Here is a 115343-nt window from a genome sequence, read left to right as displayed (position 1 = left end):
AGGCGCCGCAGCACCGTGAACGGCAGGATCACCTTGCCGTAGTCGGACTGCCTGTAGTCCCCCCGCAGGAGGTCGGCGACGGACCACGCGTGGTTCGCCAACTCCGTGTGCTTACTGCTGTTCAACTGGATCCCCGGATTCCTTCCGAAATGTCCCAACCCCACCACCCCGGAGCCGACAGGCCGACCGGGACGGTCCGACAAGTGTGGTCTATGTATGGAGGTCTACGTGCCTAATGGGGTGAATCGCCACCCCTGCCGCGTACCTCCGCCGCCGTCTCTCCCGACGGCAGCAACTGCCCGCCCGTGAGCCCGCCCGCCAGCAACCGTGCCGTCTCCTCCGCCAGCGAGGTCGCCCGCCGCGCCTCCGCCCGGAGCTCGTGCACGTGCCGGAACGCCTCCCCGTACCGCCGCTGCTCCTCCAGCGGCAGCAGCGGCACCCGCAGTCGGCCGGGGCTGACGGTCAGCACCGTACTGCCCGTCGACGCGCCCGCGATGTTCTCCTCCGCGCCCAGGAACCCGGCGAGGAACCAGGCGTCCAGGCGTGCCGGGTCCGGCCGGAAGAGGTGGACGTGGGAGCCGGGCAGGGCGCCGGCGTCCTCCCCTCCCGCGACCCGGGCCATAGGACCCTCCGTGTTCGCGACCGCCCGTACGAGGACGTCCCCGACGGCGATCACGGGCGCGGTGTCGTCGTACAGCCCCATCGGCTCTCCCGTGGGGCCTGACCCGGTCGTGATGTCCGAGCCGGTGAGCACCGCCCGGGTCTCGGGCTTCCCGCCCCCGCCGGTCCCGCCGCTCGAGGCCTGTGCCCGCGTGCGCACGCTGTCCGGAACCGTCCGCAGGAGCGTGAGCGCGCCACCGCGCGAGAGGTCGGACGCCGTGGCCGTCCGCCACTCGCGCGCCGTGGCGCCCGCCGGGCTCCATTCCTCGCGGCCGGCCGTCCGCGCGAGGGCCTCCGCGGCCTCGGTGAGCTTCCGGCGCGTGGCGGCGACCTCCGCCGACAGCTCCGCCGGATCGGCTTCGGCCCGTGACGCCCGTACGAGTCGTGCCGGGGTCAGGTCCACCACGTCGTCCAGCAGGTCCACCACGCCGACCGCGTGCGCGGCACCGGGCTCACCCTTGAACGCGTCCGGGTCCTCCGTGAACGCCCGCCACGCATCCAGGGCGCGCGTCGTGACGCCCTCCCAGTCCACGGACGCGGACCGGCTCCCGCCCCGCGTCCGTGTGGTCACCGCGTCCGCCGCCGTGTCCACGAACAGCACCGACTTGCGCTCCGGACCACCCGGCTCCGGCCGTCGCAGCACCCACACCTGCAGACCGATGTGCAACGGCACCGATGCCCCCGCCGGCAGCGCGATCACCGCGCGCAGCGCCCCGCTGCGTACCAGCTCCGCCCGTACGCGCCGCCCCGACGCCCGCCCGGCCGTGGCCGGCGGCAGGAGCAGCACCGCGTAGCCGCCGGGTGCCAGATGGGCCAGCGCGTGCTGCACCCACGCCAGCTCCGACTCGGCGCGGGCCGGGACTCCGTACGCCCAGCGGGGGTCGTACGCCAGCTCGTCGTGGCCCCAGTCCCGGACGCCGTACGGCGGATTGCACAGCACCGCGTCGGCGACCAGGTCGGGGAAGGCGTCCGCGCGGAGACTGTCGGCGGCGCGCACGGCGACTGTGGCCTCCGGAGCCGTCAGCATCAGGCTCACGGCGCTGCGCCGGGCCTGCACGGGGAGCGTGTCCTGGCCGTACAGTTCGCGCGCGCCCCGGTGGGCCGCCGCCGCCAGCAGGGTGCCGCTGCCGCAGGCCGGGTCCAGGACGCGGGCCGGGGAGCCGGGGACCAGACGGGCGAGCAGGTCCGCGAGCGGCGGGGGAGTCACGTACGCGCCGGACGCGGCGCTGTCCTCCAGCTCCCGTTCCGCGAGCACGCCCAGCGCGGCCTGGCCGCCCTCGTCACGTACACACGCGTACAACGCGCGCAGCACCGCCACGTCGCCCGCCTCGAAACGGACCGCGTCCGCATCGGCGGCCGGCACGGCACCGGCCGCCGATGCCGCGTCCCGCTGCGCGCGGGCGACGAGCTCCGCGTCCGGCAGCCGCGTGGCGGCCGTCAGCGCCTCCGTCGGGCCGCCCGCCGCCGCGAGGACGAGGAGCAGCAGATCCTCCGACCTGCCGCCGCCTCCGCCCCCGCTCTGCGTGCGCAGGCGCAGCATCGTGCGCAGCTCCTCCGACGGGGTCGCCGCCGAGGCGTGACCGCGCGAGGCGAGCCAGGCACGCACGGACTCCAGGTCGTACAGAGGGCTGCTCTCCGTACCCCCGGACGGCTCGGGGAAGTCCTCGTGCCGACGACGCCAGTTGCTGACCGTGGCGCGCGTGACACCCGCGATGCGGGAGATCTCGGCGGCGGTCACCTGCGCGGATGACTGGGGCATGACGGGAGTCCTGGGCCTCTCGGTAGCGAACAGTCAACAACCTACAGCACCCGTCAAGTCGGTCAACCTGTTTGACGGTGCTTTCGTTTCCATGCTTACCTGGTCTTGCTTCCGACTGGAAGCCGTTCGACAGAACTCCGGGGGAGTCCCATGCGCCTGACCATGCCGACCGCCGTCGTCGAGGGCACCCAGCTCACCGTGATGCCGTTCCGTGCCGACGCCGTCGTCGGGACGATGTCCGTGCCGACGCTCGTCCAGCTCGTGCCCTCGCCCCGCGCCGAGGAGGACCCGCGCAGGCTGAAGGCGGCGTCCGGCCTGGTGCGCCGGCACGCCGAGCTGCGGGCCACCGTGCAGCGCACGCTGAAGTCCTCGCAGAAGGGCAAGAACGTCGGCCCGTACGCCGAGTACATCGCCGCCGGGCTGAAGGGCGAGCTCGGCGCGGCCTGGTCCACGCCGCCGGTCACCCTGTGGCACGCCGGACCGCTCGCCGCGCTCAGCGACGAACTCCTCCCCGGCAGCGGCCTGCGCACCCTCACCGTCGCGCCGGGCACGATGGTCGTCGCCATCGACGGCGAGACCCAGACCACCGCCTGGCACGACCTCTACGACGACCCCGAGAAGTACGGCCTGACGTACCCGGAACTCGCCCAGGTGCGCCTGCCGTTCGAGCTGTACGTCGACCTTGCCCCCGCCGACGCGCGGCAGATCTTCTACGACCGCAACGTGCAGGGCGTGGACGTGGCCAAGAACCTGGCCATGTCCATGGACCAGCGCGACTACGGCACCCGGCTCGCGCACCTGGTCGCCGACTCGGTGAAGGTCGACGTGGACGGGCAGCGCGTGCCCTTCGCGCGGCTCGTGAACGTCAGCAAGCGGCAGGTGTCCGCGAGCGACCGCGAGGTCGTCACCCTCTCCGCACTGCGCGCCCTCGTCGTCACCACGCTCTACGGGCGAAACGGTGTGCAGATGTCCGCCGAGCCGGTGCACGAGGACAAGCTGCCTGCGGGACACCGGCCGGAGCAGGTGGAGGCCGCCGTCGTACCGGTCCTCGGGCAGTTGATCGCCCGTCACGCACGCGACTTCACCGCGCGCAGCGCCATCACCGCGCCCGCCGTCCTCGCCGGGATCGGCATCGCCGCCCACCACGCCATGCCGTGGGCCGACCCGTCGTCCGCCTTCCGCACGGACGACCTGGTCCGCCTCCTCGACGGCGTCCGCTGGGAGCGGGAGGCGAAGTACTGGGACGGCGTCGCCGCCAAGACCGGTACCTCGGGGCGCCTGAACTTCAGCGGCGGGGTCAAGGACTCCGGCGGCCGGGTCGCCGACGCCATCCTCTACCCGGCGACCGAGGCGGGCCGCAGGATCCGCGGCCTCTGAACCCGGGCGCACGCCCGCACACCCCACCCGCCACGCACCACGCACGCCGGAAACGGAGCACGCCATGACCTTCCACCAGCCTCCCCCGCCACCCGACCACAGTCCCCAGGGCGCCGGCCCCTTCGGCCTCGGCACACCCACCGGCTCCGGACAGCCCGCCCGCAGCCGCAGACGGTGGCTGACGTACGGGGCGGTCGCGCTGGTCTCCCTGTTCGTCGGGGTCGGCATAGGCGCCGGCAGCGGCTCGGCGGACACCGTCGAGAAGACCGCCGACACCAAGGCCGCGCCCCGCCCCACGGTCACCGTCACCGAGACCGCCGAGGCCGAAGCCCCCGAACCCGCCCCCACCGTCACCGAAACGGTGACCGAGACGGTCACCGCCGAACCGAAGAAGACCAGGAAGCCCGGCCCGGCGACCACCTTCTCGGGCGAGGGCGAGTACCTGGTCGGCGAGGACATCAAGGCCGGCACCTACAAGACCGCCGGCCCGGAGGACGAGTGGGGCTGCTACTGGGAACGGGCCAAGGACGCCAGCGGCGAGTTCGACTCCATCATCACCAACAACAACCTCACCGGGCAGGGCCGGGTGAAGCTCAACAGCGGCGAGTACTTCAAGACCAACGGGTGCCAGGAGTGGAAGAGGATCGGCTGAAAGGCGACGTTCCACAGAGTGACGAGCATCACAACAACCAGACAGGGGTCGACGGAGTCGAACCATGAGCCGGCGCCCGACGTCTGTTCCGGAATCGGCAGAGCACAACGGTAAGAGAAGGGCAGAACGGACAGCATGTCGAAGCGCGCACGACGGGTCGATGTGCTGGCTGTGGAACAGCGAGCGGTCGACCATGCCTACCGCTGCCTGGAACGCACGCGACGTGAGGCCGAAAGCCTCAAGGGAATGTCCGCCGCAGCCAGCGGCAAGGACGCGATCGACGTGAATCGGGCATGGGAGAGCGAGCTGGCCCGCCTCGACCTCAACGGCAACGCCCTGGTGTTCATGCGGGTCGACGTCGACGAAGGAACCGGTCGCGAGTCGTTCTACATCGGACGACGAGTGGTGTTCGACGAGGAGCGCAACCCTGCCGTCATCTCATGGAACGCGCCAGCCGCGATCGAATGGCGGCTGACCAGCGAGCAGGAACCGGGCGATGTGCGCCTGCTGCGCCGGATCGTCTGCGACGAACGGATCGTTCAGCGGTATTTCGATCTGCATGGGAAAGACAGCGCGAGCCTCGCGCCCCGGGCTGTGCGGGAGGAGCCGGAGGACACCGCAGCAGCCGGTGTCGGGGACGATTCCGCCGAGGGCTGTGAGCGGGGCCACGCCGCTGCCGAGCCGGAGCCTGGGGAAGCCGGCGAATTCAAGGAGCCGGACTGGAACGACCCCCTGCTCGACGAACTGGACCGAGCCCGCGACGGTGCCATGCACGACATCGTCGAGACGATCCAGAGGGACCAGCTCCGGCTCGTCGCGGAGCGGCCAGGAGGCGTACTCATCGTCCAAGGGGGTCCGGGCACCGGCAAGACAGCGGTGGGCATGCACCGCGTGAGCTGGCTGCTCGACAACCGACATGTGGCACCGAACGACATCCTGGTCGTCGGACCGAGTCGTGGATTCCTGGACTACGCGAGCAGAGCTCTGGTCGAGCTGGGCAGCCGTGGCGTGACCATGCTCGAACTGTCCGCGTTGTGGTCGGGCGGGAACGCGCGCCGTGACCGGTACGAGACCGCCATGGTCAAGTCCGACGCACGGATGGCCCGCGTCCTGCGGCGGGCCGTCGACAACCACACCACCACGACGGTCGAGCGCCTCGAAGCGCTCGTCGGCGGCGCCGAGTTCGTCTTCGAACTGCGGCGCCGGGAAGTCGTCGTGCCCGTCGCGGAGATCGCGGCCATCGCGGCCGACGCCCTCACCGGCGACGGCCCATACCGCGTTCGCCAGGAACGCTGTGTCCAGCAGCTGGTGCAGCACCTCACCCAGGCCTACATCGGCATGCTCCCCGGACCTGCCGACACCGACTACTTCCCTAAGGTACGTCAACTACGTTCCGTCACCCGGCTGCTGCGCCGTATCGCCCCCGAACTCTCGGCCCGCGACGTGCTGCGTCGGCTCCTTGCCGGCGGTGCCGCCTTGGCGGCGGCCGAGGGGATCCTCACGCCGGAGGAGCAGACGGCCCTCGTGGACCGGCAGGACGGTCACACCAGTGCGCGAGCCACCGTGGAAGCCAGTCTTGAGGACCTGGTCTGCCTGGACGAGTTGGAGTACCTGCTCTCAGGGCGCCCCGAGAGGACCTATGGCCATGTCGTCGTGGACGAGGCTCAGGACCTCACACCGATGCAGGCCCGCTCACTGGCGCGTCGCTGTCCCGGCGGGTCCATGACCATCCTGGGCGATCTCGCTCAGGCTACCGGCCCCTTTCCGTACCAGGACTGGGAGGAGCTCGGGACGACGCTCACCGGCAGGGACGGCTGGCGGGTGGCCGAGCTGCTGACCGGATTCCGGGTGCCCGGTGAGGTCATGGACTACGTGCGACCACTCGGTACCCACTGCGCGCCAGGCGTCGGAGTCCCCGACTCCGTACGGCGAACGGGCACCGAAGTGATCGTCGTGCGGGCCGGTGACCCTGCACAGCGTGCGGCCGAGCGTGCCCTGGCCATTGCAACGGGACCGGATGGCGCACGCCGGGACCGAACCACAGCGGTGATCGTTCCTGACCTGACGTCGTGGAAGGAAACCGTGGCCACTGCCGTTTCCGGGCAGGAATCGGTCTCCGTGCTCACCGCCGACGAAGCCAAAGGCCTCGAATTCGATCACGTGGTCGTGGCCGAACCGTCGGCGGTCACCGCGGACGACCCGGCTGGACCGCGTCGTCTGTACGTCGCGCTCACCCGGTGCACCCAGTCCCTGACGGTGGTCCATGAGCGGCCACTGCCGCAGTGGATCGGCGGTCCGGCAAACCCCGTACCCACTCCGAAGCAGTTCTTGGCGCAGGTCAGCAGAAGGAAGAGCCCGCACGGCACGTCGGGCTTGTGCACTCGGTACCGAGCGGACGGCACACGGTGCGCCAACGAGACACGGCAGGCGGACGGATGGTGCCGGCAGCCGGGATGCGGAGGGTTCCGCACGGCGGAGCCCGTGTCCCTCGGCAGGAGCGACTACCTCGGAGTGCCCAAGGACGGCGCGACCGAGGCGAGACTCGAACGCACACCGGAACAGATCGCCGCCATCCGTATCACCTCGGCCGCGTGCGGCGCCTTCGTGGTCCGGCATCGGGGCAGCCTCGGTGAGGCGGCCGTGGAACTTCACGCGATGCTCGCCCCGTTCCTGGCCGAGGGCCGCCACTTCCGCTCCCCGGACGGGTGGCTCCTGGACCTGGAGGGCTACCGTCTTCTGCTCGATGCCGACGCGCGAGCCGTGAAGGCCTACGTCACGGGACATCCCGAGCGCAGCTACGCACAGGTGACCGCAGGGGTTCCCTCGCGGGTGGGGCAGCAGGCACGAGGGGAACGGCGATCGGCTCTCACACCCCCGGAGGCCAAGGCAGGCGCGGGGCTGGCCGACGACGCTGCCGTGCGCGCGATCGACCCGAACGCCCTCCATGTCACCCAGGGGGCTTGTGTCACCTTCGAACGACTCACTCAGTCCGCGCACCTGGCGGACGAAGCGTTCGTGAGAGGGCTCCGGGAAGAGCTCACGGCCGACCTTTCGACGGGGCGTATCGAGTGGGTGGGGGACCGCCTGGTCGTCGAGGGCGAACGCTGCCAATGGTGGATGCGGTCGGACGGCCGGGTCCTCACGGCGGTCCGTAGCACCGGGACCGAGATCTACCGGGGGTTCGAGGCCGGAGAGGCCGACGAGTCCTCACACGAAGGGACGGACATGCCGACGACCGGCACAGCGGATGAAGCCACGACCGAGGTCACGACGCCGAGAAGCGATCCGAGCCTGGCCGACATGGTCGCGGAGCGTGAACGTTCGGCTCGGGCCGATCGCGCGCACGAAAGCCTGCGCCACAGGCTGCTGGCCGACCTCTACGAGGGCCCCGGGGACGTGGGGGACACCGTCTACGCCGACGCGTGGAGCCACGGGCCCGACGGCACGACACTCTTCGAAGTGCTGGCCGATGGCACACCGACGTACGAGCGGATCCGCGAGGCGGCCCTGCATCTGCTGGAGGCATCCAGCCTGCACCCCCAGGAGCGCGCCGAGTACCTGGTCGTCGTGCTACGTGAGCCGCCGGCCGAGCCATGGGCCGTGGACGCCTGCGACCGCGCGTTCAGCGTGGACCTGGTCTGGCGGGACGGCGACGCATGGGCCGGCCCGGCAGCGGAACGCGTCCGGCACACGTTGCCGGACGAATACGGCACGTCGTAGTACCGGTGACGTAGCCGGTCGTGAAACGCGGAAAGTACCGGTCGGCGGACTCGTGTCCGCCGGGGCTTCCCGGACGAGTGATGTGAGAACAGATGACGCAAGAGGAACGGCCGGACGTCGGTCCCGGGCCGGACGCTTCGATGTCCCGGGCGGAGATGGTCGAGGCGTGGCGCGAGCGACGCCGCGCACGGCGCACCCGGTCGGAGGAAGCCGCCACCGCGGAGACGGCAGGCCCGGACGGATTCGCCCTGCGCAGATGGCGCAGGGCCGGTGTGTTCGGCGCGGACGCGGTGCGACGCGTGGAGCGGCTCCTGACCGACCTCGTCAATACCGCGTCCGGTCAGGGGGAGGAGCCCGATTGGGCGCTGGGGACACTGCGCCAGTGCCTCGACGGGGACCCTGTCGCGCAACTGCCCTCCGCTGTCCGGGCTCTCCTGGACCACCGCACGGCCGACGACACCGTGACGACCATGACGGTCATCCATGCGTGCGGTCTGCCCTGGCTGACGCCGCACGGTCAGACCTGGCTCGAGCACCTCTTGGGCCCCGGACCAGCCGTGCTGTCCCGAGAGGGTCGTCCTTCGACGTCCGAGGACGTGTCGGGGGCCTTCGCCCTGCAGTACGCCCTCCAGCAGGACGAACTTGCCGCACTGCCACGCCCCGTGCGGGATCGGGTCCTGCCCTGGGCGCCCCTCGGGACCGTCGACGACCTCATCGACGCAGGGGTGGTCACCCGTGACGACGCACCTTGGGAACGGCGATCCGACCCGTGGGAACGGAACTACCTGAGAGCCCGACTCGCACCCGAACTGGTGGACAGGGAAACCGCCGGGGCGATCGGATGGCAGCAGTACCTGCGACGCGAGCGGTTCCTCGACGGACAGGACACGGAGAGTGAGGAAGGGGAACTCTACGACCTGCTCCAGCGGGCAGCCGAAGGAGACACCAACGTCCTCAAGGAACTGGAGTACGTTCTTCCGCGCACCCTCGTGCTGAGACTGCGCCACATCAAGGACGGAGCCCTTACCGGCAACTGGGAGCCGGACGTCCTCGCCGACCGCGGGCTGTGGCGGCTCATGTCAGCGCTGTGGGAACCCAAGGCCGCCGTCCAGCCCCGACGCAGCGCCTTCCACGCCCTCGCCGCGCTGCGTCACGCCTACGACTGCATCTGCGCGGGCGAGCTGAAAAGAGCTCGTGCTCAGGTGAACAGGTTCCTGGACCACGAGGACGGCGACCCTCTGCAGTACGCCGAGGCGCTGAACATGTCCGCCTACTTGGCCCTCCTGGACGAGGACCTGAACACTGCGCTGTTCGCCCTGACGCGTGTCGTCGCCATCCGGCAAGCAGCGGAACCCAACCTTGATCTGATCAAGCGACGGCAAGCCACGCAGCGCAACGATCGGCCGCACCCCTCCAACCCGTACCTGGAGCTCGGTCTGCCCAATCAGTCGGTGGTCTGGAAGCAGCGGTACCGCGACCTCCGGCGTGAGTTCGCCGACGATCGCGAGGAAGCGGCCCGGCTCAACCGGGCCATGCGCCGCATCCAGCAGGCCGAACAACGTGAAGACTGGTCCGACTTCTTCATCCTGCCGCTCGACGAAGCGGTCTTCCAGCTCCCGGACGACCCGCCCGGGACCCTCGTACCGCCGGTCGAGCCCATGCCCCGGCAGACGGCCTCCCACGACCTCGACGACGCGCAGACGGTGCGGCGTCGAGCGGTCGCCGACCTCCTCCCCACCCTTCTCAACGCGCCTCGGCGCCCGGATCACCAGCACAGGACGACACAGTGAGCAAGCCAAAGCACTGGAGCAGGGAGTCCGACTCCCCGAAGAACCGACGACGCGGAGAGAAGGGGAGAACACTTGCTCCTGAACTTCTTCTGTACCGGCCTGACGAGTTGCTCAACCCAGCCGATCTGTTGAAACGCTTCTCAGAGAGCGCCCAACGGTTGATCGAGAGCATCCCTGACGAGGATCGACCGAAGCAGGCGGACATAGTGTCTGCTCTTCGGCGAGGTGTTCTGGAGGCTTTCAGGACCCGCGAGGAACACTTGGCACGTCTGGTCGAAAGTGACCTCGAAGCGCGAGGTTCCGGCAACCGGATGAGCACACTAAAGTGGCAGGTTTCAATTCGCAAGGCCCTGCTGGGGCTAGGCGTACGTGTCGTTGAGGACGCGGGAGAACGAGAACTTTTCGTTGTAGTGGAGGGGGACGGCGATCAGTTCGAGATTGTGCGGCCTGCCTACGTGGATCAAGCCACTGGCAAGTTGATTCTCTCAGGGCAGCTTCGCCGAGTGTCTGGTGTGACCAAGCCCACCGGTTCCGCAGACGAGACGCAGAACGCTGGAAGCGAGGAGAAGCCGTGACCGCCACCGGAATCGACTTCGGCACCACCAACTCCGTGGTGGCCCAGTGGCAGGGCGACGACGTCGAGGTACTGCCGCTCGACGGACACCACCTCGACGCCGACTGGCGCCATCCCGGCTTCGACCTGCTCTTCCCCTCAGTGGTCGGGATGAGCTCGCTGCGCAGCGGCCCCCTCTTCGGATGGGAGGCAAAGCTGCGCTCAGAGGAGGCCGCCGAGGCGTGCAAGCGCCTGCTCAAGAGCGACGAGTACGTCAACGTGCAGGGGCGCCGCTTTGCCGCCACCACCGTGGCAGCCGGTGTCTTCACCGCCATGAAGGATGGCGCGCAGCAGAACCTGACCGAAATCAACCGGGCCGTCATCACCGTGCCCGCGAACGCCACGGGCGCCGCCCGCTACCGCACGCGTGCCGCTGCCCGCTTCGCGGGCATCGAGGTTCAAGCGCTCCTCAACGAGCCGACGGCCGCCGCGATCTCGTATGTTCAACAACTGCGTGACGAGGCGCCACAGATTCTCGTGTTCGACTGGGGTGGCGGAACGATCGACGTCACGGTTCTCGACCACGAGGACGGATTCTTCGAGGAACGCGCCTCGCGCGGGGTGACGGAACTCGGTGGGCTCGAGATCGACCGTCGGCTGCGCAGCATGGTTCTGGAAAGGGCGCCTGCACGACGTGAGTGGTCGCCTGCCCAGAAGCGTCAGTTCCGGCTCGACGTGGAACGCAGCAAGATTCTGCTGTCCTCCCAGCGGTCCGTGCGGATCTGGACTCCGGACGACAGGGAAGTGGAGATTTTCCAGGAGGAGTTGGAGGAAGCGATCACGGACCTCGTCGATCGTGCCCTGGCACCGGTCGAGGAGTGTCTCCGGGATCTGCACATGGCCCCGCTCGATGTGGACGACGTCCTCATGATCGGGGGCACCAGCCAGATCCCGAGCGTGCGGGCCGCGGTGGCGGAGGCCTTGCAGATGGAGCCCGTGCCGACCTACATGTGTGATCCCATGACCGCCGTGGCGCGTGGTGCCGCCATCGCCGCAGCCGTTCTGTCGAACGAGATGCCCGGGGTCATTCAAGTCGCCAACAGCCACGCGTTGGGGACCGTGACCAGGAAGCCCGACGGACGTCGGCAGTTCAGCGAGATCATCCCCAGGAACTCGCCGCTGCCCTGGAGCGAGCGGAAGAGCTATACGCCCGCCCGCGACTACGAGCGCAAACTCATTGTGGAGATCTGGGAGGGTGACCCGGACAAGGAGCTGACCGACTCCGACAACGTCCAGCTCACCGAATTGCCCCTCATGTACTCAACACCGCGCGTGCGTGAGGAATCCCGGTTCGATCTGGAGTACACGTACGACTCCGACGGCCTGCTGCACGTGAAAGCCACCTTGGAGCACACGGGCGAAGTCGTCGTCGACGAGGAGGTGAAGAGCTTCGGTTCCGGTGGGCCGACGCCGGAGGTGCGCAAGGAGCTCGATGACCTGCTCACGATGAATCCCGCGTCGTCGCGCATTCTGCCCGCCAACCGCTCCGACAAGCAGGATCGGCCCGTTCCGTCCCACTCCCACGTGGGCGACCCCGACCAGGGCGAAGAAGTACACACTCTTGTGGTCGACGGTTCCAACCTGGCATGGATCGGGCACTCGCCCATCCACCCCGGTGTCTACGAGGAAGAGGACCGACCGAGTTTTGCCCAACTCATCGGTGCTCGAGAAACGTTGGCAGAGAAGTACCCCCTGGCGGACATTCATGTTGTCGTGGATGCCACCTTCAGGCACAAAGTCGCCGAGGAGGAGAGAGCTGCCGTGACCGCCGCTCTCAGCAAGGGCGACATCCTCCAGCCGCCGGCCGGTACAGAGGGGAAGGGTGACGCTTTGGTCGTGGCCATCGCCGATGAGTCGGGTGCGGTTGTCGTCACCAACGACAACTACGTCGAACTGCAGAGCCGCTACCCATGGTTGCGGGAGAACGGACGAGTTCTCGGAGCCACCCACACCAAGAACAGGTGGGTCTTCACTCCACGGACCTGCGTAGCACCGCGAGGGAGGAGCTGAGATAGACAGTGCCCACAGGCTAACGAACCGGGTACCTCGGTACTGGTGAGCGGAGTGATCATTTCAGCGGCGGGCGCACGCATCACCCAGATTGGGCAGGCGACGCGCCCGCGCCGTCGATGTCGCTTCAGTGCGCCTGCACTGTGCGATAGCGGACCGGCCAGTCCTCCACCTTCACCAGCAAACCCTCACTCGCGAGATCGCGGGGGATCTGCCGGGTGCGCTTCTCCTGCAGGTCGTGCCCGGCGTCGCGCAGTGCGCGCAGGCCGCGTTCTGTGTCCCAGTAACCGCCGTACGTGCGCACGGCCTTCTCGAGGTCGGCGCGCTGGCTGGAGTCCGGTCCGGTCAACGCCCTGCCCCCTGCGTCTGCTCGCCGATGGCGGCTGCGTGCGCCTTCTTCGTGTGGTGGGCGATGCTCGCCGGCGCACCGACGTAGTCGCAGGCCGGGCACTTCCGCCACACGCCCTCGGACACGGCACGCGCGCTCACCGAGTGGCCGGGACCGTATCCGTGTCCGTGCAGCAACTGGGCGACGGAGGAGCCGTATTCGACCGCGAGCAGCGCCGCCTCCGCCACCTTGTCGTGCCCGGGGGCGAAGAACGATCCGGCTCCGACCTTCTTGGCGCAGCCGCACCAGCAGGTGCCGGTCGGGGTGAGGCGGGGAAGAGACTTCGTCGTCATGCGGTCACAGTAGATCAACGGACGTGACGGTTCGGGGCCTTTGCCGTGTTCGGGGCCCTCCACGGGGCGCGGTGGAGGACACGGCACCGGGGCTCGTAGCCTTCTGATCATGGCCGACGTCTACGAACTCCAGCTCACGCTCGATCTGCCGGGCTCGCTCCCGCCGCGGGACCTCGCCCTGCTGCGCTGGCACCTGGGGGAGGAAGGCGGCCGGCAGGACGACGGGTACGCGTACCCCCTCTGGGGAGACCGGGGGCCGGCGCTGCGGATCGGGGGCGCGCTGGTCGGGGAGCTGTGCTCCGACGGGCCGCAGTGGGCGCTGACCGTGCGGCAGGAGGCACATCCCGACGAGTTCGACGACCTGCGCCGGATGGTGCTGTGGCTCGGCGCGCGTACGACGACCGTGGGCACCGTCGGGTACCTCCGCTTCCACGAGTCCCACCTCCCCGACGTGCTGGTCGCGGAGGCGGGAGCCGTCCGCAGCGCGGTGCTGCGGGTGGAGAAGGTCCTCGAGTCGGCGACCGAGGTGATCCCCGGTCCCCACGCGTGACCCGGGGCCGCTCGGGAGCCCTCCTCCCGTCCGCGCCGTCGAGGCGCCGGCCTACTCCGGGGGCGTGGGGGTCTCGGCGGTGCGGTACATCGCCTGGACGTCCAGCTCCAGTTGCACGGTCGGGCCGACGACCGCGATGCCGCGGGCCAGCATCGAGCGCCAGTTGAGGGTGAAGTCCTCGCGGTGCAGCTCCGCCTTCGCCAGGGCCGCACAGCGCAGCTCCTGTTCGTAACCGCCGTTCACCGTGCCGAGGTACGTCGTGTCCAGGCCCACGGAGCGGCTGGTGCCGTGCATGGTGAGCGTGCCGTTCAGCGTCCACCGGGAGCCGCCCCGGTAGACGAACCGGGTGCTGGTGAAGTCGATGTACGGGTAGTGCTCGACGTCGAGGAAGTCGGCGGAGCGCAGGTGGTTGTCACGGGTCCTGTTGCCCGTGGTGATGCTGGCGGCGTCGATGCGCACCGAGACCTGGGAGTCGACCATGTCCGGCGTGATGCGGATGCCGCCGGTGAAGCGGGTGAAGCGTCCGTGGACGTGGGCCATGCCCACGTGCTTGGCGATGAAGCGGATCGCGGTGTGCGGCGGGTCGAACAGCCAGGTGCCGGGCGGCGGCAGTTCCAGTTGGCGCGCGGGCAGCAGCGCGACGCGCGCCGGGGGGAGGACGGCGCCGGCGAGTATGTCGACGTTGTCGCGGGCCGGGGTGAGGCCCTCCGCCGCGACCAACACGCTGTAGGAGCCGGGCGGGAGCGTCGCCATGAACAGACCGTACGGATCGGTGGTGCCGCGGGCGGCGACCCGGTGGCTGTCCAGGGCGGTCACCGTGACCTCGGCGCCGCCCAGGGGCTGTCCCATGGGATCGACGACCTCGCAGCCGTACGCGCCGGCGCCGGCCGGCAGGGGCAGCGAGAGGTCCGGTGCGGCGCCGGGGGCGCTGCGGGAACGCCGACGCCGGAGCAGTCCGAGGGCCATGCGGGTCACCTTTCTTCCTGCGTGTCACCACCGCGAGGCCCGCACCGATGGACGTGTCCGCGGTCGCCGGGAACCACCGGGGAAGGGTTGCAGGCGCGATGAAGTCAACTGTTCAACGATCATAGGGCAGGTGCGCAGGGATGCTTCGTCACCGTGGTCGGCGTGCGACACGGCTTGCCCATGTGCCGAATTGGCGTGAACCGCCGCCATCCCGGTCATTCGACGGGTCGTGCCGCGCCCGCCGACCGTGCTGCTTTGCTCCGGTGCTGTGGCGAACGTCATTCGGAGCGGCGGAAGATTCACACACGGCTCGCGGTCCCGTCACGCGGCCCACACATCGGGCGGGCCGCGCCGCCGCACCGGCAGGCTCCGCCCGTGCGCGCAGCAGGAGAAAGCCCGTACGCCGCGTGAGCGTACGGGCGGCGGCGACGGCGACGCCGGCGCGGTCGGCGGCCGGCGACGCTCAGGGGCGGGCGGACGCACCGCCCCCCGGCACCGGCCGGTCGAGGTCCGGGTCGCCGAACTCCGCGCGCAGGGCCTGGAAGGCGGTGACCTTCTCCTCGCCGAAGCGACGGACGTGGGCGGCGTACGCGTCCGGGGAGAGGAACGCCGACGGCCGGGACTTGCTGTGGAACTTGTCCGCGTACATCACCAGCCGCTCCTCCCGCGTCACCGCGAGGTAGTCGGCGGCGGGGATCGGGAGGTTCTGGCGCAGGACGTCGTCCTTCGTGACCCCCACCCCGGTGTGGTGGGAGCAGAACCGGCGCAGGGGCTCCGGGAAGCCCTCGTGCCCGAGGAGCTCGTGGCCGAGCAGCCCGTGCCGGATGTAGTTCCCGTGGTCCAGCCGGCCGTCGTCCCCGTAGAGGCGGTAGACGCCGATGTCGTGGAGGAGGCAGCCGGCGCGGACCAGTTCGACGTCGACGTCGAGGCGTGAGGCCGAGACGAGCCGCTCGGCGATGCTCCAGACGACCTCGCAGTGCGTGTGGACGAGCGCGAACGCCTCGGCGCTGGGCGCGTGCTTCTCGTGCAGCGCGCGGATCTCTTCGGGTCCCGGAATCCTCACGCGGGGAGCGTAACAACCTCCGGCTCGCTCACTCGATCGAGCATTCCCGCGCGGTGAGCGGCCGGGTGCTGCCGGCCGGTCTGCTGCACAGGACCTCCGCCCGCGAGACGCCCTCCGGGGTCCTGCGGACCCGGTTGAGGACGATGCTGTGGCCGCGGCGCTCCTGGTACAGGGGCGCGTCGGTGAAGTCGATCGTCCCGGTGGCCATGCCGTCGAGCCTGACGTGTCTGAGGTTGACCCAGGTCGCCGCGCGGCTCTGGCGCACGTCCCCGAGGCTGGCCGCCCAGTACAGGGCACGCGCGGCGTCGTGGGAGAGGGCCGTCTGCCCGCTCGCGAAGTCGGCGGCGTCGTACGTGGCCTTCCCGTCCTCCAGCCAGGGGAGGTACGTGGCGGCGTCCTCGTAGAAGGCGGTCCTGGAGGCGGCCTCCTTCAGCTCGGCCAGGGCCGCGTGGTACAGCGTGATCCGCGGGGCCACGCCGTCGCGGCCGCCCGTGCCGGAGAACCTGGCCTTGCTCAGGTCGTCGCCCGTGAGGATCGAGATCTGCCGGTTGGCGCAGCCCGGTTCGGTGGTCAGCTGCGTCATCAGCGGTCCGACGTCCTCGACCCGTCCGGCGAAGTAGATCACCGAGGGGACGTCCTCGCCCCGGCAGATGCTCTCGGCGTGCAGCCGCAGTTCGGGCTTGCCGTTCGCCACCCGGTAGCGCTGCGCGGGCAGCAGCCGGAAGCCCTCCCGCTTCAGCATCTCGCCGCCGTACAGAGCCTGTTCGCTGGTGTAGCGGTCCTGCGACTCCTTGGTGTCGCGGGCCAGCACCAGGGCGTGCGGGGACCCGCCCCCGGCGCGCAGCTGCCGGGCGACGAGACCGAGCGCCCCTGCCTGGTGCTCGTCGGGGGCCGCGAGGCTGAACCAGTTGGAGAACTCCTTCGGCAGGTAGGTCGCCGAGTTGGTGCCGGAGACGACGGGCAGCCCCGCCGCGTGGAGCCGGCGCGTGACGTCGGGGCTGCTCTGCAGGTCGCGGCCGAACCCGACCACGCCGACGACGGTCGGGTCGCGGTCGGCGTACTCGGCGATCGCGTCGGCCGTGACGCGCTGGTGCCCCATGTCCGCAGCGCCGTTGGCGAGCAGCACCCGCAGTTTCACCGTGTAGTTCTCGTTGACCACGCGCTGGGCGAGGTACACGCCGGTCAGCTCCTCGGCGCCCTTGACCAGGGACGGGTCCACCGAGGAGGAGCTCAGCGGGCCCGCGTACACCACGGTGACGTAGGCGTCGGGGTGGTCGCGCAGGACCTCGCCGTTCTCGGCGCTCACCAGCCTCTCCAGCTCCTGCAGCCGCTTGCCCTCCCCGGTGGTCCCGCCGCTCAGGTGCGCGCCGAACCGGACGTCCCCGGTGGCTATGCCGACGCACTCCGTGCCGCCGCCGGGCGCGGGACGCCGCTCGGTGTCGCGGTCGGCGGTCAGCAGGCCCGCCGAACAGTACGTCCGGTGCAGTTCACGGGCGTGGACGACACCCGCGGTGACGACCAGGGCGAGGACGAGGAGCAGGCTGTGGGCCGACCACACCACGCGGGCCAGGGGCGGCCGGTGCCTGGTCCTGACGCACCGCCAGTCCGCCTGCCGCAGCTGGACCAGCTCGTCGTGGGGCAGCGGGAGTCTGAGCACCCAGGGCAGGGCGTTCGTCCTGCTCGGCGACTGATCGGCGCGGAGATTCCCGGCCCATTCGTCGTACCAGTGACGCAACCGCTGCGGGAGACGCGGGGGCGGGGACGGGGGCTGCCGCGGCCGGTCGGGCGCAGGACGCGCGTCCGCGCCCCGGTCGAGCAGCGCGGCGTCGTCCGCCGCCACGCCCGCCACGATCAGCAGCGGGTCGAGTTCGCTGCGCCGGCTGCGGACGTCGCTGACCGCCCGGATCAGCTCTATGCCGCCGTTCTCCCGGGCCGCCCGGCGCAGGAACAGCACCGGCGGCCGTGTCCGCTTGAACCCGCGCAGGTCCCAGCTGCCGCGCCGGTGGTTGTCCCGCAGGTCCTCGAAGAGCGCCAGCACGTACAGCTGGAGGGGGAAAGGACCGCCCTCGCGCATGGCCTCGGCCACGTCGTAGGCGCGGGCCGCGATGGCCCGCCAGGAGCGGACGGGCCGCAGCAGCCGCACGCTGGTCGACCGGCGGCGGGCGGCGGACTGGAGGAACGTCGTGGTCAGGAACCACCGGCTCTCCCTGCGCAGCCACAGGAAGAGGGGAGCGCGCCCGGGGACGTGGTTCAGTCCGGCCAGGAGGACCATCAGCCCGATGCCCGCCAGGACGGCGACGTACCACTCGGGGCGGGTGAGCAGCGCGGTGAAGGCGCCCAGGGCGCCCATGGGGAGGAACTGCTGCACGTCGTTGAGCAGCACCTGCCGGTTCCGGCGCGAGGGTCTGCGGGGGCGCCAGCGCTGCCGGGCCAGGATGCGCAGCAGATGTGTCTGGGCCCGCTCCCGCTGGACGTTCCCGTCCGGAGTGCCGCCGGGGGCGGTGGGCCAGTGCTCGCGCATCTCCGGATCGTCGGTCGCCTCCTGGAGGGCGCGCACCAGATTGAGGCGGGGGAAGGAGTAGGGGCGGTAGGAGGCGGAACGGTCGCCCCACTTCCTGGAGTCGCCGAGGTCGACCAGGAGCCGCGCGGCCCGGGCGGTGGGATCGAGGTCCCCCGGCTGCGGCTCGGTCGGGGCGACGGCCAGGCGGGTGCCGTGACGCTGCTGCCCCTCGCTCAGCTCGTCGACGAGTTCGGTGACCCGGCCGTCGTCGGCGGCGTCCTCGGCGTGCAGCACGATCACCGGCATCGGGGGATCACTGGTCCGGAAGTCCTGGATCAGGGACTCCAGCTGCCGCTGGACGTCGATCCCCGCCTCGGTCGACATGCCCGGATGATCACCCGGGCAGTCCTGAGGGAAACTCTGGTCACGGCCGTGCATGGACACCCCCCGTGGTCGTAAGACACATGTGTCGCAAGCGCCTTGTGAGGATAACTCCCACCCCTGACAACCGCTTCCGGCGCGACGGCGTTCCGTCGGGCGGTGGGCCGTGGCCGACGGTGGTGCCGTCAGCGGGCGGCTTCACACGATCGGGTGGTGCTGTGCGATGCGGGCACGTGCGGGACGGGCGGTCCGTTCGATCCGGTGACGGGGACATCTCCCGTCCACTCAGGACACGGACGACCGGAGCACACCATGAGCCTGCACTTCCACCACAACCCCGACGGCACGACGACCGGGCGGAACGAGGCCACCGGATTCACCGTGACGCACGCCGAAGAGGAGGAGGTGAAGCGGCAGTTGTACGAGGACGCGGGGTGGGCGTACACGCCACCGCCACCCCCGGTGCCGCCCGGGCACCACCGGTTCGCGCTGGTGCACGAGGAGTTCGACGACGCGGGGTTCGCGGACGAGCGGTACGCGGGGCCGCGGGCGCGTCCGCCGGAGGGGTGCGTGCCGGTCGACCGGGGCTGTTTCGCCCTGGAGTGCGAGCGGCCGGGGAAGACACTTCTGGACGCGGTCGCCGGCACCGTCGCGGAGATCCGCCGTGAGCACGGGCTGGTGATGAACAGTCTGGGTGTCGAGAAGCCCCAGGAGTGGTTCGACGCCGACCACAAGAACGGATACGCGGCGGAGACCGTGGCGCACCTGGTGCTCATGGCGACCGACCGGGCCCGTCGGCTCGGCTACGGGCGCAAGGACCTGGTCCGGCTCCTCGACGCGGCGGGCGCCGAGTAGTTGAGCGGGTGGCGGGGTGAGGGGGACGGGGCCCCGAGGCCGCACAGCGGGTGGCGGGGAATCCGGCTCGGCGGCTCGGCCACCGACACCCTGCTGGACGCGTGGCCGCCGCCGACGGTGCCGTGGCCGGCACCGGCCGGTGCGACGGGGGCGGCGGCGCCGCTGCCCCGAAGGGCGTGAGGGGAGTGGTGCACCGGCCGCCGGGGGAGCCGGCGGTTGCCCCGCACCTCAGGTTTCGGGAGGCGGCCGGCGGAATGCCGCGAGCCGCGGGACGGCGGTGGCGTGCCCCGGCCGGCCGTCAGCCCGCGACCAGTTCCCGCCGCACCTCGGGCCCGGCCGGAGCCGCCTCCACCCGGGACGTCCGCCACAGCCACAGCACATCCCGCCCGAACGACCACACCAGCAGCCCCAGCGCCAGCACCACCACACCGACGTTGACCGCGTGCGGCAGCAGCGCCGCGCCCGCCGTCAGCAGCAGCACGCCCTGGAGCGCGGCCACCGTCTTGCGGGCCGTGCTCGGCGGGAGCGGGGCGGTCAGCCAGGGCCGGACGCGGGCGGCGGCCACGAAGGCGTACCGCATACCACCGATGAGGAGCACCCACGGACCCATCGCCATCGACACGTACACGCTCAGCACCAGGATGAGGAACGCGTCCACCTCCATGTCGAAGCGGGCGCCCAGCGGCGTCGACGTACCGGTCCTGCGGGCCACCTTGCCGTCCACACCGTCCAGGATCAGGGCCACGGCGGTCAGGCCCACGAACAGGGAGACGGGCGGTGAGTCCTGGAACGAGTCGGCGACCAGCGCGGTGACCCCTCCGACGAGGACGGCCCGGCCGAGCGTGACCCGGTTGGCCGCGCCGAAGGAGCGCAGCCGGGACCGGTGCAGGGCCCGGGAGAGCACCGCCCAGGTGGCTGTCGCGAACGCGAGACCGGTCAGCCAGCCCGCGGGGCCCATGCCGATCGCCGTACCGATCAGTGCCAGCACCAGGACCTGCACGCCCGCCCCCACGGCGGTCTCCTGCTGTACGAGCCTCGCGTCGTAACTGTTGTTCAGGGCCACCGAACATCCTCCGGCCGTGTGACAGAGTCGATCAACGCCGCTACCTTGTGCGCGGCCTGTGCACACTCGGTACGCGCGCGGCTTCCCGATCGTTCAGGAGGACTCCGATGAACCGCACCGCACATGCGTTCTGGCTCGACGCGCCCGGCCGAGGGGCGATCCGTGAGGTCGACCTGCCCGCGCCCGGCGCGGACGAGGTGCTGGTGCGCTCGCTGTACTCCGGGGTGAGCCGGGGCACGGAGACGCTCGTCTTCCGCGGCGGGGTGCCCCGCAGTCAGCGCGCCGCCATGCGGGCGCCGTTCCAGGAGGGCGACTTCCCGGCCCCCGTGAAGTACGGCTACCTCAACGTGGGCGTGGTGGAGGAGGGACCGCAGGCGCTCGTCGGACGCACCGTGTTCTGCCTGTACCCGCACCAGACGCGGTACGTCGTCCCGGCGGGCGCCGTCACGCCCGTGCCCGACGGCGTGCCCGCCGGTCGGGCCGTGCTCGCCGGCACCGTGGAGACCGCCGTCAACGCGCTGTGGGACGCCGCGCCGTTGGTCGGCGACCGGATCGCCGTCGTCGGCGGCGGGATGGTCGGCTGCTCGGTGGCCGCGCTGCTGGCCCGGTTCCCCGGCGTACGGGTGCAGCTCGTCGACACCGACCCGGCGCGCGCGAGGACCGCGGCGGCGCTCGGCGTCGGCTTCGCGCTGCCCGGGGACGCCCTCGGCGAGTGCGACCTGGTCGTGCACGCCAGCGCCACCGAGCAGGGACTCGGCCGGGCGCTCGAACTGCTCCGCGCCGAGGGCACCGTCGTCGAACTGAGCTGGTACGGCGACCGGAAGGTGAGCCTCCCGCTGGGCGAGGCCTTCCACTCCCGGCGACTGACCGTCCGCGGCAGCCAGGTCGGCACCGTCTCCCCGGCCCGCGCGCACCGCGGCTACGCCGACCGGCTCGCCCTCGCCCTCGACCTGCTGGCCGACCCCGCCCTCGACGCCCTCGTCACCGGCGAGTCCGCCTTCGAGGACCTGCCCGACGTCATGCCCCGCCTCGCCTCCGGGGACCTCCCGGCGCTGTGCCACCGGGTGCGCTACGACACCCCGTAGCAAAACAGGCACGCCTGACCTGAGAAAAGACGTGGCGGACGCTGAACAGGGGAAGGAAGTCGGCCGTACTACACGGCATCCCCGTCAAAGATCGGCCGGGGAGCAGACGCGCCGCACCTGGAGGGTCGTCCGTTGTTCAGCATCACCGTCCGCGATCACATCATGATCGCCCACAGCTTCCACGGCGAGGTCTTCGGACCGGCCCAGCGCCTGCACGGGGCCACGTTCCTCGTGGACGCCACCTTCCGGCGCGAACAGCTGGACGAGGACAACATCGTCGTCGACATCGGCCTGGCCACGCAGGAACTCGGGTCCGTCGTCGGCGAGCTGAACTACCGCAACCTCGACGACGAACCGGACTTCGCGGGGGTCAACACCTCCACGGAGTACCTGGCCAAGGTCGTCGCCGACCGGCTCGCCGAACGCATCCACAAGGGCGCCCTGGGCGAGGGCGCCAAGGGCATCGCGAAGATAGCCGTCACCCTGCACGAGTCGCACATCGCCTGGGCGAGTTACGAGCGTGCGCTGTGACCGACACGACGATCGACATGCCCGGCACGGTCATCGGCCCGGCCGACGCGGCCGTCGGCCGGGCCGGCGGCGCCCGCCTGGACTACGTTCCGGCACAGGCGACCTCTCCGAGGAACGGCGGGATCATTCCCATGTCGCTGCGCTCCGTGCACTTCGTGATGCCGGGCGGCGTCGACGACCCGGCCGCGCCCAGCGGCGGCAACGCCTACGACCGGCGCGTCTGCCTGGACCTGCCCGGCTTCGGCTGGCGGGCGCACCGGCACACCGTGGCCGGGGACTGGCCCCGCCCGGACGCCGCCGCCCGCGCGGAACTCGCCCGCACCCTGCGCGAACTGCCGGACGGCGCCGTCGTCCTGCTCGACGGGCTGGTCGCCTGCGGGGTGCCCGAGATCGTCGTCCCCCAGGCGGAGGAGGGGCGGTTGCGCATGGCCGTCCTGGTGCACCTGCCGCTCGGCGACGAGACCGGGCTCGACGCGGCCGTCGCCGCCGAACTGGACGCCCGCGAGCGCGCGGTGCTGCGGGCGGCGCCCGCCGTGATCGCCACCAGCGACTGGGCCGTACGGCGCCTGGTCTCCCACCACGGCCTGGCCCCCGACCGCGTCCACGCCGCCGCGCCCGGCGCCGACATCGCGCCCCTCGCGCCCGGCACCGACGGCGTCTCGCGGCTGTTGTGCGTGGCCGCCGTGACCCCGCGCAAGGGACAGCACCGGCTCGTGGAGGCGCTGGCGGCGGTGGCCGACCTGCCGTGGAGCTGCGCACTCGTCGGCGGGCTCGGACAGGACCCCGAATACGTCGCCCACCTGCGCGGGCTCATCCGCGCACACGGCCTCGAGGACAGGCTGGAACTGACCGGCCCGCAGTCCGGCGCCGCGCTCGACGCGAGCTACGCCGCCGCCGACCTCATGGTGCTCACCTCGTACGCGGAGACGTACGGCATGGCGGTCACCGAGGCGCTGGCGCGCGGCATCCCGGTCCTGGCGACCGACGTCGGCGGGCTGCCCGAGGCAGTGGGCCGCGCCCCCGACGGGGGAGTGCCCGGCATCCTCGTCCCGCCGGAGAACCCCGCCGCCATCGCCGCCGAACTGCGCGGCTGGTTCGGCGAGGCGGACGTGCGGCGCCGGCTCAAGGCCGCCGCCCGCAGCCGGCGGGCCGCGCTCGGCGGCTGGGCGAGCACCGCGCAGAGCCTGGCGGCGGTACTGCGTCGGCTTCCCACCGGACCCCGGAGGGCCGCATGACGAAACCGGCAGCCACCACCCGGCAGGGCGGGACGAACCCGGCGGGCGCCACCCGGAACGGCGGGACGGTCCCGGACCTGCCCGGCCACCGGGACGTCATCCCCGGCGCCGGCCCCGCGCCCCGCCCCGGCGAGCGGGCCACCCTGCGGCTGCGGGACGCCGGCGACGACGAACCGGCCCGCTACGCCCCCGAGTGGCTCCAGCTGCGCGAACCGGCCGACGCCGCCGCCCGCTCGTACGACCTGCTCGACCCGCTGCGCATCCGGCTCGCCAATCCGCCGCGCCGGGCCGACGGGGTCGTCGTCCACGACATCGGCTGCGGCACCGGCTCGATGGGCCGCTGGCTCGCCCCCCGTCTCGACGGCGCCCAGCACTGGGTCCTGCACGACCGGGACCCCTACCTCCTGCACTTCGCCGCCGTCGCCTCCCCGCGCTCCGCCGCCGACGGCAGCCACGTCACCGCCGAGACCCGGCGCGGCGACGTCGCCCGGCTCACCCCGGACGCGCTGAGCGGCGCCTCCCTGGTGACGGCGTCCGCGCTGCTCGACGTCCTCACCCGCGAGGAGGTCGGCGCCCTCGCCGCCGCCTGCACGGGAGCCGGCTGTCCGGCCCTGCTGACGTTGTCGGTGGCCGGACGGGTGGAGCTGACCGAGCCGCACCCGCTGGACCGGGAGATCGCGGAGGCCTTCAACGCCCACCAGCGCCGGGGCGGGCTGCTCGGCCCGGACGCGGTCACGGTCGCCGCCGAGGTCTTCGCCGAGCACGGCGCGACCGTACGGATCGCCCCGAGCCCCTGGCGGCTCGGCCCCGGGCAGGCCGCGCTGACCGAGCAGTGGCTGCGGGGCTGGGTCGGCGCGGCGGTGGAGGAGCGGCCGGAACTGGCCTCGCGTGCCGACGGTTACCTCACCGAGCGGCTGAAGGCCTGCGCGGCGGGGGAGCTACGGGTCGTCGTCCACCACAGTGATCTGCTCGCGCTGTGCCGGCCGGTGGACGGGGCCGCATGAGTGCGCGGCCGCGCGGTGCAGGTGCACTCGCCCGGCTCGGCACCCCCGCCGTGCGCACCCGGCTCGGCACGCTCGGCGGCGTCGTGATCCTCGCGGTGCTGCTGTGGCGCCTCGACACCGGGGTCCTGCTGGAAGGGCTGCGCCGCATCGACGGGCCGGCGCTGCTCGCGGGACTCGGCATCGGGCTGGTGACCACCGTGTTCAGCGCGTGGCGCTGGGCGCTGGTCGCCCGGGGGATCGGGATCCGGCTGCCGCTGGGGGCGGCCGTCGCGGACTACTACCGTGCCCTGTTCCTCAACGCGGCGCTGCCCGGGGGTGTGTGGGGCGACGTCCACCGGGCCGTGCGGCACGGGCAGAGCGCCGGGGACCTGGGGCGGGGGGTGCGGGCGGTGGTGCTGGAGCGGACCGCCGGACAGCTCGCGCTGTTCGCCGCGGGGGCGGTGGTGCTGATGAGCATGCCGTCGCCGGTGCTCGAGGAAGTGCGGCAGGCCGCGCCGGTGGCCGGGCTCGGTGCGGTGGGGGCCTGTGCGGTGGTGCTGGCGGTGCGGATGAATCGGGCGCCGGGGCGGCGGAGGGCGGTCGGGCGCGGGGTGCTGGCCGAGGCGCGTGAGGGGTTGTTCTCGCGTCGTAACGCGCCCGGTGTCCTCGTCTCGTCCGTGGTCGTACTGGCCGGGTACGTGGCGATGTTCGTGCTCGCCGCCGATGTCGCGGGAGCGGGCGCGTCCGTGGGCGAGCTGCTGCCGCTGGCCGTGTTGGCGCTGCTGGCCATGGGGCTGCCGTTGAACGTCGGCGGGTGGGGGCCCCGGGAGGGGGTCACCGTTTGGGCGTTCGGGGGGGGGGGGCTCGGGGCGGGGCGGGGGCTGACCGTCGCGGTCGTCTACGGGGTGCTCAGTCTTGTGGCCAGCCTGCCCGGCGTGGTGGTGCTGGTCGGTCGGTGGTACGCGGGGGTGCGGGGCGGTGGGCGTGGTGGTGTCGCCCCCGCCGCCCCTTCCCTTCCCGTCCCCGGGGGCGTCGCCCCCGGACCCCCTGCCGGCCTTCGGCCTCGTCCTCGGACGCCGGACGGGCCGGAAGGCGCGGGCGGGCCGGAAAAGGCGGGCGGGGTGGGGGACGGCCTTCGGCCTCGTCCTCAGACGCCGGGCGGGCCGGAAGGCGCGGGCGGGCCGGGAGTGCCGGGCGGGCCGGGAGGCGACGTCAGCAGTGCGAAATACGCGGCGAACGAATCCGCCAGGCTCGCCAGGATTTCCCTGCCTTTTTCCGCCGCGCCCAGAGAAGGGCGGCCGATGACGCCGGAATCGGTGTAGGCGGACATACCGGTGGTGAGGAGATGACGGCGGTCGTCCGCGACGTGATCGGAGGTCTCATAACCGGGACGGAGCGATTCGGGATGGGTGTGGAGAAGAATGGAGGTCTCGATTTCGCCCGCGTGCATGTCGGTGAGGAGGGACGTGGCGACGCCGGCCCGCGCCCGCGCCGTCTCCCAGTCCTCCGGGGCCGGGAACAGCGCCATCCGCTCGCCGCGGGCGGAGGACTCCTGAACGACGTTGCCCAGCACGTAGTTCCCGCCGTGCCCGTTGACCAGCACCAGGGCGTCCACGCCCGACCTGCGGAGCGAGTCGGCGATGTCCCGTATCACCGCGTGCAGCGTGGCGGAGGAGAGGGAGACGGTCCCCGGCCAGGCCGCGTGCTCGTGGGAGCAGGAGATCGTCACCGGAGGGAGGAGGTGCACCGGGTAGGCGTCGGCGATCTCCCGCGCGATCGCACAGGCGACCAGCGTGTCGGTCGCCAACGGCAGGAACGGACCGTGCTGCTCGAAACTCCCGACCGGAAGTACCGCGATCTGCCGTGAGACGCCGGCTCCCCGCGTCCGTACATCCTCAGTAGTATCCGCCGGCAACAGACCGTGCACCGGGCCGTATGCCGCCGACCGCTTGTGTGAACCACCCATATCGTCACGGCCTTTCGTCTCTGCTTAGGAACTCGGGAATCATGACAGAAAAAGTAGGCGTACTCGGCAAGAAGCCCTCGCGGCGGACCGGCGTGGAGCGCGTCGTGAACGCACCGCTGCCCACCGTGTACGGCGCGTTCCAGGCGGTCGGATACCTGGACCACGACCGCGGTGACGAGCAGGTCGCCCTGGTGTACGGCGACATCGGCGCGGACGGCGTCCTCACCCGGCTGCACTCGGAGTGCCTGACCGGGGACGCCTTCGGGTCCCGGCACTGCGAGTGCGGCGACCAGCTGGCGTCGGCGCTGCGCGCGGTCGTCGCCGAAGGGGCGGGCGTGGTCGTCTACCTGAGGGGCCACGAGGGCCGCGGCATCGGGCTCCTCGGCAAGCTGCGGGCGATGGCCCTGCAGGCGGAGGGGCTGGACACCGTCGAGGCGAACCTGGCGCTCGGGTTCCCGGTGGACGCCCGCGACTACGGGGTCGCCGCCGGGATCCTCCAGGACCTGGGCGTACGCTCGGTGCGGCTGATGTCCAACAACCCGCGCAAGCGCGAGGCGTTGGTACGGCACGGCGTCCAGGTGACCGAGCAGGTGCCGCTGCTGATACCGCCGTGCGAGAACAACATCACCTACCTGCGCACCAAGCGGGAACGCCTCGACCACCACCTGCCCCATCTGGACGCGGTGGCCCACCTGTCCTGACCCCCGTCAGCGCGTCACCGCCTCGTGCACCAGCCGCTTGAGGTCCCGGAAGACGGTGTGGGACGACCTGGGCCGCACCTGCGTGTGGAACTGCACGGTCAGGTCGCGGCCCGGGTCGACCCAGAACGTGGTCGTGGCCACCCCGCTCCAGCCGTAGCTGCCGGCGGCGGACGGGGCCTGCGTGCGCGACGGGTCGACGACCACGGAGACGCCGAGGCCGAAGCCGACGCCGTCGTTGCCGGGCACGTCGTGCGCGGGGCGGCTGCCGAAGGCGCGCAGGTCGGCGCCGCCGGGGAGGTGGTTGCGGGTCATCAGGTCCACGGTCGCCGGGGAGAGCAGGCGCACGCCGTCGAGTTCGCCGCGCCGGCGCAGCAGCTCCATGAAGCGGTGGTAGTCGTGGGCGGAGGCCACCATGCCGCCGCTGCCGGACAGGAACCGGGGCCGGCCCCGCAGCGGCAGTCCCGCGATCGGCTCGATGCCGCCGTCGTCGGACTCCCCGTACAGCTCCGCGAGCCGCTCCGCCTGCTCGTCGGTGACCTCGAACCCGGCGTCCGTCATGCCGAGCGGCCGGAAGACCCGCTCGGCGAGGAACACGTCGAGCGGCCGGCCCGACACGACCTCGACGATCCGCCCCAGCACGTTCGAGGCGACCGAGTAGTTCCACTGCGTGCCCGGATCGAACTGCAGCGGCAGACGCGCGTACACCTCCGTGGTCCCTGCGAGGTCCGCGCCGGGCGCCACCGACGACTCCAGCCCGGCCGCCCGGTACAGCGCGTCGACGGGGTGGGAGTGGTAGAAGGCGAACGTCAGACCGGCGGTGTGCGTCATCAGGTGCCGTACGAGGAGGGGGCCGGCGGGAGGGCGGGTCCGCACCCCGTCGCCCGACCCGCTCTCGTACACGCGCGGCCGCGCGAACGCCGGCAGGTGGCGGCCGACCGGGTCGTCCAGCGACAGGCGCCCCTCCTCCATCAGCATCAGCGCGGCGACCGCCGTCACCGGCTTGGTCATGGAGTAGATCCGCCACAGCGTGTCGCTCTCCACGGGCAGCCCCGCCGCCACGTCCCGCGCCCCGTACGCCGTCAGGTGCGCGACGCGCCCGCCCCGGGCGACGGCCACCAGGAACCCGGGCAGCCTCCCCTCGTCGACCAGACGGGCGAAGTGCCGGTCCAGGCGCTCCAGCGCCTCCGCGTCCAGTCCGGCCTCGGCGGGATCGGCCTCTTGCCGCAGCACTGCCATCGCTCTCCTCGGGGGAACGCCGGCCCGGTACGGGCCGTTGAACGAGTCATGACCCAGGACGCCGAACAGAACGCACTGCTCGCCCTGCTCTCCGAGCTGCACGACGGAGTGCTCGTCACCCTGAAACGTGACGGACGGCCCCAGCTGTCGAACGTCATGCACGCTTACTACCCCGACGAGCGGGTCGTCCGCGTCTCGCTCACGGACGACCGGGCCAAGACCCGCAACCTGCGGCGCGACCCCCGCGCCTCCTACCACGTCACCAGCGACGACCGATGGGCCTACACGGTCGCCGAGGGCACCGCCGACCTGTCGCCCGTCGCCGGGGACCCGTACGACGGGACGGTCGAGGAACTGATCCGGCTGTACCGCGACATCAACGGCGAGCACGCCGACTGGGACGACTACCGCGCCGCGATGGTCCGCGACCGGCGCCTGGTGCTGCGGCTGCGGGTGGAACGGGCGTACGGCATCCCGCGCGGCGCCGGGGCGTAGGACGACACCCCGGCGCGTACGGCGAGTACTCAGGCGCCGACGTACTGGGCGAGGTGCTCGCCCGTGAGGGTGGAGCGGGCGGCGACCAGGTCGGCGGGGGTGCCCTCGAAGACGACCCGGCCGCCGTCGTGACCGGCGCCGGGGCCGAGGTCGACGATCCAGTCGGCGTGCGCCATGACCGCCTGGTGGTGCTCGATGACGATGACCGACTTCCCGGAGTCCACGAGCCGGTCGAGCAGGCCGAGCAGCTGCTCCACGTCGGCGAGGTGCAGACCGGTGGTCGGCTCGTCGAGGACGTACACCCCGCCCTTGTCGGCCATGTGGACGGCCAGCTTCAGCCGCTGCCGCTCGCCGCCGGACAGCGTGGTGAGCGGCTGGCCGAGGGTGAGGTAGCCGAGCCCGACGTCCGCCATCCGCTCCACGATCCGGTGCGCGGCCGGAATGCGTGACTCGCCCTCGCGGAAGAACTCCTCCGCCTCGGTCACCGACATCGCGAGCACCTCGCTGATGTCCCGGCCGCCGAAGCGGTACTCGAGGACCGAGGCGTCGAACCGCCTGCCCCCGCAGTCCTCGCAGGTCGTGGCCACGCTCTGCATGATGGCCAGGTCGGTGTAGAGGACGCCGGCGCCGTTGCAGGTGGGGCAGGCGCCCTCGGAGTTGGCGCTGAACAGGGCCGGCTTGACGCCGTTGGCCTTGGCGAACGCCTTGCGGACCGAATCGAGCAGTCCCGTGTACGTCGCCGGGTTGCTGCGGCGCGAGCCGCGGATCGGGGCCTGGTCCACGGAGACCACGCCCTCGGCCGGGAGGCAGCCGTGGACGAGGGAGCTCTTGCCGGAGCCGGCGACGCCGGTGACGACGCAGAGCACGCCGAGCGGCAGGTCGACGTCGACGTCCTGGAGGTTGTTGGCGTTCGCGCCGCGGATCTCCAGCGCGCCGGTGGCCTCGCGGACCGTCTCCTTGAGCCCGGCCCGGTCGTCGAGGTGGCGGCCGGTGACGGTGCCGCTCGCCCGCAGGCCGTCGACGGTGCCCTCGAAGCAGACGGCGCCGCCCGCCGTGCCGGCGCCGGGGCCGAGGTCCACGACGTGGTCGGCGATGGCGATCGTCTCCGGCTTGTGCTCCACCACCAGCACCGTGTTGCCCTTGTCCCGCAACCGCAGCAGCAGGTCGTTCATCCGCTGGATGTCGTGCGGGTGCAGGCCGATCGAGGGCTCGTCGAAGACGTAGGTGACGTCGGTGAGCGAGGAGCCGAGGTGGCGGATCATCTTGGTGCGCTGTGCCTCACCGCCGGAGAGCGTGCCCGAGGCCCGGTCGAGCGAGAGGTAGCCGAGGCCGATCTCCACGAACGAGTCGAGGGTGTGCTGGAGCTTGGCCAGCAGCGGCGTCACCGACGGCTCCTCGAGCCCGCGGACCCATGCGGCCAGGTCGCGGATCTCCATGGCGCAGGCGTCGGCGATGTTCAGCTCACCGATCCGCGAGGAGCGGGCCAGTGCGCTGAGCCGGGTGCCGTCGCACTCGGGACACTCGGCGAAGGTGACCGCCCGGTCCACGAAGGCCCGGATGTGCGGCTGCATCGACTCGCGGTCCTTGGACAGGAACGACTTCTGGATCTTCGGGATCAGTCCCTCGTAGGTGAGGTTGACCCCGTTGATCTTCACCTTGGTCGGCTCGCGGTGGAGGAAGTCGTGCCGCTCCTTCTTGGTGTACTCGCGGATCGGCTTGTCCTTGTCGAAGAAGCCCGACTCGGTGATGACCCGCACGACCCAGCCGTCCCCGGTGTAGGTGGGGATGGTGAAGGGGTCCTCGGAGAGCGACTTGGAATCGTCGAAGAGCTGCGTGAGGTCGATGTCGGAGACGGTGCCCCGGCCCTCGCAGTGCGTGCACATGCCCCCGGTGCGGCTGAAGCTGACCTTCTCGGTCCGGGTCCTGTCGGTCCCGCGGTCGACGGTGAAGCCGCCGCTCGCCGAGACCGAGGCGACGTTGAAGGAGTACGCGGCGGGCGGGCCGATGTGCGGTGTGCCGAGCCGGCTGAAGAGGATGCGCAGCATCGCGTTGGCGTCGGTGGCGGTGCCGACGGTGGAACGGGGGTCGGAGCCCATCCGCTGCTGGTCGACGGTGATGGCGGTGGTCAGTCCGTCGAGCACGTCGACCTCGGGGCGGGCCAGGGTCGGCATGAAGCCCTGCAGGAAGGCGCTGTACGTCTCGTTGATCAGCCGCTGCGACTCGGCGGCGATCGTGTCGAACACCAGGGAGCTCTTGCCCGAGCCGGAGACACCGGTGAACACCGTCAGCCGGCGCTTGGGGATCTCGATGCTGACGTCCTTGAGGTTGTTCTCACGCGCCCCGTGCACGCGGATCAGATCGTGGCTGTCGGCGGCGTGCGTCCCGGCCGGCTGCCGTTCTGTCCTCGTGGTCATGCTCATCGTTCCCCTTCGTCGGGCGGGGACCGCGTGCGCGGTCCCCGCCGGCGTCCCCATCGCGGCAAGGCTAGGCTAGGGGGCCCGTGTTCACCTGCGCTTCTCGATTCCTGACCGGTCGGGGAACGCCCTCGGCACGGGTCAGGCCGTCACCTTCCCGGGCCGCTCCGCGCCCTGGGCGGGGACGCGCCCGCCGAGCCGTTCGGTGGGGACGCGGCGGGTCTCACGGGCCGTGATCGCCGCGATGACCGGGGACACGCACGGAGCGGCCGTGAAGAGGGCCACCGCCGTCCGGTCGCCGCCGCCCGGCCCGGCGCTCCGCGCCGGCCCGCGGAGCGCCGGTGGGGCCAGGACCCGCCCCGGCGCAGCGCGGAGAAACGGGGGGCCACGAATGCCCGGCCGGATCCCGTGCCGCGTAGCGGCGCGGCGACGATCGAGAAGGCCGGACCCCTCGGGCTCCGGCCCGAGGAACGAGTGGAGGCGCCCGGCCGCCCGGCCGCCCGGCACGCGGCGCGGACGCGCACGGGAGGCTGAGCGCCCGGCCGGGCGCCGGGCGTGGACGGGACGGTCGCGTCACCGGTGCCCGCCGGCCGGCCTCCTCCCGGCCCGCGGTCGCGCGGGCGGACGGCAGGGCGTCGCCCTGCCGGAGGGCCGGGCGGGCCGGGCCGGCCACGGCCGCCCACGGGCGGGTGTCCGGGGCCGGCCCGCGGGTCACGGGCGGGTGTCCGGGGCCGGCCCACGGGTCACGGACGGGTGTTCCACTCCGCGACGACCGGGCTGCCGTGCTCCAGCGACAGCCGGCTCAGGGTGCCCGTCTCCAGGCGGAACAGCCGGCCGGCGGTCGGCGGCAGACCCAGCCGGCGGGCCGTCAGGACACGGAGCAGATGGCCGTGCGCCACCAGCATCACGTCCCCCTCGTCGAGCGCCCCGGCCACCCGGGACAGCACCCGGTCCGCGCGCTCGCCGACCTGCTGGGGGGACTCGCCGGGGAACTCCCGGCCGGGCGGCACCCCGTCGGTCCACAGGTCCCAGCCGGGCCGGGTGCGGTGGACGTCCGCGGTGGTGATCCCCTCGTAGCCGCCGTAGTCCCATTCCCGCAGGTCGGGCTCCTCCACGGCCCCGGCCAGCCCCGCCAGCCCGGCGGTGCGCCGGGCGCGGGCCAGCGGGCTGGTGAGGACCAGCCCGAAGGTCCGCCCCGCCAGGAGCGGAGCGAGGGACTCGGCCTGGGCCTCACCGGCCGGGGTCAGCGGGAGGTCGGTCCGGCCGGTGTGCCGGCCCGCTCTGCTCCACTCCGTCTCGCCGTGCCGTGCCAGCAGCAGGTCTCCCACCGGCGTTACGCCTTCTCCGCCGCCTCGACGGCGTGCCCGCCGAACTGCTTGCGCAGCGCCGCGACCATCTTCATCTGCGGGGAGTCCTCCTGGCGGGAGGTGAACCGCGAGAACAGCGAGGCGGTGATCGCAGGCAGCGGCACGGCGTTGTCGATGGCCGCCTCCACGGTCCAGCGGCCCTCGCCCGAGTCCTCGGCGTACCCGCGCAGCCGCTCCAGGTGCTGGTCCTCGTCGAGGGCGTTCACCGCGAGGTCGAGCAGCCAGGAGCGGATGACGGTGCCCTCCTGCCAGGAGCGGAACACCTCACGGACGTTGTCCACCGAGTCGACCTTCTCCAGGAGCTCCCAGCCCTCGGCGTAGGCCTGCATCATGGCGTACTCGATGCCGTTGTGGACCATCTTCGCGAAGTGCCCGGCGCCGACCCTGCCCGCGTGGACGTAGCCGTACGGACCGTCCGGCTTGAGCGCGTCGAAGATCGGTTTCAGCCGCTCCACGTGCTCCTCGTCGCCGCCGACCATCAGGGCGTACCCGTTCTTCAGGCCCCACACCCCGCCCGAGACGCCCGCGTCGACGAAGCCGATGCCCCGGGCGCCCAGCTCCTTGGCGTGCTTCTCGTCGTCCGTCCAGCGGGAGTTGCCGCCGTCGACGACCACATCGCCGTGCTTGAGCAGACTGCACAGCTGGTCGATGACGTGCTGGGTGACGGCGCCGGCCGGCACCATCACCCACACCGCGCGCGGCCTCTCGAGCCGGTCGACCAGGTCGGACAGGTGGTCGACGTCGGAGAGTTCGGGGTTGGTGTCGTACCCGATGACGGTGTGGCCGGCGTTGCGGAGGCGCTCGCGCATGTTGCCGCCCATCTTGCCGAGCCCAACAAGACCGATCTGCATGTCAGCTCACTTCCTGCGTTCGCGGTAGGCGGCCACCAGCGCGGCCGTGGACGGGTCGAGGCCGGGGACGTCGGCGCCCGTGGTGAGGGCGGGCTCGACCCGCTTGGCGAGGACCTTGCCGAGTTCGACGCCCCACTGGTCGAAGGAGTCGATGTTCCAGATCGCGCCCTGTACGAACACCTTGTGCTCGTACAGCGCGATCAGCTGGCCGAGCACCGAGGGGGTCAATTCGGTGGCCAGGATCGTGGTGGTGGGACGGTTGCCCCGGAAGGTGCGGTGCGGCGCCTGCTCCTCGGGCACGCCCTCCGCCCGCACCTCCTCGGCGGTCTTGCCGAACGCGAGGGCCTGGCCCTGCGCGAACAGGTTGGCCATCAACAGATCGTGCTGCGCCTGGAGTTCGTCGCTCAGTTCGGCGACCGGGCGGGCGAAGCCGATCAGGTCGGCCGGGATGAGCTTCGTCCCCTGGTGGATCAACTGGTAGTACGCGTGCTGCCCGTTGGTGCCCGGCGTGCCCCACACCACCGGCCCGGTCTGCCAGGTGACGGGGCGGCCCTGACGGTCCACCGACTTGCCGTTGGACTCCATGTCGAGCTGCTGGAGGTAGGCGGTGAACTTCGACAGGTAGTGCGAGTACGGCAGCACGGCGTGCGACTGGGCGCCGAGGAAGTTGTTGTACCAGACTCCCAGCAAGCCCATCAGCAGGGGGGCGTTGGCCTCCGCGGGGGCGTTGACGAAGTGCTCGTCGACGATCCGGAACCCGTCGAGCATCTCCCGGAAGCGGTCCGGGCCGATGGCGATCATCAGCGAGAGGCCGATCGCGGAGTCGTAGGAGTAGCGGCCGCCGACCCAGTCCCAGAACTCGAACATGTTCGCCGTGTCGATGCCGAAGTCCGTGACCTTCCCGGCGTTGGTCGACAGGGCGACGAAATGCCGGGCGACCGCCTTCTCGTCGCCCCCCAGCCCGGCGAGCAGCCAGGAGCGGGCCGAGGTGGCGTTGGTGATCGTCTCGATCGTGGTGAACGTCTTGGACGCGACGATGAACAGCGTCTCCGCCGGGTCCAGGTCGCGCACCGCCTCGTGCAGGTCGGCGCCGTCCACGTTCGACACGAACCGGAAGGTCAGCGAGCGGTCGGTGTAGGCGCGCAGCGCCTCGTACGCCATCGCCGGGCCGAGGTCGGAGCCGCCGATGCCGATGTTGACGACGTTGCGGACGCGCTTGCCGGTGTGGCCGGTCCACTCGCCGGAGCGGATCCGGCCGGCGAAGTCGGCCATCTTGTCGAGGACGGCGTGCACGGCCGGGACGACGTTCTCCCCGTCGGCCTCGATCACCGCGTCCCGCGGGGCCCTCAGCGCGGTGTGCAGCACGGCCCGGTCCTCGGTGGTGTTGATCCGCTCCCCTCGCAACATGGCGTCGCGCAGGCCGAACACATCGGTGGCCTCGGCCAGTTCGAGCAGCAGGGCGAGCGTCTCGTCGTTGACGAGGTGCTTGGAGTAGTCGATGCGCAGGTCCCCCACGCGCACGACGTACCGCTGCGCGCGGGACGGGTCGGCGGCGAACAGCTCGCGCAGGTCCGGCTGCGGCAGCGTGTCCGCGCGGTGGTTCTCCAGGGCGGCCCACTCGGGTCGCCGGGTCGGCTCGGGGACGTCAGACATGGGCGGGGATCTCCTCGGTGGCCTCGCCGCGCAGGGCGACGGCGTACATCTCGTCCGCGTCGAGGCGCCTGAGCTCCTCGGCGATGAGTTCGGAGGTGGCACGGACCTTGAGCGCCAGCCGGCGCGCGGGCTGCCCCGGCAGGGTCAGCGTGGCCAGCGGACCCTCGGGACGGTCGATGACCACCTCGCCGTCGGCGGTGCCGAGCCGGACCGCCGTGACGACGGGCCCCGCGGTCACCACCCGGTCGACGGTGACCCGCAGCCGTGCCTCCAGCCAGCGCGCCAGCAGCTCGGCGGCCGGGTTGTCGGCCTCGGCCTCCACGATCGCCGAGGTCACCGTCGCCCGCGCCTGGTCCAGCGCCGCCGCGAGCATGGAACGCCACAGCGTCAGCCTGGTCCAGGCGAGGTCGGTGTCGCCGGGCGCGTAGGTGCGCCTGCGGGCCTTCAGCACCTCCATGGGGTTCTCGACCGCGTACAGGTCGGTGATCCTGCGCTGGCCCAGCCGGCCCAGCGGGTCCTTCGCCGGGTCCTCGGGCGCGTTCGCGGGCCACCACACCACCACCGGGGCGTCCGGCAGCAGCAGCGGCAGCACCACCGAGTCGGCGTGGTCGGACACCTCGCCGTACGTCCGCAGCACCACCGTCTCCCCGGTGCCCGCCTCCGAGCCGACCCGGACCTCGGCGTCCAGCCGGGAGTGGGTGCGCTCGCGCGGGTTGCGGGTGTGCCGCTTGATCACCACCAGGGTGCGCGAGGGGTGCTCGTGCGAGGCCTCCTCGGCCGCCTTGATCGAGTCGTAGGCGTTCTCCTCGTCCGTGACGATCACCATCGTCAGGACCATGCCCACGGCCGGTGTGCCGATGGCGCGGCGGCCCTGCACCAGCGCCTTGTTGACCTTGCTTGCCGTGGTGTCGGTCAGGTCGATCTTCATGGCCTGCGCCAGCTCCGTCCGTCTCGTGCGAGCATCTCGTCGGCTTCCGCGGGTCCCCAGCTGCCCGAGGTGTACCGCGCCGGCCGGCCGTGCGCCGCCCAGTACTCCTCGATCGGGTCGAGGATCTTCCAGGACTCTTCCACTTCCTGGTGACGGGGGAACAGGTTGGCGTCCCCCAGCAGGACGTCCAGGATGAGCCGCTCGTACGCCTCCGGGCTGGACTCGGTGAAGGACTCGCCGTAGGCGAAGTCCATGGTCACGTCCCTCAGCTCCATCGACGTCCCCGGCACCTTGGAGCCGAACCGGACCGTCATGCCCTCGTCCGGCTGGACCCGGATGACGACCGCGTTCTGCCCCAGCTCCTCGGTGGCGGTGGAGTCGAAGGGGGAGTGCGGCGCCCGCTGGAAGACCACCGCGATCTCGGTGACCCGGCGGCCGAGCCGCTTGCCGGTGCGCAGGTAGAAGGGGATGCCCGCCCAGCGCCGGTTGTCCACCCCGAGCTTGATCGCGGCGTAGGTGTCGGTCTTCGAGGAGGGGTCGATGCCCTCCTCCTCCAGATAGCCGCACACCTTCGCGCCGCCCTGCCAGGCTCCCTCGTACTGTCCGCGCACCGTGTGCCGGCCCAGGTCGTCCGGGAGCTGCACGGCCCGGAACACCTTCAGCTTCTCGGTCAGCAGCGAGGCCGCGTCGAAGGAGGCCGGTTCCTCCATCGCGGTGAGCGCCATCAGCTGCAGGAGGTGGTTCTGGATGACGTCGCGGGCGGCGCCGATGCCGTCGTAGTAGCCCGCGCGGCCGCCGATGCCGATGTCCTCCGCCATGGTGATCTGCACGTGGTCCACGAAGGACCGGTTCCAGACCGGTTCGAACATCTGGTTGGCGAAGCGCAGCGCCAGGATGTTCTGGACGGTCTCCTTGCCGAGGTAGTGGTCGATGCGGAAGACCTGGTCCGGGGCGAACACCTCGTGGACGATCGCGTTGAGCTCCTGGGCCGACCTCAGGTCGTGCCCGAACGGTTTCTCGATCACCGCGCGCCGCCAGGACCCCTCGGGGGCGTCGGCCAGCCCGTGCTTCTTGAGCTGCTGGACGACCTTCGGGAAGAACCGCGGCGGTACGGAGAGGTAGAAGGCGTAATTGCCGCTGGTGCCCCGGGAGGCGTCCAGCTCGTCGACGGCCTTGCGCAGTTGTTCGAACGCGTGGTCGTCGTCGAAGTCGCCGGGGACGAACCGCATGCCCTCGGAGAGCTGCTGCCAGACCTCCTCGCGGAACGGGGTCCGCGCGTGCTCCTTGACGGCGTCGTGCACCACCTGGGCGAAGTCCTGGTCCTCCCAGTCCCGGCGGGCGAACCCGAGCAGCGAGAAGCCCGGCGGCAGCAGGCCCCGGTTGGCGAGGTCGTACACGGCCGGCATCAGCTTCTTGCGGGACAGGTCGCCGGTGACCCCGAAGATGACCAGCCCGGAGGGGCCCGCCACCCGGGGCAGGCGCCGGTCCCGGGGGTCGCGCAGCGGGTTGGCCCAGTCGGCCGGGGGCGCGTGGAGGGCGGTGGGGGTCTCCTCCCGTTCCTCCGGGGCGTCCGTCGTCGGTTCGGTCGTCTCGTCGGTCATTCCGCGTCAACTCCCTTGCTGTCGAGCGACTTCGTCACCGCGTCGAGCAGCTCGCGCCGGGCGTCCCCGCACGTCGCGACGCCCTCGTCCACCGGCTGTCGCACCACTTCGTCGCACGGTGACACCCTGCGGACGGAGCCGGGTGCGGCCGGTGCCTCCCCACCCAGGGTGTCCTGGTCCGCCGGGTCCTTCACCTCGGCGGACGCCCGGCGCTCACCGGAGAAGGCCCTCACGGTCGCTTCGCTCACAGTGCTCATCTTCTTTCTCGCGGTCACGGCAACCGTGCGCGGCGGCCGGTGATTCCCGGCGGCCGCGTCGCCGGGACGGCGCCGCGCGGGGCGGACGGCCCGCCGCATCACTTCAAGAAGTTCTCGGTTCAAGCAACATCGATGCCTTCATGTGTTCATGCTTAAAAGTATGACCTTTCTGATGGCGGGTCCACTCCCGGTCGGCGGGGCGTCCTCGGCCCCGACGGCCCGGCCCTCCTCCCGTGGCGTCGGGTACCGCGGAACCGTCATGGCCATGCGGTCTTTGGCCGGGGCGTGCGAAAGAGGGCCCCACGCGCGCGTGGAGCCCTCCTGCCCGGCCGGGAGGGCCGGTGCGGGGGGTGGGATCAGTGGCCGAAGGTGAACCGGTTGACGTTCACGAAGTCCGACGGCCGGCCGCTGGTGAAGGTCGGGCAGACGTCGTGGGCGCCCGTCACGCCGCTGATGTTCGCCGGGATCGTTTGCCAGGACTGCCGGCCGCCCGTGTCGCCCACGGCGAAGCCGCCGATGGGCGCGTCGCTCCGGCTGTCCGGACGCACCTCGACCAACCCGCCCACACCGGAGGCGGCGCCGCCGGCCACCCGCGCGGAGAACCACCGGGCCGGGGTCGGGCCGAAGGCGACGCCCTTGGACTGCAGCCGGTCGCCGCCTGCCGGCGCGCCCACGTTCCGGCCGCCGCCGGAGTCCGAGGTGTTCTCCGTCATCGTGCCGCTCCGGCCGGCGCAGGACTCGGCCTGGACGGTGCCGTGGGCGTCGCGGCTGCCGGCCGGCGGGGGAGCGGTGCCGCCGCCACCGGAGGTCAGCACCCGCACGTGGTCGACGAGGCGGACGCCGGACGGGCGCGGAGCGGCTGGTCGTGGCCGGCTGTCCTCCAGCGGGCCGGGGCGGCGGGGCGCGCCCGGCGCGGTCGCGCCGCGAGTAGGGTCGTCCCGGTTCGTCGTGGTGGGAAGGTGCGGATGTGAGACTGACGATTCTGGGCGGTGGGGGATTCCGCGTGCCGCTGGTGTACGGGGCGCTGCTCGGGGACCACGCCGAGGGCCGGGTGACCCGTGTCGTCCTGCACGACGTGGACGCCGGACGGCTGCGCGCGATCGCCCGGGTGCTCGCCGAACAGGCCGCCGGAGTGCCCGACGCGCCCGCGGTGACCGTCACCACCGACCTCGACGAGGCGCTGCGCGGCGCCGCGTTCGTCTTCTCCGCGATCCGTGTGGGCGGCCTCGAGGGCAGGGCGCACGACGAACGGGTCGCCCTCGCCGAGGGCGTGCTCGGCCAGGAGACGGTCGGCGCGGGCGGCGTCGCCTACGGTCTGCGCACCGTGCCCGTCGCCGTCGACATCGCCCGGCGGGTGGCCCGCCTCGCCCCCGACGCCTGGGTCATCAACTTCACCAACCCCGCCGGACTGGTCACCGAGGCCATGTCCCGCCACCTCGGCGACCGCGTCATCGGCATCTGCGACTCGCCGGTCGGCCTCGGCCGCCGCGTCGCCCGGGTGCTCGGCGCGCGGCCGGGGGAGGCGTGGGTCGACTACGTCGGCCTCAACCACCTCGGCTGGGTCCGCGGCCTGCGGGTCGCCGGCCGCGACGAACTCCCGCGCCTGCTCGCCGATCCCGTCCTGCTCGGCTCCTTCGAGGAGGGCAGGCTCTTCGGCGCCGACTGGCTGCGGTCCCTGGGCGCGATCCCCAACGAGTACCTGCACTACTACTACTTCACCCGTGAGGCCGTGCGCGCCTACCGGCAGGCGGACCGGACCCGGGGCGCGTTCCTCCACGACCAGCAGGCACGGTTCTACGCCGGGGTGGCCGAGCCCGGCGCCCCCGCCCTGGAACTGTGGAACCGCACCCGTGCCGAACGCGAGGCCACCTACATGGCCGAGAACCGGGAGACGGCGGGCGCGGGCGAACGGGAGGACGAGGACCTGTCCGGCGGCTACGAGGACGTGGCGCTCGCCCTGATGCGGGCGATCGCCCGCGACGAACGCGCCACCCTGATCCTCAACGTCCGCAACCGCGGCACCCTGTCACCCCTGGACGGGGACGCCGTCATCGAGGTCCCCTGCCTGGTGGACGCCAGTGGCACGCACCCCGTCTCCGTCGACCCGCTGCCCGACCACGCCACCGGTCTGGTCTGCGCCGTGAAGGCCGTCGAGCGCGAGGTGCTCGCCGCCGCCCGGTCGGGTTCCCGCGCGACGGCCGTCAAGGCGTTCGCGCTGCATCCGCTCGTCGACTCCGTGAACGTGGCCCGCCGTCTCGTCGACGGCTACACCGCCGTCCACCCCGGCCTCGCCTACCTCGGATAGCGGGCGGGCACGGTTTCGGGCCGGCCGGTCGCCCCCGTGACAGCGGCCGGCCGGCCCGAGCCCCCCGTTCCCCCGTGCTCGCCCCGGCGGCCTCCCCGGGTCGCCCTCACCCTCAAGAGCACGCGGCCCGGCCCCCGATCCACCCCCGGCGGACATCCCTTCCGGAGCATTCCTACGCGGGGGCCCCGGTCGCCGTCCGCGGCTCCACGGACGGCGCCGGAGCCGGTACGGCCCCCAGCGTGCCCGCGTCGGCCCGCTGCTGCGGCAGGGGCACCGGCAGCAGGGGACGCGGACCCGACACCACCGTGTAGTCCCGGCCCAGGAACGGCGGCGTCATCTCGCCCGGGTCCTCGCCGAGCGCCAGCCGCACGGCGGCCCACGGGGCGTTCACCCCGCACAGCGCCAGCTGGTGCAGCCCGCCCGCCGGCCGGGTGTTGACGTCCATGAGCACGGGCAGCCCGTCCAGCATCCGGAACTGGATGTTGGACAGGTGGTGCAGTCCGAAGCCCTCCGCGATCCGCCGGGCCGGCTCCAGCCACTGCTCGTGCAGCGTGAAGCCCCTGCGCCGGCCGTTCTTGGTGCGCCCCACCGCCAGCCGGACCCGGTTGTCGGTGCCGGTGAGACAGTCCACCGACACCTCGGGCTGCTCCAGCCGGGGCATCACCAGCCAGTCCACCGGCTCGTCGGCCTCCCGCACCGCGTCCAGCACCGGGCCGAGCGGCACGTACGGGCTCGGGAAACCGCTCAGCTGGGCGAGCGACACGGGCGCGCGAGTGATCACGCGGAAGCCCACCCCGCCCGCTCCGGAGGCGGGCTTGAAGCAGGCCCGGTACCCGCGCGCCTCCAACTCCTCCACCGCGGCGACGAGTTCGTCCGCGGTGCGGACCCGCCACCACGGCGGCACGGGCACCCCGATCGCCTGGACCGCCTCATAGGCGATCACCTTGTCGTGGAACACGGCCACCGCCTCGGGCGGCGGCGCCAGCAACGCCGTACCGGCCGCCTCGAACTCGGCGCGGTGCGCGACGATCGCCGCCTGGTGCAGCCGGGGCACGAACACGTCGATGCCGCGCCGCTCGCACTGGGCGAGCGCGTACTCGACGTACGCCGCCGGGGACAGCCCCTCGGGTTCCGGTTCGCAGGTGTCGGCGGCGGCCGGCACGGGGGAGTCGGGGTCGCCGTGGGTGGCGTGGATCTCGACCGCCCGGTCGTCGGGATTCCTCCGCAGCTGATCCATGAAGAACACGTTCTCCGCGTACGTGCGGTTGAGCCAGACGCGTACGCGAGAGACCATGCGGGCCGCCTTTCGGGGTTCGCGGGCAGGGCTGGGCGGCCCGTTGCCCGGGCAGGAGTGTGGAGGGTCACCGAACCGCCCTGGGGAAGGGTGTTTCGCGGCGGTGGTGTCGGGGCAGATCATACGGCTTCGCGGGTTGTTCCCGTACCACACGCGAACGGCGGGACACGCTTGTTCCGGCGGCGCCGATGTGATCTCGTAGAGGCGGGTACGACGGCTGGAGGAGCGACGGGTGATGTCGGGGACAGGCGGCGGACAACTCTGGGCCATCAGCGACCTGCACATCGGCTACGCCGAGAACCGTGCCCTGGTCGACGGCATGCGGCCCGAGTCGGACGAGGACTGGCTGATCGTGGCCGGTGACGTCGCGGAGACCGTGGAGGATATCCACTGGGCCCTCAAGACCCTGGCCGGCCGGTTCGCCAAGGTCGTCTGGGCGCCCGGCAACCACGAGCTGTGGACCCATCCGAGCGACCCGGTCACCCTGCGCGGCGCCGCCCGCTACGACCACCTGGTCGAACGGTGCCGCGACCTCGGGGTGCTCACGCCCGAGGATCCGTACCCCGTCTGGGACGGCCCCGGCGGCCCGGTCGTCGTCGCGCCGCTGTTCCTGCTGTACGACTACTCGTTCCTGCCGCCCGGGTGCGCCACCAAGGACCAGGGACTGGAGTACGCGCACGGCACCGGGGTCGTCTGCACCGACGAGCGGCTGCTGCACCCCGACCCCTACCCGAGCCGGGAGGCCTGGTGCCGCGCCCGGGTCGCCGAGACCGAACGCCGGCTGGCCGAGGTGCCCGACGGACCGCCGCTGGTCCTGGTCAACCACTGGCCGCTGCACCGCCATCCGACGGAGGTGCTGTGGTACCCCGAGTTCGCCATGTGGTGCGGCACGGTGCTCACCGACGACTGGCACCGGCGGTTCCCCGTCCACACCGTGGTCTACGGCCATCTGCACATCCCCCGGACCACCCGGCGGGACGGCGTCCGCTTCGAGGAGGTGTCGGTGGGCTATCCGCGCGAGTGGCGCAAGCGGGAACAGCCGCCGGGGCGGCTGCGCCGGATCGTGCCGCGGGAGGACGAGGGACGATGATCGAGGAACTGCTGCCGCAGACGGTGGTCGCCGTCGAGGCCTACGGCGACGAGGGCGCCGACGCCCCGCTGTACCCCGAGGAGGAGGCGCTGCTGAAGCGCGCCGTCCCCAAGCGCCGCCGGGAGTTCACCGCCGTACGCGCCTGCGCCCGCCGCGCCATGGACAAGCTGGGCGTGCCCGCGCGGCCGGTGCTGCCCGGTGAGCGGGGCGCCCCCGTCTGGCCGGACGGGCTGGCCGGCAGCATGACCCACTGCCAGGGCTACTGCGCCGCCGCCCTGGTGCGCGCCGCCGACCTGGCGTCCCTCGGCATCGACGCGGAGCCCCACGCTCCACTGCCCAAGGGCGTCCTGTCCTCGGTGGCGCTGCCGCGGGAGGCGGCGCGGATCGGCGGGCTGGCCGAGGAACTGCCCGCCGTGCACTGGGACCGGCTGCTGTTCAGCGCCAAGGAGTCCGTCTACAAGGCGTGGTTCCCGCTCACCGGGAAGTGGCTGGACTTCATGGAGGCCGACCTCGACCTCTTCACCGACCCCGGCGAGCGCACCCGCGGCGGTTTCCGGGCCACCCTTCTCGTCCCCGGCCCGCGCGTGGGCGCCCGGGTGGTCGATCACTTCACCGGCCGCTGGACCACCGGGAGAGGCCTGGTCGCGACGGCGGTCGCCGTCCCGCACGGCTGAGCGGGACGGCGACCGCCGCCACGGGCGTGACACGGCCGGCTACGGCTCGGGATGCCAGTCGCGCAGCATCCGGAAGAACACCTCCTCGTTGCCGGACAGGCCCGCCCGGGCCAGGGCGGTCTCCGCCTCGGCGAGCACGGCGGGCGGCACCACCGGGAGCCCGGGAGGCCCCGCCGGGCCCGGCCGGGTGTCGAGGGCGGCGCGCACCGTGTGCAGCAGCCGCAGGTAGGCCTGGACGGCGGTGCGCTCGCGGTCGGTCAGTACGGCGGTGGACATCGCTCGGTTCTCCCCGTGTCGCGGTCGGTGACGATTCGCCTCCAGCTTGCCGCCCCCCACTGACAAGGGGATGCCGCCCGGTCCGGTTCGTCCGCCCGGCGGATCCACGCGCCGGGGCGTGCCCGCTCAGCCCTGCGGCCCCAGATACCCCAGCGACGCCTCGATGCGTCCCGCCAGCCGGTCCCGCCGCACCGGCCCGCGCAGCGACGAACCCGCCAGCCGGGTCCGGCACTTGCTGGCCAGCAGCAGGCCGAAGGCCTCGGCCTCCTTCTCCTCGGCGAGATCGAACCGGGTGCGCGCGGCGACCTTCAGGACGGTCGTCCGCAGGGCGTCCTCGTCGAGGGCGTGACCCAGCAGGCGCGTCGCCACCTCGGCTCCCTGGACGTGGTGGTGACCGCGGTGGCCGGCCCGCATGTGCCACAGTTCGTGACCCAGGATCACCAACTGGTGGTCCGGGGCCGTGCGTTCCTCGATCACGACGAGGTCCTGGTCCGCCATGTCGAGCCACAGCCCGCTCGCCGTGCCGGGCGGGAAGACCGCCGTGCGGAACAGCACGGGACGGCCGCGGCGCCTGCTCGTCGCCTCGCACAGAGCCGCGTACAGATCGGCGGGCCGCGCCGGGACGGGAAGCGTCAGCTCCGCCAGCAACTCGCCGCACAGGCGGCGCATCTCCCTGCCGATGCCCACTGTTCTCCCCGGGTCAGGCCTTGGGCCGCTGGACACTCTCCAGGAGCATGTCCAGCCACTCCGCGACCTTGTCGCGGTGCTGGTCGGTGGGCAGCTGGGCGGCCCGCCAGGCGATCCCGCGCACCCCGTGGTCCTGCAGCAGCCGCTCCAGCGGGTCGTCGGCCGGCGCGGCCGCCGCCCGCTCCCGGTCCGCGAGTTTTTGCAGCAGTTCCTGCTCGGTGTGCTGGAGCGCGCCCGCGAGCGCCTCGGGGTCCTCGGCGGTGAGGAAACCGGCGTGCACCCGGAAGAACCGCTGGATGGCGTCGCAGTGCTCCATGGTCGGACGCCGGTCGCCGTTGATCAGCGCGCCGGCCTGCTGCCGGGACATGCCCGCGCCGTCGGCGATCTCCTGCTGCGTGTACCTGCGGCCGTTCGGCTTCAACCGGGTGCGGCGCAGCAGGTCCAGCCGCTGCACGAACCGCGCCTGCACATCGGGCTCGCCCGCCGGCCGGCCGCCCAGCAGCGCCTTGACCACGGACTCCGGGACACCGCAGGCGGCGGACAGCCGGCCGACGTCGAAGACCTCGGCGTGCGCCACGCCGAGCCGGTCGGCGAGTGCGGTGACGCGGGCGACGACGGCCGGCAGCGCGGTCGTCGGCACGGCGTCCGGACCCTCGAAGCCACCCGTCACCGAAAGATCTCCTACGTCTCTCACAGGCTTCTCACAGACGATTGCCGTGAACTTCACGGAGACTAGCCGTTGCCGCGAACCCACATCCAGGTCTCGCCACAACTGTGGCCAATTTCAGCCGTCAACCGCCATGGAATGCCACGATAGTTGACACACCTCGCGTGCGGGCAGCAGGATCGGGGCGCCGCGTCAGGGCCGCACAGGCAAGAGGGGTGACCTCCCGATGGCACATCAGGCAGGAGGGCAGCGGCCGGCACCGCGGCCCGTCCCCGGGACTCCCGAGGCCCAGGCCTATCTCCAGGACTACGCCGTACTCCTGGAGGCGGTCCCCTTCCCCTCCCTGGTGGTCGACCACCGCTGGGACGTGCTGCTCGCCAACACCGCTTTCCGGACACTTTTCCAGGGCGTCGAGCCGCACCCCACGGCGCTGCCCTCCGACAACTTCCTCCGGTTCGTCCTCTTCCACCCGGACGCGGCCATGGTGCTCGGCGACCACGAGTCGAGCTGGTGCCTGCCGATGCTGGCCCACTTCGCCGAGACCGTCGAGCGGTACGGCCACGACCACGGGCTGCAGGCCATTCGCCGCGACATCGCCCAGGATCCCCTCATGGAGGCCGCCTACCGGCACGGACTGCCGCACTGGCTGCGGGCCGTCGGCGAGCGGGCCGCCGAACCCGACGGCGCCGTACGGCCGCTGCTCCACCCCGACCCGCGCTGGGGCGCCACGGACTGCCGGATCGTCGCGGAGACGACCCCGGCCCTGCGGGACATGGACTGCACCCGGCTGACGCTGGTCCTGCGCGAGACGCGCCGCACCCCGTCCGGGGGCCGTGGGTCCCGCCGCGCCGCCTCCCACCTGCGCGTGGTCCACTCCACCGACTGAAGCGGCCCTTCGCCGACGAGGCCGGCGCACCTCACGGCACCGTGCCGTGTGACGCGGTACCGGCGTGGGCGAGCCGCTGACCTGCGACGTCGCGGTGGCGGGCGGCGGGACGACGGGCGCCGACCGCGCTCCGCACGCGGCGCGGGCGAGGGGAACCTCCTCGTCCCCGACGAGGCGCCCGGCCCCGAACCCGAACTCGCCCTGCCGTCCCACCGGTCGTGGGCGCAGCCGGCCCAGGAGCCGGGCGGGCCGGTCGAGCACGAGGCCGAGGGCGGACCCGTCGTCGCCGAGGCCCCGACGTCCTCGGCATCGTGTCGCCACCACCGCGGCGACGGGGTTTCTGCCGTGCGCGACCCCCGCGAAGTTACCCGTGCGTTCCGCACATCGGAGTGATGACAGCGGTGACTGTGCGGGACGGAGCGCCGCGTGACACCGTCGTCCTCGTCGGCAATCGGTGGGAGGGAGACGGCGTGAACAAGGGCTATGCCGTGTACTGCGACGCGGACCCGTGCTTCTACGACGCTCCGCACCGCACCGTCTCCCCGGCCGGCGCCGGGAGCTCCCGGTACGCCGCGGCCTCGTGGCCCGTCCCGTCGGGATGGCAGCGCAACGAGAGCGGGGACTGGCTCGCCCTGCGTCCGGTCGACGCCGAACTGCCCGACCAGGGGTGGAAGATCCACGTCTCCGCCTGTCTCGACAACGCCGAGTCCGTGCTCGAGCGCGTGTGGCGGCACTGTGTCGCCGGCGGCACGGCCTTCAAGTTCGTCCCCAGCCGCTACCTGCTGCACCAGCGCAACGCCAAGTACGCGGACCGGGCGGGCAGCGGCAAGTTCATCACCGTGTACCCGGCGGACGAGGCGCGGTGCGAACGGCTCGCGGGCGAGCTGTCGGAGCTGCTGGCGGGCGAGCCCGGACCGTACATCCTGAGCGACCTGCGGCTCGGCGAAGGCCCCGTGCACGTCCGGTACGGCGGCTTCACCCGGCGCGACTGCTACGACGCGCAAGGGGAGTTGCGGCCGGCCGTGACCGGTCCCGACGGCGTGCTGGTGCCCGACCTGCGGGGCCCCGTCTTCCGCATACCGGACTGGGTGGAGCCTCCCGCCTTCCTGCGCCCGCACCTCGAGGCGCGCGACGCGCTGACCGTGGGCGGCCTGCCCTACACCGTCGAGTCGGCGCTGCACTTCTCCAACGGCGGCGGTGTCTACCTCGCCCGCGACTCCCGCACCGGGGAGCGGGTGGTCCTCAAGGAGGCCCGCCCGCACGCCGGTCTGGCGGCCGACGGCGCGGACGCGGTGACCCGGCTGCACCGCGAACGCCGGGCGCTGGAGCGGCTGTCCGGCCTCGACTGCACACCCGAGGTGCTCGACCACCTGACGGTCGGCGAACACCACTTCCTGGTGCTGGAGCACATCGACGGCAAGCCGCTCAACACGTTCTTCGCCCGCCGTCACCCGCTCATCGAGGCCGACCCGGGTGAGGAACGGCTGGCCGAGTACACCGCCTGGGCCCTCGACGTCCACGCGCGGGTGGAACGCGCCGTCGAGGCCGTCCACGCCCGGGGCGTGGTCTTCAACGACCTGCACCTGTTCAACATCATGATCCGTGAGGACGACAGCGTCGCCCTGCTGGACTTCGAGGCGGCCCACCGGGTCGACGAAGCCGGCCGGCAGACCGTCGCCAACCCGGGGTTCGTGGCGCCGTCCGACCGGAGGGGCGTCGCGGTGGACCGGTACGCGCTGGCCTGTCTGCGGCTCGCGCTGTTCCTCCCGCTCACCAGTCTGCTGGCGCTGGACCGGCGCAAGGCGGCCCATCTCGCCGATGTGGTGGCCGGCCGGTTCCCGGTGGACCGGGCCTTCCTGGACGCGGCGGTCGAGGAGATCACGGGCGGCGCCACCGTCTCCACCGGCGCCCCGGCGGCGCGACGGACGGACGGACCGGTGGTGCCGGTCCGGCCGGACGACTGGCCCCGCAGCCGGGACTCGATGGCCGCGGCCATCCGCGCGTCGGCGACACCGTCCCGTACCGACCGCCTCTTCCCCGGCGACATCGCGCAGTTCGCCACCGCCGGCGGTGGGCTGGCCTTCGGCCACGGCGCGGCGGGAGTGCTGTACGCCCTGGCCGAGAGCGGGGCGGGGCGGGACGAGGACGGGGAGCAGTGGCTGCTGGAGCGGACCAAGCAACCGCCGTCGGGCATGCCGCCCGGTTTTCACGACGGCCTCGCCGGCCTCGCCTGGACGCTGGAGTACCTCGGCCACCGCGACCGCGCCCTCGACCTCGCCGAACTGCTCCTCGACCAGTCCTTCGACCGTCTGGCCCCGGACCTGCACAGCGGCACCGCCGGAGTGGGCCTGGCCCTGGACTCGCTGGCCGCGGCCACCGGGGAGACCGCCCTGCGCGCGGCGGCCCGGCGCTGCGCCGAGCTGACCGCCCGGGGCGGGCCGGCGGCCGGGGACGGGAGCACCGGGCGGGGCCGTGCGGGGCTGCTGCACGGCGCGGCGGGACGCGCCCTGCTCTTCCTGCGGCTGTACGAACGCGACCGGGACCCCGCCCTGCTCGACCTCGCGCGGGACGCGCTGCGCCAGGACCTCTCCCGCTGCGTCCGCGGCGCGGGCGGCGCGCTGCAGGTCGACGAGGGCTGGCGGACCATGCCCTACCTGGGCGCGGGCAGCGTGGGCATCGGCATGGTGCTCGACGACTACCTGGCGCACCGGGAGGACGAGGAGTTCGCGCGGGCGAGGGGCGAGATCGTGGCGGCGGCGCAGGCCATGTTCTACGCCCAGCCGGGCCTGTACCGGGGCGTGGCCGGGATGGTGCTGTACCTCGGCCGCACGACGGCCGACGTGCCCGGCACCGATGCGCGGGCCGTCCGGCGTCAGCTCGACGCGCTGTCCTGGCACGCCATGTCCTACCGCGACCGGCTCGCCTTCCCCGGTGAGCAGATGATGCGCCTGTCCATGGACCTCTCCACCGGAACGGCGGGATGCCTGCTGGCCGTCGCCTCCGTCCACGGCGCCCGGTCCGCCGGGCTGCCGTTCCTCCCGCCGCCGCGCACGCCGGGGCGGCCCCACGACTCGGCCCCTCCCGGGGTCGTGATGCAAGAGAACCCGTTGTCCTACGAAGGGAAGATGTCATGAACCTGTTCGACCTGCAGTCGATGGAGACCCCGAAGGAAGAGGCCATGGGCGACGTCGAGACCGGCAGCCGCGCGAGCCTGCTGCTCTGCGGCGACAGCAGCCTGAGCGTCACCACCTGCAACTGACACCGGTGCTGACCGCCGGGGCGACGTGGTGAGTCACGTCGCCCGGCTCCGGCGCCCCGGGTTTCGGCCCGGGGCGCCGGAGCACGTTCCGGCGGACGCCCGGCGGGCCGGGCGGTACGCGGTCACGGGGGACGGACGGAAGGAGACCGGCCGGTGCTGACGACCGGGTTCCGGGCACGGCGGGCGGACAGGGCGCGGGACGGAGCCGACGGCGCGGAGCCGGGGCGCGCGCCCGAAGTGCTGGTGCTGCTGTGCTCGGTCGGAGCGGCCGTGGCGACGGTGGCCCAGCCCTTCGCGCTCGGCCGCACACTGGATCTGCTCCTGCGCGACGGCGGGACCGGCGGCGCCGCGGGACGCTGGCTGGCGCTGAGCGCCGCGCTGCTCGTCGGCGAACTGCTGCTCGACAGTCTCACCTCCCTGTTCACCGGCCGCTGCAACGCCGTGTGGACGGCGTCCCTCCGCTCCCGCGCCTTCGACGGTCTGCTGCGCGCCGTACCGGACCGCGCGCGGCCCTTCACCCCGGGGGACGTCGGGACCCGCCTGACCCTCAACGCCGCCGACGCGGGCGGCGCCCCGGCGGCCCGGGCGGCGCTGGCCGCGTCGATGGTCACGCCGGTGGGCGCGCTCGCGGCGCTGGCCGTCGTCGACGTGTGGGTGGCGGCCTGCGTGCTGGCCGGACTGCCCGCCCTGGCGCTGGTACTGCGGACCTTCGCCCGCGACACCGGCGCCTCGGTGGCCGCCTACCAGGACGCGCAGTCACAGATCGCGTCCCGGCTGCTGGAAGCCCTGGAGGGCGCGGCGACGATCGCCGCCGCGGGGACCGGAGCCCGTGAACGAGCGCGCGTGCTGGAGCCGTTGACGCCGCTCGCCGCCCTGGGCCGGCACATGTGGGCGCTGCACGGACGGGCCCTGGGCCGAAGCGGGGTCCTGGTCCCCCTGCTCATCCTGGTCGCCACGGCCGTCGGCGGCCTGCGCCTCGCGTCGGGCGCCCTGAGCGTGGGCGAGCTGCTCGCCGTGTGCCGGTACGCGCAGCTGACGGCCGGCGTCGGCGGCGCCGCGTCCCTGCTGGGCGCGGTGGTGCGGGGCCGCGAGGCGCGGAACCGGACCCTGGCCCTGGCCCGCGTGCCCGCGCTGGTCCACGGGACGCGGCGTCTTCCCCCGGCCGGACCGGGCGAGCTCGAACTGCGCGGCGTGCGGGTGGTGCGCGACGGCAGGCAGGTCCTGCGCGTCGACGGCGTGCGGGTGCCGGGCGGCGCCACCGCCGCGGTGGTCGGCCGCAGCGGTGCGGGGAAGTCCGTCCTGGCCGCCGTGGCGGGGCGGCTGACCGACCCCGACGAGGGACAGGTGCTGCTGGACGGCGTCCCCCTCGACCGGCTGACCCGGAAGGCGCTGCGCACCGAGGTCGCCTACGCCTTCGAGCGCCCGGCGCCGGCCGAGGGCACGATCGCCGAAGTGGTCGCCGCCGGCCCCCGGCGGGTCTCGCCCGAACAGGTCGGGGAGGCCTGCCGGGCCGCGGGCGCCGACGGCTTCGTCCGCCGGCTGCCGAGCGGTTACGACACCCCGCTGTCCGCGGCGCCGCTCTCGGGCGGCGAGTACCAGCGCCTCGGACTCGCCCGGGCGTTCGCGCACGCCGGACGGCTGCTGATCATGGACGACGCGACGTCCAGTCTGGACACCGCCACGGAGCACGAGGTGGACCGGGCGCTGCGCCACTCGGTGCGGCCCGGAACCAGGCTGGTCGTGGCGCACCGCCCGTCGGTGGCCGCCCGGGCGGACCTGGTGATCTGGCTGGAGGACGGGGGAGTGCGGGCCGTCGCGCCCCACCGCGAGCTGTGGGAGACGGCCGATTACCGGGCGGTCTTCGGGGCCGGGGGCGCCGGGGCCGCGGCACCGGGCGCGAGCACCGCGCGCCGGGCCGAACCCGAGGAGGCACGGCCGTGACGCGCGCCGCGCAGACGGGCGAGGGGGCCGGGGCGCTGCGCCGCGTCACGCCGCCCGCCCGCCGCTTCCTCGCCCGCCGCCCCGGGGTGCTGGCGCGGCTCGCGCTCTGGTCGCTGGCCGAGACCGGACAGGCGTTCCTCGTGGGCTACGGCGTCGCCCGGGCCGTCGACCAAGGGTTCCTCGCCGGTGACGTGCGCCGGGGGCTGCTGTGGCTCGCGATCGCGCTGGTCGCCGTGTTGTTCGGCGCCCCGGTGATCCGGGGCGTGTTCACCCAGCTGGCCGGGCTGACGGAGCCGCTGCGCGACGGCCTGGTGCGGCGCGCGGTCGACCGGTCCCTGGCCCGGGCCGCCTGGGGCGGGGCCGGCGGGACGGACCGGGCGGCCGTCTCCCGGCTGACGAATCAGGTCGAGATCGCCCGGGACAGCTTCGCCGGCCTCGTCCTGACCCTGCGGTCCTTCGTCTTCACCGCCGCCGGAGCGCTGCTGGGCCTGCTGTCGCTGCACCCCGCCCTCCTCGTGGTGGTGCTGCCACCGCTGACCGGCGGCCTGCTGCTCTTCCTGGCGACGCTGCGGCCCATGGCGGCGGCCCAGCGGCGCGCCCTGGCGGCCGACGAGGCGCTGGGCGACCACGCGGCCCGGTCACGGGCGGCGTTGCGGGACCTGACGGCCTGCGGAACCGGGCCCGGAGCGGCGCGGCGCGGCGCGGAGCTGGTCGACGCGGCCGCCGCGGCGGCCCGCGCCCTGGCCGGCTGGGCGGCGGTGCGCACGGCGGCGCTCGGTGTCGCGGGTCAGCTGCCCGTCCTGGCGCTGCTGCTGGCGGTGCCGTGGCTGCGCGGGCGGGGAGTGACGGCGGGCGCGCTGCTGGGGGCTTTCACCTACCTCGTCCAGTCGCTGCTGCCCGCCCTGCACACGCTGATGACCGCGCTCGGCGCGGCGGGGGCCCGGCTGCTGGTGGTCCTCGACCGGATCATCGGCCCGGAGCCGGACGCGACGAAGGCGTCGGGGCCGGGGACGGGGATGCCGGCGCCCGGACACCGCGCGCGGCCGAAGCCCGCGTACCCGGCCGCGCCCCGTCCGGCCGCCGACCCCCCCGACGCCGACCTCCCCGACGCCGCCGGCCCCGACTCCGCCGACCCCGTCGGCGCCCGGTCACCGGTGCGCGGCGGACCGGCCGCGGCGGTGGAGCTGCGGTCCGTGACCCTGTCCTACGGCGCCCGCGCGCAGCCGGTCCTCGACTCGCTCGACCTGCGCGTCGCCCCGGGCGAGCGCCTCGCCGTCGTCGGACCGAGCGGCATCGGCAAGTCGACGCTCACCCGCCTGGTCGCGGGGACGCTCGCGCCGAGCGGCGGCGAGGTGCGGGTGGCCGGCCGGGAGGTGACCGGGCGCGCCCCCGCCGAACTCGCCGCGCTGCGGGTGCTGGTGCCCCAGGAGGCGTACGTCTTCTCCGGGACCGTGGCGGACAACCTCGCGTACTTGCGTCCGGACGCGGACCGCGCGGACCTCGACGCCGCCGTCGGGGCCCTCGGCCTGCGGCCGCTGGTCGAGCGCCTGGGCGGGCTCGACGCCCCGGTGCGGCCCGCCGACCTGTCCCCGGGCGAACGGCAGCTCGTCGCGCTCGCACGCGCCCACCTGTCCCCCGCGCCCCTGCTGCTGCTCGACGAGGCCACCTGCCACCTCGACCCGGCGTCCGAGGCGCGCGCGGAGGAGGCCCTCGCGCGGCGCCGGGGAACGCTGCTGGTGGTGGCGCACCGCCTGTCGTCGGCCGTCCGCGCCGACCGGGTGCTGGTGCTGGACGGGACGGAGGCGGTGTGCGGCACGCACGAGGAGGCGCTGGAGCGCTCACCGCTCTACCGTGACCTGACGGGCCACTGGAACGGCGGCCCGGCCCGGACGCCCTGACCGGAGCCGGCCGTCCCGGACGGGTTCACCGCACGTCCGTCACGTCCATCCGGCGCTCTGGACGATGCGTATCGCGTCGACCCGGTTGCGGGCGCCCACCTTCCGTATCGCCGTGGCCATGTAGTTGCGGACGGTCCCCCGGGACAGGTGCAGACGGGCCGCGATCTCGGCCATCGGCGCCCCCTGGGAGGCGAGGGACAGCACGCTCAGCTCCCGGGTGGTCAGCGGCATCTCCGCGCCCTCCAGCAGGGCGACCGTGAGCGTCTGGTCGAGGAAACGTTCCCCCTTGGCGACCGCGTGGACGGCCGTGATCAGCCGGCGCGCCGGGGCGTTCTTGTCGACCAGCCCGAGCGCACCGCCGTCGAACGCCCGGCGGAGGATCCCCGGCCGCTTGGCGGTCGTCAGGACGACGAGCCGGTCTCCGCGCCGCGCCCGGAAGGGCGCGCCGTGCGTCCGCCCCGGCCCCCACAGACAGTCGCCGTCCACGACCCACACGTCCGTCGGCAACGCGTCGTGCTCCGGCGGGCCGGCGCCGGGTGACATGGACGAGACCTCCAGCGCGGCATCGGATCTGAGCAGTTGCACCAGTGCCGATCGCAGCAGTTCCTCGTCGTGCACCACGACAGTACGAACCATCTCCCCCACCCTTTGTCAGCGGCTGCTCCCTGGGCAGCCGACAGCGCACTCCCTCCGCGCCAGGGGCGTGTGCCCTGATACACCCCGGAACAACACGACGCGTACGCACGTGCGAACCGCACCGGACGCAATCCGCCGTTCCCGGCGCCCCTCGGGGAGCGGGAACGGCGGTGTCCGCCCGGCCGAAAACGGCGCAGCCGCACGCCCTCCGGAGGGCTGTGCCCGCCCGTGCGGAAGGCGGCGACCGGCCGTCACGCCGGCGCCGACGACTCCGTTGCCCTGGTTACGGCGGCACATCGCCGGCCGGAGCGGCCGTACCATGCCGGGCAGGAGGCGCCGGGGCAGCGGGTCCGCCCCGTCCGGAGCGCGGCCGGAAACAGTCATCGCCCAATCTGGCGCGAATCGCACCGTCCGTCCGGAAGGGCCGCGCCGCCCGCCGACTCGGCCCGGAGCGGGCGCCGGCGAGCCGTCGGCGGGCGCCTCCGGGCTTTCGCCCGCCGTCACGGCGGGGCAGGCCGATCGGGCCGCCGCCGGACGCGCTGCGCCGGAATCCGAGTGATCGAGGCCGACCGGCGGGTCGACCGGGAGGCGTTCCGGCGGCCCGCCGGAGTCCTCACGGAGGCCGGCGACGGCTTCGTGCGCCACGGCGCGGTCGTGCCGGGCGACGGGGGGCCGAACCCGTCCCCGCCATCCGTCCCGCGCTGCTGGACGCGGCCGGCGACGGCCCGCGCCCGACGGTCCTGTTCGCCGGCGAGCGGCCCGACGCCGCCCTCCACCACGAAACCCGGCGGCGGATCCGGGACGGGGACGCACCCCGGCTGCCGGACGCCGCGGACGCCGAGGCCGTCCGCGGCGACCTGCCGGCCGGCCTCCAGCCCTGGTCGCCGTACCCCTCCGACCCGCGCACCACACCGCGCCGCACCGCGGTGGCCCCCGACCGCACCCGCGACGCGTTCGGCCGCCTCGACGCGGGCGGTCCCGACCGGTACGCGGCCCGGTGGCCCGCCACGGCCGGGTACCCCACCGCAGCCGAAGCGCCGCTGCACCGGGACCACCGGCACGGCGGGCCCCCGGGGCCGTCCGGGACCGCGTGGCGATCCCGGACGGACCACGACGCGTCGCCGCACCTCACGTACCGACGACCTTCACACCCGCGCCACCGCGCCCTTCCGCGACGTTCGCCGCTCCTGGAACACTCCTTTCACACGCACCCCCAGCATCCGGCACCGTACGAGAGGCCCTCACCCATGCCCGAAGTCGACCGGCGCCGATTCCTCCGACTCGCGGGCGCCGCCACGGCGTTCGGCGCGCTGTCCGCGAGCATCGAGCGGGCCGCCGCCCTCCCGGCCCACCACCGCTCGGGGTCGATCGAGGACGTCGAGCACATCGTCGTCCTGATGCAGGAGAACCGCTCCTTCGACCACTACTTCGGCCGGCTGCGCGGCGTCCGCGGCTTCGGCGACCCGCATCCGGTGACCCTGGACGGCGGCAGGTCGGTGTGGCACCAGACCAGGAGCGACGGCACGGAGGTCCTGCCCTTCCGCCCGGAGGCCGACGACCTCGGCATGCGGTTCCTGGAGGGACTGCCGCACGGCTGGTCCGACGGCCAGGAGGCCTACCACAACGGCAAGTACGACCGCTGGCTGCCCGCCAAGGGCACCACCACCATGGCGTACCTGACCCGCGAGGACATCCCCTTCCACTACGCGCTCGCCGACGCCTTCACCGTCTGCGACGCCTACCACTGCTCCTTCATCGGCTCCACCGACCCCAACCGCTACTACCTGTGGTCGGGCCACACCGGCAACGACGGCGCGGGCGGCGGCCCGGTCCTCGGCAACGACGAACTCGGCTACGACTGGACCACGTACCCCGAGCGGCTGGAGGAGGCCGGGATCTCCTGGAAGATCTACCAGGACATCGGCGACGGCCTGGACGCGGCCGGCCACTGGGGCTGGATATCCGACGCCTACCGCGGCAACTACGGCGACAACTCCCTGCTGTACTTCAACAAGTACCGCGACGCCGAGCCCGGCGACCCCCTGTACGACAAGGCCCGCACCGGCACCGACGTCAAGAACGGCGACGGCTGGTTCGACCTGCTCCGTGCCGACGTCAAGGCCGGCCGGCTGCCGCAGATCTCCTGGATCGCCGCCCCCGAGGCCTTCTCCGAGCACTCCAACTGGCCGTCCAACTACGGAGCCTGGTACATCTCCCAGGTCCTGGACGCGCTCACCTCCGACCCCGCCGTCTGGGCGAAGACCGCCCTGTTCGTCACGTACGACGAGAACGACGGCTTCTTCGACCACGTGGTGCCGCCGCTGCCGCCGAAGTCGGCCGCGCAGGGCCGGTCCACCGTCGACGTGTCCCTGGACGTCTTCGAGGGCGGCGCCACCCACCGCGAGGGCTTCTACGGACTCGGCCCGCGCGTGCCGATGCTGGTGGTGTCGCCGTGGAGCAAGGGCGGATACGTCTGCTCGGAGACGTTCGACCACACCTCGGTCATCCGGTTCATGGAGCGCCGCTTCGGTGTGCGCGAGCCGGGCATCTCGCCGTGGCGGCGCGCCGTCTGCGGTGACCTGACCTCCGCCTTCGACTTCACCCGCGGGGACAGCCGGCCGGTCCGGCTGCCGGACACCGACGCCTACGAGCCGCCGGACCGCGACCGCCATCCCGACTACCGGCCCACGCCCCCGGCCGAGGCCGGCATGCCCCGCCAGGAGCGCGGGCTGCGCCCGGCCCGCCCGTTGAAGTACGCCCCGGCGGTGGACGGTTCCGCCGACCCGGCGACCGGGAGGTTCACGCTGACCTTCGCCTCCGGCGCCCGGGCGGGCGCCGCCTTCCTGGTCACCTCCGGCAACCGCGCCGACGGCCCCTGGACCTACACGACCGAGGCCGGCAAGGAGATCTCGGACTCCTGGAACTCGGCGTACTCCGAGGGCTCGTACGACCTGACCGTGCACGGCCCGAACGGGTTCCTCCGCGTCTTCCGGGGGCCGAACGGGGTCGCGGGCTGTGAGGTCACCGCCCGCCACACCGGCGACGACGTCCGGCTGACGTTCGTCAACGAGGGGTCCGGCACGGCCCGGCTGCGGCTGGCCGACGGCTACCGCGGCCGTCCCACGACCGTCACCGTCCGGCCCGGCGCCACCGTGCACCGCACCGTCGGCCTGCGCGCGAGCCACCGCTGGTACGACCTGACGGTCACCTCCCCGGCCGAGCCGGCCTACCTGCGCCGCTTCGCGGGGCACGTCGAGAACGGCCGGCCGGGCGTCAGCGACCCGGCGATCGTCACGGACTGACTGCCGTCCGGGGCCGGGCGGGGGGTGTCACGCAGCCCGGCGTTCGCGGGATGCCTCCCCCGGAGGGGGTACCCCCAGCGCCCGCCCTCCCCCACTCTCGGCTTCGCTCGAGCGGGGGGACCCCCATGAGCGGGGGGACCCCCATCGCCCCGGGGGCACCTCCCGGGCCTTCAAGGCACTGGGGAAGGCACGACTGCCCGCGATGACGGGGGTGCGGCTGTCCGCAGTGGCGACCAGGTGGTTCTCCACGGAGCCCCGCTGCCGCACCGCGGGAGGGCTCACGTGGGGTGGTGTCGCCCGGCTCAGCAGCAGGACGCCCCAGGAGGCGAGTGCCGCTCCGGTCAGGGCGAGCGGGACGCCCGGCGGACCGCCGCGGAGGCGTTCGCCGAGGAGGGAGAGGCCGATCACCGCGGCCGCCAGCGGGTTCGCCAGGGTGACCACCGCGAGCGGGGCGCCCAGACCGCTCCGGTAGGCGGTCTGGGACAGCAGCAGTCCGCCGGCCGCGAAGGCGGCCACCAGCAGCGCCACCACGACCACCCGTGCGGTGAGCGGGGGACCGGACCGGTCCGTCACCGCGACCGTCACGGTCTGGGTGAGCGCCGAGGCCACCCCGGAAGCGAGACCCGACGCGGTCGCGTGCCGCAGGCCGGGCCGGGACCCCGGCCACGACAGCAGACCGATCAGGGCCGCCGTACCGCCCGCGACGACCAGCGCCTCGGTCCCGCTCAGCACGTCGTCGGGCGCCGGTCCGGACGCCGCCACCAGCACCGCCGCCAGACCGGCCAGGGTGAACGCGGTGCCCCGCCACTCGGCCGCGCTCACCGGCCGCCCCGCGATCCGCGCCCCCAGGGGCACCGCCGCCACCAGGGTGAGGGCGCCGAGCGGCTGGACCACGGTGAGCGGGCCGTAGGCGAGCGCCACCACGTGGAGCAGCGCGGCCGAGGCGTTCAGCGCGACCGCCCACCACCAGGCGCCGTCGGTCAGCAGCCGCAGCGCGCCGGCGCCGGAGGACCGGGAGGCCAGCCGCTCCTGGGCCACCGCCGCGGCGGCGTAGGCGACGGCGGAGAGCAGGGACAGCAGGACGGCCACGAGGAGGGCGTTCATCGGCCGGACCCCACGGGTTCCGGCTCCTTGCGGGTGTTCATCCCCCGGCCTTTCGCTGACGGTGGCGCTGTCGTGGTGCGGACGGCGCGGGGAACCGCACCTCATCGATACGAGTCCGTACCGATACGCCAGTGTACCGATACGTCGACGTACCGATACGCCGACGTACCGGTACGTTCGCGTACCGGTACACTGGCGCATCGATGACCTGTGCCCCGCTCGAAGGACGAGGAGCCGAGCCGATGACGTCGCAGGACGCGGACCGCCCCGGGCAGACCGGGACCTCGCGCCGCTCCAAGATCACGCCGGAGCGTGAGCGGGAGTTCTTCGACGCCGTGCTGGACCGGATCCGCGAGTGCGGCTACGACGCCGTCACCATGGAGGGCATCGCCGCCAGCACGCGGTGCAGCAAGTCCACCCTGTACCGGCAGTGGCAGACCAAGCCCCGGTTCGTCGCCGCCGCCCTGCGCTCCCACCGGCAGGCGCGGTTCGCCGGCATCGACACCGGCACCCTCGCCGGGGACCTCCGCGAGGTGGCGCGGTGCGCGGGGGAGTGGTCGCCGAAGGACACCACGCTGCTCCAGGCGCTCGGACACGCGGTCGTCCAGGACCGGGAACTGGCGCGGGCGCTGCGCGAGGCGCTGGTCGACCCGGAGATCGGCGCGCTGGAGGAGATCCTGCGGCGCGGCGTCGAGCGCGGGGAGGTCGCCGCCGGGAACCCGGCGCTGGAGTACGTCCCGGCGCAGATCTTCGGTGTGCTGCGGGTCCGGCCCCTGCTGGACGGCCGCAACGCGGACGCGGAGTACCTGATCCGCTTCGTGGAGGCCGCCGTGCTGCCGGCCCTCGGCCTCGCATGAGACGCGGGCCGCCGTCGACGGGATGACCGTACGGCGGCCTGACGGCGCCGCACCGTGGGGACGGGGGCGGCGCTCACCCCGGCCGGGTGGGACACCTCTTGAGCGGAGGGGCGTCCCACCCGGCCGTCGACCGCGCGGTGTCAGACGTCCTGGCCGCTGCCGCCGCCCGACGACACCTCGATCCCTTCGGTGATCTCGTCGAGTACGGACTGCTCCTGATCGGTGTCCACCCCGAAGCGGACCACGACGATCCGCTGCGGCTGCGCGGGCGACGGGAAGGCCAGCGACTGGACGTACCCGTCGGAGCCCTTGCCGGTGACCGCCTTCCAGCGCACCAGATAGCCCTTCTGCCCGGCCACGGTCACGGCCCTGGACGCGAGGACGTCGTGCGAGGTGATCTTCCCGTACGCCGCACCGCCGTAGCTCTCCTCCGCGTTGGCGGAGATGTCCGCCTTGGCGACCTCCTCGGCGGTGGACCCCTTGGCGCCGAGCGCCAGGGCCGGCGCCGAGTACGCCCCGCCCTTGGTGCACGTCCTGGAGGTGTCGCCGGGACAGTCGTACGTGTCCTTCGACGTCACCGAGGCGCCCACCTGCGACTCCTGGCCGTACCAGCCGTCCGGGACGGGCAGACTGATGCCGCTCAGCGCGTCGGTCACCGACCCGCTCTCGATCCGCGGCGCCTCGGACCCGTCCGGCGCCGGCTTCTCACCGGAGTCCCCGTCCCGCCCGTCCGGGTCGCCGAACGGTCCGCCGTCCCGTCCGCCCGGCCCCTGCGAGGTCGCGCCGGCGCCGCCCCCGCCGTCGTCCGTCAGCGCGTACACGCCCACACCGATGCTCGTCAGGACGGCGACGGCCGCCGCCACCGCTATCCCGTTCCGCACCCGGTTCCCCCGCCCGGGCGGCGGTGGAGCGGGGTATGCCGGGTAGGCCGGATACGCCGGCCCGCCCGTGCCGTCCGGCACCGGGGGACCCCAGGCGGCGGCCGGCCCCACCGGACGGACCTGCTCCGTCCAGGCCTTGCCGTCCCACCAGCGCTCGGTGGCCGGCCCCTCATTCGTCTGCCCGGGGTCGGGGTACCACCCGGGAGGAGTCACCTGCGTCATGCCCCCACCGTATGAGGCCTCGGTGAAAGCCGGATGAGAGAGTCCCGTCACACCCTCGCGCGGACCGCACGGCGATTTCCATCTCCCCTTCCCTTGACAGCAGTTGACCATCAGGTCCCCTGGTGAGGGGTGGCGCGCGTCGACTTTCCGCGCCCGTGTCACCCGTCACGGCAACACGTGGCGCGAGCGGGCACCGCTCGGACGGCGGGAGGACTACGCTCAAGGTCTGTACGTCATTCGGGCGACTCGGGGAGGTAGCGGGATGACGGAGGTACGGCCCCAGGCCGTCCCCTCGGCCGCTCTGTGGGAGCGCGACGAGGAAGTCGCCGTGATCACGCAGGCCGTCGAGACCCTGTGCGCGGACCGGTCCTCGCCGGGCGGCCTGCTGGTGTTCCGGGGCGAGGCCGGACTCGGCAAGACCGCGCTGCTGGCCGAGACCCGCCGCATCGCCGAGCACCGCGGCTGCACCGTGTGGTCGGCCCGCGGCGGCGAGACCCTGCGCTCGGTCCCCTTCAACGTCGTGCGTCAACTCCTCCAGCCCGCGCTGGTGTCGATGCTGCCGGAGGAGGCGCGTGAGTACCTCGGAGACTGGTACGACATCGCCGGCCCCGCCCTCGGCATAGCCGACCCCGGCGAGCGGTACGCCGACCCGCAGGGCGTGTACGAGGGACTGGTCGCCGCCGTGCGCCGGCTGGCCCGCCGGGACTGGCCGCTGGTCCTGCTGGTCGACGACGCGCACTGGGCCGACCAGGAGACCCTGGGCTGGCTCGCCTCCTTCGCCGAACGCCTGGCGGACGTCTCCGTCCTCGTCGTGGTCGCCCGCCGGCCCGGCGAGATCTCCGGAGCCGGCGCCCGGCACCTGGACGCCGTCGCCGCCGACCGGCCCGTCGCCACCCTCGGCGCCCTCACCCCGGAGGGCGCGGCCGGACTCACCCGCGCCACCCTGGGCGAGCACGCCGACGCCGCGTTCTGCCGCGAGGTCTGGGCCGTCACCGGCGGCAACCTCTACGAGACCGTGGAACTCCTCGCCAAGGTCCAGGACGCCGAACTCGAACCCGTCGAGGCCCACGCCGGCGAACTGCGCGACCTGAACCGCTCCGCCCGCGGCGGCGGACTCGTCGCCCGTCTGGAACAACTCGGCATAGACGCCACCCGGTTCGCCTGGGCCGCCGCCATCCTCGGCACCGACATCACCGTCGCCCTGGCGGCGCGGCTCGCCACCCTGGACGTCGACGACGCCGCCCGCTGCGCCGAACGCCTGCGCGGCGCCCGCATACTCACCGTCCCCGACCCGTCCGCCACGGGCCGCACCGCCCCCGCCGACCTCGAGTTCGTCAACCCCCTGATCGCCACCGACGTCTACAAATCCATCCCCGACGCCCTGCGCCGCGCCATGCACGGCATAGCCGCCCGGATCGTCACCGACTCCGGACGCGGCGCCGCCGCGGCGGCCCGCCACCTCCTCGAAGTGCACCCGGAGGACGACGAGGAACTCGTCCGGCAACTGCGCGAGGCCGCCCGCGAACACCTCGCCGTCGGCGCCCCGGACGCCGCCCGCCGCTGTCTGGAACGCGCCCTGGAGGAACCGCCCCGCCCCGAGGTCCACGCACAGGTCCTCTACGAACTGGGCTGCGCCACCTTCCTCACCGCACCCGCCCGCACCATCGGCCAGCTGCGGGCCGCCCTCGGCATGCCCGGCCTCGACGGCGACCGGCGGGTGGACGCCGTGGTCCGCCTCTCCCAGGCGCTGCTGCACAACGACCAGCCGGAGGAGGCCGTCCGCACCGTCGAGGCGGAGGCCGCCCGGCTGGAACCCGGCCCCGCGCAGATGCGGCTGAAGACCGTGCAGTTCATGTGGGAGGGCATCCACGCCGGCGAGACCGCCTCCCCCGGCCGCTCCGAACGGCTGGCCGAACTCGCCGCCACCTGTACCGGCCGGGACAACTCCGAACGCGCGCTGCTCATCGTGCGCGGCTTCGACGCCATGATGCGCGGCGAGAACGCCGAGGAGATCGTCGAGATCTGCGACCGCGCCCTCGTCAACGGCCGCCTCGCCCCCGGCCTCGGCTGGACCGACTCCGAGTGGGGCGTCGAGCTGCTGCTGATGCTGGCCGACACCTACGCGTACACCGACCGCCTCGACCGCGCCGAGAGCCTCTACCACGAGGCCCTGCACGCCTACGACACGGCGGGCTGGAGCGGCGGCCACCTGGCCCTGGCCCACGCCTACGTGGGGCTCGGACACCGCAGGCGGGGCCGGCTGGAGGCGGCGGAGGCGGCACTGCGCGAGTCCCTGCGCCTGGCCGAACGCGTCGGCCGCGGACTGCCCCTGTACTGGACGGCGACCTGCAACCTGGTCGACACCCTGCTCGCGCGCGGTCATGTCGACGAGGCCTGGGAGGTGGCCGAACGGTACGGCTTCGCACCGCCCTACCCGTCCACCATCGTGCTGCCCGACCCGCGCTCCGTGCGCGGCCGGCTGCTGCTCGCCGTCGGCCGCGTCCAGGAGGGCGTCAACGAACTGGAGGCGGCGCAGAAGGCGGCGACCGCGCGCGGTCACCACAACCCGGTGCACGTCTTCTGGGCCGCCGACCTCGCCCGCGCCCTCGCCACCGAGGACCCCGCCCGTGCCGCCCGGCTCGCCGTCGACGTCCGCCGGCAGGCCGAACGCTTCGGCACGGACACCGCCATAGGAGACGCCCTGCGGGTCGCCGCCGCCCTGGAGACCGGCCAGCGCGCGGTCCGCCTCGCCGCCCAGGCGGTCACCTACCTGGAGTCCTCCCCCTGCCAGTACGAACACGCCGTGGCCCGCGTCGAGTACGGCATCCTCGCCCGTTCCGCCCCCGACCTCGAACGCGGCCTCGCCCTGGCCCGCTCCTGCGGCGCGGACGGCCTGGTGAAGCGGGCCGGGGAGGAGCTCGGGGCGGGAGTGGGACCGCGCTAGCGCCGAGGCGGTCCCCGGCTACTCCTCCTCCGCCAGCACCCGCTGGGCCGTCGCGAACGCCGAGTTCGCCGCCGGGACCCCGCAGTACACGGCCGTCTGGAGCAGCACCGCCCCGATCTCCTCGGGGGTGAGCCCGCCTCGGCGCGCCGCGCGCACATGCATCGCGAGCTCGTCGTAGTGGCCGTGCGCGACCAGCGCCGTGAGCGTGATCATGCTGCGCTCGCGGCGGGTGAGGGTCGGGTCGGTCCAGACCTCGCCCCAGGCGTAGCGCGAGATGAAGTCCTGGAAGCGTGCCGTGAACGGCGTCTGCCGGGCCTGCGCCCGGTCCACGTGCGCGTCGCCCAGCACCTCCCGGCGCACCGCCATGCCGCGCCGGGCGGCCCCGTCGAAGTGCGTCCGCAACGCGGTCAGCACCGCCTCCGGGCGCTGGGCCGGCGCCAGGTGCGAGGCGCCCGGGATCTCCACCAGCGCGGCGTCCGGCACCGCGTCCGCGATCTCCCGCAGATGCTCGGGCGGCGTCGCCGGGTCCTCCCGGCCGGCCACCAGCAGCGTCGGCACGGACACCTCCGCCAGCCGGTCCCGCAGGTCGAACGCGGCCAGCGCGTCGCAGCAGGCGGCGTACGCCTCCGGGTCGGCCTCCTGGTGGTCCCGGACCAGCCCCGGCACGGTGAACCCGGACGTGAACCACCGGGCGTCCGCGCCCTCCGCGAGTCCGGCGAGCCCTTCGCGACGCACCAGCGCCGCCCGTTCCTCCCACGGCTTCGCGCCGTCGAAGTGCGCCGAGGAACAGATCACGGCCAGCGACGACAGCCGGTCCGGGTGGTGCACGGCCAGCTGCAGTCCCACCGCGCCGCCCAGCGAGACGCCCGCGTACGCGAACCGTTCGATGCCGAGCGCGTCGGCGAGCGCGAGCACCAGAGCGGCGAGGTCGCCGACGGTCGCACCGGCGCCGATCAGTCCCGCCGCCGAACCGCCGTGCCCCGGCAGGTCCCAGCGGACCACGCGGTGCGCGGCCGACAGCTCGGGCGCCACCTCGTCCCACAGGGCGTACGAGGTGCCGAGCGAGGGGCCGAGCAGCAGCGGGGGAGCGGAGGCGGGGCCTTCCGTACGGTGGTTGAGGAGGGTGTCGGTCAACGTCGCTCCAGAGCACGGTCGGTGAGGGGTCCGGCGGAGCCGGTGTAATGGGCGGGGTCGATGAGCGAGGAGACGTCGATCCCCTCCAGCTCGCTTTCCCGGGCGAGCAGTTCGCCGAGTTCACGGCCCTCCTGGTACGCCCGCCGGGCCAGCGCCGTGAGCAGCTCCTTCGCGCGGGCGCGACCGAGGACCGGCGCCAGTTCGGCGGACAGCCGCTCGGAGACGATCAGTCCGTGGGTGAGCCGGAGGTGGTCGCGCATGGCCTCCGGGCGCACCCGCAGCCCCTCGGTCAGTTCGGCCGCGTCCCGGGCGGCGCCGCCCACCAGGCGGAGCAGGTCCCTCAGCGGTTCCCACTCGGCGTGCCAGGCGCCGGCCGGCCGCTCGTCCTCGGCCACCAGCGAGCCGTACAGCGTCGCGGCGAGCTGCGGTGCGCGCCGCGCCGCCGCGACGATCAGCGTCGAGCGCACCGGGTTCGCCTTGTGCGGCATGGCCGAGGAACCGCCGCCGCTGCCCTCGGCGGCCTCGGCGATCTCCGTGCGCGAGAGGGTGAGGACGTCCACGGCGAGCTTGCCCAGCGCGCCGGCGGCGAAGGCGAGACAGCCGGCGAGATCGGCGACCGGCGTGCGGAGCGTGTGCCAGGGCAACAGGGGCTCGGCGAGGCCGAGTTCACGGGCGTACACGCCCGGCAGCGCGGTGGCGTCCTCGGCCCCGTACGCGGAGAAGGCCGCCAGCGTCCCGGCCGCACCGCCGAGCTGGGCGGGCAGCGAGCCGCGCACCGCCGTCACCCGGTCCCGCGCGTCCAGCACCAGCGACCGCCACCCGGCCGCCTTCAGCCCGAACGTCGTCGGTACGGCGTGCTGGGTCAGCGTCCGGCCCGGCATCGGCGTGTCACGGTGCTCGGCGGCCAGACGGGCCAGGGCACGCCGGCAGCGGTCGAGGTCGGCGAGGACCGGGCCCAGGGCGCGGTGGGCGACCAGCATCATGGCCGTGTCCATCACGTCCTGGCTGGTCGCCCCCCGGTGCACGTACGGTCCGTGCTCCGCGCCGACCGCCCGGGTCAGCTCCGCGACCAGCGGGATCACCGGATTCCCGCCGTCCCGCGCCCGCACGGCGAGGGACGCGACGTCGAAACCGGCCGGGCCGGCCGCCTCCGTCACCGCCGTCGCCGCCCCGGCCGGGGCGAGCCCCAGGGCGGCCTGGGCGCGGGTCAGCGCGGCCTCCGCGTCGAGCAGCGCCCGCAGGAACGCCGCGTCCGCCGTCTCGGCGGCGGCCGGGGAACCGGCCCACCCGGGGGCGAGCAGGCCGGTGTCGGAATCGGCTGATGTCACTGGAACTCCAGGAAGACCGTCTCGCCCTCGCCCTGAAGGCGGATGTCGAAACGGTACGTGCCCGCGCCCTCCTCACCCGCGACCAGCGTGTCGCGGCGCCCGGCGTCGAGCCGGGACAGCAGCGGGTCCGCCGCCAGCGCCGCCTCGTCGCCCGGCAGGTGGATCCGGGTGAACAGGTGCACCAGCAGACCTCGCGCGAACACGCACACACTGAGGTAGGGCGCGTTCCCGCCACGGGCTCCGGGACGGAGCGTACGGGCGTACCAGTGGCCGTTCGCGTCGGTCCGGATCCGCCCGAAGCCGGTGAACTCCACGCCGTTGCGGCCGAGGAAGCCGCCGCTCGCCGGGTCCCGGCGCATCGAGCCGTCCGCCGTCGGCACGTTCCCCTCGGGGTCCGGCCCCCACAGCTCCAGCAGCGCGTCCGGCACCGGCCGGCCCTCGCCGTCGTACACGTGCCCGTGCACGGTGACGGTGTCCGGATGCCCGAGGGGCGCGATGTCCTCGCCGCCGGGGAAGGGCAGGGCGTGGCCGTAGAAGGGGCCGACCGTGTGCGACGGGGTGGGCAGCACGGTCTCCGGACGCGTGGTGTCGATCTTCGTCATGGTGGGTCAGCGCCCCTCTTCCATCCAGGTGGCCCGCGGTCCGTCGAGCACGATGTCCCAGTGGTAGCCCATCGAGAACTCCGGCACCGACAGGTCGTGGTCGTACGTCGCGACCAGCCGCTGCCGGGCGGCGTCGTCCGTCACCGACTGGATGATCGGGTCGTAGGGGAAGAGCGGATCGCCGGGGAAGTACATCTGCGTCACCAGCCGCTGGGCGAACGCCGAGCCGAAGACCGAGAAGTGGATGTGGGCGGGCCGCCAGGCGTTGAGGTGCTGCCGCCAGGGGTACGGGCCCGGCTGGACGGTGGTGAAGCGGTAGAAGCCGTCGTCGTCGCTGAGGGTGCGGCCCACGCCGGTGAAGTTCGGGTCCAGCGGGGCGTCGTGCTGTTCGCGCTGGTGGGCGTACCGGCCGGCCGAGTTGGCCTGCCAGATCTCCACCAGCTGGCCGCGCACCGGCCGTCCGTCGCGGTCCAGCAGCCGTCCGGAGACGGTGATGCGCTCGCCGATCGGCTCACCGGCGTGCTGCCGGGTGAGGTCGTTGTCGATCTCGGTGATGTCCCGCTCCCCGAACGCGGGGGAGGACAGCTCCACCAGTTCCGGGTCCTGGGTGACGTCGATGGCGATCGGCGGCCGCTTCGGGTGGCGCAGCACCGAGGGGCGGTACGGCGGGTAGTCGCGGCGCGGGTGGTGCTCGACGGGCGCGCCGTCGGCGACCCGCTTCCCGTACGCGGCGTGCTCGGCCGCGATCTCCCGGTCGATGTCGGCTTGAGTGAGTGCGTCGGTCACGACAGGCCCTCCCCGAGGGTGAGTTCGGCTCCGGTCTTGGCGGTGATCTCCCCGGCGGTCACGCCGGGAGCGGTTTCGACGAGGACGAGTCCGTCGTCGGTGACGTCGAGGACGCCGAGGTCGCTGATGATCCGGTCCACGCACTCCCTGCCGGTCAGCGGCAGCGAGCACTCCGTCACGATCTTCGGCGAGCCGTCCTTCGCGGTGTGGGTCATCACCACGATCACCGTGCGGGCGCCGTGGACCAGGTCCATCGCTCCGCCGATGCCGGTGATGAGCTTGCCGGGCACCGCCCAGTTGGCCAGGTCACCGCGTCCGGACACCTGCATCGCGCCGAGGACGGCGACGTCGATGTGCCCGCCGCGGATCATCGAGAAGGACAGCGCCGAGTCGAAGAAGGAGGCGCCCGGAAGGACCGTGACGGTCTCCTTCCCGGCGTTGATCAGGTCCGGGTCGACCTCCGTCTCGGCGGGGTACGGGCCGGTGCCCAGGATGCCGTTCTCGCTCTCCAGCACCACCTCGACACCGGCCGGGAGGTGGTTGGGGATCAGCGTGGGCAGGCCGATGCCGAGATTGACGTACTGGCCGTCGCGCAGTTCCCGGGCCGCCCGCGCGGCCATCTCCTCCCGTGTCCAGGCCATCAGCCGCTCACCGTCCGCCGCTCGATCCTCTTGTCCGCCGCCTGCTCGGGCGTGAGGGCGACCACCCGCTGCACGAAGACGCCCGGCAGGTGCACCGCGTCCGGGTCGAGCGCGCCGGGCTCGACCAGCTCCTCCACCTCCGCGACCGTCACCCGGCCCGCCATCGCGGCGAGGGGGTTGAAGTTGCGGGCGGACTTGTTGAACACGAGGTTGCCGTGCCGGTCGCCCCTCGCCGCCCGCACCAGCGCGTAGTCGGTGCGGATGCCGCGCTCCAGCACGTACCGGGTGCCGTTGAACTCCCGGACCTCCTTCGCGGGCGAGGCGAGCGCCACCCCGCCGGAGCCGTCGTAACGCCAGGGCAGTCCGCCCTCGGCGACCTGTGTGCCCACCCCGGCCGGGGTGTAGAACGCCGGGATGCCGGCGCCCCCGGCGCGCAGCCGCTCGGCGAGCGTGCCCTGCGGGATCAGCTCCACCTCCAGCTCACCGGTCAGGTACTGCCGGGCGAACTCCTTGTTCGCGCCGATGTAGGAGCCGGTCACCCGGGCGATCCGGCCCGCCGCCAGCAGCACCGCGAGCCCGGACTCCATCGCCCCGCAGTTGTTCGAGACGACCGACAGACCGTCGGCCCCCCGCTCGTACAGCGCCTGGATCAGCACGTTCGGCACACCGCTGAGGCCGAAGCCGCCCACCGCCAGTGACGCGCCGTCCGGCACGTCAGCCACCGCCTCCGCAGCCGAGGCGACCACCTTGTCCATCCGAGGGATCCCCGTCCTCTCCGGGCAACCCGACCGAGTTAGTCAGGGCACTGAGTATTTTCTCGAGGTCGGCCACACGCTGCCATCGAGGGGGTGGGAGCGTCAATACCCTGCTCATGTTCGTATCGAACGGCATGGGGGGGTACGGGGGAGGTGCGTTCGGCGAGTATTGTTCAGTGCACCAACGAAAACGACTGGGGAGCGCACATGGCCGCGGTGGACCTCACCACCCACCCCGGGCACCTCGCCCGGCGACTCCAGCAGGCGCACCACCTGCTGTGGAACACGATGGTCTCCGAGGAGATCACCTCGCCGCAGTTCGCGGTCCTCAACGCGCTGGTCGCCGAGCCGGGCCTGGACCAGCGCACCGTGGGGGAGCGGGTCGGGCTGGACCGGTCCACCATCGCCGAGGTGATCGGCCGGCTCATCCGGCGCGGGCTGCTGGACAAGGTCCGCGACCCCCAGGACGGCCGCCGCTTCCTGCTGCGCCTCACCGACGACGGCGTGCGCACCCACCGCAGGCTGACGGTGCGCACCGCGCGGATGAACCAGGTCTTCCTGGCCCCGCTCGACGCCGACGAGCAGGCGCTCTTCATCGACCTGATCCGGCGGGTGGCGGACGCGGCCGAAGGGCTGCGCGATCCGGCCCCCTCCCCGGCCGCCCCGCGCTGAGCGGACCGGCCGGGCCGGCCGGTCCGGCCGGGCGGCCCGCGCGCACGCCACCCGCACCCGACCGCACGCGGCGTGCGTCCGCGCGGCGGCTCCCGCCGATCGGTTCGGCGACCGGCGGTTCGGCGTGCGGCGGCTCGGGTACCCGGAGGCCCACCGCATGAGCGACATATCGGCCATCACGGAGGGAGCAGGCGGCGATGAGGGCACTGACCTGGCAGGGAAAGCGGGACGTGAGGGTGGAGAACGTGCCCGATCCCCGGATCGAGGAGCCGACGGACGCGATCATCCGCGTCACCTCCAGCGGACTGTGCGGATCCGATCTGCACCTGTACGAGGTCCTCACCCCGTTCATGACCCCGGGCGACATCCTCGGCCACGAGCCGATGGGCATCGTCGAGGAGGTCGGCGCGGCGGTGCCCGACCTCCAGGTCGGCGACCGGGTCGTGGTGCCGTTCCAGATCGCCTGCGGCAACTGCTGGATGTGCCTGACCGGACTGCCCACCCAGTGCGAGACCACCCAGGTCAGCGCCGAGAACATGGGCGCGGCCCTGTTCGGCTACACCCGGCTGTACGGCGCGGTCCCGGGCGCCCAGGCCGAGTACCTGCGGGTCCCGCAGGCCCAGTACGGTCCGATCAAGGTGCCCGAGGGCCCGGCCGACGACCGGTTCGTCTACCTCTCCGACGTCCTGCCCACCGCCTGGCAGGCGGTCGCCTACGCCGGTGTCCCCAAGGGGGGCAGCGTCGCCGTGCTCGGACTCGGCCCCATCGGCGACATGGCCTGCCGGATCGCCCAGGTCCAGGGCGCGGGACGGGTGTTCGGCGTGGATCTGGTCCCGGAACGGCTGAACCGGGCGAAGCAGCGGGGCGTGGAGACCTTCGACCTGCGCTCCTTCGACGACGAGAAGGAACTCGTCGCCGCGATCCGCGACCAGACCGACGGCCGCGGCCCCGACGCCGTGATCGACGCCGTCGGCACCGAGGCGCACGGCAGCGCGGCGGCCCGCATGGTGCAGAACGCCTCGGCGCTGCTGCCCCGCAAGCTCAGCGGCCCGATGGCGGAACGCTTCAGCGTCGACCGGCTCGCCGCCCTGTACACCGCGATCGAACTGGTGCGCCGCGGCGGCACCATCTCGATCAGCGGCGTCTACGGCGGCATGGCCGACCCGCTGCCCATGCTCACCCTGTTCGACAAGCAGATCCAGATGCGCATGGGCCAGGCGAACGTGCGCCGCTGGAGCGACGAGATCATCCCCTACCTCACCGACGAGGACCCCCTGGGCGTCGACGACTTCGCCACCCACCGCGTACCGCTCGACGAGGCGCCGCACGCCTACGACATGTTCCAGAAGAAGCAGGACGGCGCGGTCAAGGTGCTGATCAAGCCCTGACCCGCGAGCCGGGGAACCGGCCGGGGCGGCCGGGCCGGGTCGGGAAGCCGCGATCCCCGGCTTCCCGACCCGTGAGGACCGACCCGTGAGGGCTACAGCTCCCTGATCCGGACGTCCCGGTAGGAGACGACGTCCGTCGTGCCGTGCACCTGCAGTCCGATGTAGCCGGAGGCGTACCGCCGCCCGTCCGTGCCCGGGTCGTCCGAGCGCGGCGGGCTGAAGTCCTGGCCGCCGGTGTTGTCGAACTCGTTGATCAGCACGCCGTTGCGGTGGACCGAGTAGTGCTGGTCCACCACGCGGATCTCGTAGTCGTTCCAGGCGCCCTTCTGCGTCACGCCCGCGCCGGCCAGGCCCACCCGGTCGAAGCCGTAGACCGAGCCCGTCTTGTACATGTCGCCGGTGGGCGAGTCGAACACCTGGATCTCGTGCCCGAACGTGATGGCGGCCCACTCCGGCCGGGGCTCCTCCGGATGGTCGTGGATCTGCGGGAACCGCACGAACACACCGGAGTTGGCGTTGCCGGCGCCCGGCGCGTCGTCACGCCACTGGAGCTTCAGCGAGAAGTCGCCGTACGTGCGCTCGGGGAACCACAGCATGCCGAGCCCGCTCCTCGTGGTGCCGGAGGTGATCGACCCGTCCGGGTTCAGCGCGAACGAACCGCCGCCCACCTGCTCCCACTTCGCGAACGAGGCCTCGGTGCCGTCGAGGATCGTCCGGTAGCCGTCGGTCTGGCCCGGCGTGCCGATGCCGGACTCGCGGGCCGCCCGGTTGACGGCCCGACGCTCCCGCTTGTCGATGACCCCTTCCTTCCTCAGCCGGTCCAGAACGGCCCCGACGTGCTTCAGGAACAGCGCCTGCGAGGTCCACTCCTTCTCGTCCTCGATCAGCTCACCGATGCGGCACCGGTTGTCGGTGACCCGGTTCGGCACACCCGAGTCGACCGTGCCGACGATCACCGTCCGCCGCTCGTCGTACTCGGGGCAGTCGGGCGAGGGCACCCCGCCGCCCGCGACGACCGTGAAGCTCACCGTCAGCGGCTCGGAGGTGTTGCCCGCCTCGTCGCTCGCCCGGTAGGCCACGGTGTGCCGGCCCGCACGGTCGACCACCACGGGCGCGGTGTAGGCCAGGTACGGTCCGCCGTCGAGCGAGTACTCGACGGCGGCCACGCCGGAGCCGTCGTGCCCGTCGCTGGCGCCGACCGTCACCGTGGCCCTGCCGACGTAGGCGCCGTCGGAGTTCCTGACGCCGCCGAGCGTCACGCCGGTCACGGGCGGGGTGGTGTCCTGCGGGGGAGCGGAGACGACCGTGAACTCCACGCTCTTCTCCGCGGCCGTGTTGCCCGCCTTGTCGGTGGCGCGGTAGCGCACGGTGTGCGTGCCGACCTCGTGCACCATCACCGGGCCGGTGTAGGCCCTCCAGGCGCCGCCGGCGCCGATCGCGTACTCGATGGTGTTGACGCCGGAGCCGGTGTCGGACGCGGTGACGGTCACCGTCGCCATGTCGATGTAGGCCCCGTCGCCGTTCTTCTCGCCGTCCACCGTCGCGGAGGTCTCCGGCGGGGTCGAGTCGTCCGTCGGCGGTGCGACGACCGTGAACGTGACGCTCTGCTCCGCCGAGACGTTGCCCGCCTTGTCCAGCGCGCGGTAGCGCACCGTGTGGGCGCCGACCTGGTCGACGACGACCGGGGCGGTGTACGGCTGCCAGGCGCCGTCGGCCCCGATCGCGTACTCGATCCGGTCCACGCCCGAACCGGAGTCGGTGGCCCGGACCGTCACGCTCGCCGAACCGACGTACTCGCCCTTGCCGTTCTGCGAGCCGGTCACCTTCGCCGTGGCCTCGGGCGCCGTGGTGTCCTCGCCACTGCCCTCGGTCACCGTCAGGATGCCCTGCATCTCGCCGTGGCCGGGGATGGTGCAGTGGTAGAAGTAGCGGCCCGGGGTGAGCGTCACCTCGGCGGTGTGCCGGCCGCCCTGGGCGTCGGCCGGGTTGGCGAGGATGTTCAGCTGGACGTCGTCGTTGAACTCCGGGTCGGAGGTCACGAACGTCAGCGTGTGCGGCATCCCGGTGGTGTTGCCGGTGGCCGCGCTGTTCTCGAAGACGATCGTCGCCGTGCCGGCCACCGCGGTCGTCGGCGCGGAGGTGTACTCCGTGATGCCGTCGCCGGCGGTCCAGGTGAGCACCTGCTCCGCCGCCCCGGCCGCCGTGGATCCGGACGCGCCGGCCGCGGACGTCGTCGTCTGCAGGCCGAGCACCATCAGCAGGGCGGCCAGCAGGCCGGCCCACACTCTTCGTTGTCGTGTCACTGGTTTCCTCCGGCCTTCCTCGCCAGCCGGCCGGCGGCCGGGGTGGGGCCGCCGCCCGTGTAGGTGACCCGCCACAGCGCGGACTTGGAGTCGGAGGTGAAGAAGCCGCGCCCGTAGTCGAGGACGTAGAGCGCGCCGTCCGGACCGAACGTCCAGCCCATCAGGTTCTTGATGCCGTCGTTGCCGACCGGCACGATCTTCTTCAGGGACTCCGAGTGCACCGGAAGGCCGCCGTCGCCCTGCGTCCTCGGGTCCATCAGCACCGCGTTGCGCGGCTGGTCGGTGTCGTAGAAGTCACCGACGAACCACTTGCCGTCCCAGTACGCGGGCCACCGGACGTCACTGGACGTCGCGTCGTCGTAGCGGTAGACCGGGCCGTTCATCGCGGCCTGGCCGCCGCCCTTGAGCCAGGGCAGCCGGTAGGTGGCCTCGTCCTGCTCGTACGACGGGACGCCGTTCGCGTCGCGCGGGAAGTCCGGACCGCCGCCCTGCGGCGAGTACCAGATGTTGTTGCCGGTCACCGGCGGCAGGTTGACCAGACCGTCGTTGTTCGGCGACTCGTTCTTCGGGGCGTCGCAGTCGTACCAGCCGAGCGGCTTCGACGGGTCCGGCAGATTGCGGTCCCGGTAGGGCTGCTTGTTGCCCATGCAGTACGGCCAGCCGCGGTTGGACGCCTCGGTGATCACGGCGAACGTGTCGTACTTCGCCGGACCCCACGTCGTCGACGGGGCGCCGGCGTCCGGGCCGACCCAGCCCGCGTAGAGGACGTCGGTCTTTTTGTCCACGGAGATGCGCGCCGGGTTGCGCACACCCATCACGTAGATCTCGCCGCGCGTCTTGCCGCCGCCCTCGGCGGTCTCCTTCCCGGTGAACAGGTTGCCCTCGGGGAGGGTGTACGTGCCGTCCGGCTCGGGGTGGATGCGCAGGATCTTGCCGTTGAGGTTGTTGGTGTTGCCGGCGGTGCGGCGGGCGTCGGCGAAGGACACGCCCTTGAAGTTGGGCTGGGGGTTGTTGCCCGAGTAACCGTCGCTGAAACCGCTGGAGTTGTTGTCACCGGTGGCGATGTACAGGTTGCCCTCGGAGTCCCAGGCCATCCCGCCGCCGGCGTGGCAGCAGCTGTGGATCTGCACCGGCCACTTCAGCAGCACCTTCTCGCTGGCGGGGTCCAGCGTGTCGGTGGCGTGGTCGAGCGTGAAGCGGGAGACCCGCCGCTCGGCCATGTGCGTGTCCCGGTTGATTCCGGAGTGCGGGGTGTAGTGCAGATACACCCACCCGTTCCGCTCGAACGCCGGGTCCAGTTCGATGCCGAGCAGGCCCTCCTCGACCTTCCGCAACTCGTCGCCGCCGCCCTTGTTGCCGAAGACGGTGAGCGCCCCGGCGAGGGTGACCTTCCCGGTCCTCGGGTCGTAGACGTGGATCTCGCCCGTGCCCTTGCCGATGTCGGGGTCGTTCCAGTCCGTGACGACGGGCCGCGAGGCGTCGGCGCCGCCCCGGCCGATGAAGAAGACGCGGCCGTCGGGCGCGGTGACCAGTCCGTGCGGCTCGCCGATCTGGTCGTTGTGGCCCGGCTGGTTGGGCCGGGTCAGCCGCTCGGCCTTGTAGTTGCCGGTGATGGTCGCCTTGCAGTCGGCCCGCACCAGCCGGGTGGTCCACAACAGGGCGCCGCGCAGATGGTCGCGGAAGTCGGTCTCGTCGTACGACGAGACCGTGCCGCCCATGCCGGTGTAGAAGGACCGGCCGCCGTCGTAGTCGCGGCACCAGCTGACCGGGTGGTCCCAGCCGTTGGCGCTCGCACCGGGCGCGTAGGTCGACTCGCGGACCCGGGCGACCGTGTGCACGTCGCCGGAGGGGTTCTTCACCCAGTTCAGCCACTTGTCGGGCCGCTTCCACTGGGTGGGCAGGTTCTTGGTCGCCGGATGCGCGCGGTCGCCGACCTCGACGGTCGCCCGCTGCACCGTGGTGGGGCTCGACGCGGCCGGACGGGCGCCGATCAGACCGGTGAACCAGTCCGAGTACGGCTCCGCGCGGGCCGCGTCGTGCAGGCCGACGAAGCCGCCGCCGGCCTCCATGTACGCCTCCAGGCCCGCCTCCTGGTCCGGGTCGAGGACGTCACCGCCGCCGGTCAGGAACACGATGGCGTTGAACCGGCTCAGCCTGTCGGCGTTGGTGAAGACCGAGGCGTTGCCGGTGGCCGTGACCTGGAACCGCTGGTTCTCCGGGCCGGACAGACCGATCCTCTCGATCGCCGCGATCCCGGCGTTCACCAGGGGCGACTCCTCACCGCCGGCCGCGGAGCCGTGGAACAGCAGCACCCGTACGTTCGCGCCGCCCGGGGGCGACGTGATGGACATCGTTGTCAGGGACGGTTCCGGGGCCGGGCGCGCGCTGGCGGCGGGACCCGACAGCAGTCCGGCGGTGACGGCGCCGGCGGTCACGGTGGCCGCCCAGAGGCGCCGTCTCGTTCTCGCCCTTCGTGTGCCCGTCGTGCTTCTCGTGCTCAATCCTCGTAAGCGCATGGGTTCGTGATGCGATGTGGACCGCACGTGGCCACCCACCCCTCCTCGGTCGCAGCAACAGCGTCAAGGAAGCTAGACCCCTTTGCGCCATACGCCAATACCTATCGCAGCAATGAAACGAACTTTGTCCTGAGTGTGGATAAACGAAGGAGTGGCCGCTACGGTTTCACAGGTTCATGACAGCCAGATGGGGAGTTCGGCATGGACAGACGCGGTTTCAACCGGCGGGTACTGCTGGGCGGCGCTGCCGTCGCGACATCGTTGTCCGTCGCGCCCGAGGCCGTGAGCGCGACCGCACCGGCGAAGACCGCGCCCGCCGGGGGCGAGGTGCGGCGCGTCAAGATGTACGCCGAGCGGCTGGCCGGCGGGCAGATGGGCTACGGCTTCGAGAAGGGCAAGGCGACCGTCCCCGGCCCGCTGATCGAGCTCAACGAGGGCGACACCCTGCACGTCGAGTTCGAGAACACCATGGACGTGCCCGTGAGCCTGCACGTCCACGGACTGGACTACGAGATCTCCAGCGACGGCACCAGGCAGAACAGGAGCGACGTCGAGCCCGGCGGCACCCGCACCTACACCTGGCGCACCCACAAGCCAGGCCGGCGCTCCGACGGCACCTGGCGGGCGGGCAGCGCGGGCTACTGGCACTACCACGACCACGTCGTCGGCACGGCGCACGGCACCGGCGGCATCCGGGGCGGGCTGTACGGCCCGGTGATCGTGCGCCGCAAGGGCGACGTCCTGCCCGACGCGACCCACACCATCGTCTTCAACGACATGTCGATCAACAACAAGCCGGCGCACACCGGGCCGAACTTCGAGGCCACCGTGGGCGACCGCGTCGAGATCGTCATGATCACGCACGGCGAGTACTATCACACGTTCCATATGCACGGTCACCGCTGGGCCGACAACCGCACCGGCATGCTCACCGGACCCGACGACCCCAGTCAGGTCATCGACAACAAGATCTGCGGCCCGGCCGACTCCTTCGGCTTCCAGATCATCGCGGGGGAGGGCGTCGGGGCGGGCGCCTGGATGTACCACTGCCACGTCCAGAGCCACTCGGACATGGGCATGGTCGGCCTGTTCCTGGTGAAGAAACCGGACGGCACCATCCCGGGCTACGACCCGCACGAGCACGCCCACGGGACGGCCGCCGGGGAGGGCCACGAGCACGGACACTGACGCGCCGGACGTGATCCGAGAGCGCTCTCGCCCGTGGCCGGGCCGGGGCTATCCTTTCCCGCAGCCGCAGGTGAGGAGCCCCGAAGTGACCGACACAGCGCCGCGCCCCACGCTGGAGGCCGTGGCCGCGCGGGCCGGGGTCTCCCGGGCCACGGTCTCCCGCGTGGTCAACGGCTCCGACGGGGTGCGGGAACGCCTGGCCGAGCGGGTGAGGCGGGCGGTGGAGGAACTCGGCTACGTGCCGAACCAGGCCGCCCGCAGCCTGGTGACCAAGCGCCACGACGCCGTCGCCGTCGTCGTGGCCGAACCGGAGACCCGGGTCTTCGCCGATCCCTTCTTCGCCCGGCAGCTGCGCGGCATCAGCAAGGAACTGACGGCCCACGACAACCAGCTCGTGCTGCTGCTCACCGAGGACCGCGACGACCACGCCCGCGTCGGCCGCTACCTGGCCGGCGGCCATGTCGACGGCGCGCTGGTGTTCTCCCTCCACATCGACGACCCGCTGCCCGAACTGATCCAGCGGGCCGGTCTGCCGACGGTGTACGGCGGCCGGCCCGACGGGAGCGGCGGCCGGCGCGGCGCCGTCTACGTCGACAGCGACAACCGGGGCGGCGCCCGTGACGCCGTACGGCACCTGCTCGGCCTCGGCCGCAGCCGTGTCGCCCACATCACCGGCGCCCTCGACCAGACCGCGGCGGTGGACCGGCTCGACGGCTTCCGGGACGTCATGGCCGACGCCGATCCGCGCCTGGTCGTGGAGGGCGACTTCACCCCGGCCGGGGGCGAGCGGGCGATGCGGAGGCTCCTCGACCGCTGCCCGGACCTGGACGCGGTGTTCGCCGGCAACGACCTCATGGCGGCGGGCGCCCTGCGCGTGCTGCGCGAGCACGGACGGCGGGTGCCGGACGACGTGGCGGTCGTCGGCTTCGACGACATGCTGCCGATCGCCGAACAGACCGAACCGCCGCTCACCACGGTCCGCCAGGACATCGAGGAGATGGGCCGGCTGATGGCCCGCCTCCTCCTGCGCGACCTGGACGGCACCACCGCGTCCGACGGGAACGCCGGTGGCACCCCGTCCGCCGTGATCTTCCCGACGACCCTGATCCGACGGGCGTCCGCCTAGAGCCGGCCGGGGGCGGTGCAGCACGGCCCCGCGTGTGCGGAGCGCGCCGCGTCGAGGTGGGCCGGAGGGCATGTGCACGGCCCGAGGCTCACGGGGCGCCTCCCCGGAGGGGGCACTCCACTTCGGGGTGGACGACACGGACACCGCCGTCGCCGGGGCCGTCGAACCGGGCGGCGGGGTGCGGATGCCCGCCGCCTCCGTCGCCGGCGTCGGCCGGCCGGCCCGCATGGAGGGCCCGTACGGCGCGCGGTTCGCCGTCCTCAGGGGTGATCCGCGCGGGACCTGACGCGCCCGGCGCGCCGCCGTGCGCGCCGGGCGCCCCTGCATCATCATCATGCGGTCACGGAAGGCCCGGAGGGCCCTGCGTTGATCCCGCGTTGATCGGACGTTTTTCGCCGCACGGCACGCTCTCGGTCATGCACACCGAAACGATCCCGTCGCCCGACCTCGCCTGGCAGGAGGAGGCGTTGTGCGCGCAGACGGGGGGAGACTTCTTCTTCCCCGAGCCCGGCAGCTCGGTCCGTGAGGCCAAGCGCATCTGCGGTCTCTGCCCGATCCGGGCCGCCTGCCTCGAGTACGCCCTGACCAACGACATGCGCTTCGGCGTCTGGGGCGGCATGTCGGAGAAGGAACGCCTGGAACTGCGGCGCACCGGACGGTAGTCCCCGCCGGTCGCCGGTCGCCGGTCGCCGGTCGCCGGTCGCCGGTCGCCGGTCGCCGGTCGCCGGTCGCCGGTCGCCGGAGAACCGGTACGGCCGGCGCCGTCCCCGTGGCGGGGGCCGACGCGCGGCCGGACGTGGCGCGGAGCCGGGCGCACCGCCTCGCTCGGGCGGACCCGCCGCCCCCCCCCGTGTGCCCCCGGCCGGGCCTCAGTGGCCGGCGCGGGCCGCCATCCTGGCCTTGCGGGTCGCCAGCTTCTCGTCGAACTTCGCGGCCTCCGCGTCCAGGCCCCCCATGAACAGGCCCAGTTCCTCCTGGGCCTTGAGGCCCTCGGGCCCCAGCCCGTCGATCTCCATGACCTTCAGGAAGCGGAGCACCGGCTGGAGCACGTCGTCGTGGTGGATGCGCAGGTTGTAGACCTCGCCGATGGCCATCTGCGCGGCCGCCCGCTCGAACCCGGGGATGCCGTGGCCGGGCATCCGGAAGTTCACCACGACATCGCGCACCGCCTGCATCGTGAGGTCCGGAGCCAGCTCGAACGCCGACTTGAGCAGGTTGCGGTAGAAGACCATGTGCAGGTTCTCGTCGGTCGCGATGCGGGCCAGCATGCGGTCGCAGACCGGGTCGCCGGACTGGTGGCCGGTGTTGCGGTGCGAGATGCGGGTGGCCAGCTCCTGGAAGGCGACGTAGGCGATCGAGTGGAGCATCGAGTGCCGGTTGTCCGACTCGAAGCCCTCGCTCATGTGCGACATGCGGAACTGTTCCAGCTTGTCCGGGTCCACCGCCCGCGAGGCGAGCAGGTAGTCCCGCATCACGATGCCGTGCCGGCCCTCCTCGGCCGTCCAGCGGTGCACCCAGGTGCCCCAGGCGCCCTCCCGGCCGAACAACGTGGCGATCTCGTGGTGGTAGCTGGGGAGGTTGTCCTCGGTCAGCAGGTTCACCACCAGGGCGATCCGGCCGACCTCGGTGACCTTCGACTGCTCCTTGTCCCAGGCCTCGCCGTCCTCGAAGAAGCCGGGGAAGTTGCGGCCGTCGCTCCACGGCACGTACTCGTGCGGCATCCAGTCCTTGGTGACCTTCAGGTGCCGGTTGAGCTCCTTCTCGACCACTTCCTCCAGTGCGTACAACAGCCGGGCGTCGGTCCAGACCGAAGGGCTGCCGAGATGGGGAGAAGCGAGCGACACGGGTGACTCCAGGGGGACGGTGACACGGGGAGGTCCGGCGAGCGGTGCCGGGAACCTACGGAATCGTAGGCTACGTAGCCGTAGGTTACGTAGCCGTAGGTTAAGGACACCGTAAAGAGGGCTGATCAGTGGGGGTCCTCCTGGGGTGTCGCCCTGCCCCCGAGTCGCAGGTCGTTGCGCCGTACGGGTGACCCGGTCGCCGGTCAGGCGTGCAGCTCCCTAAGGCGCACTGAGAGGCACGTCACACAGCCCTCGAGCTTCTCGAACTCGCCGATGTCCACCGGGACCGGCTCGTAGCCGAGGTCCGCGAACAGTTCCGCGGTCCTCGGCGCGCTCGCCGCCATCAGCAGCCCGTCCCCGCCGAGCAGCACCACGTGCGCCCCGGCCGCCTCCGGAACGGGCAGGAAGCGCGGGAACAGCGAGGGCGCGTCCACGCGCGGCACGTGCCCGACGACCGTCCCGTCCGGGAGGGCCGTGACCGCCGACTTCAGATGCAGCACCTCGGCGACGGGTACCGCGACCACCCGCGCCCCCAGCGGCTCGAACGCGGCCCGCACCTGCCGCACCCCGGCCGCGTCGGTCCTCCCGCCGCGGCCCACGTACACCGTGTCGCCGACCTTCAGCACATCGCCGCCGTCCAGCGTGCCCGGCTCCCCCACCCGGGTCACCGAGCAGCCCAGCGACGCCACGGCCTCCTCGACCCCGGGCGTCTCCGCGCGCCGGGACTCCGCACCGGAGCGGGCGATCAGCGCCACGTTCCGGAACACGACGACCGTGTCCTCCACGAACACCGAGTCCGGGCAGTCGTCGGCCGGGTCCACCTCGATCGTCTCCCAGCCGTGGGCGCGCAGTGCCTGCGCGTACGTCTCCCACTGCTCCACCGCGCGACCGACGTCGACGCCCTCCCGTTCGACGTGCGTCACCAGCCCTTCGGCCAGGCGGGGAGCGGGACGGCGGACGAGGGCCTTCTTGCTGGGCACGGGCGCGCCTTTCGGACGGGGCGGGCACGGCTGCTCGGCCGGACCGCGGGAGCCCGTGGACGGCCGGCCTCCCACGGACGTCGGCGCCACCATCATGCGGGGCGGATCCGGACGGGGCCACCCCGGCGGGAGGGGACGCGCCACGGGCAACGGCCTCAGTGACGCCCGGCCCGCCGCAGATGCTCCGCCGTGAAGGATCCCCCGGCGCGGAGCAGCTCCGCCGGTGTGCCCTCGAAGACCACCCGTCCGCCGTCCCGTCCGCCGTCCGGACCGAGATCGATCACCCAGTCCGCGCGGGCGACGACATCGAGGTCGTGCTCGACCACGATCACGGTGTTGCCCGCGTCCACCAGCCGGTCCAGCAGGGCGACGAGACCGTCCACGTCCGCCATGTGCAGTCCGGTCGTCGGCTCGTCGAGCACGTACACCACGCCCTTGCGGTGCAGCCGGGTGGCCAGCTTGATCCGCTGCCGTTCACCACCCGAAAGGGTGGACAGCGGCTGGCCCAGCGTGAGGTAGGTGAGGCCCACGTCCCGCAGGGCGCGCAGCCGGCGCCGCACGCCCGTGTCGTGGAAGAAGTCCAGCGCCTCCTCGGCGGTCATCCCGAGCACGTCGGCGACGGAGCGGCCGCCGACGGTCAGCCGCAGCACCTCGTCCTTGAACCGTCGCCCCTCGCAGGCGGGGCAGGTCGTGGTCACCGGGTCCATGAAGGCCAGGTCGGTGTACATGATCCCGCGGCCCTCGCAGGTCCCGCAGGCGCCGCCGGAGTTGAAGCTGAACAGCCCCGGCTCCGCCCCCGTCTCCCGCGCGAAGATCCTCCGTACCGTGTCCATGATCCCGAGGTACGTCGCCGGGGTGGACCGCGCCGAGATGCCGATCGAGGACTGGTCGACCACCACGGTGTCACGGTGCACGGCGGTGAACTCGGCGACCAGGGTGCTCTTGCCCGAACCGGCCACCCCGGTCACGGCGGTCAGCACCCCGGCCGGGAACCGCACGGTGACCTCCCGCAGATTGTGCCGGTCGGCCCCCTTCACCCACAGCTCGCCCGTCGCCTCCCGCACCGTGTCCTTGACCGTCGTACGCCGTCCGAGACACCGCCCCGTCAGGGTGCCCGAGGCGGCCAGCTCCCGCGGGGTCCCCTCGAACACCACCCGGCCGCCCCCGGCGCCCGCGCCCGGGCCCATGTCGACCACGTGGTCGGCCAGCGCGATGACGTCCGGGTCGTGCTCGACGACCAGCACGGTGTTGCCCTTGTCGCTCAGCCGCAGCAGCAGTTCGCCGAGGCGGTGGACATCCCGCGGATGCAGTCCGACGCTGGGCTCGTCGAAGATGTACGTCATCCCGGTCAGGCTCGATCCGAGGTGCCGTACGGTCTTCAGCCGCTGCCCCTCGCCGCCGGAGAGCGTGCTCGTCTCCCGGTCCAGGCTCAGATAGCCGAGCCCGATCGTCTCGATCCGTTCCAGCGCGGCGACGGCGGCCCCGGCGATCGCGCCGGCCACCGGATCGTCGATCTCCCGCAGCGCGGGGATGAGGTCGGTGACCTGCATGGCCGCGCAGTCCGCGATGGACCGGCCCCCGATCCGGGACGCCAGCGCCGCCTCGTTCAGCCTCGCGCCCCGACAGGCGGGACAGACACCCTCGGCCAGGAACTCCCGCACCGTGTCACGGGTCTTCTGGCTCATCCCCGCCAGGTCCCGCTTCAGGTAGAGCCGTTCGAAGCGGTCGGCGAGTCCCTCGTACTCGGTGGTCCAGGTGCCGCCCGTGCCGTTCACGGTGACCTTGCTGCCGGGGCGCCCCCGCATCAGGAACTCCCTTTCGGTCGTGGTGAACTCACGCACCGGTTTGTGCGGGTCCAGCTCGTCGCTGTTGGTGTACGCCTGCCCCTGCCAGGTCCCCGCGGCGAACGGCGGGAAGCGGACCGCCCCCTCGGCGAGGGAACGGTCCGCGTCGAGGATGCGGTCCCAGTCCGGCCGTACGGTCCGGCCCAGGCCGTCGCATGCGCGGCACATGCCCGACGGGTCGTTGAACGAGTACGCCGTCGCCGGTCCGGCGCTCGGGGCGCCGTGCCGCGAGAACAGCACCCGCAGCACCGAGTACACGTCCGTCATCGTGCCGACCGTCGACCGGGAGTGGCCGCCGACCGGCCGCTGGTCGACGACGATCACGGGTGTCAGATCCTCCAGGGCCTCCGCGTGCGGCCGCTCGTACTTCGGCAGCCGGTTGCGCACGAACCAGGTGAACGTCTCGTTGAGCTGCCGCTGCGACTCGACCGCGATCGTGTCGAAGACGACCGACGACTTCCCCGACCCCGAAACGCCGGTGAACACGGTCAGCCGGCCCTTCGGGATGCGGAGCGACACGTCCTTGAGGTTGTTCTCCCCGGCTCCGGTGATGGTGATGAACTCGCTGGACTGGCTCATACCGCCGACGCTAGACGGGATACCCGACAGCTTCTGTCGTGATTTCCTTCAGCTCCCCCTCCTCCATCAGCAGCCATCGGGTGATGCCGATCGACTCCAGGAACGGCAGGTCGTGACTGGCCACGATCAGGGCTCCCTCGTACGACTCCAGCGCCGTGGTCAGCTGCCGGACGCTCGCCATGTCGAGGTTGTTGGTCGGCTCGTCCAGCATCAGCAGCTGCGGCGCGGGCTCCGCCAGCATCAGCGCCGCCAGCGCCGCCCGGAACCGCTCGCCGCCGGAGAGCGTTTCCGCCTTCTGGTCGGCGCGGGCGCCCCGGAACAGGAAGCGGGCGAGCCGGGCCCGGACCCGGTTGTTGGTGGCGTCCGGGGCGAACCGGGCCACGTTCTCGGCGACGGTCAGCTCCGGGGCGAGGACGTCGAGCCGCTGCGGCAGGAACCGCAGGGGCACGTGGACCGCCGCCTCGCCCGACACCGGCTCCAGCTCCCCGGCGATCGTGCGCAGCAGTGTCGTCTTGCCCGCGCCGTTGCGCCCGATCAGCGCCACCCGCTCCGGGCCGCGCAGATCGAGACCGCCGTTCACCCGGGCGCCGTACTCCAGTTCCAGGTCCATGAGGGTGAGGACCCCGCGACCCGGCGGTACGGCCGTGTACGGCAGGTCGACGCGGATCTCGTCGTCGTCCCGCACGGCCTCCACCGCGTCGTCGAGGCGTTCCCTGGCCTCGGCGAGCTTCTCCTCGTGCATGATGCGGTGCTTGCCCGCGGACTCCTGCGCCGCGCGCTTGCGCGCCCCCATGACGATCTTCGGCTCACGCTTCTGGTCCCACATCTTCTGTCCGTACCGCTTGCGGCGGGCCAACTTGACCTGGGCGTCGACCAGTTCGCGCTTCTGCTTGCGGAAGTCCGCCTCGGCGACGCGCACCATCCGCTCGGCGGCCTCCTGTTCGACGGCCAGGGCCTCCTCGTACGCCGAGAAGTTGCCGCCGTACCAGGTGACCTCTCCTGCGCGCAGGTCCGCGATCTGGTCGACCAGGTCCAGCAGTTCACGGTCGTGGCTGACCACGACCATGACCCCCGGCCAGTTCGCGACGGCCGCGTACAGCCGTCTGCGGGCGTACAGGTCGAGGTTGTTGGTGGGCTCGTCGAGCAGCAGCACGTCCGGGCGGCGCAGCAGCAGCGCGGCCAGCCGCAGCAGCACCGACTCGCCGCCCGACACCTCGCCGACGGTGCGTTCGAGACCGATGTGCCCGAGGCCGAGTTCGCCGAGCGTGGCCAGGGCGCGTTCCTCGACGTCCCAGTCGTCGCCGACGGTCTCGAAGTGCTCCTCGGCCACGTCGCCCGCCTCGATGGCGTGCAGCGCGGTCCGCCGGGCGGCGATGCCGAGGGCCTCGTCGACCCTCAGCGCGGTGTCGAGCGTCACGTTCTGCGGCAGGTACCCCACCTCGCCGACGACCCGGACGGCGCCGTCGGCCGGCCGGAGCTCACCGGCGATCAGCTTCAACAGGGTGGACTTCCCCGACCCGTTGACGCCGACGAGGCCGGTGCGGCCGGGGCCGAAGGCGACGTCGAGGCCCTCGAGGACGGTGGTGCCGTCGGGCCAGGTGAAGGCGAGGGAGGTACAGGTGATGGCTGGTGTCATGCGGGCCTCCGCGGTTGCTCGGGGTGATCAGGGGCACACGCGTATCGAGACACCGCGGGACGAGGACCGGCAGCCGGGAGGGAAGGCCTGGGCATGAGGAAAGCCCTGTTCCGCAAGGACCGCAAGGACGGCTCGAACGCCGAGGTCGCACGCGACGTACACACCTGAGCGGTGTGACGCGGTGTCTCAGAACCTCAGACGAGCAACGTCCTTCTCCCATCAACGGCAACAGAACCGCTGTACACCGTAGGAGTGCCCGAAACGGCTGTCAACGGCTTTTCCGAGCACGACGTCATCGCCCCCGAGGAGGCCCCGTGCCCAACGGCCCGCTCTCGCTGCCGGCCCGTCTGTCCCTGCTGGCCTGGGACGCCGACCCGTCCCGGCAGGCCCCCGCGGTGCGGGCCGGGGCCCTCGCCGAGCTGGCCCGGCGGGGCCTGCTGATCGACGACGAGGGCATCGCCACCCCCCGTGACCTCGACTCCAGGACCGGTGACCCGGTCCTGGACGGTCTTCTGGAGCTGGTCAGCGAGTCCTGTCCGCACCGCTGGCGCGTCTGGGTGACGCTGCGCGCGCGGTACACCCTGGACGCGGTCCGGGAGCAACTGGTGGCCGAGGGAGTGCTGCGCGCCGAGAAGCACCGGGTCCTTAGGGTGTTCCCGTCGGTGGAGCACGTCCTGGCCGACACCGCCCGCGCGGACGCCCTGCGCGGGGAGGCCCACCGGATCCTGGCCGGATCCGCACCGGTGGAGGAGGTCCCCGAGCCGACCGCGACCGTCCTCGCCCTCGCCGCCGCCGCGGGCCTGCCGCCGGTGCCGGACGGCTCCCTCCGCGACGGGCGCGCGGACGCCCTGGCCCGCCGCGCCGGAGCGACGACGCCCGCGTTCGGCGCCGTCCTGCGCGAGCTGCGCGCGGGGCTGAGGGACGAGGCGCCGCAGGCCTCGCTCACCCGGGGGCGATGAGACCTCGCTCGGCGAGGACCCGCCCCTGTGGCGCACCCACATGGGTGCGTCCACATGTGGGTGCGCCACAGGGGCGCACACCATGTGTTCCCGCCCCGCGCTGTCGGCCGGCGCCACGCCCCGGTGCACGCGGGCCACGTCCCGCGCGGATCCCCTGCCCGGAGCCCGGGGCCGTCGACCCGGAAGGGCGGGGATCTCGCCGCCGGAAACCACGCGCCCGCCGCCGGTGAAGCCCGGCCACGGCCCGCCCCACCCCGCCCCGGCGCGCGGGAGCCGTCCGGCACGGGGACGCGCGGGACGACGGCCACGCGCACGACACGCTCGGCGCCCCGTCGAACGGCGGGTGCCGGCCGTGCGCGTCAGGCGTCGCGCATCAGCTCCGCGAGATCGTGGTCCAGGTCGAGCCGGAGATGCTCCAGGCCGGTCGGCACCAGCTCGCCGGTGGCCTCCAGGAACCGGCGCAGCTCGCCCGAGCGGACGTGCACGACGGCGGTCCCCTCGGGGGCGTGGAACTCCAGCACGGTGCGGTCGTAGCCGTACGGCCGCACCCGTACGTCGCCGTCGCCCTCGGGCTCCTGCATCCCCGCGGCGAGCAGGTCGCGGGCGAAGGTCCAGCAGACCTCGACGCCCTCCAGGGTGGCGGGCGCGGGGAAGGTCATGCGGACGGCGAACGGGTCGTCGCGGTCGTAGTGCAGGGTGGCGGGAATGCTCGGCATCCGCGGCGCGGCGGCGACGAGACGGGCCTCGACGGTCTGCTCGATGACGGTGGACAACGCCTTGCTCCCTCGTGACGGCTGGACAGGCTTCCGGGGCGGATCGGGTCGGCTACTGGATGAGACGACGGAATCGGCCAATCCGTGCACACGCAAAGCGAGTGACCTCTGTCACCGCCTTCATGCACCCGAGTGACACGGCTCTCCCCGAGTGACCTCCGGGGCACTCGTGCCGCCCGGCGCACCTCCCGTCCACCCGGACGGCCCTCTGGCCGGGGCCCGGGCGGTGGGGGAGAAGGGGCGGGTCGCCCGTCCGGAGCACTGACGCGTGCGGTGTGCCCTGATCGCCGCCGACGTGGGTACCCGCTCGTCGTACCCGAGAGGAAGTGAGCGGACATGCCACGCGGTTCCAGCCCCAAACGGGAGCGTCAGTACGAGCACATCAAGGACAGCGCCGAGGACCGGGGCGAGAGCACCGGGCGCGCCGAGGAGATCGCCGCCCGGACGGTGAACAAGGAGCGCGCCCGGTCCGGCGAGTCGAAGACGGCCAGCCGCACCTCCACGCAGGACATGTCGTCCGGCGAGCGGGGCGGCCGGCGGTCCGGCCAGGGCTCCCAGGGCCCCACCCGGGACCAGCTGTACGAGGAGGCCAGGAAGCGCGGCATCGAGGGCCGTTCGCACATGAACAAGGGCCAGCTCCAGCGGGCGCTCGGCAAGTGAGCCGCCTCCGCGCGGAGAGGACGGGCCGGGAGGCGCCCTCCGCGCGGAGCACGTGCGCCCCGTAGGCTCGGGGCACCATGACGACCGTACGCACACCGGCCGACCGGCCCGTGACCGAGGAAGAGGCCCGCGCGGTCCAGGACGCGCTCCGCGCGCGGGTGGTGCTCGACGAACCGGGCCCGCCGCCCGGCACGGGCCGCGTCACCGGGGTCGACGTGGCGTACGACGACGAGCGGGACGTCGTCGCCGCCGCGGCCGTCGTCCTCGACGCGGCGACCCTCGACGTCGTCGCCGAGTCCACGGCCGTCGGCCGGATCTCGTTCCCGTACGTCCCCGGACTGCTCGCCTTCCGCGAGATCCCCACCGTGCTGGCCGCCCTCGACGCCCTGCCGTGCCCGCCCGGCCTGGTGGTCTGCGACGGCTACGGCCTCGCCCACCCCCGCCGCTTCGGCCTGGCCAGCCACCTCGGCGTCCTCACCGGCCTGCCGACGATCGGCGTCGCCAAGAACCCCTTCACCTTCACCCACGACGAACCGGGCGCCTCGCGCGGCAGCGTCTCCCCACTGCTCGCCGGCCGCGAGGAGGTCGGCCGCGCCCTGCGCACCAGGAACGCCGTCAAACCGGTCTTCGTCTCGGTCGGCCACCGCGTGAGCCTGGACAACGCCTGCGCCCACACCCTGGCCCTGACCCCCGCCTACCGCCTCCCGGAGACCACCCGCAGGGCCGACGCGCTGTGCCGCCGGGCACTCGCCGAGGCCGCCTCCCGCTAGGAGACGTCCTCGACGCTCCACCGCCCCACCTCGCGGTACTCCGAGTCGTAGATCACCGATCCGTCGCCGGGTTCCATGGCACAGTGCCGCAGGTTCCCGCCCCAGTACCGCAGGATCCGGCCCAGTTCACCCGCCGGGTCCTTCGCCAACGCGTCGTTGTCCATGGACACTTCGAGGAGAAATCGCATGCCTTCAAGTGTTTCATTGAACTTCCCTTTGAGAGTCGGCCGCCTTTCCGGCCGCGTTCTCGTGGTGTTCTCCGGGACACGGGGCGCGGAAGTCTCAAGCGCGGGTCAATCCGCCGTGGGACGTGCCCGTGCGGTCCGGGTACCGCTCCCGAGGACCCGTGCGGATGCCGTCCCGCCCGCCCCGGCAGGCTGACGCGCACGGCGGCGCACGGTGCGTCCGGCCTGTCGCCGTCGGCTCACGACCCGTCGGGCGGGCCGTGACCGTCGCCCTCGCCGTCCGGCCGTGCCGGATCGCCGGGATGATCCGCACACCGGCCGGACGGCCGGCCGCGTCAGCTCTCGGCTGGCCGGGTCGCGGCGACGCGGAAGCGGATGCCCGCCGCGTGGAGGCGGTCGATCAGCGCGTCGCCCATCGCCACCGCCGTCGTGACCTGGCCGGCCGTCGGCGGGAGGTCGTCGAAGGCCAGGCAGAGCGCTCCCTCGGCCAGCATCTTCGCCGTCTCGTCGTAGCCGGGGTCGCCGCCCGAGACCTCCGTGTACACCCGGCGCCCGCCGCCCCCGCCGACGAAGCGGACGGTGAACCGGCTCCGGGCGCGCTTCTCGGGGCTCGGCCCGTCGCCGGGCCCGAGCCGGTCGCGGAGCCGGCGTCGCAGGGGCGGGAACTGGGCCGCCGTCACCAGCGCGCCCACGGCCGCCACTCCGCCCACCGCCACCGGAAGCCGCCGCACGGCCGCGTAGTGCCGGTAGCGGAAGTCGGGGCCGTACCGGTCGAGCGCCCTGGCCGAACGGCGCACGATCTGCGCGTCGAGGGTCGGCAGGGGCAGGGCCCAGGCGCCGACCTCCGGCGCGTAGCGCGGCGCGCCCGGCGAGGCCGACGCCCGGCGGCCCACCAGCCGCGGTTCGTGGCGCCGGCGTTCCAGGGCCGCCGCGCGCAGCCCGCGGTGCCGGGCGAACTGGTTCAGCGCCGAGGCGAGGGTCCCGCCCGAGAAGGCCGCGTCGACGTTCACGAAGCCGTCCACGGTCAGCGGCACCCCTTCCGGGAGCCGCCGCACGGTGAAGTACGCGCCCAGGTCGTGCGGCACCGAGTCGAAGCCGCAGGCGTGCACCAGCCGGGCCCCGGTCTCCCGCGCGCGTGCGTCGTGCCGGACGTACGTCAGGTCCACGAACTCGGGCTCACCCGTGAGGTCGACGTAGTCCGTCCCGGTGTCCGCGCAGGCGGCGACGAGTTCCTCGCCGTACTCCACGTAGGGGCCGACGGTGGTGGCGACCACCCGCGCGTGCTCGGCGAGGGCGCGCAGCGAGGCAGGGTCGGACACGTCCGCCCGCAACTGCCCGACCTCCGCGCCGCCGGGCAGCCGCTCCCGCAGCCGCTCCAGCTTCTCCGCGCTGCGGCCGGCGATCGCCCAGCGCAGCCCGGCGGGGGCGTGGTCGGCGAGGTACTCCGCGGTCAGCGCGCCGACGAAGCCGGTCGCTCCGAAGAGCACGATGTCGTACGGACGGTCCGCCCTGTTCAGCCTGCTCATGACACCCCTTGGTCGTGCAGCCGCGCCGCTGTCGGTGGCCGAGGCTAGCGTGAGGGGGACGGAGCCCGACGACGAGCCCGGAGGAAACCGGTGACCGTGCCCCCGAACGCCCCGAAGAAGCGGGAAAAAACGTACGACCGCGCCCCGGGAGGGACCGGCCGTGCGCGTCCCGCCGGAACCCGACGCACACCGGACGGGTGCGCGGACCGGCGCGGGGAACGACGCCGCGCCGTAAAGTGGCCAAGCGCTTGCTCGCCCGGTCTTGTGCCGGGTGGGGCACGTTCCTAGCATCGTAGGTGTCACACCAGTAGTGTCACAGCCGATGGGGGCTCGATGACGGAGGCGAAGGCGCCGGGACACGGTCCGCTCGACGGCGTGCGCGTGGTCGAACTGGCCGGGATCGGGCCCGGCCCGTTCGCCGCCATGCTCCTCGCCGACCTGGGCGCCGACGTCGTGCGCGTGGACCGTCCGGGCGGCCCCGGACTCGGGATCGACCCCGCCCTCGACGTGACCAACCGCAACAAGCGCTCCGTGATCGTCGACCTGAAGGCCCCCGACGGCCCCGCCCGCGTCCTCGACCTCGCCGCCCGCGCCGACGTCCTCGTCGAGGGCTACCGTCCCGGAGTCGCCGAGCGGCTCGGCGTCGGCCCCGCGGACTGCCACGCCCGCAACCCGCGCCTGGTCTACGGCCGGATGACCGGCTGGGGCCAGCAAGGGCCCCTCGCCGACCGCGCCGGCCACGACATCGCCTACATCGCCCTCACCGGCGCCCTCGGCATGATCGGCGACCCGGACGGACCCCCGGCCGTCCCGGCCAACCTGCTCGGCGACTACGCGGGCGGCTCCCTCTACCTCGTCGTCGGCGTCCTCGCCGCGCTGCACCACGCCCGCGCGACCGGCGCCGGACAGGTCGTCGACGCCGCGATCGTGGACGGCGCCGCCCACCTCTCCACGATGATCCACGGCATGCTCGCCGCCGGCGCCTGGCAGGACCGGCGCGGCGCCAACCTCCTCGACGGCGGCTGCCCCTACTACGGCGCCTACGAGACCGCCGACGGCAAGCACATGGCGGTCGGCGCGCTGGAGCCGCGGTTCTACACCGAGTTCCTGCGCCTGCTCGACCTGGACGACCAGGCCGGCGCCCACGCCGACGTCACCCGCTGGCCGGAGCTGCGCGCACAGGTCGCCGCCCGCTTCAGGACCCGCACCCGCGACGAGTGGACGGCCCGGTTCGACGGCTCCGACGCGTGCGTGGCGCCCGTGCTCTCCCTGCGCGAGGCCCCGCGCCACCCGCACCTCGCCGCCCGCTCCACGTTCACGGACCACGCCGGCGTCACCCAGCCCGCACCGGCCCCGCGGTTCTCCGCGACCCCCACCACCGTCCGCACCGGGCCCGCCCGGCCGGGCGCCGACACCGACGACGTGGCCCGCGACTGGGACGTGCCCCGGCTGCTGTCCCCGTCCCCGGAGCCCTCGTAGCCCCACAGCCCCCGAACCCTCGGCGAAAGGCCCTCTCGTGAGCACCGAAGCGTACGTGTACGACGCGATCCGCACCCCGCGCGGGCGCGGCAAGGCAGGCGGCGCCCTGCACGGCACCAAGCCCGTCGACCTGGTCGTCGGCCTCATCCACGAGATCCGCGACCGCTTCCCCGGCCTCGACCCGGCCGCCGTCGACGACATCGTGCTCGGCGTCGTCGGCCCGGTCGGCGACCAGGGCTCCGACATCGCCCGCATCGCCGCCATCGCCGCCGGACTGCCGGACACGGTGGCGGGCGTCCAGGAGAACCGCTTCTGCGCCTCGGGTCTGGAGGCCGTCAACCTGGCCGCCGCCAAGATCCGTTCCGGCTGGGAGGACCTCGTCCTCGCGGGCGGCGTCGAGTCGATGTCCCGGGTGCCGATGGCCTCCGACGGAGGCGCCTGGTTCAACGACCCGATGACCAACCTCGCCACCGGCTTCGTCCCGCAGGGCATCGGCGCCGACCTGATCGCCACCATCGAGGGCTTCTCCCGGCGGGACGTCGACGAGTACGCCGCCCTGTCGCAGGAGCGCGCGGCCACCGCCTGGAAGGAGAACCGCTTCGAGCGGTCCGTCGTCCCGGTGAGGGACCGCAGCGGCCTCACCGTCCTCGACCACGACGAGCACCTGCGCCCCGGCACCACCGCCGACTCGCTCGCCAAGCTGAAGCCGTCCTTCGCCGACATCGGCGAGCTGGGCGGCTTCGACGCCGTGGCCCTGCAGAAGTACCACTGGGTGGAGAGGATCGACCACGTCCACCACGCGGGCAACTCCTCCGGCATCGTCGACGGCGCCGCGCTCGTCGCCATCGGCTCCAAGGAGGCCGGCGAGCGCCACGGGCTCACCCCGCGCGCCCGCATCGTCTCCGCCGCCGTCTCCGGCTCCGAGCCCACCATCATGCTCACCGGCCCCGCCCCCGCCACCCGCAAGGCCCTCGCCAGGGCCGGCCTCACCATCGACGACATCGACCTCGTCGAGATCAACGAGGCGTTCGCCGCGGTCGTCCTGCGGTTCGCGCGGGCGGGACATGGGCCTGTCCCTGGACAAGGTCAACGTCAACGGCGGCGCCATCGCCCTGGGCCACCCGCTCGGCGCCACCGGCGCGATGATCCTCGGCACCCTCGTCGACGAGCTCGAGCGCCAGGACAAGCGCTACGGCCTCGCCACGCTGTGCGTCGGCGGCGGCATGGGCATCGCCACTGTCGTCGAACGCCTCTGAACCCGGCGACCCGCCACCTCACTCACGGAGACTTCCCCATGACCGAGAGCACCACCATCCGCTGGGAACAGGACCGCACCGGCGTCGTCACCCTCGTCATCGACGACCCCGGCCAGTCCGCGAACACCATGAACCAGGCGTTCCGCGACTCCCTCGCCGTGATCACCGACCGCCTGGAGGCGGAGAAGGACTCCCTCCGCGGCGTCATCATCACCTCCGCCAAGAAGACCTTCTTCGCCGGCGGCGACCTGCGCGACCTGATCCGGGTCACCCCCGAGACGGCGCAGGACCTCTTCGACGGCGGCATGGCCCTCAAGCGGCACCTGCGCCGCATCGAGACCCTCGGCAAGCCGGTCGTCGCCGCGATCAACGGCGCCGCCCTCGGCGGCGGTTACGAACTCGCCCTCGCCTGCCACCACCGGATCGCCCTCGACGCCCCCGGCTCCAAGATCGGCTGCCCCGAGGTCACCCTCGGCCTGCTCCCCGGAGGCGGCGGCGTCGTCCGCACCGTCCGCATGCTCGGCATCACCGACGCGCTGCTGAAGGTGCTCCTCCAGGGCACCCAGTACAGCCCGCGCCGCGCCCGGCAGAACGGCCTGGTCGACGACGTCGCCGACACGCGCGAGGAGATGCTCGCCAAGGCCCGCGCCTTCATCGAGGCCAACCCCGAGTCCGCCCAGCCCTGGGACAGGCCCGGCTACCGCATCCCCGGCGGCACCCCCGCACACCCGAAGTTCGCCGCCAACCTGCCGGCCTTCCCGGCCAACCTGCGCAAGCAGACGGGCGGCGCCCCCTACCCGGCCCCGCGCTCCATCATGGCCGCCGCCGTCGAGGGCTCCCAGGTCGACTTCGAGACCGCCCAGGTCATCGAGGCCCGCTACTTCGTCGAGCTGGCCACCGGACAGACCGCGAAGAACATGATCCAGGCGTTCTTCTTCGACCTCCAGGCCGTCAACTCCGGCGCCAGCCGTCCGAAGGGCGTCGAACCGCGCAAGGTCACCAGGGTCGCCGTCCTCGGCGCCGGGATGATGGGCGCCGGCATCGCCTACTCGTGCGCCCGCGCGGGCATCGACGTCGTCCTCAAGGACGTCTCCCTGGAAGCCGCCGTCAAGGGCAGGGGCTACTCCGATAAGCTGTGCGCCAAGGCCGTCGCCAAGGGCCGCACCACCCGGGAGAAGGCCGACGCGCTGCTCGCCCGGATCACGCCCACCGCCGAGGCCGCCGACCTCGCCGGCTGCGACGCGGTCATCGAGGCCGTCTTCGAGGACACCTCCCTCAAGCACAAGGTGTTCCAGGAGATCCAGGGCGTCGTCGCCCCCGACGCGCTGCTGTGCTCCAACACCTCCACCCTGCCCATCACCGCCCTCGCCGAGGGCGTCGAGCGCCAGGCCGACTTCATCGGGCTGCACTTCTTCTCGCCCGTCGACAAGATGCCGCTGGTCGAGATCATCAAGGGCGAGCGCACCGGCGACGAGGCACTGGCCCGCGCCTTCGACCTGGTGCGGCAGATCAACAAGACCCCCATCGTCGTCAACGACTCGCGCGGCTTCTTCACCTCACGCGTGATCGGCCACTTCATCAACGAGGGCGTCGCCATGGTCGGCGAGGGCGTCGAGCCCGCGTCGGTCGAGCAGGCCGCCGCCCAGGCGGGCTACCCGGCCAAGGTGCTCTCCCTGATGGACGAGCTGACCCTCACCCTGCCGCGCAAGATCCGGGCCGAGTCGAAGCGGGCCGTCGAGGAGGCCGGCGGCACCTGGACCGCGCACCCCGCCGAGGCGGTCGTCGACCGCATGGTCGACGAGTTCGGGCGCCCCGGCCGCAGCGGCGGCGCCGGCTTCTACGAGTACGACGAGGACGGCAGGCGGGGGAGGCTGTGGCCGGGGCTGCGCGAGCACTTCGCCAAGCCCGGCCACGAGATCCCGTTCGCGGACATGCAGGAGCGGATGCTCTTCTCCGAGGCGCTGGACACCGTCCGGCTGCTGGAGGAGGGCGTGCTGACCTCCGTCGCCGACGCCAACATCGGCTCCATCCTCGGCATCGGCTTCCCGGGCTGGACCGGCGGCGTCCTGCAGTACGTCAACGGCTACGAGGGCGGCCTGCCCGGATTCACGGCCCGCGCGCGGGAACTCGCCGAGCGCTACGGCGAGCGCTTCGCCCCGCCGGCGCTGCTGGTGGCGAAGGCGGAGCGGGGGGAGACCTTCACGGACGCCCGCTGACCCGCCGCACGGGGTGACGGGGCCCGTCCCGTCACCCCTCCTCGTCGAGCCACTCCCGCAGCTCCTCCCGCAGCGACCGCTGGAAGGCGGTCAGCAGCGCCTGCACCACCAGCGGGTGCATCCGGGCGGACAGGGACCGCACGTCCCGCGCGTCCCGCTCCGCGACCGCCTCGCGCAGCAGCCGCGACAGCTCGCGGGCGGCCGCGCGGGAGTGCTCGATGAGCGCGGTGCGCGCGGCGAGGACCGTCTCGTGGGACAGCGGTACGTCCAGCAGCTCCACCCCGAGCCGCAGCAGCCCGGGGTCCACCCGGAACACCTCGCCGTCCCGCTCGACGACGCTCATCGCCGCCAGCCGCCGGAGGTCCTCCTCGCTCAGCGGCTGCCCCGCCCGGCGCTCCAGCTCCCCGCGCGACACCGTCTCCACCGCCTCGGGCGCCCAGGAGGCCACCACCGCCCGCTGGACCGCCAGGTCCCGGGCGCTCAGATCCGGCGGCAGCTGCCCCAGGTACCGCTCGATCGCCGCCAGTGTCATGCCCCGGTGCTGCAACTCCTCGATCAGCTCCAGCCGGGCCAGGTGCTCCCGCCCGTAGTGACCGACCCGCCGGGGACCGATCACCGGCGGCGGCAGCAGCCCTCTGGTGCCGTAGAAACGGACCGTGCGCACGGTGACACCGGCTCGGGCCGCCAGTTCGTCGATCGTGAGCGGCTGCTCGGTCTCGGTCGTCATGTGCAGCAGTATCGCTGTCCCACCACCGCTGTGACACCCGGACCGGCCCCGGCGGCCGCCGGGGCCGGGACCTGTCGCAGCCGGCCGGGCGGCGGGCCAAAGCCGCTGTCGGTGGCGACGCCTGCGGTGGTGTCATGTCGGGGATCGCATGCGTCCGGGGTGACGCCACCGTTCCGTCGGTGAAGGGCGTCAAGGTCATCGCCCATGTCCGCAACGACATCGGGGGCCGGGGGAAGGGCTTCGTCCTGGCCGTGTCGCGCCGCCGGCCCGAACCGGAGGCCGCCTACCGGGCCTGGCGCCGGGACCGGGCCGCCGACGACTTCGGCCTGGGCGCGGTCCGACTGGTCCAGGCCGAGCGGTACGTCCGGGTGGCCGACATGATCGGCCGGCGTGGTGTACGGACGGGCAGCAAGGGCGTCCCCGTCCGTTACGAGGCGACCGACACCGCCCTCGACCGCCTCGCCGGCCACACGAGGGCCCTCGGCGCCTCGGTCCACATGCCCCGCATCGGCTGCGGTCCGGCCGGCGGCACGTGGTCCCGGATCGAGCCGCTCATCACCGAGCGGCCGGCGAAGCGCGGGACACCGGTGACGGTGTACGACCACGGCGACCGAGCGGACCGGTCACCGGCCCCGGGCGCACGGTCGGCCGCCGAGGCGCCCATGGCCCGTCAACCGCCCTCTTCTGCACTGGAGTTGACACCTGTACCGTCCCGCGCATGCCGAAACGCACGCGCTTCACGATCTGGAGACCGCTCGCTGCGGCGGCGGCCACCGCCGCCCTGACGGCCACGCTCCTCACCCCCGCGGCGGCACACGCCGCACCGCCGCGCCAGAGCCTGCCCGTCCACTCCTACGACGACGCCGTCCGCGAGGCCGTCTGGGTGGACACCGGACTCGACGAGGACCGGGACGGACGCACCGACCGGGTCGCCGTCGACATCGTCCGGCCCCGCGAACCCGCGCAGCGGGGCCGGAAGGTTCCCGTCATCATGGACGCCAGCCCGTACTACTCCTGCTGCGGGCGCGGCAACGAGAGCCAGCGGAAGACCTACGACGCGAACGGCGACATCGTCCGGATGCCGCTGTTCTACGACAACTACTTCGTGCCGCGCGGCTACGCCGTCGTCGGCGTCGACCTGGCCGGAACCAACCGGTCCGACGGCTGCGTGGACGTCGGAGGCCGCTCCGACATCCAGTCCGCCAAGGCGGTCGTCGACTGGCTGAACGGCCGGGGCGGGGCCTACACCAGCCGCACCGGCACCGAACGGGCCCGGGCCGACTGGACCGACGGCCGCACCGGGATGATCGGCAAGAGCTGGGACGGCACCATCGCCAACGGGGTCGCCGCCACCGGCGTCGAGGGCCTGGAGACCATCGTCCCGATCGCCGCCATCTCCTCCTGGTACGACTACTACTTCACCCGGGGCGCCCCGCTCTACGACTCCGGTCCCGACTGGCTGTCCCGGTACGTCGAGAGCCCCGAGGCCCGCGCACGGTGCGCCGAGGTCCAGCGCGCACTCGTCGAGGGCGCCCCGCGCACCGGCGACCGGACCCCGCTGTGGACCGAACGCGACTACGTGCGCGCCGCGAAGAAGGTGAGGGCCAGCGTCTTCCTGGTGCACGGCATGCAGGACCTCAACGTACGGATGCAGCACGTCGGCCCGTGGTGGGACGCCCTCGCGAGGAACGGCGTCGAGCGCAAGATCTGGCTCTCCCAGACCGGTCACGTCGACCCCTTCGACTTCCGCCGCGCCGAATGGGTCGACACCCTGCACCGCTGGTTCGACCACGAACTCCTCGGCTACGACAACGGCATCGACCGCGAACCCGTGGCCGACATCGAACGCCGCCCCGACCAGTGGGTGACCTCGAAGAGCTGGCCGCCGCGCGACACGCGGACCACGACCCTGCGCCCCGCACAGGGCGCCGAGGCCGGCGTCGGCACCCTCGGCCTGCGCAGGGGCGGGGGGACCGAGGCCTTCACCGACGACCCGCGGCTGAGCGAGACCGACTGGGCCGCCCGCGTCGACACCCCGACCCCGGACAAGGCCGGCTTCGTCACCGGCCCGCTCACCCGCGACCTGCGCCTGTCCGGCGCCTCCCGGGTCACCGTCACCGCCACTCCCAGCACACCCACGGCCCACCTCTCCGCCGTACTCGTGGACCTCGGCCCCGACACCGTCCGCGACCACGCCGCCGACGGAGAGGGCATCACCACCCTCCCGGAGCGGACCTGCTGGGGCGCGAGCACCACCGGCGACAGCTCCTGCTTCCAGGAGACCCGCGCCGCGACCGCCGACGTGGAGCACACGATCGTCAGCCGTGGCTGGGCCGACCTCGGCGACCACGCCGACGACGGCGAGGGCGAGCCGCTCACCCCCGGCGAGCGGTACACCATCACCCTCGACCTGGCGGCCACCGACCACGTCGTGCCCCGGGGCCACCGCCTGGCACTGATCGTGGCCGGCACCGACCGGGGCCTGATCGATCCCCCGGCCGACACCCCGACGCTCACCCTCGACCTGGCCCGCACCTTCGCGCGGGTGCCGTTCGTCGGGGGAACGGCCGCCTTCGCCCGCGCCACGGCGGGCCCGCGCACCGCGGCCCCGGGCACCGTCCTGGACGGCGTGGACCGGCCGGAACCCACCGCCCACCGCGTCCCCGGAGCCCGGTGAAACGCGCCCTCGCGGCGTGTCACCGGGTGGAGGAGGTCGATACCTTCCGCCGCTGAGGTGAGTTTTGCGCCAAAGGTGGTAGGGGCGTAACGGGAGGAGTGCTCTCCGCCCCACGGCTCTGAGGGAAGGTGCCGCCCGTGACGCACGACCAGCACAGCGACGAGGACGACACGGCGGGCCCGCTGCCGGGTTCCGAAGCGGGCCTGCCGGGCCGGGAGCACCCGCGGACCGACCGGGTGGTGTTCGGCGTCACCGCCGTGCTCACCCTCGCGTTCGTGCTGTGGGGCGCCATCGGGACGGACTCGCTCGAGAACGTCTCCAGCAGCGCGCTCGGCGGGCTGATGCACAACGGCGGCTGGGCGTTCATGCTGGCCGCCTCCGGCTTCGTGGTCTTCGCCCTCTGGCTCGCGGCCAGCCGCTACGGCCGGATCCACCTCGGCGCGGAGGGCGAGAAACCGGAGTTCCGCACGGTGTCGTGGATCGCCATGATGTTCAGCGCGGGCATGGGCATCGGCCTGATGTTCTGGGGGGTGAGCGAACCGCTGGCGCACTACACGACGCCCCCGCCGGGCACCCACCCGGCCGACTCGGGCGCTCGCATGGAGACGGCCATGGCCACCACCCTGTTCCACTGGACGCTCCACCCGTGGGCGATCTACGCGGTGGTCGGCCTCGCCATCGCCTACAGCACCTTCCGCCGGCGCCGCCGGCAGACCATCAGCGCCGTGTTCACCCCGCTCATCGGCGAGAAGAACGCGGGCGGCGTCGGCGGCCGGGTCATCGACGTGCTCGCCATCATCGCGACCGTCTTCGGCTCCGCGGCCTCGCTCGGCCTCGGCGCGCTGCAGATCGGCTCCGGTGTGGAGAAGCTCGACTGGCTGGACAAGGCCGGCACCGGGCTGCTGGTCGGCATCATCGCGGTGCTCACCGTGGCGTTCGTGGCCTCCGCGGTCTCCGGTGTGGAGAAGGGCATCCAGTGGCTGTCGAACATCAACATGGTGCTGGCCCTGGTCCTCGCCGTGTTCGTGTTCGTCGTGGGCCCCACCATCCTCGTCCTCGACCTGCTGCCGACCTCGGTCTTCGGCTACCTCGGCGACCTGCCCCAGCTGGCCGGCCGCACCGAGATCAGCGGCGGTGAGGACGTCCCCGCATGGCTGGGCAGCTGGACCGTCTTCTACTGGGCCTGGTGGATCTCCTGGACGCCCTTCGTGGGCATGTTCATCGCCCGCATCAGCCGGGGCCGGACCATCCGTCAGTTCATCGGCGGGGTCATCCTGGTCCCCAGCGCGGTCAGCCTGGTCTGGTTCGCGATCTTCGGCGGCTCGGCGATGAAGCTGCAGGAGCAGAACCGGCTCGGCGACGAGACGACCCCCGAGGGCCGGCTCTTCGCCGTGCTGCAGGAGTACCCCGTCGCCACCGTCACCAGCCTGCTGGTGATGACCCTCGTCGGCATCTTCTTCGTCTCGGGCGCCGACGCCGCCTCCATCGTGATGGGCACGCTCTCGCAGAAGGGCGCGCTCGAACCCAGCCGCTGGGTGGTGGTGTTCTGGGGCGTGGTCACCGGCGCGGTGGCGGCGATCATGCTGCTGGTCGGCAGCGGACAGGGCGACGCGCTGACCGGCCTGCAGAACCTCACGATCCTCGCGGCGGCCCCGTTCGTCGTCGTGATGCTCTTCATGTGCGTGGCGCTCATGCGCGACCTGCGCAGCGACCCGCTCATCGTGCGGGGCGAGATGGGCTCCGAGGCGGTGGAACTCGCGGTCATCGAGGGCCATAAGAAGTACGACGGCGAATTCGAGATCCGCGTGGGCCCGGGCCGCGGCCCGGACGTGGAGGGCGACCCCATCGGCAAACACTGACCCCTCATGACGGACCGAGGCCGTCCCTCGCCGAACCGCGGGCAGTCGTGCCGCAGGGCGGCACGGGCGGGCGCGCCGGCACCTTGCGGACGCCGGCCCAGCGCGGCCCCGGCGGGTTCGGCGTGCGGCAAGCACTGCCGCCTCCTCCGCCCACGCCCCCGTAGTCGTGCACCGGGAACCGCCCGTCCGGCAGCGGCACCCGCTCCAGCCGCACCGCGCCCCGGTCCGGTCGCGACCCCGCCCGGTGCTCCAGGACCCGCGCCCCCGCGACGGCCGGGCACAGCGCCGCACGATCGCCTCGGACACCGCCGGATCCGGCTTCGGGGACCACGCGTCCTCCTCCGCCGTACCGCCCGGCACCAGCCGCCCCGGCTGCGGGGAGAGGCACGCCACCGGGCCGTCCGCCCCCGTGGACACCCTCCGGGTACAAGGGCGGGGCGCACCTCGTGGCGCGCACCGGCGGGACGGTGCGGGTGAGCGGGCGGGGCGGTGGGAACCGGGGCGCGACCGGCCGCGCGCGGCCATTAGGATCGGCGGTCTGATGACTGCCACCCTCGTCGCCAAGAACCTCGCCGCCGGGCACGGCGACCGCTCCCTGTTCACCGGTCTCGACCTCGTCGTCGCGCCCGGCGACGTGATCGGTCTGGTCGGTGCCAACGGCGCGGGCAAGTCCACGCTGCTGCGCCTGCTCGCCGGCCTCACCGCGCCGGAACAGGGCGAGCTGCGCCTCTCCCCGCCCACCGCGACCGTCGGGCACCTCCCGCAGGAGCCGGAGCGCCGGCCCGGCGAGAGCGTACGGGCGTTCCTGGCCCGCCGCACCGGTGTCGCCGAGGCCCAGCGGACCATGGACGAGGCGACCCAGGCCCTGGTCGACGGCGCGCCGGGCGCGGAGGACGCGTACGCCACGAGCCTGGAGCGCTGGCTGTCCCTGGGCGGCGCCGACCTCGACGAGCGCGCCGAGGAGGTCGCCGGCTCCCTCGGTCTGGCCGTCGGCCTGGACCAGCCGATGACCTCGCTGTCCGGCGGCCAGGCGGCCCGCGCCCAACTCGCCTCCCTGCTCCTCTCCCGCTACGACGTCTTCCTCCTCGACGAGCCGACCAACGACCTCGACCTGGACGGCCTGGAACGCCTCGAACGCTTCGTGGCCGGCCTGCGCGCCGGCACGGTCGTCGTCAGCCACGACCGCGAGTTCCTCACCCGCACGGTCACCAAGGTCCTCGAACTCGACCTCGCCCAGCGGCAGGTCAACCTCTACGGCGGTGGCTACGAGGCCTACCTGGAGGAGCGGGAGGTGGCCCGCCGGCACGCCCGCGGCGAGTACGAGGAGTACGCCGACAAGAGGGCCGCCCTCCAGGACCGGGCGCAGACGCAGCGCGCCTGGATGGACAAGGGCGTGAAGAACGCGCGCCGCAAGGCGGGCAACGACAACGACAAGATCGGCCGCAAGTTCCGCAGCGAGGCCAGCGAGAAGCAGGCCGCGAAGGCGCGTCAGACCCAGCGCATGATCGAACGCCTCGACGTGGTCGAGGAGCCGCGCAAGGAGTGGGAGCTGCGCATGGAGATCGCGTCGGCGTCGCGCTCCGGCGCGGTGGTGGCGACGCTGAGGGACGCCGAGGTACGGCGCGGCGACTTCACCCTCGGCCCGGTCTCCCTGCAGATCGACTGGGCGGACCGGGTGGCCGTCACGGGCGCCAACGGCGCGGGCAAGTCCACGCTGCTCGGCGCCCTGCTGGGCCGCGTCCCGCTCGACGCCGGGCACGCCGCGCTGGGCTCGGGCGTGCTCCTCGGCGAGGTGGACCAGGCCCGCGCGCTGTTCCACGGCCCCCAGACCCTGCTCGACGCGTTCCGCCCGGCGGTACCGGACCTGGAGCCGGCCGACATCCGCACGCTGCTGGCCAAGTTCGGCCTCAAGGCGGACCACGTCGTGCGCCCCGCGGCCTCCCTCTCCCCGGGCGAACGCACGAGGGCCGCGCTGGCCCTCCTCCAGGGCAGGGGCGTCAACCTCCTGGTCCTCGACGAGCCGACCAACCACCTGGACCTGCCGGCCATCGAGCAACTCGAATCAGCCCTGAACACCTACCAGGGCACCCTCCTCCTGATCACCCACGACCGCCGCATGCTCGACGCGGTCGAGGTGACCAGACGCCTGGAGGTCACGGCCGGCAAGGTCGTGGAACGGTAGCTGCGGGCAGTCGTGCCTCCCCCAGTGCCTCAAGGGCCTGGGAGGCACCCCCAGGGCGGCACGGGTGGGCGCTGGGGGTGCCCCCTCCGGGGAGGCACCCGGCAAGCGCCGGCCCGCGCACCCACCCCGCCCGGCCCCGACGGGGCCGCGCCTACGCCAGCCCGGCCCGCCGCAACGCGTCGGCCATCGCCCCGTTGGCGGGAGCAGGCGCAGCGGACTGTCCCTTCCCTCCGGAACGCCCCTGCTGCCGCTGCTTCGGCGGCCGACCCCCCTGCCGCTCCCCGCGCTGCCCCCGCTGCTCCCCCTGGGGCGCGGCCTCGTCGTCCAGCCGCAGCGTCAGCGAGATCCGCTTCCGGGGGATGTCCACGTCGAGCACCTTCACCTTGACGATGTCCCCAGGCTTCACCACGTCCCGCGGGTCCTTGACGAACGTCTTCGACATGGCCGAGACGTGCACCAGCCCGTCCTGGTGAACACCGACGTCGACGAAGGCGCCGAAAGCGGCCACGTTGGTCACCACACCCTCGAGCACCATCCCGGAGACCAGGTCGGAGATCTTCTCGACCCCCTCCTTGAAGACGGCGGTCCTGAACGCGGGACGCGGGTCCCGCCCCGGCTTCTCCAGCTCCTTCAGGATGTCGCCCACGGTCGGCAGACCGAACGTCTCGTCCACGAACTCCTGCGGCCGCAGCGACCGCAGCACTCCCGTGTTCCCGATCAGCGCGGCGACCTCCGTCCCGGAGGACTTCACCATCCGCCGCACCACCGGATACGCCTCCGGGTGCACACTCGACGCGTCCAGCGGATCGTCGCCGCCGCGGATCCGCAGGAAGCCCGCACACTGCTCGTACGCCTTCGGACCGAGCCGCGACACCTTCTTCAGCTCGCCCCGCGACCGGAACGGACCGTTGGAGTCCCGGTGCGCCACGATGTTCTCGGCGAGTCCGGAGGTGATGCCGGAGACCCGCGCGAGCAGCGGCGCCGACGCGGTGTTGACGTCCACGCCCACGCCGTTCACACAGTCCTCCACCACCGCGTCCAGCGAACGCGACAGCTTCACCTCGGACAGGTCGTGCTGGTACTGGCCGACCCCGATCGACTTCGGGTCGATCTTCACCAGCTCGGCCAGCGGGTCCTGGAGCCGGCGCGCGATCGACACCGCGCCGCGCAGCGACACGTCCATGTCGGGCAGCTCCTGGGAGGCGAAGGCGGAGGCCGAGTACACGGAGGCGCCCGCCTCGGACACCATCACCTTGGTCAGCTTCAGCTCGGGGTGCCTGGTGATGAGTTCACCGGCGAGCTTGTCGGTCTCGCGGGACGCCGTGCCGTTGCCGATCGCGATCAGCTCGACCGCGTGCTCCTTCGCCAGCCGCGCCAGCCTCGCGATCGCCTCGTCCCACCGGTTGGCCGGGACGTGCGGATGGATCACGTCCGTGGCGACGACCTTGCCGGTCGCGTCCACCACGGCGACCTTCACGCCCGTACGGAAGCCGGGGTCGAGGCCGAGCGTCGCGCGCGTGCCGGCGGGGGCGGCGAGCAGCAGGTCCCGCAGGTTCGCGGCGAAGACCCGCACCGCCTCGTCCTCGGCCGCCGTGCGCAGCCGCAGCCTCAGGTCGATGCCGAGATGCACCAGGATGCGGGTGCGCCAGGCCCAGCGGACCGTGTCGCCCAGCCACTTGTCGGCCGGCCGCCCCTTAGGGGCGATCCCGAACCGGCCCGCGATGATCCCCTCGTACGAGGACGGCCCGTCCGTGGGCTCCTCGGGCTCCAGGACGAGGTCGAGGACCTCCTCCTTCTCGCCGCGCAGCATCGCCAGGATCCGGTGCGAGGGCAGTTCGGTGAACGGCTCGGCGAAGTCGAAGTAGTCGGAGAACTTCGCGCCCGCCTCCTCCTTGCCGTCGCGCACCTTCGCGGCCAGCCGCCCGCGCACCCACATGCGCTCGCGCAGCTCGCCGATCAGGTCGGCGTCCTCGGAGAACCGCTCGGTGAGGATCGCCCGCGCGCCGTCCAGGGCGGCCTGCGGATCGGCGACCCCCTTGTCGGCGTCCACGAACGCGGCGGCCGCGGCGAGGGGCTCGACGCCCGGATCGCCGAGCAGCCCCTCCGCCAGCGGCTCCAGACCCGCCTCGCGCGCGATCTGCGCCTTGGTGCGCCGCTTGGGCTTGTACGGCAGATAAACGTCCTCCAGGCGCGCCTTGGTCTCCGCGCCCCGGATCCGCGCCTCGAGCTCGTCGGTCAGCTTGCCCTGCTCGCGGACCGACTCCAGGATCGCCGTCCGACGCTCCTCCAGCTCCCGCAGATAGCGCAGCCGCTCCTCGAGCGTGCGCAGCTGCGCGTCGTCGAGCATCTCGGTCGCTTCCTTGCGGTAGCGGGCGATGAAGGGCACGGTCGAACCGCCGTCGAGCAGTTCCACCGCGGCCCTCACCTGCCGCTCCCGTACGCCGAGCTCCTCGGCGATCCTGCCTTCGATGGACCCTGTGAGGGGTGTCGTCACGTTCCCGTACCGCCTTCTCCACTGAGGTTGCGCGGCAATTGTGGCAGGTGACGCCGACAACCGGGGATCAGGGCGGCGACTGGCCCGGGGACCGCACGGGCGGCGTCAGGCCCGGTGGCCCCGGGCGGTGGACGAGGCCCCGCCGAAGAGCCTGGCGAGCGCCCGGAACGGCAGTGTCACCACGGTGGCGACGGCCCCGCCGATCTGGCGCAGGACATCCGCGACGGCACGGAACATGAGTCTCCCCTTTCGTCTGCCGGCCTTTCCGGCCGGACTCCGGAAGTACTGCGTATACCTCGCCGGCGCCTCACCATGCGCACCGTCCGGGCATGGCAGGAAAGGCGGGGAACCCGTCGTTGCGGCCGTACCGGGCACTGCCGAGAATCGACGGCATGGCGCAGCGAACCGTTCTCGTCGTCCTCTTCGACGGCGTGCAGAGCCTCGACGTCACCGGTCCCGTGGAGGTCTTCGCGGGCGACGAGCACGCCCGGGCCGTCCAGCTGCTCACCGAGTACGACCCGCAGCCGCCCTACGACGCCGGCTCCCCGCGGAAGGCGCCCGCGCACCTCGTCGAGGAGTTCCGGGTGAAGAGCCGCTTCATCCTGACGTAGCCGCGCTCCACGTGAAGCGCGGCGGCCGGCGCTCCAGGAACGCGGCGACGCCCTCCGCGGTGTCGCCGCTCTCCCGGGCCCGCCCGTCCCAGTACGCGTCCCGGTCGGTGCGGCCGTTCGCGAACTCCTTCGCCGCCGCCTGCGTCAGCTGCGAGCGGGACGCCAGAACCCGGGCGAACTCCGCGACCCGCTTGCCCAGTTCGCCCCCGGGCAGCACCTCGTCCACCAGGCCGGTGCGCAGCGCCCGCCCGGCATCGATCAACTCACCCGAGAACAACAGGTACTTGGCGGTGGCCGGACCGACCAGGGACACCAGCCGCCGGGTCGCGGAGGCCGGGTAGACGAGGCCGAGCTTCGCCGGGGTCACTCCGAACCGCGCCCCCTCCTCGGCGAACCGCAGGTCGCAGGCCGCAGCCAGCTGGGCCCCGCCGCCCACGCAGTGCCCGCGGACCGCCGCCAGGGTCGGTCCGGGGAAGGCGGCGAGCGCCTCCTCCGCCGCCACGGCCAGCCGCTGCGCCTCGAGCGGCGACCCCCGGAGCGTGGAGATGTCGGCGCCGGCGCAGAACGTCCCGCCCTCACCGGTGAGCACCAGCACCCGTACGTCCGGGTCGGCCGCCAGCGTCTCCAGCAGCGGCGGCAGGGAACCCCACATCGCGGCCGTCATGGCGTTGCGCTTCGCCGGATTGCGGATGACGACCGTGGCGACGTGCTCGGTGACGCCGTGCAGCACCTGGGGTTCCATGCGCCGGATGCTATCCGCCCGGGCCGGCGTCCCGACCGGCGGGGACTCCACCCGGCGGGGGACGGGCGGACGGCGGAGACTGGGAGAGGGGGACGGGAGCGAGGAGGCAGTCATGGCCAGGTCCACCACACCCCGGGGCGAGGCCGCGAAACTGAGCCGCGGCTTCAGCTGGCTCGCCGTACTCGGCGTGATCCTGGTCGTCGCGGGCCTGGTCGGCCTGATCTACACCGGCCTCGCCACCCTGACCTCGATGGTGCTGTTCGGCTGGCTGCTGCTGATCGGCGGCCTGGTCGGACTGCTGCACGCCGTCCAGGCGCGGCACACCAACTTCTTCTGGCTCGGCGTGGTCGTCGCGGCCCTGAACATCGCGGCCGGCGTGGTCGTCCTGAAGACACCCGAGGCGTCGGCCGAGGCGCTCGCCATGTTCGCCGCGCTGCTGTTCCTCACCGGCGGGCTGTTCCGCCTGGTCGGCAGCCTGGTGGTGCGCGGGCCGCAGTTCGGCTGGACGCTGGTGCAGGGCGCCTTCGGACTGCTCCTCGGCGTCCTGGTGCTGGGCAACTGGCCCAGCACCAGTCAGTACGTCATCGGCACGTTCCTCTCCCTCTCCCTGCTCTTCGACGGGCTCGGTCTGATCGCCACCGGCTACGGCGGGCGCCGGATCGTCGGCATGGTCTCCGACCGGCTGGCCGGTGAGGAGACCGCGCGGGCGCCGGGGGAGGGGCCGCGCGGCGGCCACCGGGCCGCCAAACCCGTACAGCCCGAATAGTTCGCCGATCCGGCACGGGGCGGACCGGAACGGTCACACGAGGGGCCTGGTCGTGCACGGGCGGTCGGAAACGCTCGATATCCGCTGACTTCTGTTCAGGGTCGAGGCGGGGAGCCGAGCGGTGCCAACACTCGACGTGTGGTGACAATCGAGCGTGAGAGCGGCGATCCGCTGCCGTACGAAGGTGTCTGGCGGTTCACCGCCCCGGCCGTCGACGCCTCGGTCCCGCAGGCCCGCCACGCCGTGCGGGACCTGCTGCTGCGCCAGGGCGTACCGGTCGCGGACGAGGTCGTGCAGGGACTGCTGCTGATCGTCTCCGAGCTGGTCACCAACGCCGTGCGGCACGCGGCGCTGCTGTCCCCGACGCTCGCCGTCGAGGTCGCCGTCGGCGCCGAGTGGGTCCGGGTGTCCGTGGAGGACGACCACCCCTACCGGCCCACCGCCCTGGAGACCGACCACGGCCGCACCGGCGGCCGCGGACTGCTCCTGGTGCGGGAGATCACCCGCGAGGCGGGCGGAGCGTGCGACGTCGAGCACACCGCCGCCGGCGGCAAGGTGATCCGGGCCGTCCTGCCGCTCAAGCCCTCGTGGATCCCCTAGCCGGTCTCCCGGTTCACCAGCCCGCCGAGGGGCCCGTCAGTTCGCGGACCGCCGGGCGGGCCGCGTCCAGGACGGTCGGGAACCAGGCCGAGAAGGCGTCCTCGGCGTGCCGCTCCGCCAGCTCCGCCGGGGTCACGAACGCCGTGGACGCCACCTCCTGCGGATCCGGTCGCGGCGGCGACTGCACCATGCCGACGAAGAGGTGGTTGTACTCCTGCTCCACCAGGCCCGAGGCCGGGTCCGGGTGGTTGTAACGGACCGTGCCGGCCTCGGCGAGCAGCGACGGGGACACGCCCAGCTCCTCGAAGGTGCGCCGGGCCGCCGCCGCGAACGGCGCCTCACCGGGGTAGGGGTGGCCGCAGCAGGTGTTGGACCACACGCCGGGGGAGTGGTACTTGCCCAGCGCCCGCTGCTGGATCAGCAGCCGCCCGCGCTCGTCGAACAGGAACACCGAGAACGCCCGGTGCAGCCGCCCCGGCGGCTGGTGGGCGGCGAGCTTCTCCGCGGTGCCGATCGTCACGCCGTCCTCGTCGACCAGTTCCAGCAAAATCGGCTCGGCGGCGCCGCTCGACGGGCTGTTCGTCGCGGTGGCAGGTGTGATCGGCATACCCATCCTTCACTCGGTCTTCGCGTCCCCAGTCTGCCGCACGAATCCGGCACTCCCGGCACTCCTTGACGGGCCCGCATGTCCCGGGGCCGTCCCCACGGGGGCGGAGGGCTGTGTTCCCCGGCGCACCGGCGCGCGGCGGCGCGTCCGGCCCCGTCCTCATGGCAGAGGCGCGCCTCCTAATGGCAGAGGCGCGCCTCGTGCTCCGCGTGCCCGCCGGGCTCCAGCTGGAAGGTGCAGTGCTCCACGTCGAAGTGGGCGCCCAGACAGTTCTGCAGCTCGTGCAGCATCTTCTCGTGCCCGATGGCGTTCAGGACGTCGGAGCTGACCACCACGTGCGCGGAGAGCACCGGCATCCCCGAGGTGATGGTCCAGGCGTGCAGGTCGTGCACGTCCTCCACGCCGTCCGTGGCCAGGATGTGCTCCCGCACCCGCCGCATGTCGACGCCCTTGGGCGCGGCCTCCAGGAGCACGTCCAGGGTCTCGCGCAGCAGCTTCCAGGTCCGGGGCACGATCATCACCGCGATCACCAGGGAGGCGATCGGATCGGCGGCCGTCCAGCCGGTGGTCAGGATCACCAGCGAGGCGAGGATCACCGTGACGGAGCCGAGCGCGTCCGCCGCCACCTCCAGGAAGGCGCCGCGCACGTTCAGGCTCTCCTTCTGCCCGCGCATCAGCAGAGTCAGCGACACCAGGTTGGCGGCCAGACCGATCACACCGAACACCATCGCCAGGCCGCCGTCGGTGCCGGCCGGGGTGACGAACCGCTCGATCGCCTCGTAGAGCACGTAGCCGCCGACGCTGAGCAGGAGCAGACAGTTGGCCAGCGCCGCCAGGATCTCCGCGCGGGCGTAGCCGAAGGTGCGGTGCTCGCTCGCCGGGCGGTTCGCGAAATGGATCGCGAGCAGCGCCATGCCCAGGCCCACGGCGTCCGTCGCCATGTGGGCCGCGTCCGCGACCAGGGCGAGCGAGTCCGCCAGCAGGCCGCCGACGATCTGGACCACCATGACTCCGAGCGTGATCGCCAGCGCCACCCGCAGCCTGCCGCGGTACGCCGCGCTCGCGGTGCCGCCGGCGGGCGCGCCGTGCGCATGCCCGTGATCGTGCCCAGCCCCCATGAAAGGTTCCTTCCCGTGACCCCGTCCGGGTCACAGTGAACTACGGGGAGGGGGTATCCGCAACGCGGCACTGAACACCGTTGTCATCTGCTCTGACCTGCGTAAACGATGCGCAGGTCAGGGGGTGGGCAGGTGCCGCGCGCCGCTCAGCGGCCGTGGTGCAGCCGCCACCCCCGCCACGCCGAGTCGATCATCTCGCGCACCGAGTGCCGGGCGGTCCAGCCGAGCCGCTCGGCCGCGCGGGCGGCCGACGCCACCGCGCGGGGCGCGTCGCCGGGACGGCGGCCCTCGACGAGGGGGGCCCGGGTGTCGCCGGTGACCTCGCCGATGACCGTGATCAGCTCGCGCACCGAGACGCCCTCGCCGCGGCCGATGTTCACCGTCAGGTCTCCCGTGACGTCGCCCTCGGACAGCCTGCGGGCCGCCGCCAGGTGCGCCTCCGCCAGGTCGGCCACGTGGACGTAGTCGCGGACGCACGTGCCGTCCGGCGTCGGATAGTCGTCGCCGAAGACGCGCGGGGCCTCGTCGCGGGTGAGCCGGTCGAAGACCATCGGCACGATGTTGAAGACACCGGTGTCGGCCAGTTCCGGCGCCGCCGCCCCCGCCACGTTGAAGTAGCGCAGGCACACCGTGTCGATGCCGTGCGCCCGGCCCGCCGCCCGGACCAGCCACTCACCGGCGAGCTTGGTCTCGCCGTAGGGGTTCGCCGGGGCGCAGGGGGCGTCCTCCGTGATGAGGTCCACACCGGGGTCGCCGTACACGGCCGCGGAGGAGGAGAAGACGAAGCGCTCGATCCCGGCGCCGGCGACGGCGTCCAGGAGCGTCGCGAGGCCGCCCACGTTCTCCTGGTAGTACCGGGTCGGCTGCGTCACGGACTCGCCGGCCTGCTTGCGCGCGGCGAGATGCACCACTCCCGTCACCCCGTGCTCCGCGCACACCCGCTTCAGCAGCTCGCCGTCCAGCGTCGAGCCCTTGACCAGCGGGACGTCGGCGGGCAGCCGCGTCGGCACTCCGGCCGAGAGGTCGTCCAGCGCCACGACCCGTTCCCCGGCACCGGTCATGGCCCGCGCCACATGTGCCCCGATGTAACCGGCCCCGCCGGTGATCAGCCATGTCATGGTGGCCCACCCTATGTCGAGCGGACCCGGCGGTCCCCCATGTGGGGATTCGAGCCGAATGTCCGCTGTGGTGCGACGGTTTGTGGACGGGGCCCCGCATCACCGATGATGATCACGGCGACGGCGCGCGGGCGAACCGTGCCGATCCAGTCGTCGAACGGGCGGTGAACGCGGGCTTCCGGGCATCCGATAACCTCTGCCGACATGCCGCCCGGGGACCCGTACGGGTGCCTCATCGTGTACATGACCGGCGTCGACGCGTCGGCACCCAGGGAGTGAGATTCGGTTGTCGACCGCCATCCTCACCGGCCAGCCGGTCCCCGGTTCGTCACTCGAGGGCGATCTGCGCTCCCTCGGATTCGACGTACGGACCGCGGCCGGCGCCGCCGAGGCCGAGGCCCTGCTCGCCGCGGTGCCCGCGGGGCAGCGGGTCGCCGTGGTCGACGCCCGCTTCGTGGGCCACGCGCACGCGCTGCGCCTCGGCCTCACCGACCCCCGCTTCCCGCTCTCCGCGGTCCCCGGCGCCGTCACCGCCCAGCCGGCCGGCCGCCAGGCCCTGAGCCGCGCGCTGGCCCGCGAGAGCTCCGCGGCCCCCGCCGGGCCGGCCGGCGGCGCCACCCTGGCCGACGGCCTCGCCGACCGCGTCGTCACCGCCCTCGACGCCGACGGCGCCGGCGTGCACCGCCCCGAGCTCGGCAGCCTCGTCGCCACCGTCCCCGGCGACCCCCAGACCCGCAACGAGGCCCGGCAGGCCGTCGCCGCCGTCGACGACGAGGCCGTACGCCTGAAGTCGGCCGTCAAGGCCCGCGACGGCTTCTTCACCACCCACTTCATCAGCCCGTACTCGCGCTACATCGCCCGCTGGTGCGCCCGCCGCGGACTGACCCCCAACCAGGTCACCACCGCCTCCCTGCTCACCGCGCTCATAGCCGCGGCCTGCGCCGCCACCGGCACCCGCGGCGGCTTCGTCGCCGCCGGCGCGCTGCTCATCGCCTCCTTCGTGCTGGACTGCACCGACGGCCAGCTCGCCCGCTACTCCCTGCAGTACTCCACCCTCGGCGCCTGGCTCGACGCCACCTTCGACCGCGCCAAGGAGTACGCCTACTACGCCGGCCTCGCCCTCGGCGCCGCCCGCGGCGGTGACGACGTATGGGCCCTCGCCCTCGGCGCGATGGTCCTGCAGACCTGCCGGCACGTGGTCGACTTCTCCTTCAACGAGGCCAACCACGACGCCACCGCCAACACGAGCCCCACCGCCGCCCTCTCCGACAGGCTCGACAGCGTCGGCTGGACGGTCTGGGTGCGCCGCATGATCGTCCTGCCCATCGGCGAACGCTGGGCGATGATCGCCGTCCTCACCGCGCTCACCACCCCCCGGATCACCTTCTACGCCCTACTCGTCGGCTGCGCCTTCGCCGCGACGTACACCACCGCGGGCCGCGTCCTGCGCTCGCTGACCCGCAAGGCCCGCCGCACCGACCGGGCGGCGCAGGCGCTCGCCGACCTCGCCGACTCCGGCCCGCTCGCCCAGGCCCTCACCGGCCCGCTGAGGCGTCCCGCACGGCGGCTGCCCGGCTTCACCGCCCCCGCCGCCGCCCTGCTCGGCGGTCTCGCGGTCGTCGCCACGGCCGTGCTCACCGGCTTCGGCGGCCCCTGGACGACCGTCGCCGCCTGCGGTTACGTCCTGACCTCCGCCCTCGCCGTCGCCCGCCCCCTCAAGGGCGCCCTCGACTGGCTGGTCCCGCCGTTCTTCCGCGCCGCCGAGTACGGCACCGTCCTGGCGCTGGCGGCCGACGCGGACGTGAACGGAGCCCTGCCCGCGGCCTACGGCCTGGTGGCCGCGGTCGCCTACCATCACTACGACACGGTCTACCGCATCCGCGGCGACGCGGGCGCGTCCCCGCGCTGGCTGGTGCGGGTGATCGGGGGGCACGAGGGCCGCACGCTCGCGGTCGCCGTCCTGGCGGCACTGCTCACCGCCTCACAGTTCACGGTCGCGCTCACGGTCCTCGCCGTGGCCGTGGCCCTGGTGGTGCTCGTCGAGAGCATCCGCTTCTGGGCGTCCGCAGGGGCGCCCGCCGTACACGATGAAGGAGAACCCGCATGATCGGCCTCGTGCTGGCGGCCGGCGCCGGACGGCGTCTGCGCCCCTACACCGACAGCCTTCCCAAGGCGCTGGTGCCGGTGGGGCCCGCGGGCATAGAGGGCGAACCGACGGTCCTGGACCTCACCCTCGGCAACTTCGCCGAGATCGGTCTGACCGAGGTCGGGGTGATCGTCGGCTACCGCAAGGAGGCCGTGTACGAGCGCAAGGCGGCCCTGGAGGCGAAGTACGGCCTCAAGCTCACCCTCATCGACAACGACAAGGCCGAGGAGTGGAACAACGCCTACTCCCTGTGGTGCGGCCGTGACGCCCTCAAGGACGGCGTGATCCTCGCCAACGGCGACACCGTGCACCCGGTCTCCGTCGAGCGGACCCTGCTCGCCGCCCGCGGCGAGGGCAAGCGGATCATCCTCGCCCTCGACACGGTCAAGCAGCTCGCCGACGAGGAGATGAAGGTCGTCGTCGACCCCGCCAAGGGGATGACGAGGATCACCAAGCTGATGGACCCCGCCGAGGCCACCGGCGAGTACATCGGCGTCACCCTCATCGAGGGCGACGCCGCCGCCGACCTCGCCGACGCGCTGAGGACCGTGTGGGAGGCCGACCCGCAGCAGTTCTACGAGCACGGCTACCAGGAACTGGTGAACCGCGGCTTCCGGATCGACGTGGCGCCGATCGGCGACGTCGAGTGGGTGGAGATCGACAACCACGACGACCTCGCCCGCGGACGGGAGATCGCGTGCCAGTACTGACCCGGCTGATCCCCTCGCCGGTCGTCGTGGACATCCGCCCGGGCGCCCTCGACGACCTGGGCTGCGTGCTCGCCGACGAGCGCATCTCGCAGTCCGGCCGGCTGGCCATCGCCGTCAGCGGCGGCTCGGGCGCCCGGCTGCGCGAGCGGATCGCGCCCTCGCTGCCCGGCGCCGACTGGTACGAGGTCGGCGGCGGCACCATCGACGACGCGGTCCGGCTGGCGGGCGCCATAAAGGCCGGCCGCTACGACGCGGTCGTGGGCCTCGGCGGCGGGAAGATCATCGACTGCGCCAAGTTCGCGGCGGCGCGCGTCGGCCTGCCCCTGGTCGCCGTCGCCACCAACCTCGCGCACGACGGCCTCTGCTCGCCGGTCGCGACCCTCGACAACGACGCCGGCCGCGGCTCGTACGGCGTGCCGAACCCGATCGCGGTCGTCATCGACCTCAACGTCATCCGTGAGGCCCCGGTCCGTTTCGTGCGGTCCGGCATCGGCGACGCCATCTCCAACATCTCCGCGGTCGCCGACTGGGAACTGGCCCACCGGGTCAACGGGGAGAAGATCGACGGCCTGGCCGCCGCCATGGCCCGGCAGGCCGGCGAGGCGGTGCTGCGGCATCCGGGCGGGGCCGGCGACGACGGCTTCCTGCAGGTGCTGGCCGAGGCCCTGGTCCTCACCGGCATCGCCATGTCCGTGTCGGGCGACTCCCGCCCCTCCTCCGGCGCCTGCCACGAGATCAACCACGCCTTCGACCTGCTCTACCCCAAACGGGCCGCCGCCCACGGGGAGCAGTGCGGACTGGGCGCCGCCTTCGCGATGTACCTGCGCGGCGCCCATGAGGAATCGGCCCACATGGCCGAGGTGCTGCGCCGGCACGGGCTCCCGGTGCTGCCGGAGGAGATCGGATTCACGCCGGACGAATTCGTCCGGGCCGTCGAGTTCGCCCCGGAGACCCGCCCCGGACGCTTCACCATCCTCGAACATCTCGACCTGAAGACCGAACAGATCAAGGACGTCTACGCCGACTATGTCAAGGCCATCGGTAGCTGAACTCCGTCCGGTCGTGCACCCCCCGGGGGTCAAGGACCGGCGCAGCGGTGAGCACTGGATGGGGCGCCTCTACATGCGCGAGGTGTCCCTGCGGGTGGACCGCTACCTGGTGAACACCAGGATCACCCCCAACCAGCTCACGTACCTGATGACCGTCTTCGGCGTCCTCGCGGCCCCGGCGCTGCTGGTGCCGGGGATCACGGGGGCCGTCCTCGGCGTGGTCGCCGTCCAGCTGTACCTGCTGCTGGACTGCGTCGACGGCGAGATCGCCCGCTGGCGGAAGCAGTACTCGCTCGGCGGCGTCTACCTCGACCGGGTCGGCGCCTACCTCACCGACGCGGCCGTCCTGGTCGGCCTCGGCCTGCGCGCCGCCGACCCGTGGGGATCCGGACGGATCGACTGGCTCTGGGCCTTCCTCGGTACCCTGGCCGCGCTCGGCGCGATCCTGATCAAGGCCGAGACCGACCTCGTCGGCGTCGCCCGCCACCAGAACGGGCTGCCGCCGGTGAAGGAGGCCGCCGCCGAGATGCGCTCCTCCGGCATGGCGCTGGCCCGCCGGGCCGCCGCCGCGTTCAAGTTCCACCGCCTCATCCTCGGCATCGAGGCGTCCCTGCTGATCCTGGTGCTCGCGATCGCGGACGCGGCCCGGGGCGACCTGTTCTTCACCCGCCTGGGCACCGCCGTCCTGGCCGGCATCGCCCTGCTGCAGACCCTGCTGCACCTGGTGTCCGTCCTCGCCTCCAGCAGGCTGAAGTGAGCGCCGGCATGAAGGTCGGCGCGGTGATCATCACCATGGGCAACCGCCCCGACGAGCTGCGCGCCCTGCTGGACTCGGTCGCGAAGCAGGACGGCGACCCGGTCCGGGTCGTCGTCGTCGGCAACGGCTCGCCCGTCCCCGAGGTCCCCGAGGGCGTACGCACCGTCGAACTGCCGGAGAACCTCGGCATCCCCGGCGGCCGCAACGTCGGCATCGAGGCCTTCGGTCCCGGCGGCACCGACGTCGACGTCCTGCTATTCCTCGACGACGACGGCCTGCTCGCCGGCCACGACACCGCCGAGCTGTGCCGCGAGGCCTTCGCGGCCGACCCGGCGCTCGGCATCATCAGCTTCCGCATCGCCGACCCGGAGACCGGGGTCACCCAGCGCCGCCACGTGCCCCGGCTGCGCGCCTCCGACCCGATGCGCTCCTCCCGCGTGACCACCTTCCTCGGCGGCGCCAACGCCGTGCGCACCAAGGTCCTCGCCGAGGTCGGCGGACTGCCGGACGAGTTCTTCTACGCCCACGAGGAGACCGACCTCGCCTGGCGGGCCCTCGACGCCGGCTGGATGATCGACTACCGGTCCGACATGGTGCTGTACCACCCGACCACCGCCCCCTCCCGGCACGCGGTCTACCACCGCATGGTCGCCCGCAACCGGGTCTGGCTGGCCCGCCGCAACCTCCCCGCGCTCCTGATCCCGGCCTATCTGGGCGTCTGGATGCTCCTCACCCTCCTGCGCCGGCCCTCGCGCCCCGCGCTGAAGGCGTGGTTCGGCGGATTCCGGGAGGGCTGGGCCACCCCCTGCGGACCCCGCCGGCCCATGAAGTGGCGTACGGTGTGGCGGCTGACCCGACTGGGCCGGCCCCCCGTCATCTGACAAGCTCGTATCCGGGAACATCGGGGCCGTACCCAGGCTCCCCGGCTCATGCCAGGCCCTGCGGGCCGGGCATCTCGAGGACGAAAGTTTTCCACTAGTGAGTGAGACCACGCACGACGGCACGGTCGCGGTCACCGCGTCCGTGCCGCCCGACGAGGGCCTGCCGGCGGACCGGCTCGCCGCCAAGTACGGCCTCACGGTCAGCGGTGCCCGGCCGTCCCTCGTCGAGTACGTCCGTCAGCTCTGGGACCGGCGGCACTTCATCCTCGCCTTCTCCCGGGCGAAGC

The 115343-nt window shown here is 73.0% G+C and carries 92 protein-coding genes and 7 pseudogenes (1 of these 99 running past the window's edge); 51 read left to right on the top strand and 48 right to left on the bottom strand.

What is annotated here, in order from left to right; translation table 11 throughout:
* Both ADK41_RS13350 and ADK41_RS13345 read right to left on the bottom strand, forming a co-directional pair.
* Positions 1-125 carry the beginning of a type I restriction-modification system subunit M gene (locus ADK41_RS13350; protein WP_030818865.1) on the bottom strand. It extends 1867 nt beyond the left edge of the window, so 125 of the gene's 1992 nt are visible here — the first part of the coding sequence; it begins with the start codon at positions 123-125; its stop codon lies beyond the left edge, outside the window.
* A gap of 107 nt (positions 126-232) precedes the next feature.
* Entirely contained in the window at positions 233-2419 is a 2187-nt protein-coding gene (locus ADK41_RS13345) for an N-6 DNA methylase (protein ID WP_030818864.1), read from the bottom strand.
* Positions 2420-2569: 150 nt separating this feature from the next.
* Here ADK41_RS13345 and ADK41_RS13340 point away from each other — a divergent pair, with 150 nt between their 5' ends.
* The 6 genes from ADK41_RS13340 to ADK41_RS13320 all read left to right on the top strand — a co-directional run bounded on the left by ADK41_RS13340 (position 2570) and on the right by ADK41_RS13320 (position 12581).
* Positions 2570-3796: a DNA sulfur modification protein DndB gene (locus tag ADK41_RS13340; RefSeq protein WP_030818862.1), complete on the top strand. Its 1227-nt coding sequence runs from the start codon at positions 2570-2572 to the stop codon at positions 3794-3796.
* 64 nt (positions 3797-3860) lie between these two features.
* The gene (locus ADK41_RS13335; protein ID WP_234318512.1) at positions 3861-4448 is read left to right on the top strand and encodes a hypothetical protein; all 588 of its coding nucleotides are present in this window, start codon (positions 3861-3863) and stop codon (positions 4446-4448) included.
* Positions 4449-4583: 135 nt separating this feature from the next.
* Positions 4584-8168: a HelD family protein gene (locus tag ADK41_RS13330; protein WP_078661745.1), complete on the top strand. Its 3585-nt coding sequence runs from the start codon at positions 4584-4586 to the stop codon at positions 8166-8168.
* A gap of 92 nt (positions 8169-8260) precedes the next feature.
* On the top strand, positions 8261-9958 hold the full coding sequence (locus ADK41_RS13325; RefSeq protein WP_158717613.1) for a hypothetical protein: 1698 nt from the start codon (positions 8261-8263) through the stop codon (positions 9956-9958).
* Positions 9955-10533: a hypothetical protein gene (locus ADK41_RS41665; RefSeq protein ID WP_158717612.1), complete on the top strand. Its 579-nt coding sequence runs from the start codon at positions 9955-9957 to the stop codon at positions 10531-10533. Before ADK41_RS13325 ends, ADK41_RS41665 begins: the two co-directional genes overlap by 4 nt.
* Positions 10530-12581 (top strand): Hsp70 family protein, encoded by a 2052-nt coding sequence (locus ADK41_RS13320; protein ID WP_030818857.1) that lies wholly within the window; start codon positions 10530-10532, stop codon positions 12579-12581. The genes ADK41_RS41665 and ADK41_RS13320 overlap by 4 nt, the downstream gene beginning before the upstream one ends.
* A gap of 127 nt (positions 12582-12708) precedes the next feature.
* Here ADK41_RS13320 and ADK41_RS13315 read toward each other — a convergent pair whose 3' ends face one another.
* Both ADK41_RS13315 and ADK41_RS13310 read right to left on the bottom strand, forming a co-directional pair.
* The gene (locus tag ADK41_RS13315; RefSeq protein WP_037803238.1) at positions 12709-12930 is read right to left on the bottom strand and encodes a hypothetical protein; all 222 of its coding nucleotides are present in this window, start codon (positions 12928-12930) and stop codon (positions 12709-12711) included.
* Positions 12927-13262 (bottom strand): hypothetical protein, encoded by a 336-nt coding sequence (locus ADK41_RS13310; RefSeq protein WP_234318511.1) that lies wholly within the window; start codon positions 13260-13262, stop codon positions 12927-12929. The genes ADK41_RS13315 and ADK41_RS13310 overlap by 4 nt, the downstream gene beginning before the upstream one ends.
* 109 nt (positions 13263-13371) lie before the next feature.
* Between ADK41_RS13310 and ADK41_RS13305 the strand changes: the two genes are divergently transcribed.
* Entirely contained in the window at positions 13372-13812 is a 441-nt protein-coding gene (locus ADK41_RS13305; protein WP_030818853.1) for a hypothetical protein, read from the top strand.
* A gap of 51 nt (positions 13813-13863) precedes the next feature.
* Here the strand turns inward: ADK41_RS13305 and ADK41_RS13300 are convergent, their stop codons facing one another.
* The 3 genes from ADK41_RS13300 to ADK41_RS13290 form a co-directional block, all read right to left on the bottom strand.
* Positions 13864-14778 carry a YceI family protein gene (locus ADK41_RS13300; protein WP_030818851.1) on the bottom strand — a complete coding sequence of 305 codons (915 nt, stop codon included), beginning with the start codon at positions 14776-14778 and terminating at the stop codon, positions 13864-13866.
* A gap of 463 nt (positions 14779-15241) precedes the next feature.
* The gene (locus ADK41_RS13295) at positions 15242-15841 is read right to left on the bottom strand and encodes an HD domain-containing protein (protein WP_030818849.1); all 600 of its coding nucleotides are present in this window, start codon (positions 15839-15841) and stop codon (positions 15242-15244) included.
* Positions 15842-15869: 28 nt separating this feature from the next.
* Complete coding sequence (locus ADK41_RS13290; RefSeq protein WP_030818847.1) at positions 15870-18725, bottom strand: ABC transporter substrate-binding protein; 2856 nt, start codon at positions 18723-18725, stop codon at positions 15870-15872.
* 309 nt (positions 18726-19034) lie between these two features.
* Here ADK41_RS13290 and ADK41_RS13285 point away from each other — a divergent pair, with 309 nt between their 5' ends.
* Positions 19035-19577 carry a hypothetical protein gene (locus ADK41_RS13285; protein WP_030818845.1) on the top strand — a complete coding sequence of 181 codons (543 nt, stop codon included), beginning with the start codon at positions 19035-19037 and terminating at the stop codon, positions 19575-19577.
* Between the two features lie 298 nt (positions 19578-19875).
* On the opposite strand, the gene ADK41_RS13280 is transcribed toward ADK41_RS13285, so the two are convergent.
* The gene (locus ADK41_RS13280) at positions 19876-20640 is read right to left on the bottom strand and encodes a CDP-alcohol phosphatidyltransferase family protein (protein ID WP_030818843.1); all 765 of its coding nucleotides are present in this window, start codon (positions 20638-20640) and stop codon (positions 19876-19878) included.
* A gap of 107 nt (positions 20641-20747) precedes the next feature.
* Between ADK41_RS13280 and ADK41_RS13275 the strand changes: the two genes are divergently transcribed.
* From ADK41_RS13275 to ADK41_RS13255, 5 genes are all read left to right on the top strand, one after another.
* Positions 20748-21725, top strand: coding sequence for a zinc-dependent alcohol dehydrogenase (locus ADK41_RS13275; protein WP_030818841.1), 978 nt, complete (start codon positions 20748-20750; stop codon positions 21723-21725).
* 132 nt (positions 21726-21857) lie between these two features.
* On the top strand, positions 21858-22256 hold the full coding sequence (locus ADK41_RS13270) for a 6-pyruvoyl trahydropterin synthase family protein (protein ID WP_030818839.1): 399 nt from the start codon (positions 21858-21860) through the stop codon (positions 22254-22256).
* Positions 22253-23491 (top strand): glycosyltransferase family 4 protein, encoded by a 1239-nt coding sequence (locus ADK41_RS13265; protein WP_030818836.1) that lies wholly within the window; start codon positions 22253-22255, stop codon positions 23489-23491. The genes ADK41_RS13270 and ADK41_RS13265 overlap by 4 nt, the downstream gene beginning before the upstream one ends.
* A complete protein-coding gene (locus ADK41_RS13260) occupies positions 23488-24495 on the top strand; it encodes a class I SAM-dependent methyltransferase (protein ID WP_030818835.1) in 1008 nt (335 codons plus the stop codon). The genes ADK41_RS13265 and ADK41_RS13260 overlap by 4 nt, the downstream gene beginning before the upstream one ends.
* A complete protein-coding gene (locus ADK41_RS13255) occupies positions 24492-25796 on the top strand; it encodes a lysylphosphatidylglycerol synthase transmembrane domain-containing protein (RefSeq protein WP_053670243.1) in 1305 nt (434 codons plus the stop codon). Before ADK41_RS13260 ends, ADK41_RS13255 begins: the two co-directional genes overlap by 4 nt.
* Here ADK41_RS13255 and ADK41_RS39200 read toward each other — a convergent pair.
* Positions 25763-26440: pseudogene (locus ADK41_RS39200) on the bottom strand (creatininase family protein); the annotation flags it as partial. The gene ADK41_RS13255 and the pseudogene ADK41_RS39200 sit on opposite strands and share 34 nt — an antisense overlap.
* Before the next feature lie 41 nt (positions 26441-26481).
* Here ADK41_RS39200 and ribA point away from each other — a divergent pair.
* Positions 26482-27141: a GTP cyclohydrolase II gene (gene ribA / locus ADK41_RS13250; protein WP_030818830.1), complete on the top strand. Its 660-nt coding sequence runs from the start codon at positions 26482-26484 to the stop codon at positions 27139-27141.
* A gap of 6 nt (positions 27142-27147) precedes the next feature.
* Here ribA and ADK41_RS13245 read toward each other — a convergent pair whose 3' ends face one another.
* Positions 27148-28377: a serine hydrolase domain-containing protein gene (locus ADK41_RS13245; RefSeq protein ID WP_030818828.1), complete on the bottom strand. Its 1230-nt coding sequence runs from the start codon at positions 28375-28377 to the stop codon at positions 27148-27150.
* A 48-nt stretch (positions 28378-28425) separates the two neighbouring features.
* Here ADK41_RS13245 and ADK41_RS13240 point away from each other — a divergent pair, with 48 nt between their 5' ends.
* Complete coding sequence (locus ADK41_RS13240; RefSeq protein WP_030818826.1) at positions 28426-28872, top strand: PPOX class F420-dependent oxidoreductase; 447 nt, start codon at positions 28426-28428, stop codon at positions 28870-28872.
* A gap of 29 nt (positions 28873-28901) precedes the next feature.
* Here the strand turns inward: ADK41_RS13240 and ADK41_RS13235 are convergent, their stop codons facing one another.
* From ADK41_RS13235 to ADK41_RS13200, 8 genes and pseudogenes are all read right to left on the bottom strand, one after another.
* Positions 28902-31292: an ATP-binding cassette domain-containing protein gene (locus ADK41_RS13235; protein WP_030818824.1), complete on the bottom strand. Its 2391-nt coding sequence runs from the start codon at positions 31290-31292 to the stop codon at positions 28902-28904.
* A 737-nt stretch (positions 31293-32029) separates the two neighbouring features.
* The gene (locus tag ADK41_RS13230; protein ID WP_030818822.1) at positions 32030-32614 is read right to left on the bottom strand and encodes a histidine phosphatase family protein; all 585 of its coding nucleotides are present in this window, start codon (positions 32612-32614) and stop codon (positions 32030-32032) included.
* 5 nt (positions 32615-32619) lie between these two features.
* A complete protein-coding gene (gene gnd / locus ADK41_RS13225; RefSeq protein ID WP_030818817.1) occupies positions 32620-33504 on the bottom strand; it encodes a phosphogluconate dehydrogenase (NAD(+)-dependent, decarboxylating) in 885 nt (294 codons plus the stop codon).
* A gap of 6 nt (positions 33505-33510) precedes the next feature.
* The gene (pgi, locus tag ADK41_RS13220) at positions 33511-35157 is read right to left on the bottom strand and encodes a glucose-6-phosphate isomerase (RefSeq protein WP_030818816.1); all 1647 of its coding nucleotides are present in this window, start codon (positions 35155-35157) and stop codon (positions 33511-33513) included.
* A complete protein-coding gene (gene opcA, locus ADK41_RS13215; RefSeq protein ID WP_030818815.1) occupies positions 35150-36085 on the bottom strand; it encodes a glucose-6-phosphate dehydrogenase assembly protein OpcA in 936 nt (311 codons plus the stop codon). Before opcA ends, pgi begins: the two co-directional genes overlap by 8 nt.
* Positions 36082-37686, bottom strand: coding sequence for a glucose-6-phosphate dehydrogenase (gene zwf / locus ADK41_RS13210; protein WP_030818814.1), 1605 nt, complete (start codon positions 37684-37686; stop codon positions 36082-36084). The genes opcA and zwf overlap by 4 nt, the downstream gene beginning before the upstream one ends.
* Complete coding sequence (locus tag ADK41_RS13205; protein WP_030818813.1) at positions 37683-37934, bottom strand: hypothetical protein; 252 nt, start codon at positions 37932-37934, stop codon at positions 37683-37685. Before ADK41_RS13205 ends, zwf begins: the two co-directional genes overlap by 4 nt.
* A 365-nt stretch (positions 37935-38299) precedes the next feature.
* Positions 38300-38782 (bottom strand): annotated as a pseudogene (locus ADK41_RS13200) (carbohydrate-binding protein); the annotation flags it as partial.
* Positions 38783-38910: 128 nt separating this feature from the next.
* On the opposite strand from ADK41_RS13200, the gene ADK41_RS13195 reads away from it, so the two are divergent.
* The gene (locus ADK41_RS13195; RefSeq protein WP_030818811.1) at positions 38911-40248 is read left to right on the top strand and encodes a 6-phospho-beta-glucosidase; all 1338 of its coding nucleotides are present in this window, start codon (positions 38911-38913) and stop codon (positions 40246-40248) included.
* A gap of 172 nt (positions 40249-40420) precedes the next feature.
* On the opposite strand, the gene ADK41_RS13190 is transcribed toward ADK41_RS13195, so the two are convergent.
* A complete protein-coding gene (locus ADK41_RS13190) occupies positions 40421-41542 on the bottom strand; it encodes an ATP-grasp domain-containing protein (RefSeq protein ID WP_030818810.1) in 1122 nt (373 codons plus the stop codon).
* 235 nt (positions 41543-41777) lie between these two features.
* Here ADK41_RS13190 and ADK41_RS13185 point away from each other — a divergent pair, with 235 nt between their 5' ends.
* Together ADK41_RS13185 and ADK41_RS13180 are read left to right on the top strand one after the other, a co-directional pair.
* Positions 41778-42632: a metallophosphoesterase family protein gene (locus ADK41_RS13185; RefSeq protein WP_030818809.1), complete on the top strand. Its 855-nt coding sequence runs from the start codon at positions 41778-41780 to the stop codon at positions 42630-42632.
* On the top strand, positions 42629-43306 hold the full coding sequence (locus tag ADK41_RS13180) for a 4'-phosphopantetheinyl transferase family protein (RefSeq protein WP_030818808.1): 678 nt from the start codon (positions 42629-42631) through the stop codon (positions 43304-43306). Before ADK41_RS13185 ends, ADK41_RS13180 begins: the two co-directional genes overlap by 4 nt.
* Positions 43307-43345: 39 nt before the next feature.
* Here ADK41_RS13180 and ADK41_RS13175 read toward each other — a convergent pair whose 3' ends face one another.
* The 3 genes from ADK41_RS13175 to ADK41_RS13165 form a co-directional block, all read right to left on the bottom strand.
* Positions 43346-43582, bottom strand: coding sequence for a hypothetical protein (locus tag ADK41_RS13175; protein ID WP_030818807.1), 237 nt, complete (start codon positions 43580-43582; stop codon positions 43346-43348).
* A 126-nt stretch (positions 43583-43708) separates the two neighbouring features.
* Positions 43709-44251: a hypothetical protein gene (locus ADK41_RS13170; RefSeq protein WP_030818806.1), complete on the bottom strand. Its 543-nt coding sequence runs from the start codon at positions 44249-44251 to the stop codon at positions 43709-43711.
* 31 nt (positions 44252-44282) lie between these two features.
* The gene (locus tag ADK41_RS13165; RefSeq protein ID WP_030818805.1) at positions 44283-44939 is read right to left on the bottom strand and encodes a helix-turn-helix domain-containing protein; all 657 of its coding nucleotides are present in this window, start codon (positions 44937-44939) and stop codon (positions 44283-44285) included.
* A 223-nt stretch (positions 44940-45162) separates the two neighbouring features.
* Between ADK41_RS13165 and ADK41_RS13160 the strand changes: the two genes are divergently transcribed.
* The 5 genes from ADK41_RS13160 (at position 45163) to ADK41_RS13140 (ending at position 52920) form a co-directional block, all read left to right on the top strand.
* Positions 45163-45822 (top strand): hypothetical protein, encoded by a 660-nt coding sequence (locus tag ADK41_RS13160; protein WP_030818804.1) that lies wholly within the window; start codon positions 45163-45165, stop codon positions 45820-45822.
* 470 nt (positions 45823-46292) lie between these two features.
* The gene (gene lanKC, locus ADK41_RS13155; protein WP_030818803.1) at positions 46293-48956 is read left to right on the top strand and encodes a class III lanthionine synthetase LanKC; all 2664 of its coding nucleotides are present in this window, start codon (positions 46293-46295) and stop codon (positions 48954-48956) included.
* Positions 48953-49081, top strand: a complete 129-nt coding sequence (locus ADK41_RS13150; RefSeq protein ID WP_006130296.1) for a SapB/AmfS family lanthipeptide — start codon at positions 48953-48955, stop codon at positions 49079-49081. Before lanKC ends, ADK41_RS13150 begins: the two co-directional genes overlap by 4 nt.
* Before the next feature lie 153 nt (positions 49082-49234).
* Positions 49235-51022, top strand: a complete 1788-nt coding sequence (locus tag ADK41_RS13145; RefSeq protein ID WP_037803228.1) for an ABC transporter ATP-binding protein — start codon at positions 49235-49237, stop codon at positions 51020-51022.
* Positions 51019-52920: an ATP-binding cassette domain-containing protein gene (locus ADK41_RS13140; protein ID WP_037803225.1), complete on the top strand. Its 1902-nt coding sequence runs from the start codon at positions 51019-51021 to the stop codon at positions 52918-52920. Before ADK41_RS13145 ends, ADK41_RS13140 begins: the two co-directional genes overlap by 4 nt.
* Positions 52921-52959: 39 nt before the next feature.
* On the opposite strand, the gene ADK41_RS13135 is transcribed toward ADK41_RS13140, so the two are convergent.
* A complete protein-coding gene (locus tag ADK41_RS13135; RefSeq protein WP_030818798.1) occupies positions 52960-53556 on the bottom strand; it encodes a response regulator transcription factor in 597 nt (198 codons plus the stop codon).
* 1247 nt (positions 53557-54803) lie between these two features.
* Here ADK41_RS13135 and ADK41_RS13130 point away from each other — a divergent pair.
* The gene (locus tag ADK41_RS13130; protein ID WP_030818797.1) at positions 54804-56858 is read left to right on the top strand and encodes a phosphocholine-specific phospholipase C; all 2055 of its coding nucleotides are present in this window, start codon (positions 54804-54806) and stop codon (positions 56856-56858) included.
* Between the two features lie 27 nt (positions 56859-56885).
* On the opposite strand, the gene ADK41_RS13125 is transcribed toward ADK41_RS13130, so the two are convergent.
* Positions 56886-57962: a hypothetical protein gene (locus ADK41_RS13125; protein ID WP_234318510.1), complete on the bottom strand. Its 1077-nt coding sequence runs from the start codon at positions 57960-57962 to the stop codon at positions 56886-56888.
* A 242-nt stretch (positions 57963-58204) separates the two neighbouring features.
* On the opposite strand from ADK41_RS13125, the gene ADK41_RS13120 reads away from it, so the two are divergent.
* On the top strand, positions 58205-58819 hold the full coding sequence (locus ADK41_RS13120; protein ID WP_030818792.1) for a TetR/AcrR family transcriptional regulator: 615 nt from the start codon (positions 58205-58207) through the stop codon (positions 58817-58819).
* A gap of 140 nt (positions 58820-58959) precedes the next feature.
* Here the strand turns inward: ADK41_RS13120 and ADK41_RS13115 are convergent, their stop codons facing one another.
* Positions 58960-59922, bottom strand: a complete 963-nt coding sequence (locus ADK41_RS13115; protein ID WP_030818790.1) for a DUF2510 domain-containing protein — start codon at positions 59920-59922, stop codon at positions 58960-58962.
* Between the two features lie 262 nt (positions 59923-60184).
* Here ADK41_RS13115 and ADK41_RS13110 point away from each other — a divergent pair, with 262 nt between their 5' ends.
* Positions 60185-62866, top strand: a complete 2682-nt coding sequence (locus ADK41_RS13110; protein WP_030818788.1) for an ATP-binding protein — start codon at positions 60185-60187, stop codon at positions 62864-62866.
* 18 nt (positions 62867-62884) lie between these two features.
* Here the strand turns inward: ADK41_RS13110 and pcaD are convergent, their stop codons facing one another.
* The 6 genes from pcaD to ADK41_RS13080 are packed head-to-tail and all read right to left on the bottom strand — an operon-like array spanning position 62885 to position 68112.
* Positions 62885-64000, bottom strand: a complete 1116-nt coding sequence (gene pcaD / locus ADK41_RS13105; RefSeq protein ID WP_030818786.1) for a 3-oxoadipate enol-lactonase — start codon at positions 63998-64000, stop codon at positions 62885-62887.
* Complete coding sequence (gene pcaB / locus ADK41_RS13100; protein WP_030818784.1) at positions 63997-65328, bottom strand: 3-carboxy-cis,cis-muconate cycloisomerase; 1332 nt, start codon at positions 65326-65328, stop codon at positions 63997-63999. The genes pcaD and pcaB overlap by 4 nt, the downstream gene beginning before the upstream one ends.
* Positions 65325-65930, bottom strand: coding sequence for a protocatechuate 3,4-dioxygenase subunit alpha (gene pcaG / locus ADK41_RS13095; RefSeq protein WP_030818782.1), 606 nt, complete (start codon positions 65928-65930; stop codon positions 65325-65327). Before pcaG ends, pcaB begins: the two co-directional genes overlap by 4 nt.
* 6 nt (positions 65931-65936) lie before the next feature.
* Positions 65937-66716, bottom strand: coding sequence for a protocatechuate 3,4-dioxygenase subunit beta (gene pcaH / locus ADK41_RS13090; RefSeq protein WP_030818780.1), 780 nt, complete (start codon positions 66714-66716; stop codon positions 65937-65939).
* Complete coding sequence (locus ADK41_RS13085; RefSeq protein ID WP_030818778.1) at positions 66713-67357, bottom strand: CoA transferase subunit B; 645 nt, start codon at positions 67355-67357, stop codon at positions 66713-66715. Before ADK41_RS13085 ends, pcaH begins: the two co-directional genes overlap by 4 nt.
* Positions 67357-68112 carry a CoA transferase subunit A gene (locus tag ADK41_RS13080; protein ID WP_030818776.1) on the bottom strand — a complete coding sequence of 252 codons (756 nt, stop codon included), beginning with the start codon at positions 68110-68112 and terminating at the stop codon, positions 67357-67359. The genes ADK41_RS13085 and ADK41_RS13080 overlap by 1 nt, the downstream gene beginning before the upstream one ends.
* 207 nt (positions 68113-68319) lie before the next feature.
* Between ADK41_RS13080 and ADK41_RS13075 the strand changes: the two genes are divergently transcribed.
* Complete coding sequence (locus tag ADK41_RS13075) at positions 68320-68784, top strand: MarR family winged helix-turn-helix transcriptional regulator (protein WP_030818774.1); 465 nt, start codon at positions 68320-68322, stop codon at positions 68782-68784.
* 197 nt (positions 68785-68981) lie between these two features.
* Positions 68982-70172 (top strand): zinc-dependent alcohol dehydrogenase, encoded by a 1191-nt coding sequence (locus tag ADK41_RS13070; RefSeq protein ID WP_030818772.1) that lies wholly within the window; start codon positions 68982-68984, stop codon positions 70170-70172.
* Positions 70173-70264: 92 nt separating this feature from the next.
* Here the strand turns inward: ADK41_RS13070 and ADK41_RS13065 are convergent, their stop codons facing one another.
* The gene (locus ADK41_RS13065; RefSeq protein ID WP_030818770.1) at positions 70265-72457 is read right to left on the bottom strand and encodes an OmpL47-type beta-barrel domain-containing protein; all 2193 of its coding nucleotides are present in this window, start codon (positions 72455-72457) and stop codon (positions 70265-70267) included.
* 14 nt (positions 72458-72471) lie between these two features.
* The gene (locus ADK41_RS13060) at positions 72472-74991 is read right to left on the bottom strand and encodes a ThuA domain-containing protein (RefSeq protein WP_030818769.1); all 2520 of its coding nucleotides are present in this window, start codon (positions 74989-74991) and stop codon (positions 72472-72474) included.
* A 201-nt stretch (positions 74992-75192) separates the two neighbouring features.
* Between ADK41_RS13060 and ADK41_RS13055 the strand changes: the two genes are divergently transcribed.
* From ADK41_RS13055 to ADK41_RS13045, 4 genes are all read left to right on the top strand, one after another.
* A complete protein-coding gene (locus ADK41_RS13055; RefSeq protein ID WP_030818767.1) occupies positions 75193-76179 on the top strand; it encodes a multicopper oxidase domain-containing protein in 987 nt (328 codons plus the stop codon).
* A gap of 85 nt (positions 76180-76264) precedes the next feature.
* Complete coding sequence (locus ADK41_RS13050; RefSeq protein WP_030818765.1) at positions 76265-77305, top strand: LacI family DNA-binding transcriptional regulator; 1041 nt, start codon at positions 76265-76267, stop codon at positions 77303-77305.
* A gap of 70 nt (positions 77306-77375) precedes the next feature.
* Positions 77376-77591, top strand: a complete 216-nt coding sequence (locus ADK41_RS39190; protein ID WP_420706706.1) for a hypothetical protein — start codon at positions 77376-77378, stop codon at positions 77589-77591.
* Between the two features lie 130 nt (positions 77592-77721).
* Positions 77722-77967 carry a WhiB family transcriptional regulator gene (locus ADK41_RS13045; protein WP_030818763.1) on the top strand — a complete coding sequence of 82 codons (246 nt, stop codon included), beginning with the start codon at positions 77722-77724 and terminating at the stop codon, positions 77965-77967.
* A gap of 207 nt (positions 77968-78174) precedes the next feature.
* Here the strand turns inward: ADK41_RS13045 and ADK41_RS13040 are convergent, their stop codons facing one another.
* The 4 genes from ADK41_RS13040 to ADK41_RS13025 form a co-directional block, all read right to left on the bottom strand.
* Entirely contained in the window at positions 78175-79149 is a 975-nt protein-coding gene (locus ADK41_RS13040; RefSeq protein WP_030818761.1) for an acyl-ACP desaturase, read from the bottom strand.
* Positions 79150-79352: 203 nt separating this feature from the next.
* Positions 79353-80129 (bottom strand): dimethylargininase, encoded by a 777-nt coding sequence (ddaH, locus tag ADK41_RS13035; protein ID WP_030818759.1) that lies wholly within the window; start codon positions 80127-80129, stop codon positions 79353-79355.
* A gap of 155 nt (positions 80130-80284) precedes the next feature.
* Positions 80285-82552, bottom strand: coding sequence for an ATP-binding cassette domain-containing protein (locus tag ADK41_RS13030; protein ID WP_030818757.1), 2268 nt, complete (start codon positions 82550-82552; stop codon positions 80285-80287).
* A gap of 10 nt (positions 82553-82562) precedes the next feature.
* Entirely contained in the window at positions 82563-84188 is a 1626-nt protein-coding gene (locus ADK41_RS13025; protein ID WP_030818756.1) for an ABC-F family ATP-binding cassette domain-containing protein, read from the bottom strand.
* Between the two features lie 314 nt (positions 84189-84502).
* Between ADK41_RS13025 and ADK41_RS13020 the strand changes: the two genes are divergently transcribed.
* Positions 84503-85147, top strand: coding sequence for a GOLPH3/VPS74 family protein (locus ADK41_RS13020; RefSeq protein WP_030818755.1), 645 nt, complete (start codon positions 84503-84505; stop codon positions 85145-85147).
* 359 nt (positions 85148-85506) lie between these two features.
* Here ADK41_RS13020 and ADK41_RS13015 read toward each other — a convergent pair whose 3' ends face one another.
* Entirely contained in the window at positions 85507-85920 is a 414-nt protein-coding gene (locus ADK41_RS13015) for an SsgA family sporulation/cell division regulator (protein ID WP_030818754.1), read from the bottom strand.
* Between the two features lie 336 nt (positions 85921-86256).
* On the opposite strand from ADK41_RS13015, the gene ADK41_RS13010 reads away from it, so the two are divergent.
* Positions 86257-86580 (top strand): hypothetical protein, encoded by a 324-nt coding sequence (locus ADK41_RS13010; protein WP_030818753.1) that lies wholly within the window; start codon positions 86257-86259, stop codon positions 86578-86580.
* 77 nt (positions 86581-86657) lie between these two features.
* Positions 86658-87350, top strand: a complete 693-nt coding sequence (locus tag ADK41_RS13005) for an endonuclease V (protein WP_030818752.1) — start codon at positions 86658-86660, stop codon at positions 87348-87350.
* Here ADK41_RS13005 and ADK41_RS13000 read toward each other — a convergent pair.
* Together ADK41_RS13000 and ADK41_RS12995 are read right to left on the bottom strand one after the other, a co-directional pair.
* Positions 87347-87538, bottom strand: a complete 192-nt coding sequence (locus tag ADK41_RS13000) for a hypothetical protein (RefSeq protein WP_030818750.1) — start codon at positions 87536-87538, stop codon at positions 87347-87349. The genes ADK41_RS13005 and ADK41_RS13000 overlap by 4 nt on opposite strands.
* Positions 87539-87870: 332 nt before the next feature.
* Positions 87871-89061 carry a saccharopine dehydrogenase family protein gene (locus tag ADK41_RS12995; RefSeq protein WP_030818747.1) on the bottom strand — a complete coding sequence of 397 codons (1191 nt, stop codon included), beginning with the start codon at positions 89059-89061 and terminating at the stop codon, positions 87871-87873.
* Positions 89062-89394: 333 nt separating this feature from the next.
* Between ADK41_RS12995 and ADK41_RS12990 the strand changes: the two genes are divergently transcribed.
* The 3 genes and pseudogenes from ADK41_RS12990 (at position 89395) to ADK41_RS12985 (ending at position 94012) form a co-directional block, all read left to right on the top strand.
* Positions 89395-90540: a CaiB/BaiF CoA transferase family protein gene (locus tag ADK41_RS12990; protein WP_030818745.1), complete on the top strand. Its 1146-nt coding sequence runs from the start codon at positions 89395-89397 to the stop codon at positions 90538-90540.
* 37 nt (positions 90541-90577) lie between these two features.
* A pseudogene (locus ADK41_RS39180) lies at positions 90578-91796 on the top strand (acetyl-CoA C-acetyltransferase).
* A gap of 38 nt (positions 91797-91834) precedes the next feature.
* Positions 91835-94012: a 3-hydroxyacyl-CoA dehydrogenase NAD-binding domain-containing protein gene (locus tag ADK41_RS12985; RefSeq protein ID WP_030818743.1), complete on the top strand. Its 2178-nt coding sequence runs from the start codon at positions 91835-91837 to the stop codon at positions 94010-94012.
* A 31-nt stretch (positions 94013-94043) separates the two neighbouring features.
* On the opposite strand, the gene ADK41_RS12980 is transcribed toward ADK41_RS12985, so the two are convergent.
* On the bottom strand, positions 94044-94739 hold the full coding sequence (locus tag ADK41_RS12980) for a MerR family transcriptional regulator (protein WP_030818740.1): 696 nt from the start codon (positions 94737-94739) through the stop codon (positions 94044-94046).
* A gap of 134 nt (positions 94740-94873) precedes the next feature.
* Between ADK41_RS12980 and ADK41_RS12975 the strand changes: the two are divergent.
* The 3 genes and pseudogenes from ADK41_RS12975 to ADK41_RS12965 all read left to right on the top strand — a co-directional run.
* A pseudogene (locus tag ADK41_RS12975) lies at positions 94874-95350 on the top strand (Appr-1-p processing protein); the annotation flags it as partial.
* A 107-nt stretch (positions 95351-95457) separates the two neighbouring features.
* Positions 95458-97416: a Xaa-Pro dipeptidyl-peptidase gene (locus tag ADK41_RS12970; protein WP_030818735.1), complete on the top strand. Its 1959-nt coding sequence runs from the start codon at positions 95458-95460 to the stop codon at positions 97414-97416.
* 137 nt (positions 97417-97553) lie between these two features.
* A complete protein-coding gene (locus ADK41_RS12965; RefSeq protein WP_030818733.1) occupies positions 97554-99275 on the top strand; it encodes a BCCT family transporter in 1722 nt (573 codons plus the stop codon).
* A gap of 142 nt (positions 99276-99417) precedes the next feature.
* Here ADK41_RS12965 and ADK41_RS43095 read toward each other — a convergent pair.
* A pseudogene (locus tag ADK41_RS43095) lies at positions 99418-99659 on the bottom strand (amino acid oxidase); the annotation flags it as partial.
* A gap of 157 nt (positions 99660-99816) precedes the next feature.
* On the opposite strand from ADK41_RS43095, the gene ADK41_RS12960 reads away from it, so the two are divergent.
* Entirely contained in the window at positions 99817-101457 is a 1641-nt protein-coding gene (locus tag ADK41_RS12960; protein ID WP_030818730.1) for an ABC-F family ATP-binding cassette domain-containing protein, read from the top strand.
* Between the two features lie 151 nt (positions 101458-101608).
* Here the strand turns inward: ADK41_RS12960 and ADK41_RS12955 are convergent, their stop codons facing one another.
* Entirely contained in the window at positions 101609-103951 is a 2343-nt protein-coding gene (locus ADK41_RS12955; protein WP_030818728.1) for a Tex family protein, read from the bottom strand.
* A gap of 105 nt (positions 103952-104056) precedes the next feature.
* Positions 104057-104188, bottom strand: a complete 132-nt coding sequence (locus ADK41_RS43900; RefSeq protein ID WP_267883134.1) for an LPFR motif small protein — start codon at positions 104186-104188, stop codon at positions 104057-104059.
* A gap of 233 nt (positions 104189-104421) precedes the next feature.
* Between ADK41_RS43900 and ADK41_RS42495 the strand changes: the two are divergent.
* Positions 104422-104562: pseudogene (locus tag ADK41_RS42495) on the top strand (DJ-1/PfpI family protein); the annotation flags it as partial.
* Here ADK41_RS42495 and ADK41_RS12945 read toward each other — a convergent pair.
* Entirely contained in the window at positions 104549-105304 is a 756-nt protein-coding gene (locus ADK41_RS12945) for an enoyl-CoA hydratase/isomerase family protein (protein WP_030818725.1), read from the bottom strand. The pseudogene ADK41_RS42495 and the gene ADK41_RS12945 overlap by 14 nt on opposite strands.
* 112 nt (positions 105305-105416) lie before the next feature.
* On the opposite strand from ADK41_RS12945, the gene ADK41_RS12940 reads away from it, so the two are divergent.
* Together ADK41_RS12940 and ADK41_RS12935 are read left to right on the top strand one after the other, a co-directional pair.
* Positions 105417-106070, top strand: coding sequence for an HdeD family acid-resistance protein (locus tag ADK41_RS12940; RefSeq protein WP_030818723.1), 654 nt, complete (start codon positions 105417-105419; stop codon positions 106068-106070).
* Positions 106071-106208: 138 nt separating this feature from the next.
* Entirely contained in the window at positions 106209-106670 is a 462-nt protein-coding gene (locus tag ADK41_RS12935) for an ATP-binding protein (RefSeq protein WP_030818721.1), read from the top strand.
* Between the two features lie 13 nt (positions 106671-106683).
* Here the strand turns inward: ADK41_RS12935 and idi are convergent, their stop codons facing one another.
* The 3 genes from idi to galE all read right to left on the bottom strand — a co-directional run bounded on the left by idi (position 106684) and on the right by galE (position 109513).
* On the bottom strand, positions 106684-107277 hold the full coding sequence (idi, locus tag ADK41_RS12930) for an isopentenyl-diphosphate Delta-isomerase (protein WP_030818720.1): 594 nt from the start codon (positions 107275-107277) through the stop codon (positions 106684-106686).
* A 179-nt stretch (positions 107278-107456) separates the two neighbouring features.
* Positions 107457-108395, bottom strand: a complete 939-nt coding sequence (locus ADK41_RS12925) for a cation diffusion facilitator family transporter (RefSeq protein ID WP_030818718.1) — start codon at positions 108393-108395, stop codon at positions 107457-107459.
* 146 nt (positions 108396-108541) lie between these two features.
* Positions 108542-109513 carry a UDP-glucose 4-epimerase GalE gene (gene galE, locus ADK41_RS12920; RefSeq protein WP_030818716.1) on the bottom strand — a complete coding sequence of 324 codons (972 nt, stop codon included), beginning with the start codon at positions 109511-109513 and terminating at the stop codon, positions 108542-108544.
* 286 nt (positions 109514-109799) lie between these two features.
* Here galE and ADK41_RS12915 point away from each other — a divergent pair, with 286 nt between their 5' ends.
* The 6 genes and pseudogenes from ADK41_RS12915 to ADK41_RS12890 form a co-directional block, all read left to right on the top strand.
* Positions 109800-111620 carry a DUF5941 domain-containing protein gene (locus ADK41_RS12915; RefSeq protein ID WP_030818714.1) on the top strand — a complete coding sequence of 607 codons (1821 nt, stop codon included), beginning with the start codon at positions 109800-109802 and terminating at the stop codon, positions 111618-111620.
* Positions 111617-112369 carry a sugar phosphate nucleotidyltransferase gene (locus tag ADK41_RS12910; protein WP_030818712.1) on the top strand — a complete coding sequence of 251 codons (753 nt, stop codon included), beginning with the start codon at positions 111617-111619 and terminating at the stop codon, positions 112367-112369. Before ADK41_RS12915 ends, ADK41_RS12910 begins: the two co-directional genes overlap by 4 nt.
* Complete coding sequence (locus tag ADK41_RS12905; RefSeq protein WP_030818710.1) at positions 112357-113418, top strand: iron-containing alcohol dehydrogenase family protein; 1062 nt, start codon at positions 112357-112359, stop codon at positions 113416-113418. Before ADK41_RS12910 ends, ADK41_RS12905 begins: the two co-directional genes overlap by 13 nt.
* Entirely contained in the window at positions 113396-114175 is a 780-nt protein-coding gene (locus tag ADK41_RS12900) for a CDP-alcohol phosphatidyltransferase family protein (RefSeq protein WP_167353469.1), read from the top strand. The genes ADK41_RS12905 and ADK41_RS12900 overlap by 23 nt, the downstream gene beginning before the upstream one ends.
* 8 nt (positions 114176-114183) lie before the next feature.
* Positions 114184-115056: a glycosyltransferase family 2 protein gene (locus ADK41_RS12895; RefSeq protein ID WP_030818706.1), complete on the top strand. Its 873-nt coding sequence runs from the start codon at positions 114184-114186 to the stop codon at positions 115054-115056.
* 97 nt (positions 115057-115153) lie between these two features.
* Positions 115154-115343: pseudogene (locus tag ADK41_RS12890) on the top strand (ABC transporter permease); the annotation flags it as partial.

The organism is Streptomyces caelestis (assembly GCF_001279005.1).
In the GTDB taxonomy this organism is placed as follows: Bacteria; Actinomycetota; Actinomycetes; order Streptomycetales; family Streptomycetaceae; genus Streptomyces; species Streptomyces heliomycini.
Note: the sequence above shows the minus strand (reverse complement) of the source record. Positions and strands in the feature narration are given on the sequence as shown.

Coding starts and splice junctions, on each gene's coding strand:
- ADK41_RS13345 (WP_030818864.1), bottom strand. CDS start 2,419: ATGCCCCAGTCATCCGCGCAGGTGACCGCCGCCGAGATCTCCCGCATC.
- ADK41_RS13340 (WP_030818862.1), top strand. CDS start 2,570: ATGCGCCTGACCATGCCGACCGCCGTCGTCGAGGGCACCCAGCTCACC.
- ADK41_RS13335 (WP_234318512.1), top strand. CDS start 3,861: ATGACCTTCCACCAGCCTCCCCCGCCACCCGACCACAGTCCCCAGGGC.
- ADK41_RS13330 (WP_078661745.1), top strand. CDS start 4,584: ATGTCGAAGCGCGCACGACGGGTCGATGTGCTGGCTGTGGAACAGCGA.
- ADK41_RS13325 (WP_158717613.1), top strand. CDS start 8,261: ATGACGCAAGAGGAACGGCCGGACGTCGGTCCCGGGCCGGACGCTTCG.
- ADK41_RS13310 (WP_234318511.1), bottom strand. CDS start 13,262: ATGACGACGAAGTCTCTTCCCCGCCTCACCCCGACCGGCACCTGCTGG.
- ADK41_RS13305 (WP_030818853.1), top strand. CDS start 13,372: ATGGCCGACGTCTACGAACTCCAGCTCACGCTCGATCTGCCGGGCTCG.
- ADK41_RS13300 (WP_030818851.1), bottom strand. CDS start 14,778: ATGGCCCTCGGACTGCTCCGGCGTCGGCGTTCCCGCAGCGCCCCCGGC.
- ADK41_RS13290 (WP_030818847.1), bottom strand. CDS start 18,725: ATGTCGACCGAGGCGGGGATCGACGTCCAGCGGCAGCTGGAGTCCCTG.
- ADK41_RS13285 (WP_030818845.1), top strand. CDS start 19,035: ATGAGCCTGCACTTCCACCACAACCCCGACGGCACGACGACCGGGCGG.
- ADK41_RS13275 (WP_030818841.1), top strand. CDS start 20,748: ATGAACCGCACCGCACATGCGTTCTGGCTCGACGCGCCCGGCCGAGGG.
- ADK41_RS13260 (WP_030818835.1), top strand. CDS start 23,488: ATGACGAAACCGGCAGCCACCACCCGGCAGGGCGGGACGAACCCGGCG.
- ADK41_RS13255 (WP_053670243.1), top strand. CDS start 24,492: ATGAGTGCGCGGCCGCGCGGTGCAGGTGCACTCGCCCGGCTCGGCACC.
- ribA (WP_030818830.1), top strand. CDS start 26,482: ATGACAGAAAAAGTAGGCGTACTCGGCAAGAAGCCCTCGCGGCGGACC.
- ADK41_RS13245 (WP_030818828.1), bottom strand. CDS start 28,377: ATGGCAGTGCTGCGGCAAGAGGCCGATCCCGCCGAGGCCGGACTGGAC.
- ADK41_RS13240 (WP_030818826.1), top strand. CDS start 28,426: ATGACCCAGGACGCCGAACAGAACGCACTGCTCGCCCTGCTCTCCGAG.
- ADK41_RS13235 (WP_030818824.1), bottom strand. CDS start 31,292: ATGAGCATGACCACGAGGACAGAACGGCAGCCGGCCGGGACGCACGCC.
- gnd (WP_030818817.1), bottom strand. CDS start 33,504: ATGCAGATCGGTCTTGTTGGGCTCGGCAAGATGGGCGGCAACATGCGC.
- pgi (WP_030818816.1), bottom strand. CDS start 35,157: ATGTCTGACGTCCCCGAGCCGACCCGGCGACCCGAGTGGGCCGCCCTG.
- opcA (WP_030818815.1), bottom strand. CDS start 36,085: ATGAAGATCGACCTGACCGACACCACGGCAAGCAAGGTCAACAAGGCG.
- zwf (WP_030818814.1), bottom strand. CDS start 37,686: ATGACCGACGAGACGACCGAACCGACGACGGACGCCCCGGAGGAACGG.
- ADK41_RS13190 (WP_030818810.1), bottom strand. CDS start 41,542: ATGGTCTCTCGCGTACGCGTCTGGCTCAACCGCACGTACGCGGAGAAC.
- ADK41_RS13185 (WP_030818809.1), top strand. CDS start 41,778: ATGTCGGGGACAGGCGGCGGACAACTCTGGGCCATCAGCGACCTGCAC.
- ADK41_RS13180 (WP_030818808.1), top strand. CDS start 42,629: ATGATCGAGGAACTGCTGCCGCAGACGGTGGTCGCCGTCGAGGCCTAC.
- ADK41_RS13175 (WP_030818807.1), bottom strand. CDS start 43,582: ATGTCCACCGCCGTACTGACCGACCGCGAGCGCACCGCCGTCCAGGCC.
- ADK41_RS13170 (WP_030818806.1), bottom strand. CDS start 44,251: ATGCGCCGCCTGTGCGGCGAGTTGCTGGCGGAGCTGACGCTTCCCGTC.
- ADK41_RS13160 (WP_030818804.1), top strand. CDS start 45,163: ATGGCACATCAGGCAGGAGGGCAGCGGCCGGCACCGCGGCCCGTCCCC.
- ADK41_RS13150 (WP_006130296.1), top strand. CDS start 48,953: ATGAACCTGTTCGACCTGCAGTCGATGGAGACCCCGAAGGAAGAGGCC.
- ADK41_RS13135 (WP_030818798.1), bottom strand. CDS start 53,556: ATGGTTCGTACTGTCGTGGTGCACGACGAGGAACTGCTGCGATCGGCA.
- ADK41_RS13130 (WP_030818797.1), top strand. CDS start 54,804: ATGCCCGAAGTCGACCGGCGCCGATTCCTCCGACTCGCGGGCGCCGCC.
- ADK41_RS13125 (WP_234318510.1), bottom strand. CDS start 57,962: ATGAACGCCCTCCTCGTGGCCGTCCTGCTGTCCCTGCTCTCCGCCGTC.
- ADK41_RS13120 (WP_030818792.1), top strand. CDS start 58,205: ATGACGTCGCAGGACGCGGACCGCCCCGGGCAGACCGGGACCTCGCGC.
- ADK41_RS13115 (WP_030818790.1), bottom strand. CDS start 59,922: ATGACGCAGGTGACTCCTCCCGGGTGGTACCCCGACCCCGGGCAGACG.
- ADK41_RS13110 (WP_030818788.1), top strand. CDS start 60,185: ATGACGGAGGTACGGCCCCAGGCCGTCCCCTCGGCCGCTCTGTGGGAG.
- pcaG (WP_030818782.1), bottom strand. CDS start 65,930: ATGACGAAGATCGACACCACGCGTCCGGAGACCGTGCTGCCCACCCCG.
- ADK41_RS13085 (WP_030818778.1), bottom strand. CDS start 67,357: ATGGCCTGGACACGGGAGGAGATGGCCGCGCGGGCGGCCCGGGAACTG.
- ADK41_RS13080 (WP_030818776.1), bottom strand. CDS start 68,112: ATGGACAAGGTGGTCGCCTCGGCTGCGGAGGCGGTGGCTGACGTGCCG.
- ADK41_RS13075 (WP_030818774.1), top strand. CDS start 68,320: ATGGCCGCGGTGGACCTCACCACCCACCCCGGGCACCTCGCCCGGCGA.
- ADK41_RS13070 (WP_030818772.1), top strand. CDS start 68,982: ATGAGGGCACTGACCTGGCAGGGAAAGCGGGACGTGAGGGTGGAGAAC.
- ADK41_RS13060 (WP_030818769.1), bottom strand. CDS start 74,991: ATGCGCTTACGAGGATTGAGCACGAGAAGCACGACGGGCACACGAAGG.
- ADK41_RS13055 (WP_030818767.1), top strand. CDS start 75,193: ATGGACAGACGCGGTTTCAACCGGCGGGTACTGCTGGGCGGCGCTGCC.
- ADK41_RS39190 (WP_420706706.1), top strand. CDS start 77,376: ATGTGCACGGCCCGAGGCTCACGGGGCGCCTCCCCGGAGGGGGCACTC.
- ADK41_RS13045 (WP_030818763.1), top strand. CDS start 77,722: ATGCACACCGAAACGATCCCGTCGCCCGACCTCGCCTGGCAGGAGGAG.
- ADK41_RS13030 (WP_030818757.1), bottom strand. CDS start 82,552: ATGAGCCAGTCCAGCGAGTTCATCACCATCACCGGAGCCGGGGAGAAC.
- ADK41_RS13025 (WP_030818756.1), bottom strand. CDS start 84,188: ATGACACCAGCCATCACCTGTACCTCCCTCGCCTTCACCTGGCCCGAC.
- ADK41_RS13010 (WP_030818753.1), top strand. CDS start 86,257: ATGCCACGCGGTTCCAGCCCCAAACGGGAGCGTCAGTACGAGCACATC.
- ADK41_RS13005 (WP_030818752.1), top strand. CDS start 86,658: ATGACGACCGTACGCACACCGGCCGACCGGCCCGTGACCGAGGAAGAG.
- ADK41_RS13000 (WP_030818750.1), bottom strand. CDS start 87,538: ATGCGATTTCTCCTCGAAGTGTCCATGGACAACGACGCGTTGGCGAAG.
- ADK41_RS12995 (WP_030818747.1), bottom strand. CDS start 89,061: ATGAGCAGGCTGAACAGGGCGGACCGTCCGTACGACATCGTGCTCTTC.
- ADK41_RS12990 (WP_030818745.1), top strand. CDS start 89,395: ATGACGGAGGCGAAGGCGCCGGGACACGGTCCGCTCGACGGCGTGCGC.
- ADK41_RS12985 (WP_030818743.1), top strand. CDS start 91,835: ATGACCGAGAGCACCACCATCCGCTGGGAACAGGACCGCACCGGCGTC.
- ADK41_RS12980 (WP_030818740.1), bottom strand. CDS start 94,739: ATGACGACCGAGACCGAGCAGCCGCTCACGATCGACGAACTGGCGGCC.
- ADK41_RS12970 (WP_030818735.1), top strand. CDS start 95,458: ATGCCGAAACGCACGCGCTTCACGATCTGGAGACCGCTCGCTGCGGCG.
- ADK41_RS12960 (WP_030818730.1), top strand. CDS start 99,817: ATGACTGCCACCCTCGTCGCCAAGAACCTCGCCGCCGGGCACGGCGAC.
- ADK41_RS43900 (WP_267883134.1), bottom strand. CDS start 104,188: ATGTTCCGTGCCGTCGCGGATGTCCTGCGCCAGATCGGCGGGGCCGTC.
- ADK41_RS12945 (WP_030818725.1), bottom strand. CDS start 105,304: ATGGAACCCCAGGTGCTGCACGGCGTCACCGAGCACGTCGCCACGGTC.
- ADK41_RS12940 (WP_030818723.1), top strand. CDS start 105,417: ATGGCCAGGTCCACCACACCCCGGGGCGAGGCCGCGAAACTGAGCCGC.
- idi (WP_030818720.1), bottom strand. CDS start 107,277: ATGCCGATCACACCTGCCACCGCGACGAACAGCCCGTCGAGCGGCGCC.
- ADK41_RS12925 (WP_030818718.1), bottom strand. CDS start 108,395: ATGGGGGCTGGGCACGATCACGGGCATGCGCACGGCGCGCCCGCCGGC.
- galE (WP_030818716.1), bottom strand. CDS start 109,513: ATGACATGGCTGATCACCGGCGGGGCCGGTTACATCGGGGCACATGTG.
- ADK41_RS12910 (WP_030818712.1), top strand. CDS start 111,617: ATGATCGGCCTCGTGCTGGCGGCCGGCGCCGGACGGCGTCTGCGCCCC.
- ADK41_RS12900 (WP_167353469.1), top strand. CDS start 113,396: ATGTCAAGGCCATCGGTAGCTGAACTCCGTCCGGTCGTGCACCCCCCG.
- ADK41_RS12895 (WP_030818706.1), top strand. CDS start 114,184: ATGAAGGTCGGCGCGGTGATCATCACCATGGGCAACCGCCCCGACGAG.